The sequence below is a fragment of the Actinomadura oligospora ATCC 43269 genome (assembly GCF_000518265.1).
Lineage (GTDB): Bacteria > Actinomycetota > Actinomycetes > Streptosporangiales > Streptosporangiaceae > Spirillospora > Spirillospora oligospora.
Map to the genome: position 1 here is coordinate 382,305 of NZ_KI912411.1, position 114,485 is coordinate 496,789.

A 114,485-nucleotide genomic window follows, 5' to 3' on the forward strand; every position below is an offset into this window, starting at 1 on the left:
CGAGGGTCGTCGCCGGAGCCGCGCGGCGGCGGGCGGCGCTGACCGTGGTGTGCGCCGGGATGTTCCTGGTGTTGCTGGACGTCACGATCGTCAACGTCACCTTGCCCGGGATCGGCCGGGCGCTCGATACCGGCCTGGCCGGGATGCAGGGCGTGGTGGACGGGTACGCGGTGGCGATCGCGGGCCTGCTGCTCGGCGGGGGCGCGCTCGGCGACCGGTTCGGGCACCGGCGGATGCTGGTGGCGGGTCTGGTGCTGTTCGGCGCGGCGTCGCTGGCGTGCGGGCTGGCGTCCGGGCCGGGCACGCTGATCGCCGCGCGGGCGGTGCAGGGCGCGGGCGCGGCAATGCTGCTGCCGGGCAGCCTTGCGGCGGTGACCCGGATGTTCCCGGATCCGGCGGAGCAGGCGCGGGCGCTCGGGGCGTGGGCGGCGGTGTCGTCGACGGCGCTCCCGGCGGGTCCGCTGCTCGGAGGTGTCCTGGTGGACGGCCCCGGCTGGCGGTGGATCTTCCTGCTGAACGTGCCGATCGTCGTGGCGGGGGTCGTGGGCGTCCTGCTTCTGGTGGAGCCGGATGCGCCCTCCGTGATGGGCCGGAGGCGGCTGGACGTGGCGGGGCTGGTGCTCGCGCCCGTGACGCTCGGCGCGCTGGTATGGGCGGTGATCCAGCTCGGGCACGGCGACCGCGCCGGGGCGTGGACGGCGGCGGGCGCGGCGGTCGTCGGGGCGGTGGCGCTGGTCCTGGTGGAGCGGCGGGCGGCGCATCCGCTGTTCCCGTCCGGGCTGGTGCGGGCTCCGGCGTTCCTCGGCGCGAACGGGGCGTCGCTGGTGATGAACCTGGTCACCAACGGGACGCTGTTCGTGGTGACGTTGCAGCTTCAGCAGGTGCAGGGCAGGTCGGCGCTCACCGCCGGGGTGATGCTGCTGCCGATAGCGGTTCCGCTGGTGCTCCTGGCGCCGTTGAGCGGCGCGCTGAACGCACGGTTCGGCCCGCGGCTTCCGGTCCGGGCGGGCATCGTGATCGCGCTGGTGGGCGCTCCGGCGCTGCTGCTGGCCGGGCCGCACGCCTCGTACGCGGTGCTCGTCCCGACGCTGGTGACGATCGGGATCGGGGACGGTCTGATCGTCGCGGCGGCGGTGTCGGCGGCGATGCGGACCGCGCCGTCCGGGCTGGCGGGGTTGGCGGGCGGGTTCAACAACACCGCGCGTCAGGTCGGGACGGCGCTCGGCGCGGCGGTGTTCGGTTCGGTCGCGGGGTCGCCGCTGCACGGGGCGGCGTTCGCGAGCGGGCTGCACGTCCTGGCGTGGGTGAGCGCGGCGCTGTGGCTGGCGGCGCTCGCGGGCACGGCCCTCATCCGCCTCTGACGGAAGCGCCCGGAGTGAAAACGGGTTGGCCTGGGCGCGAACGCGCCGGTACAACGAGGGACATGTTGCGCAAGTACCCGCGGACCCGGCACCTTCAGGGGTCCCGGCTGCAACCGGGCGACCATGACCTGTCGGCGGCGCCGTTCGGCGAGGTGGCGGGCCGGTACCTGGTGGTGGAGGAGAAGCTGGACGGCGCGAACGCCGGGATCAGCTTCTCCCCGTCCGGTGAGCTGCAATTGCAGAGCCGCGGGCACTACCTGACGGGCGGGCCGCGCGAGCGGCAGTTCGCGCCGTTGAAGGCGTGGGCGGCGTCCGTCCAGCACGCGTTGTGGCCGCGGCTGCGGGACCGGTACGTGATGTACGGCGAGTGGCTGTACGCCAAGCACACCGTCTTCTACGACGCGCTCCCCCACTACTTCTGCGAGTTCGACGTCCTCGACCAGCGGGACGGGACGTTCCTGTCCACCGCCGCACGGCGTGAGCTGCTGGACGGCGCGCCGGTCGTGTCGGTGCCGGTGCTGCGGACGGGTCCGGTGTCGGATCTGAAGGAGCTGACGGCGCTGGTCGGGCCGTCCACCTGCCGGACGCCGCGCTGGCGTGAGGCTCTGCGGGACGCGGCGGCGGCGACCGGCGCGGATCCGGAGCGGGTCGCCGCGGAGACCGACGCGGCCGACGAGATGGAGGGCCTCTACCTGAAGGTGGAGGAGGACGGGCGGACGGTCGGCCGCTACAAGTGGGTGCGGGCGAGTTTCCTCACCGCGATCCTGGACGCGGGGACGCACTGGCAGGACCGTCCGATCGTCGCCAACGGCCTGGCCGATCCGGAGGTGCTGTATGCGGGTGTGGGCTGAGCTGTGTCCGGCGCCGCCGACCTGGACGGTGCCGTGGGACGAGATCGTCGAGGCGTTCGTGTGGGTGCGGAGGCTGGCGGGGGTGCCGCAGGACGCCGTCCATCACGCCGAGGGCGACGTCGCGACGCACACGCGGATGGCGTGCGAGGCGCTCGCGGCGTCGCCGGAGTGGCGGGCGCGTCCGGAGGACGAGCGGCGGCGGCTGTTCGCGGCCGTCCTCATGCACGACGTCGCCAAGCCCGACTGCACGCGGCACGAGGACGACGGCTCGATCACCGCGCACGGGCATTCGCGGCGGGGCGACCTGTTGGTGCGGCGCATCCTGTGGGAGCTGGGCGCTCCGGTCGCGTGGCGGGAGCATGTGGCGGCGCTGGTGCGGCACCACCAGGTGCCGTTCTGGGCGCTGGAGCGCCCGAACCTGCGGCAGATCGCGTTCCGGGTGAGCCTGCTGGCGCGCAACGACGACCTGGTGCTGCTGGCGACCGCCGACATCCTCGGCCGGATCTGCGGCGACACCGCCGAGGTGCTGGAGAACATCGCCCTGTACCGGGAGTACTGCGCCGAGCAGCGCTGCCTGGACGCTCCGCGCGTGTTCCCGTCCGACCACGCGCGGTTCTGGTTCTTCCGCCGTCCGGACCGGGATCCGGACTGGGCGGCCTTCGACGACACGCGCGGCACGGTGACGGTCCTGTCGGGGCTGCCGGGTGTCGGGAAGGACCACTGGATCGCGGCGAACCGTCCGGGGCTGCCGGTGGTGAGCCTGGACGCGCTGCGCGCGGAGATGGGTGTCTCGCCGGCCGATGACCAGCGTCCGGTGGCGGCGGCCGCGCAGGAGCGGGCGCGGGTGCTCCTGCGGGCGGGCGAGTCGTTCGTATGGAACGCCACGAACGTGTCGCGGCAGCTGCGCGGGCAGGCGATCGGGCTGGTCGCGGACTACCGGGGGCGGGTGGAGGTCGCGGCACTGGAGGCCGCTCCGGGGATGCTGCGCGCCCGCAACCGGGCCCGTTCCGCGCCGGTCCCGGACGCGGTGATCGACCGGCTCGTCCGGCGGTGGGAAACGCCAGACCCGACCGAGGCGCACCGCGTGGACTGGATCGCCACGGACTGAGCGTGGACTGGACGGACTGAGCGTGGACTGGATCGCCACGGACTGACGCCACGCCCGGGATCCCGCCCCCGGGAACGCGGGGTGGCGGCCGTCCGGTGAGGGCTTCCCCGGGGGGAGTTCGCGGGGAACGGGTGGGGTGGGGCGGCGGCGGGCGCGCGGTAGGGAGCATGATCGGGAAATCCCTGTCGCGCCGCTGGTATGGCGACCGTAGGATCGTTGAATGTTGAAGCCCGTGTACCCGATCCGGACCGAACGTCTGGATCTGCGGCCGTTCGGCGATGAGGACCTCGCCGCGCTGTACGCCTACCAGTCACTTCCGGAGGTGGCCCGGTTCCTGTACTGGGAGCCCCGGTCGCTGGAGGAGTCACGGTCGTTCCTGCGGGACAAGAAGGCGGCGACCGGCTGGGAGCGGGAGGGCGACTGGCTGGTGCTGGCCGTGGTGTGGCGGGAGCGCGGCGAGGTGATCGGCGAGATCAACCTGCAGTGGAGCAGCCGCCGGGACCGCAGCGGCGAGATCGGCTACATCTTCAACCCGGCCTACTACGGCAAGGGGTTCGCGACCGAGGCGGCGCGGGCGGTGCTGCGGCTGGCGTTCGAGGAGGCGGGCCTGCACCGGGTGGTCGGGCGGCTGGACGCGCGCAACGACGCGTCCGCGCGGGTGCTCGAACGGCTGGGGATGCGGCGTGAGGCGCTGCTGCTGGAGAACGAGTTCGTCAAGGGCGAGTGGGCGAGCGAGCTGGTCTACGCGATGCTGCGCCGCGAGTGGGACGAGCAGACCGGCGCCAGGCGCCCCTGAGTTGGGTCCGGCGGGGGTCGCCGCCGTCCGCCGGTGTCCGCGCACGTCATGATCCACCTGACAGGGGATGTCAGTCTTTGGGGCGAGCATGGGTTTCGCCGGTCCGCGCCGATGGGAGGACGCGGATCGAGCCCAACGAACGGACGAGTACCCACATGCGCGAAACCCGAGAAGAGCTCGAGGAGTTGCAGGCCCTCCTGGACGCCTCGCTCTCCCGTTCCACCTCGCATCTCCGCTCGATCATCACCGCCGAGCGCACGCTGACCGCCGAGCAGCTCACCGGTGTCCTCACCGGGATGCGGACCCTGGCGCTGTCGACCGTGACGGCCAAGGGCGAGCCGCGGATCAGCGGGGCGGACGGGCATTTCCTGCACGGCAAGTGGCACTTCGGCACGGCCCGCGGGGCCGCCAAGGCCCGCCATCTGGCCGCCCGCCCGGCCGCCAGCGTCGCGCACATGCGCGATGAGGACCTGGGCGTGTTCACGCACGGCACGGTGGAGATCCTCAATCCGGCGGGCGGCGAGCCCGCCGCGGACTGGCCGTACCTGCTCGCCTACTTCAAGGACTTCTACGGCGACGACGCCTTCGACTGGAACGAGGAGGTCGTCTACTACCGGCTGCATCCGCACTGGATGAGCGTCTACGCCCCCGACCTCGCCAAGCTGACGGACTAGCTGACGGGTTGGAGGACGCGGCGGCGTGGCCGGGTCACTGGATCGCGCCGTCCGCCGACCGTTCCTCCAGGCCGTCCGCCGGGCCTGGTTGCGGCTGGCGGGCGGGGTGTTCGCGTGGGGCGGGGACGGAGGGCGGGGAGCCGGGGGCGATGAAGGCGCGTCCGATCGAGCCGAGGGCGATGCCGAGCCCCCATCCGGCGAGGGCGTCGGTGGGCCAGTGGTAGCCGAGGGTGACCACGGCGACGGCAACGGCGGCGATCAGGGCGTGCACGGCGATCCACCAGCGGCGGGAGGCGTGCATGAGGGCGGCGGCGACGGTGAGGCAGGCGGCGGAGTTGGCGGCGTGCCCGGACGGGTAGGACAGGTATCCGTCGGCGAACAGGTGGTCGGCGCCGACGCGGGGCGGGGTGCGGGCGAAGGCGATCTGCGCGGCGCGGACGACGGCCTCGGTGCCGAGCAGCCAGATCCCGGCGCGGACGGCCGTCCAGAGGTTGCGGCGGCGCCAGGCGGCGAGCAGGGCGGCGACGGCGACGAGCGTCCCGACGAGCCAGTACTGGCCGCCGTTGACGAGGGTGCGCCAGAACCAGTACTCGGCTCCGGTGGGGTCGGGCGGACCGTCCTCGAACAGCCGGGTGTCGGCATGGCGGAGCAGGCCGCCCGCCATCACGTCGAGTGTGGTGGCGACGGCGACGAGCGTCGCCAGGAGCGGCAGCGCCAGGTTCCGCATCGCGCGGCCCGGAAGGTGCCCGCCCCCCGATCGGAGCACCTGCATGCTCCGATCCTGCCTCATCGGAGCAGGTGAGAGGGCCTGACAGGCCGAACCGGCGCGGTTTCGGCACAGGCCCCGCACATGATTCTCATCACCGCGGGGACGGGGCGGGGCCCGGCGCGCGACGTCCGCGCCGGGCCCCTCGGGGTGTCCGGGGTCACTCGTCCCCGGTCACTTGCGGGGGTAGTCCAGGCCGTGTCCGAAGGGGTACAGGGTCTGGTCGGGGTTCCCGGCGACGGGGATGGAGACGGGCAGGCGTCCCTGGGGCCGGTTCGCGCCGAACAGGGTCGCGGCGGCGGCGTGCAGGGCGTCGGCCGTGTAGGAGAAGGTGGCCAGGTAGGCGGGTGCGGTGGGGAACGCGTTGATGTCGTAGGCGTCGCGGACGGCCACGACGACGACGGGCTTCCCGGTGGCGATCAGCGCCTTGACCAGGTCGGACTGGCCGGGGCCGTTGTGGCCGGTGTCGGTCTTGGTGTCCCAGGCGCGGTTGGTGACCACGACGGTGAGGTCGTGGGCGCGGGCCGCGGCGGCGGCCGAGGCGATGGCCGCGGGGGTGGGGCTGAGGCCGGTGTCGTGGGCGTCGGCGGTCGCGCCGTACTTGCCGATCTCGGTGGCGAGGGTCGCGGTGGTGGTCGTCCCCCAGCCGGTCACGTGGACGCTGCGCGGCCCGGGCGCGAGCGGAAGGGTGGCGCCGCCGGGCTGCGGGTCGTTCTTGACCAGGGTGGTGGTGCGGCCGGTGGCGCGGCGCGCGGCGGCCAGGTGGTCGGGCGATCCGACGACCTGGCCGACGCGGGACTCGTCGACGTAGGGGTCGGTGAACAGGCCGCGGCGCTGTTTGAGGTCCAGGACGCGGTAGACCGACTGGTCGATGCGGTCCTCGCTGAGCTCGCCGTTCCGCACGGCGTTCACGACGGCGTCGAGCTGGGTGGCGAACCGCCCGGCGGGCGGCTTGAGCAGGACGTCCACTCCGGCCTTGAGGGCCAGGACGGGGACGCGATCGTCGCCGTACTTGTCCCGGACGCCCTGCATGTCGAGCGCGTCGGTGATCACCAGGCCCCGGTAGTGCAGCTGGTCGCGCAGGATGCCGGTGACGATCGGGCGGGACAGGGTGGCGGGGTCGCCGGAGGGGTCCAGGGCGGGCACGACCAGGTGCCCGGTCATGATCGAGTCGGCGCCGGCGGCGATCGCGGCCCTGAACGGCGGCAGGTCGATGCTCTCCCACTGGGCGCGGGTGTGCCGGATGATCGGGACGGCGACGTGGCTGTCGGTGTCGGCGTCGCCGTGGCCGGGGAAGTGCTTGGCGGTGGCGGTGACGTTCGCCGAGCGGTAGCCGCCGAGCTGCGCGGTGACCATCCGGGACACCAGGGCGGGGTCGGAACCGAACGACCGGACGCCGATCACCGGGTTGGCGGGGTTGACGTTGACGTCGGAGTCGGGCGCGTAGTCGGTGTCGACGCCGATGGCGCGCAGTTCGGCGCCGGTGATGCGGGCGAGCGCGCGGGCGTCGGCGGCGCGGCGTCCGGCGGCCAGGGCCATCGCGCCGGGCTGCTGGGTGGCGGGCGCGCCGACGCGGGCGACGATGCCGCCCTCCTGGTCGATCGCGATCGTCGAGGGGATCGCGTGCCCGGCGGCGCGCGCGGCGCGCTGGATGCCGTTGGAGAACCCGGCGAGCTGCTGGGGGCTCGTGACGTTGTTGCCGTAGTAGATGATGCCGCCGGGCTGGTCGCGGGCGATGAGCTGGGCGGCGTTGTCCACCCCGTACAGGGCGCGGTTGGAGGCGACGTCCGCGGGGTTGGTGGTGTCGGCGGACATGCCGTAGACCTGCACGACGAACAGCTGGGCGACCTTCTGCCGCAGCGTCATGGAGTCGATCAGTTTCATCAGGTGCGGGTCGCGTCCCTGGGTGGTGCTCGTGCGCGCGGGGGTCGCGGCGTGGGCGGTGGTGGTGACCGCCGCGAGCGGTGTCGCGGCGAGCAGGGCGGCGGTCAGCGCGGCCGTGATCGGCGCGGCGCGCCGGATCCGGGGCCGGGCCTGGGGCCGGGGCTGCTGCCGGGCTTGGGACCGGCTCGCTGACGTGCGGGTTCGCGAGCTTCGACGCGTGGGCGTTCTGCGCATGGACGTTCCCCTTCCGCCCCCGAGAACGATCTTGCGTGTCGTCCGCACGCTAGCCGGGCGGGGGCGGCGCGTCCATGGCAGAACTCGACGAGCGGGACGCGTGGAACCGGTGAGCGGTGAGGGGCCGTCCGGTGGCGGGTGTCCGTTGGGCGCGGCGGGCGCGGCGGGCGCGGCGGGGGCGGCGGGGGCGGCGGTCAGTCGGGTTTGTCTTCGTGTTTGACGGAGGGTGCGGTGGTGAGGGGGTGTTCCTCGACGTCGTAGCGGCGGACGTAGGCGTTCACGAAGGCCTGGACGCTGGCGACGAACGGCAGGCTGAGGACGGCGCCGACGGGGCCGAGGATCGCCGCCCCGGCGATGACGACGCCGAACGCGACGGCGGGGTGCATGTTCAGGGTGCGGGCGGTGATGCGCGGCTGCAGGACGTAGTTCTCGAACTGCTGGTAGGCGATGACGAACAGCAGGACCCACAGCGCGGTCACGGGCGATTTGGTCAGGGCGATCAGGACGGGCGCTGCTCCGGCGAGGTAGGTCCCGACGGTGGGGATGAACTGGGACACCACGCCGACCCAGATCGCGAGCGTCAGCGCGTAGGGGACGTCCAGCAGGGTCAGCGCCGCGTAGTGGAACACCGAGGAGATCGCGGCGAGCAGGGCGCGGGAGTAGATGTAGCCGCCGGTCTTGTCGACGGCGATCGTCCAGGCGCGCAGCACCTGCCGCTGGCGTTGCGGGGGCAGCACGGAGCAGACGGTCCGGCGGAACCTCGGTCCCTGCGCGGACAGGTAGAAGGTGAACAGCAGCACGCCGAGGCCCTGGAACACGACGCCGAGCGTGGTCACCCCGATCCCCCAGACGTTCCCGGCCAGCCCCGACAGGTGTTTGGACAGCTCGCCGCTCACCGCGGGGATCTTGCTGACGAGGGTGTGCTTGGAGATGCGCGCGCCGAACGACCGGTTGACCCAGTCGATGATCTGGTCGGCGTACCTCGGGGCGGTGTCGACCAGGGTGGTGGTCTGCTTGATCAGCACCGAGCCGAGCGCGACGGCGAAGCCGAGGCCGAGGACGGCGATGAGCAGGAACATCAGTCCGGTGGCCAGGCCGCGCCGCCAGCCACGGGAGGCGAGCCAGTTCACGCCCGGTTCGATGGCGAACGCCAGGAACAGCGAGATCGCGAGGAGGAGGATCAGGCCGCGGAGCCGCGCCAGCAGCCACAGGCCGCCGCGGAAGGCGACCACGGTCGCGGCGGCGAGGACGAACGCGCGCGGCAGCCACGGCGGCATCCGCCGAGAGTCGCGGGGCGGAGCGCCTGAGGCGTCGGCGGCGTCGGAGGCGTCGTGCTCTTGGGCGGCCTGGGCCGGGGCGGGCCGGGGCTCAGCCTGGGATTCGGTCTGGTCGGGGTGGTCGTGGGCGCCCTTGGCCGGTTCGGCGCCTTCGGCGGGGTCGTCGTCGTCCGCGCCGGAGGCGGGGGTCTGCGCCATGGCAGGACGTTAACGGCGGCCTGTGCGCCGTCCGTGGTGTTGCCGCGCAGGTGGGACGAGGTTTTGCCCTCGTTTCGCGCAGCCCTTGCGGAGGCACGGCGTGGACGGCGGGTGGGTCCGGTCAGGAATCGGACGAGCCGGAGGGGCGGTCGGCCGCGACCTGGCTGACGCGGTCGCCGAACGTGCGGCGGGGTTCGTCGACGGCCTCGGTGGCGCGGTCGCCGGTCCGGTCATCGGCGGGGAGCGCGGTGTTCCGTGGTTTGACGGCGTAGTCGCCGATGCCGTGTTCGAGCAGGTCGAAGGTGCGGGCGGCGGCGGCGTGGACGCCGTCGCGCATCTCCTCGAGGGTCTCGCCGGCGAGTTTGCGCTCGGTGATCTCGTTCACCAGGCTCCACTGCGCGTTCATGATCATCGCAGCGACGATGCGGGGGGTGACGTCGTCGGGGTCGGCGCCGGTCTCGTCGGCGAGGACGCGCGCAAGCATGTCCTGGGCGGCCTGGCCGATCTCGCGCTGGCGGGCCATCAGCGCGGTGCTGTCGCGGACGGTGCGGACCCACACCTCGGCGCCCTCGTGGAAGCCGGTCTGGTACGAGCCCTGGTCGAGGCCCTCGAAGAACAGGCGGCGGTGGAACGCGACGACGGACTCGCCGGGGAGGCGGTCGTCGAACGCCCGGGCGACCCGGGTGACGATCTCGCCCTGCCGGTCGAAGAACAGGTCCTCCTTGGTGTGGAAGTAGTTGAAGACCGTGTTCACCGACACGTCGGCCTTGCGGGCGACGTCGGCGATGGTGACGTTGTCGAAGCCGCGCATCATGAACAGCCCGGTGGCGATGTCGGAGATCCGCCGCCGCGTCTCGCGCTTCTTGCGTTCACGCAGGCCGAGCTGGGGTTCTGCGGTGCGCTGCGGGCCGTCCGGCGTGGTCTGGTCACCCATGGGGAGATTCTAGGCGCTCTGGTGTCAGCACAAAGTTGGTGCGACCCCAAAATTGGGGTTACTCTATCGATGTCGTGGTGACGGACCGCGGCGTCGGGCTCGGCTTTGTCGGAGGTTTTCGTGATCGAGGCGCGCGGGCTGGCCCGCACCTTCACCGGTCGACGCGGCACCGTGGAGGCGGTGCGCGGGGTGGACCTGTCGGTGGCGTCCGGGGAGATCGTGGGGTTCCTCGGGCCGAACGGCGCGGGCAAGACCACCACGCTGCGCATGCTGACCACGCTGCTGGCGCCGACCGCGGGGTCGGCGACGGTCGCGGGACGTGACCTGCGGTCCGATCCGGCGGGGGTGCGGCGGCGCATCGGCTATGTGGCGCAGGGCGGCGGCACCGACCCGTCCGTCCCGGCGGCCGAGGAACTGGAGTTGCAGGCGCAGCTGTATGGGGTGGCGGACGCGTCGGCGCGGATCGGCGAGCTCGCGCGGCGGCTCGATCTGGATGGCGACGGGCTGCTGGCGCGCCCGTCGTCGGCGATGTCGGGCGGGCAGCGCAGGCGGCTGGACATCGCGCTCGGGCTGGTGCACCGTCCGCCGCTGGTGTTCCTGGACGAGCCGACCACGGGCCTGGATCCGCAGAGCCGCGGCAACCTGTGGGAGCACATCCGGCGGCTGCGCGACCAGGACGGCACGACGGTGTTCCTGACGACGCACTACCTCGACGAGGCCGACGCGCTGTGCGACCGCATCCTGATCATCGACCGGGGCCGGATCGTCGCCGAGGGCTCCCCCGCCGAGCTGAAGCGGCGGGTCTCCGGGGACGTGGTGACGGTGGAGCTGGCCGCGTCCGGCGCGCCGCTGGACCAGGTCGCCGCCCGGGCGCGCTCGGCGCTGGCCGACCATCCCGCGGTGCGTGAGGCGGCGGTGCTGGACGGTTCGCTGCGGCTGACCGTCGACGACGGCGAGCGGTCGCTGATGAGCCTGATCCGCGCTCTGGACGAGGCGGGCGTGGAGCTGGCCGCGTTGCGGATGGCGCGGCCGACGCTGGACGACGTGTTCCTGACCGTGACCGGCCGTTCCCTGCGGGACGCGGCCTGACCTGGCGTTTTTCAAGGAGAGGGTGAGTGATGGCGACGACGACGGCCGGTGTGTTCACCGGCCCCGACGACGAAGGCTCCGAAGGCGGTCCCTTGGGCCGTCCAGGAGGCGGGCCCGGAGACGGGGGTGGGGGCGAGAGCGGGGGCGGCTCGGCGTCTGGGCCTGGCGATGTCGGGGCTTCGGCGGTCGAGCGGTCCGGGCTGGTCCGGACGGCGCGCGACACGTGGCTGATCTTCCTGCGGTACGCGCGGCAGATGCTGCGGAACAAGGTCGGTGTGGTGTTCGGGCTGACGCAGCCGCTGCTGTACCTGGTGTTGTTCGGTCCGCTGCTGAGCAGGGTCGGCGGGGTGCAGGGCGCGGGTGGCGGCAACACGTGGCGGGCGTTCGTGCCGGGCATCCTGGTGCAGCTGGCGTTGTTCGGCGCGGGTTTCGTGGGGTTCGGTCTGATCGCGGATCTGCGCTCGGGTGTGGTGGAGCGCCTGCGGGTCACGCCGGTGTCGCGGCTGGCGCTGCTGCTGGGCCGGGTGCTGCGGGACACGCTGCTGCTGGTCGTCCAGGCGGTGATGCTGCTGGCGGCGAGCGTGGTCCTGGGGTTGCGGGCGCCGCTGTGGGGCATCGCGGTGGGTCTGGTGTTCGTGGCGCTGCTGGCGCTCAGCATCGCGTCGCTGTCCTACGTGCTGGCGATGGTGACCCGGGTCGAGGACGCCTTCGCGCCGCTGCTGTCGACGGTGACGCTGCCGTTGATGCTGCTGTCGGGGATCATCCTGCCGATGAGCATGGCGCCCGGCTGGCTCGACACGGTGTCGCGCTTCACGCCCTTCCGTTATGTGGTCGACGCGGCGCGCGCGGCGTTCCGGGGCGACTTCTCCTCGCCGTCGGTCCTGGAGGGCGCGGCCGTGACCGTGGCGTTGGTGGCGGTGTCGGTGACGCTCGGCACGCGCCGCTTCCTCCGGGAGAACGCCTGACCGCCCGACCCCCCTGACCCGCGCGGCGACGACCGGCATCCGTTCGCGGCTCGCCGCTCGCAGCTCGGATGGTCGGCGGTCGGCGGTCGGGTCAGGCGGTCGAATCGGAGACGGCGGCGTGGGCCGGTGTCGCCGGTGGGGTGACCGGCTCGCCATGGACGCCCTCGGTGTGGACGGCGCCGGTGTGGACGGGCTCGGAGGTGGCGGGGGTGGTGGTGACGGAGCGTTGGGCGAGGTAGGCGCCGGTGAGGACGATGGCACCGCCGAGGAGCTGGACGGGGGTGAGGTGTTCGTCGAGGACGATCCAGGCGATGAGGGTGGCGGCGACGGCCTCGGTGTAGGAGAGGGCTCCGGCGACCTGGGCGGAGAGGCGGTGGACGGCGGCGTTGCCGGTGATGTAGGCGAGGACGGTGCTGACGCCGATGATCCAGGCGGCGAGGGTCCAGCCGGGGGCCGTGTGCCCGGCGATGGGGACGGGGCCGGTGAGGACGTGCCAGGGCAGCGTCCAGGGCAGGGCGGGGACGGTGAGCAGGACGGCGGCGACGATGCCGCCGGCGGCGTTGGTGACCAGGGGGTCGACGCCGTCGCCCATGCGGTCGAGCAGGAGGAAGTAGGCGGCCTGGCAGGCGGCGGCGCCGAGGCCGGCGGCGAGGCCGAGGGCGTCGAGCCGCAGCCCGTCCCAGACCTGCACGACCAGGACGAGGCCGACCATCGCGACGGCGACGCCCTGCCCGGCGGTGCGGCGGACGGGCACGCGGCGGACCATCCGCATCCAGAGCAGGACGAGCACGGGCCCGCAGAACTCCAGCAGGATCGCGACGCCGACGGGGAGGCGTGAGGCGGCGAGGAAGTACAGGCCCTGGCATCCGGCGATGGCCGCGACGCCGTAGGCGAGGAGCGGGGCGAGGTGGGCGCGGACGGTCGTCCACGCGCCGCGTCCGCGGACGGCCGCGGCGAGGACGGTGAGGACGAGCGCGGCGCCGGCGATCCTCACCCACACGGCCTGGAGGGGGCTGAGCCCCGCCTCGATGAGGGCTTTGCCGAACGGTCCCGATCCACCGAAACAGACCGACGAAAGGATGATCAGTGCCAGCCCGCCGGCGCGGGTGCGTCCCGCGCCGGTTTCGAGGTTCGCCAATTCGGTGTCCTCCCACCCTCGGTTTCATGAGCATCGTGGCATAACGCTCCTTACATGTCGATCGTGATGTTCCTCCCGTTAGGTCGTCGGAGGGCTACTATTCGCGGGGTGAATGTGCAGGCATCGGGGACCGGATCGGGCGGACACGGCGGAGGCGCGCAGGCGGGCGATCGGGACGATCTGTTCACCGCCGTGGAGAAGAACGTCCGGGAGCTGGTGGCCTCGCCGTGGTGGGCGTCGGCGCCGCCGCAGCAGCGCGCCGAGCAGATCGTCGCGCGGATGCTGTGGGGCGCGGGCGAGTGGTGGCTCTACGGGGCGTGGGGGCGCTGGTACCGGTGCGGCCTGGACGGCAGCTGGCATCCGTGCCCGCCGCCGTCCGACCGGGCGTCGCGGAACGCGGCGATGCCCGCGCCGCGCGGAGCGGGCAACCCGCCCGTCCCGCCGCAGCTGTTCCCGACCGGCCCGGACCTGTCGGCCGGGCGGATGGTGTCGGCGGGGTTCCTCGGGCCCGTCCCCGACACCGCGGTGGTCGCGCGGATCTCGCAGGCGCTGACGACGGCCCTCGCCGTGGACCCGGCGCAGTTCCAGCAGCACGATCCGATGTTCCAGCCGGGCACCCCGTCCACGGTCGCGGCGGCGTGGGGCGCGCTGCTGTGGTGCGCGGGCGCGCCGGTCGCGCTGACCGAGCATCCGCTGATCGAGTCGTTCGTGCCGTTCCTGACCACGCCCGCCGACCGGCTGCACTGGATGATGCCGCCGGACTTCTCGACGCTGGCGGGGTACTACGCGTCCCGGCTGGTGATGGGGGACGGCGCGGGCGCGGCGCACGTCGTGCGGGTGATGTACGAGGTCGCGGCGGGCCTGGCGGGCGACGAGCGGTTCCGTCCGGGCGCGGACGCGCTCGCGGCGGTCACGGCGGCGTCGCTGCGGCTGGTCCCGCAGGACCTGGCGACCGCGCGGTACGGGCAGCAGGCGGTGCTGGCGGAGTGGCGGCGTCGCTGCCCGGCCGAGCACGCGATCCCGATGATGCGGGACGCCGCGCCCGGTGAGCATCTGCGGCTGGCGCTGTACGACCTGCAGCAGATCGTGGCGGGTCTTGCGGGCGACGAGCTGCCCGGCGCGGGCGGCCTGCCCGGCGTCCCGGGCGCGACGCAGGGCGCGGGCCCACATGGCATGACCGCCGGGACGTCCGCGCCGGGCCGCCGTCACGACGCGGTGCGCCGCGCGGGTGTCGCGGTCCTGGCCGCCGACCTGCAGGCCGCGCCGAACGTGCTGCCCGCGCTCCACCGGTGGCTCGATCCCGACAGCATGCGGACGCTGCAGGCGCTGCTGACCGATCCGGGGCATCCGCTGCGGGCGCTGTGGCCGCGCGAGGGCCGCCTGCCGGACGTCCTGCGCGGCGATTCCGAGGCGCTGTCGTCGCTGCTGGTCACGACCTACAGCCTGGGCCTGACCTGGTGCCGCCTGGCGCAGGTCACTCCGCCCGCGACCGGGTTCGCGCTGCCGCAGGCGGTCGCGGCGGAGCTGATGTCCCCGGCCCTGCACTCCCCGCCGTCCACCGACGAGCTGAGCGCGTGGGACATCATCAAGGCGGCGCGCGCGCACCTGGCGGCGCAGCGCGAACCGTCGCAGTCGCCCGACGGCACGCCCGATCCCCCGGCGGGGCCGGTCGCCGGTGGGCCCGCGCCGTCCGCTCCTCCGGGATCCGCGCCTCCCGGCGCCGGGCCGGACGCTGTCGGCGCTCCCCCGCTCCCGCCCGTCTCGAGCGACACGTCGTCGTCCGCTGCGGGTGGTGCACCGGCGAGTGATCCGAGCGGTGCCCCGGGCGCGGCGTCCTCCGGCTCGACCTACCCGCCTCCCCGGATTCCTCCGCCGCCCGCGCCACCTGGTCCGCCCGTCGCCTCGCCCGTCGGTCCGCCGCCTGGTCCGCCCGTCGCTCCGCCTGTCGCCCCGGTCGCCGGTCCGGCGCCGTTCGGTGGGTCACCGGCGAGCAACCCGAACGGCTTTCCGGGAAGTGCGCCTCCGACGGCTTTGAGTTCCGGTGGCGTCGGTGCGGGCGGTGGTTCCGGTGTGCCGGGCGCTGATCCGCAGGCGGGGGGTTGGGCTTCGCCGAGTGCGCCGCTTCCGCCTGCTGGTGGCGGTGTCGGGAACGCTCCGGGTGGAGCGTCCGGTGGCGGGTTCCAGCAGGGTGTGACGACGGCGGATCCGACGTATCGGGTGTCGCCCGCCGGGCCGGTGGCTCCGCCGCCGGGGCCTCCTCCGGGGCCGCCGCCGGGAGGTGGGGTTCCGGGATGGTCCGCCGATCCGGAGGCGACGCAGTTGGATCCGGGTGGCGGGCGTGCCGCCGCGTCGGGTGTGGCGCGTCCGTCGGGTGCCACGACCGCGGACGCGACCACCGCGGACGCGTCGCGCGCGGGCCGCGTGCCGTCGTCTTCGGGCGGGGTGTCCGGCTCGGGTCCGGGGCCGTCCGGTGGCGCATGGGCGGCCGATGCGACCACGGCGGACGCTCCGCCGCCCGCCTCGCCGCCGGTGGGCGCGCCGGGGCCTTGGGTGGTGGACATGACGACGGCGGACGCCGGGGCGCAGCCGGTGCTGCCGCCGCCTCCGGCGCCGGTGTCGGAGCCGCCTCCCCCGGTTCCGCAGGCTCCGCCGCAGGGTCCGCAGGTCGCCGAGGCGTACGGGATCCGGTTCCTGTGCGGGGCGGACGACATCGAGCGTGTGGTGACGGAGGTGCGGCGGCGCGGGAAGTGGGCGCGCCGGCTGCGTGGTCAGGAGGTGTCGAGCGCGTCGGCGCCGGGGTTGTTGCTGATCGGTGAGCCGTCGAGCGGGCAGCGGCGGCTGGCGCGGATGGCGGCGCGGGCGCTGGCGGAGGTCGAGGCGGGCAGCGGCGAGGTCCGCACGGTGCGTGTGGAGGAGGTCGCGGCGAACGGCCCGGAGGGGCTGGCCGAGTTGCTGGCGGGTCACGCGGGTCACGTCCTGCTGCTGGACGGCCTGGACAGGCTGGTCCTGGACGAGCCGCGCGGCGCGGGGTTCTCGGCGGCGCTGGCGCGCGCCCGGCTCGAGGGCGTGAGCGAGACGGCGCTGGTCGGGACGTGCGCTCCGGCGCGGGTGGGCGAGTTGTCGGCTGCCGCGCCGGAGCTGGTGACGGATCTGCGGGCGGTGCGGCTGCCGGATCTGTCGGGGCCGCGTGAGCGGGAGGCGCTGCTGCGTCTGCTGGCGGAGGAGCGCCGGTTGCGGGTGGGCGAGGGCGCCTGGCCGGTGGTGCGGCGTGATCTCGCGGCGCTGCGTGGTCGTGGCCGGGTGACGGGTGCGCGTCTGGTGGAGGCGTACCTGGACCGTGCGGCGACCAACCATCTGGCGGGCGCGGCGGCGACGCAGGCGATCAGCGGCTCGGGTGCGTTGACGCTCTCGGCGTCCGATTTCGAGGGCGTCGCCGACAGCCTCACCAACCCCTGACACCGTCCTCCCGCGCCGCCCGCGGCCTGGGAGAACGCGGAACATCTCCGGTCGGGCCCGTCCTCACTCCGGTGGACGGGCCCGACCGCGTCGTCCCATCGAGGCATCCCGCGTCAGCTGAGGGCGACCAGGCCTGTCTGGTAGGCGATGATGACGAGCTGTACGCGGTCGCGGGCGTTGAGTTTGGCGAGCAGTCGGCGGACGTGGGTTTTGGCCGTGCCGGGGCCGATGTGCAGGCGTTGGGCGATCTCGGTGTTGGTCAGTCCCTGGGCCACCAGGGTGAGCACTTCGCGTTCGCGGTCGGTGACGGCTTCGAGCGCGGCGGGGGGCGTGGGGCCGGGGCCGGGTTCGGGTCTGGCCGCGAATTCCTCGATCAGTCTCCGGGTGATGCTGGGGGCCAGCAGTGCCTCACCGGCCGCGATCACCCGGATGGCGGCGAGCAGGTCCAGTGGCGGGGTGTCTTTGAGCAGGAAGCCGCTGGCGCCGCCGCGCAGTGCTCCGTACACGTATTCGTCCAGGTCGAAGGTGGTCAGCATCAGGACGCGCACGGTGGTGGACGAGGTGATGAGGCAGGTGGCCTCGATGCCGTCCATGTCGGGCATGCGCACGTCCATGAGCATGACGTCGGGTCGTTCCAGCTGAGCCTGCCGGACCGCCTCGAGTCCGGTCGCGGCCTCGCCGACCACGGTGAGGTCGTCGGCTGAGTCGACGATGCCCCGCAGCCCGGCCCGCACCAGGGTCTGGTCGTCGGCGACCACCACACGGATCATGCGGGGTCCTCGGCGAGAGGAAGCCGGGCGGCGACCTGGAAGCCTCGGCCCGGCAGTGGGGCCGCGCGGAACGAGCCGCCGTAGAGGTTGACCCGTTCCCGCATGCCGTGCAGGCCGTGTCCGTGGACCGGGGGTGTGGCGCAGCCGCTGCCTTGGTCGGTCACCTCGATGGTGAGTTCGTCGGTCCGGTAGTCGATGGCGGCGCGGGCGGTGGTGGTCCCGGAGTGTTTCACCACGTTGGTCAGGGCCTCCTGGATGATCCGGTAGGCGGACAGGTCGATCCCGGCGTCCAGGTCGCGGGGCTGCCCGGTGATGGCGACCTCGACCTGGACGCCCGCCCGGGCCGTCTGCGTCACGAGCCGCTCCAGATCCGCCAGCCCCGGTGCGGGGGCGCGGGTGGGCCCTTGTGTCGCGGGGTCCGGGTCCTCTTCGCGGAGTAGTCCGAGCAGGCGGCGCATCTCGCGGAGGGCGTCCCGTCCGGTGGTCTCGATGACGCCGAGCGCGGTGCGGGCCCCGGCCGGGTCGTCGTCGATCACGAGGTGACCGAACCCGGCCTGGACGGTGATGACGCTCATGCTGTGCGCGACCACGTCGTGCAGTTCGCGGGCGATCCGCAGGCGTTCCTCGGTGACCTGGCGCTGGGCCCTGTGCAGTTCGGCCCGGGCCTGTTCGGCCTGCCGGGCGGCCTGTTGCCGGAGCAGGTTCTCGGTGTGGGAGCGGTGCTGTCCGACCGCGAGGCCGACCGTCCACACGGTGACGAAGAGGAAGGCGAACACGATCATGCCTCGGCTGGGCGAGGCCGCGATCGCCAGTACCGGCGTCAGCGCCACGGCGAGCGCGACGAACGCGGTGCGGGGTCGGCGGAGGGAGGCCACCGAGTAGAGGACGTAGGGCGTCGCCATGACCGGTGGCCCCACGCCCGCGCCGCCGTCGACCGGAAGCATGAGCAGGAACGCGACGGCCATCGCGGTGGTCGCGGCCTCCGGGTACCGGCGCCGCAGCGCCACCGCCCCAGCGACCAGTGCGGTCGCGGTGAGCACCAGCAGGGCGGTGCCTGGCGTCCGCAGGTGATTCCACAACGACATCGGCATCATCAGGGCGCACGCCGCGGCGGCGAGGTAGTCCAGCGCCTGCCAGTGCCCGGCGCGCACCCACCTGAACAGCGGCGGGCGGGGCTCGGAACGCATGACCCGAGCGTAGGGGCGCTTTCCCGGGCATCGCATCGCCCTGTGGGCGTATCCCCGCAGGCATACACGCCGTCCTGATCGCGCCCGTCCTACGCCCCCGTGCAGAGCTGGGAAAGGGCCCGCGGGGGGACGATTCGCAGCCCCCCGGACCGGCACCGTGGAACCGCGATGGAGGACATATCCCCGGTCAAGGAGACCCGATGATCGAAGTTCACGAGCTCACCAAACGCTATGGCCCTGTCACGGCCGTCGACCGTCTGTCCTTCACGGTCCGGCCCGGCGGCGTCACCGGGTTCCTGGGCCCCAACGGCGCGGGCAAATCCACGACGATGCGGGCGATCCTCGGGTTGGACACCCCCACGTCGGGACGGGCCCTGGTGAACGGCGTGGCCTACCGCACGATCGACAGGCCGCTGCGTGTCGTGGGGTCCTTGCTGGACGCCGGTGCCGTGCACGGCGGGCGGAGCGCCCGGAGCCATCTGGAGTGCCTGGCGGTCACCAACGACCTGCCGCGCTCGCGCGTCGGCGAGGTCCTGGAGATGACGGGCCTGTCCGGTGTGGCCCGCAAGCGGGTCGGCGGGTTCTCGCTCGGGATGCGGCAGCGGCTCGGGATCGCCGCGGCGCTGCTCGGCGATCCGCCGATCCTGATGTTCGACGAGCCGGTCAACGGGCTCGACCCCGAGGGCGTCGTGTGGGCCCGCGACCTGATGAGGTCGCTGGCGGCCGAGGGCCGCACGGTCCTTGTGTCCAGTCATCTGATGAGCGAGATGGCGCTCACCGCCGACCACCTGATCGTCATCGGCCGAGGGGCGCTGATCGCCGACGCCGGCATGGCGGATCTCCTGCGTTCGAGTTCTGACGGCGTCCTGGTCCGCACGCCGCAGTCCCGGCGGCTCGCTGATCTGCTCACCGCCGAGGGCGCTCGGGTCGTCGCCGAGCCGGACGGCGGGCTCGTGGTCACCGGTCTGACCGTCCAGGCCGTCAGCCGGGTGGCCGCCGCGGGAGGCGTCGAGATCCACGAGCTGGCCAGGCGGCAGGCGTCGCTGGAGGAGGCCTACCTGAGGCTCACCGACACCGCCGTGCAGTACCGCGCGACCACCCCCGGAACGCGAGGCACCCGATGACCGCACACTCCTTCCCACCCCGGCGAACGGCGCTACGTACGTTCCTGCCGGGGCGCGGCGTGCTCCGCTCGGAGTGGATGAAGTTGCGCTCGGTCCGGTCCACGTACCTGTCGGTGCTGTTGGCGTCCGTGCTCGCCGTCGTGCTCGGCGCGCTGGCCACCTCGTCGGACGCGAACGAATGGGCCACGATGTCCGCCCAGGACAGGGCGCGGTTCGATCCGCTGGGCGACTCGTTCGTCGGGCTGGTCTTCGGTGAGCTGGCGTTCGGCGTCCTCGGGGTGATGGCGATCAGCACCGAGTACCGGACGGGCATGATCCGCGCGACGTTCGCGGCGGTGCCCCGGCGGGGGCAGGTCTACGCGGCCAAGGCGCTGGTGGTCGGGGTGGTCTCGCTCGTCCTCGGGATGTCGCTGGTGTTCGGGACGTTCTTCCTGGGGCAGGCCGTGCTGGCGTCCCGGCATCTCGAGGTCCACCTGGGAGACCCCTCGGTGCTGCGGGTCGTCCTGTCCACCGGTCTGCACCTGTTCGTGGTCACGATGATCGGGTTCGGGCTCGGCGCGCTCCTGCGGCACAGCGCGGGCGCGATCGCGGCCCTGGTGGCGATGCTCTGGCTCGCCTACCCACTCGGAAGGATCTTCGACCAGGTGTCGTACCTGCCCTCGCGGGTGCTCCTGTTCAACATCGCGGACGCGATCACGAGGACGCGCCCGGCCACCGGGAGACCCGCGCTGCGGATACCGTCGCTGGAACTGGCCTACACCAGCCTCGCGCTCTACCTGGTCGTGTTCCTCGCGCTCGGCGCCCTGCGGGTGGTGCGCGATGTCTGAACCCGTCATCACACCGAGCCCGGACCGGACGTCCGCCTCGGCGTCCACCCGTCGTGGCGGGTTCCGCGTCACGCGGGGGATGCTGGTCTGCGAGTGGATCAAGCTGGGCTCGGTCCGGTCCACCTGGCTGACTCTGCTGTGCGCGGTGCTGGTGGTGCTGGCCTTCGGCCTGTTCGACACCCTGTCGGTCAGCGAGACGTGGCACACCCTGGCCGCCGACGACAGGGCTTCGTTCGATCCGCTGGCGGAGTCCTTCGCCGGAGTGCAGGTCGGTGGGCTCGCCTTCGGTGTGCTCGGGGTCCTCGCCGTGTCCGTGGAGTACGAGACGGGGACGATCCGGACGACGTTCTCCGCCGTTCCCGGGCGCGGACGGGTCTTCGCGGCCAAGGCCGTGGTGGTGGGCGCTGTCATGCTTATTACCGGCCTGGCGCTCGCGGTCGTCGCGTTCCTCGGTGGCCAGTGGATGCTGTCGGCGGAGGGCCTCGACGTCGGGTTGGCGGACCCGGGCGTTCTGCGGTCGGTGGCGTGCACCGGCCTCTACCTCGCCGTGGTGGGCCTGGTCGGCTACGGCCTGGGCGCGCTGCTCCGGCACACGGCGGGCGCGATCTCGGTCATGTTCGCCGTCGTCTGGCTCACCTACGGCGCCAGCCACGCGGTCGAGCGATGGTCCTACGTCCCCGACCGCTGGCTCCTGGTCAGCGCCTATCAGAGCCTGTCCCGAATCCATCCGGAGTCGGGAACCGGCGCGCTGCGGTCCCCGACGGTCACGATGGCCTTCGTGGAACTGGCGACGTACCTGGCCGTCTTCCTGAGCCTCGGCGCCTGGCGCATGTCCCGTGACGCCTAGATGTCGTCGCCCACCAAACGCCGCGCGGTCGCCGCGGCGGAGTTGTCGGAGGCGTCCTGTGGGCGCCTCTACGACTCCCGCGTCCCCGCCGCGCCGCGCCAGGACTGACGCGAGCGGCGGGGGCGCGGTTCAGAAGCCGGTCTGGTCGGCCGCGGTGAGGGTGCGGCGGAGTTCCTCGACGCGTTCGTCCGTCCAGTCGACGGCGGGGTCGACGTCGAGGAAGGTCATGACGATGCCGGCGATGCCGAGGGCGGGTTGGGACCATTCGGCGGGTTCGGGGGCGCCGAAGGGGTTGGCCTGGAAGCGGCGGGTGACGATGGACGGGTTGGCCGGAGCCATGACGACCAGGCCGCGGATGGTGGCGCTGGCCAGGCTGGCGACGGTGTCGAAGTCGGCGTCCAGGCCGGGACGCAGGCGGAGCCCGATGAGGCCGGCGACGTGCCGGTAGGTGCCGGCGACGCGCTGGGTGAGGGCGTGTTCGGAGGCGGTGAGGGCGTCCTGGACCTCGGTGCGCAGGTCGCCGTCCGGGAGGCTGAGGAAGGTGGCGTGCAGGGCGAGGTAGGTGCGCCACTCCGGTGATCCGAGGAAGGTCTCGAACTCGCGCAGCGCGCCCTGGCGGAGGACCTCGGCGGCGAGGGCGCGGCGGTGGCCGGGCGTGCGGACCCAGCCGAGGTGGTCGAGCAGGACGCGCCGGACCGAGTCGGCCGCGGCGATGTCGCCCGCGCCGGACGCCGGGCCGGTACCGCGGGCGAGTTCGCGCAGCAGGTCGCTGAAGAACAGGTCCTTGTAGGGCCAGCGGCGGTAGACGGCGCTGCGGGCGACACCGGCGTCGCGGATGACGTCCTCGAAGCTGATGTGGTCCAGGCTCACGGTCAGCCCGGCCTGGTGGACCATCGCGAGCGCGGCCTCCAGCATGCGCTGTTCGGTCTCCTCGTCGGAGAGCCGGCGGCGGCGCCGGGTCAGGCCGCTGGGGGCCGAGGCGTCCTGGCTCACTTGCTCACCCTCCCTCGTTTAAAATACGATGTCTCAAGTTTCAAATTCCAAGTACCAAGTCTGTTTCGGAGTTTACCTCACACCCGGCCACGGGGGCCGGGGACGGGAGAGCAGCAGTCATGACCGGTTCCCACCAGCACGGCGCCGACGGGACGAAGCGGCGCGGCCGCGCCCTGCCCGTCACCGCGGCGGCCGTTCTCGGCGTCGTCTCGCTGGCCTCGCTCGCGGCGGGCGGGCTCGCCCTCGCCAAGGCCAACGGCGACGACGGCTACGTCGGCCTCGGGGACGCCGACTACCGCAGCGGCCACGCGGCGGTGGTCAGCGACCCCTACGACTGGAGCAAGGCCAAGCCGTTCCTGTTCGGCGGCGCGAAGGACGTGCGGATCCGCGTCGTCCCCGGGTCCGGCGGCGGACCGGCGTTCGTCGGCCTGGTCCGTCCGGCCGACCTGCGCGCCTACCTGTCCGGCGCCGGTTACACCACCGGCCACAAGAACACCGGCGACGGCGTGACCTTCACCCAGCACCCGGGCAGGCCGTCCGCCGCGCCGCCGGTCGCCGCCTCGGTCTGGACCGCGCGCGCCACCGGAGCCGGGCCGCTGACGCTGCGGTTCGACGCGGCGGGTCAGCGCGGTGACCGCGTCCTGGTCGCGATGAACGCCGACGGGTCGCCGAACGTCGCCGGGCGGGTGGAGACCGCCGCGACCGAGCCCTCGCTCCCCTGGATCGGCGCGGGCCTGCTCGCGGGCGGCGTCGTCCTGCTCGCCGGATCGGCCGCCGCCGTCACCGTGGCGCGCCGCCGCGGCGCACGTCCCGCGACCGCCCCGTCGACCGAGGCGGCGTGACCGGATGACCCGGCTCCCCCTGTACCTCGCGACGGTCTCGGTCGGCCTGTTCGCCGGGTTCTGCTTCTGCTATGCCGTCGCGATCACGCGGGGTCTCGCCCACCTGGACGACCAGGCGTACGTGACGGCGATGCGGAGGTTGAACGAGGCGGTGCCGAGCGTTCCGTTCTTCCTGGTGTTCGGCGGTTCGCTGCTGTTGCCGCTGGTCGCGTTCGCGTTCTCCTCCCCGCGGCATCCGACCTGGGCGACCTGGCTGGTCGGCGCGGCGGCGGTGTGCTGCGTGGCCGCGTTCGCCATCTCCGTCGCCGGGAACGTGCCGCTCAACGGACGCCTGGCCGCCGCCGTCACGCGCGACGCGGCGGACTTCCACCGCGCCCGGCAGACCTTCGAGCACACGTGGAACGTCCTGCACCTGTTCCGCACGCTGCTCTCCGGCCTGGCGCTCGTCCTGCTGGTCGGCGCGTGCCTGACCCACCCGCGCCAGCACAGCCCGACGGCGACGGCCGCATCCGCCGAGGCCCCAACCGCCCCCCGCGCCGCCTGACGGCACGCTCTTGTCCGCCTCACTGGAGGGCGGCGCGCCGCCTCCCGGACGGTCCGCTCGGCGCCGTCATCGGGTGAGCGCGTTCGCCGGGGAGTAGTCCTCGATCGTCATGGAGTCGTAGAGGCGCGCGGTCTTGGTGGTGAGGCGGATGAAGGCGCGGCCGGGGCCCGCGGGCAGGGCCGAGACCAGGCGGGCGCCCTGGGCCAGTCCCCAGGCGCCGAGGTTCGAGGTGGGGATCAGGGTCTTGGCGGCGCTCAGCGCGAGCGCGCGGCCTCCGCGGACGTGCTCGGCCATCACGCGTTCGCAGGCGGGGAAGGCGCGTTCGTGGTCGCCGTCCGCGCGGGCGAGTTCACCGGCGAGGACGTACGCGCCGACGATGGCCAGGGTGGTGCTGCCGCCGACGACGGCGCCGGGGCAGTAGCCCGCGTCGCCGACGAGCGTCACCCTGCCCCGCGACCAGGTGTCCATGCGGAGCTGGGTGATCGAGTCGAAGTGGAACGCCGGGGTGCGGTCGAGTTCGTCGAGCCAGCCGTCCACGTCGGGGTGCAGGCCGGTGAACGCGTCGCGCAGCAGTTCCTTCTGGCGGGGGACGTCGCGGTGGTGGTAGTCGAGTTCGCGGTCGCTCCGGAACAGCAGCAGCGCCCGGGCCTCGTCCAGGTGCCGCGCGCCGTAGACGCCGGCGGTGCGGCCGACGCCGACGTGCATGAGGAGTTCGCCGTCGGGGGCGGCGGCCTCGGGCAGGGTGAGCACGCCGAGGTAGGCGCCGACGAAGGAGCTGAAGCGGGACTCCTCGCCGAAGACCAGGCGGCGCACGTTGGAGTGCAGTCCGTCCGCGCCGACGACGAGGTCGAAGCGGCGCGGCGCGCCGTTCTCGAAGCACACCTCGCCGTCGGGCGAGATGGCGGTGATGGAGTCGTCGAAGACGTACTCGACGTCGTCGCGGGTGGCGTCGTGGTAGATGCGGCTGAGGTCGTCGCGCATGACCTCGGCGTGGCGTTCGGCGGCGGTGCCGAAGATCCTGGACAGGTCCACCCGGACGGGACGCTGGGAGCCCTCCCGGCGGATGGTCATCCGGTCGGTGCCGGTGGCCCGCTCCTCGATGCGCGGGAGCACCCCCATTTTCTCCGAGATGTCCATGGCGGGGCGGAACAGGTCGACGGCGTGGCCGCCGGCGTTGCGCAGGGACGGCGCGCGCTCGACGACGGTGACGGTGAAGCCGTGCCTGGTGAGCCAGTACGCCAGCACCGGTCCGGCGATGCTGGCCCCGGAGATGAGGATCCGCATGGAGCCACCTTCCTTACTTAACGATAGGTAAGTGCATTACGTCACTTACCTATCGTTAAGTCAAGCTAGGGTGGCGGCATGCCTCGTCCCTCTGACACCAAGCAGCGGATCCAGAAGGTCGCCCGCGAGCTGTTCGCGCAGCGGGGCGTTCAGCGGACCAGCCTGCAGGAGATCGCCGACCGGCTCGGCATCACCAAACCGGCGCTCTACTACCACTTCTCCTCACGCGAGGAGCTGGTCCGCAGCATCGTGCAACCGGTCCTGGACGAGGAGGAGGCGTTCCTGACCGGGCAGGAGGCGCTGGAACGGGTCGCCCCCCGCGCGCTGCTGGAGGGCTACTTCGACTTCCACTACCGCAACCGCGACGTCATCGTCATCATGCTCAGCGAGCTGACCACCCTCACCGACCTGGGCCTGATCGACATGGTGCTGGAGTGGCGGCAGCGGCTGACCCGGCTGCTGCAGGGGCCGGAACCCACCCTGGAGCAGGCCGCCCGCGCGGTGATCGCCTTCGGCGGCATCCAGGACTGCACGATCCAGTTCGCCGACACCCCCGAGGACGACCTCCGGCGCGCGGCCGTCGACGGCGCCTGCGCGGCCCTCGGCATCGACTCGCGCCGCGCAACACCCCACCCCTGACCGCCCGCGCGAACCTTCCCCAGGCCCGGGCGGCGTCCCGTCATCGACGCGCGGACCCGCCTCCCGCCGGACGGGCGGCGAGGGTTGCCGCAGGGACGGCGGTGACGCGTTGGGTGGCCGCGGCGGGACATGGGTGTCACCGGGCGGCATAGTGTCGCTTCCGGCGGTCACGATGGGGTCGTGGGAGACGACCGAGGAGTTCGCGAGGACCTTCCCCGCCACGCGCCGGACCGGACGGCCGACACCGATCGCGTCGACCGGCTGCTGCTGCTGGTGGCGGAGTTGCGGCAGGCGTCACCGGACGCGGTGGAGGCCGGCGACCTGGCGCGGCGGCTCGGCGTCAGCGCGCGGACCGTCCGGCGGGACATGGAGCTGCTGACGGGCGGCGGGCTGCGGGCGCGGCGGGAACGCGGCCGCGGCTACGTGCTCGACCCCGAACCGGCGCGGCAGCCGCTGGGCGAGGCGGCGTCGCTGGTGGGGCCGGTGCGGGACACGCTCGCCGAGGCCGTCCGGACCCGGCGGGTGGCGCGGCTGGTGTACACCGACCGGCAGGGGGCGCGCACGGTGCGGGACGTGGAGGCGCACGGCCTGGTGACGGCCCCCGACGCCGACTACCTGGTGGGGTGGTGCCGGTTGCGGGAGGGTCCGCGGATGTTCCGCCTGGAACGGATCGGCGCGGCGTACCTGTCCGGCCGGGGCGTGGGCGTGCGGGACCTGGACACGTTGCTGGCGGCGCTGCGCGTTCCCGTTCCGCGGCCACCGGCCGAGCCGGTCACGCGCGGCCCGCTCGGGCGGGACGCGGCGGGCGCCGCGCACGCCCGCGCCTGGACGCTGGACCGGGTGGAGTTCACGCGGATGCGGTTGCGGGAGGCGGTCGCGTCCGCGCGCGACTCCGAGGGCGGGGGCCGTGCGGGGCGCGCCCGAGGCGAGGGGTCCGGTGGCGTGGTGGCGCTGCGCGGGGTGCTGGGGCATCTGGCGGAGTGGACGCGCTGGCAGGTCGCGGCGGTGCGGTCGGCGGCGACGGGCACGCCGCCGGTGACGGGCGGCCGTCCGCCGGACTATCCGGAGGGGTTCGCGCGGGTCACCTCGTTCGACGCGTGGGAGTCGATGGTGCAGGACGCGATGGCGCTGCGGTCGCTGGGCGAACTCGCGCGGGACCTGACGCAGGTCCTGGACGACCTGGCGCGCTGGGTCGCCGACAGCGACGACGCCGTGTGGGGGCGGGAGGTGCCCGAGCCGCGCCGGTTCGGGCGTCCGGGTCCGGCGCGTCCGGTCGCGGACCTGCTGGCGGGGTGGCGCGGGCCGCTCGCGCACGTGGAGTGGCACCTGGACCGGCTGACCGGCGAGCCTCCCCCGCCGCGCGGCGGCCTGGACGCCGAGGACGAGACGTGGGTGGTGGACCGCTGCCCGCTGCACCCCTGACCGGCCCGGGCGGGGTCAATGAGCCGGGTCGGGGCCCGTTCGGCGGCCGGGCGCTGAGCGGGGGGCGTTCAGGTACGGGCGCGGGGGCTGAGGTCGCAGGTGAACCAGACGGTCTTGCCGGGAGGCCGGGGCCGGGTGCCGTAGTCGGTGGCGAGGGCGGTGACCAGCAGCAGCCCCCGGCCGTCCTCGGACCAGTCGAGCCCGCGCGGCGCGGACGCCGCGCGGGGCAGGGCGGGCCGCGCGGGATCGTCGTCGCTGATCTCGCCGAGCAGGACGGGCGCGGTCGGCGCACCGTCGAGGGTGAGGCGGAGCCGGACGGCGCCACGGCCGTGGACGACGGCGTTGGTGATGAGCTCGTCCACGATGAGGACGACGTCGTCGATCGCGGCGGGGTCGGCGGCGATGCGGCCGAGCCGGGCCCAGTCGCGCAGCCGCCCGGTGGTGAGGGTGCGGGCGCGCGCGACGGTGCGGGGGTCGGCGGCCAGCGTCCACGCCGCGTCCGAGGCGGGCGCGGGTGGCGCTCCCGCCGCGGCGCCGTCCGCGGTGTCCGCGGTGTCCGCCGTGCCTGCTGTGGTCGCGTTCGTGTCCGGCGTGGCTGTGGTGGCGGTGGTGGGCACCGTGTCGGTGGCGTCCGGTGCGGGGGTGGCGGGGGGTGTGGGCCGGGGGGCCGGCCGTGGCGGGTCCCCGTCGGTGTCGAGGTCCCCGGTGAGGTCGTCGTCGATTCCGAGCCATCTGGTGCCCACTGCCCCGACTCCTTCGTGCTGGTGGACGCGGCCGGCGTCGCCGTGGCGCGCCGGTCGTGCGCTGTTGTCCGACCTGTTCCCCGGGCGGGCCGGGGCGATGGCGGCCGGTGGCCGGTGTGTGGCCGCGGCGGGAGGTCGCCGCGGCATGGCGGGGGTCGCGCCGTTCTCGGGGTGCGGCGTGACCGGTGGTGTCGTGGTGGTGGCGCGGCCGACCGTGCGGGGTGGACGTTCGCCGTGCCCTGGGAGTCCTTTCACTGGGGTGGACGCGGCGGGCGGCACGCCGGTGCACGGACGCACGGAACCCTCACTCCGGGGTGAGGTGATCGGGGACACGCGGGGCGGACGTCGGAGGCACTGGCCCGTTGCCGTTAGAGTGGTGAACGTCGGTGTGGCTTGTGTCCCCCGGGCTCTAAATATCGCCTTCGCGGAATACCGTTCGGCTGGAGCCGCGTTGTGCCTTTCGCCGTGAGGCGACCACCACACCGACATAGACGTCACGGGAACGCCGTGGCTCCGACGAGATCTCGTCGGAGCCACGGCGTTCTTCGCGTTCTGCGGGGGTGGACGGCGGCGGGGTTCGGGGTGGGGTGGTGGGTCGCGCGGGGGTGGGGCCGGGGGCGCGGGCTGGGCTGCGGGCGCTCCCCCGGGTCGGGGGTGTCAGGAGAAGGCGGTGAGGATCGCCGCGACGAGCGCGGTGATCACGCCGAGCGCGGCGATCACCACGGCGGCCACCAGCCGGACGCGGCGGCGGGAGGACCCGCCGTGCGCGATGAGGCGGCGGGCCAGCCGCGGGTCGTCCTCGGCCAGGCGGGTCTCGATCTCGGCGAGGATCCGCTGCTCCTCCGTCGACAGCGCCATGCTCATACCTCCGGGGGCGTTCAGGGTGCTGTGTTTGTCCCCCGTCGGACGCTGGTTTATCCCCGGTTCACGGTCACCGTTGCGGCACGGGCGGGCGGGCTCTCACGGTGGACGCGGTCCAGCGCGGTGACGGTGTAGGTGTAGTCGCGTCCGGGCCGCGCGGAGGTGTCGGTGAGGGTGAGCCGCGCGCCGGCGGGGGTGCCGGGGTCGCGGACGGTCCCGATCAGCGCGGCGGGGTCGACGGCGGCGCAGCCCGCGCCGCGGCCGTCGCGCCGGTAGATCGCGTACGCGACGGTCCGTCCGGCGCCGTCGCCGGTGCCGGCGGGGGCCCAGGAGATCTGCACGCCGCGTCCACGGTCGGCGGTGGCGGCGCGGACGTCGTGGACGGGCGCGGGCACGGCCGCCTTCTGTGCCTTGGGCGGCGCGGCGGGCGGGATCGCTGGACGTTTGTAGTGGTCGGCGCGGACGCGGGCGGCGAAGCCGCGCTGGTTGCGGGCGATGTCGCTGGCGGAGAAGAAGATGTCGCCGCGGACCTCGGGGTGGCGGGCGTTCAGGGTGAGGTGGCGGGACAGTTCGCCGGTCTTGCGCCAGGTGGCGTCCTCCCCGACGCGGTAGCCGGCCTGGCCGATGCTGAGCTGGACGCCGCTGCCGGCGACCTGGCGGCTCCACCAGCCGACCAGGGTGCGGTAGTCGGCGGCGCGGTCGCCGATCGGCCAGTACAGCTGGGGGGTGACGTAGTCGATCCAGCGTTTGCGGATCCAGCCGCGGGTGTCGGCGTAGATGTCGTCGTAGGACTGCAGGGCCTTGGTGGCCGAGCCCGCGGGGTCGGTGGTCTTGTTGCGCCAGACGCCGAACGGGCTGATCCCGAACCGCACCCACGGCTTGGCCTGATGGATCTTCCCCGAGAGCGTCTGGACGAGGGTGTCGACGTTGCGGCGCCGCCAGTCGGCCTTGGCCATGCCGTGGCCGCTCGCCCGGTAGGTGGCGGCGTCGGGGAAGTCGCCGGACTCGGGGTAGGGGTAGAAGTAGTCGTCGAAGTGGACTGCGTCGATGTCGTACTTGTTCACCACGTCCATGACGGCGTTGGTGGCCAGGTCGCGGACCTGCGGCAGGCCCGGGTCGTACCAGAGCTGGTCGCCGTAGGCGCGGACCCAGTCGGGGTGCTTGCGGGCCGGGCTGTTCGGGGCGAGCTTGGACCGGTCCTTGTCCTGCGCGACGCGGTAGGGGTTGAACCAGGCGTGGAACTCCAGGTTCCGCGCGTGCGCCTCCTTGATCATGAAGGCGAGGACGTCGTAGCCGGGGTCCTTGCCGGGGGTGCCGGTGAGGACGGCCGACCACGGCTCGTACGGGGACCTGTAGAACGCGTCGGCGTCGGGGCGGATCTGCACGACGGCGGCGTTGAGGTTCATGGCGCGGGCGGTGTCGAGCAGGCGGGTGAACCGTTTGCGCTGCTCGGCGGCGGGCTTGGAGGGGTCGGTGGGCCAGTCGGTGCCGCCGACGGTCGCGATCCACATGGCGCGCAGCTGCCGGGAGCGGGAGTCGCCGGGCGCGGCGATCGCGGCGCATTCGGCGCGGACGGCGTCGGCGGTGTCCTTGCGGGTGCCGCCGAACGCGGACATGCATCCGGTCGCGGTGGCGAGGGCGAGGGCGGCGCCGGTGACCGACGTCACCGTCCGACGCGTCCGACGCGTCCGGCGGGTCCGGCGGGTCCGGTTGGTCTGGCGGGCTTGGCCGCTGCCGCGCGTCCGGCCGCTGCCGTTGCCCGCCGTCTCGCCCGCGCCTGCGTTTGCGTCGCCGGCCTCGCCGCCGCTTCCGCGTCCGCCGCCCGGCCGGGGCGCGGGGCGCGGGCCGGTGTGGGCGCGGGTGGCGGGAGAGGTGGGACGGGCTGCCTGGGGTTTCCGCGATCGCGATGCCATAGCCGAGCCATTGTTACGCACTCGTTGCCATGGTTCCGCCGGAACACGCGTGTCCGCGTGGACGAGTCTCCGGCACGCGCCGTTCGCCGCCGTTCGGTGATCGGAGCCGCCGTTTCGGTTGGTTCAGCGTGGTTCGGGGCGGTCGCCGGGTGGGGCCGGTCAGGCGTTCTCGGCGGTGAGTTCGACGGGCTGGGCGATGACGTCGACCATCGCGCCGTTGCGCAGGACGGTGATCGGGAGGGGCCGTCCGATCGCCTCGGCGAACATCAGCCGCTGCAGGGACTGGGCGTGCGACACCGGTGCCCCGGCGGCGGCCAGGACCAGGTCGCCGCGCCGCAGTCCGGCCTGGTCGGCGGGGCTGCCGGGGACGACCTCGGCGACCCGCAGCGCGTCCGCCTGTCCGAGGCGTTCGCGCAGTTGGGCCGGGACGGGCACGGGCGCGGCGACGACGCCCAGGTAGGCGCGGCGGACGCGGCCGTCGCGCATGAGCGCGCCGATGATGCGGCGGGTGGTGGCGTTGACGGGGACGGCGAGTCCGACGCCGATCCCGGCGACGGCGGTGTTGACGCCGACGACGTGTCCGCGCCAGTCGGCGAGGGCTCCGCCGGAGTTGCCGGGGTTGAGGGCGGCGTCGGTCTGGATGACGTCCTCGACGATCCGGACGGCGCTGCCGCTGCGGGTCGGCAGGGACCGTCCGAGCGCGGACACCACCCCGGCGGTGACCGATCCGGCCAGGCCGAGGGGGTTGCCGACGGCGACGACGAGCTGCCCGACGACCAGGGTGCCGCTGTCGCCGAGGCGGGCTGGCACGGGCACGGGGGCGGGTCCGTCGGCGCGGACGACGGCCAGGTCCGACAGGGGGTCGGTGCCGACGACGGTGAAGGCGGTGGTGGTGCCGTCGGCGAACGCGACCTGCCCGCCGGTGGCGCCTCCGACGACGTGGGCGTTGGTGAGCAGGAACCCGTCGCCGGTGAACAGCACGGCCGACCCGGAGCCCTCCCGGCCCCGGTACCGGACGCGCAGCCCGGCGACGCTGGGGGTCAGCTCGCGGGCGACGTCGGAGACGACGCGCGAGTAGGCGTCCAGCGCGCCGCCGTCCCGATCACCGTCCTGATCATCATGTCGGTCGGCGTCGGTGTGGGGGTCGTCTGCGTGGGGGTCGTGTGGGTCGGGGAACATCGCACCTCCCGATGATTACATGCTTACATGTCAACACGCCGGGGTGAAGGGGTCTTCCCGTCCGGTCCGGCGGGATCGTGGGGTTTCGGGGACGAGGTGGGGGGTGCGGCTAGGGTCGTGCGCATGAGCACCGGGGTCGAGGCAGAGGCAGACGTGCTGGAGCGGGCGGCGGGGGTCGGGGGCGAGCTGGTGCTGCGCCGCGCCGGGGAGCATCACGAGATCATCAGCAACGGGGTGTTCCTCATGGACACCCGCAACGGCGAGTCGGAGCGGCTGCTGGTGTCGGCTGCCGTGGACGCCGTCCCGGAGCGTGGCCCGGACGCCGGTTCGAACGGTGTTCCGGACGGTGTTCCGGACGGTGGTTCGGGGCCGGTGAGCGTGCTGGTGGGCGGCCTGGGCGTGGGGTTCAGCCTGGCCGAGGCGGTGCGGCTGCCGCGGGTCGGCGCGGTGACGGTCGTGGAGCGGGAGCCCGCGGTGGTCGGCTGGCATTCGGAGCGGGACGCGCCGCTGCGGCCGTTCTCCGGCGGCGCGCTGGACGATCCGCGGGTGCGGATCGTCACCGCCGACCTGGTGGATCATCTGACGGGCGACCCGTCCCGGTACGACGTGCTGTGCCTGGACGTCGACAACGGCCCGGACTGGACGGTCACCCCCGGCAACGCCCGCCTGTACGGCCCGGACGGCCTGGACCTGCTGGAGGCGCGGCTCACCGGGCGGGGCGTGCTGGCCGTGTGGAGCGCGGGCGCGGCACCGGCGTTCGAGGAATTGCTGCGGGGCCGGTTCGAGCGGGTGGAGGTGCTGCCGGTGCCGGTGCCGCGCGGCGAACCCGACGTGGTGTACCTGGCCCGCCACGCCTGACACTCCCGGGCCTCCCCTTGGCCGCCCCCTCGGAGGGCTTCCCCGGCGGGGCTCCCTCGGCGGGGCTTCCGCCGTTCCAGGGCCTGATGATCAGGCGCCGGGGGGCGTGGTGTCGTGGCCGATGGGGGACGGCGACAAATCGGGGCGGGGTGATTCTGTACCCCGCGTGATCCCCCCACAGCGGGTCGTTCGCTAAGTTTCGACCCAACACGCACGTTTTGTGGAGGTTGCTGTGTCCACCGCTCACGCCGCCCCGGCGTCCCGGCGTCCCGTCGCCGTCCTGTCCGACCTGCTGCCGGGCGCGTTCGCCCGCGACGCCGCGCTGGTGGCCGGTGCCGCCGCGCTGGTCGGGGTCGCCGCGCAGATCTCGATCCCGCTGCCCGGCACGCCCGTGCCGGTGTCCGGGCAGACCTTCGCCGTCCTGCTGGCGGGGGCCGCGCTCGGCCGCACCCGCGCGGCGCTCGGCATGCTGCTGTACCTGGCGGCGGGCGTCGCCGGGGTCCCGTGGTTCGCCGAGGGCACCTCCGGCGCGTCGATGCCGACGCTCGGGTACGTGCTCGGGTTCGTGCTGGCCGCCGCGGTCGTGGGCCGCCTGGCCGAGCGCGGCGGGGACCGCACGCCGCTGCGGACGGTCGCGACGATGACGTTCGGCACCGTCCTGATCTACCTGGTGGGCGTCCCGTACCTGATGGCGTCGCTGCACGTGAGCCTGGACAAGGCGCTGCACCTGGGTGTCACGCCGTTCCTGGCCGGGGACGCACTGAAGGTGCTGCTGGCGGCGGGTCTGCTGCCGGTCGCGTGGCGTTTCGCCGGCCGCCGCGGCTGACACCGGGAAGAAGGCTGGTCCTCCGGCCGTGTTCCTCCGGCCGTGTTCCTGTGACCGTGCCCCTGTGACCGTGCCCCTGGGACCTGGACCCCTGGGGGCCGGGTCACAGGGGCCCGGTCCCTCGGCCGGGCCCGCAGGGGCCAGGCCCCTGGGGCTTTCCGGGTTCGCGTGAGTCCGGCGGGGCGTGGGCGGTGCTGTGGCGAAGGCCTCGGCGTGCTTGCGCCCCGCCGGTTTGAACGGGTTCAAAACTCCCGTAGAGTGGCGTTCGTGAAGCTCGCCGTGCACGCACCCGGCCGCCTCGTCGTCCGCACCGTTCCGGTCGCCGACCCCGGCGACCTGCTGTCGCGGCTTCCCCACCCCACCGCGCTGGCCTGGGTCCGGCACGGCGACGGCCTGGTCGGCTGGGGTGAGACCGCCCGCCTGGAGCTGCCCGGCGGGCACGACCGTTTCGCGGCGGCCGACACCTGGCTGCAGGAGATGTTCGGGTCCGCCGAGGTCGAGGACCCGCTGCGCCTGCCCGGCACCGGCCCGGTCGCGTTCGGCAGCTTCGGTTTCGACCCCAAGTCGGCGGACTCGGTCCTGATCGTCCCCCGGTACGTGCTGGGCCGCCGCGACGGCCACGCGTGGGTCACCACGATCGGCGACCCCGCCGACGACTCCTTCGACGAGGTGTTGGACGCCGTCCTCGGCGTCGAGCGCGACGGCGTCACGGCGACGGGCGCGTTCGCGCCGGTCGCGCCGGGGCGGCTCACCTGGAGCGACGGCGCGCGCAGCGCCCCGGCCTGGGCGCAGGCGGTCGAGACCGCCACGTCCCGGATCCGGTCCGGGCATCTCGGGAAGGTCGTCCTCGCGCGGGACCTGATCGCCCACGCGGACCGTCCGATCGACGCGCGGGTCCTCCTGCGCCGCCTCGCGGACCGCTACCCCACCTGTTACACCTTCGCCGTCGCGGGCCTGGTCGGCGCGACGCCCGAACTGCTGATCCGCCGGGCCGGTGACCAGGTCGACTCGCTGGTGCTGGCCGGGACGACCGCGCGCGGCACCGGCCCCGCCGACGACGACGCCCGCGCCGCCGGGCTGTTCCGCTCCCCCAAGGACCGCGAGGAGCACTCCTACGCGGTCGACATGGTGCGCGACGCGCTCGCGCCGCTGTGCACCGACCTGGACGTCCCTGCGGAGCCGGAGCTGCTGCGGCTGCCGAACGTGACGCACCTGGCGTCGCCGGTGCACGGGCGGCTCGCGGCGCACCGGACGGTCCTGGACGTGCTGGCGGCGCTGCACCCGACGCCCGCGGTGGCGGGCACGCCGACCGACCGGGCGCTGGACCTGATCCGTGAGCTGGAGGGCATGGACCGCGGCCGGTACGCGGGCCCGGTCGGCTGGGTCGACGCGCGCGGCGACGGCGAGTGGGGCATCGCGCTGCGGTGCGCGGAGCTGTCGGGGACGCGGGCGCGGCTGTTCGCGGGCTGCGGGATCGTCGCGGACTCCGATCCGGCGGCGGAGCTGGCGGAGGCGCGGAACAAGTTCCGCGCGATGCAGTACGCCCTCGAAGGCTGACCCGTCCCAGGCTTGCCCCGTCCCAGGTTTGCCCCGCCCCAAGGCCCCACCCGTCCCAAGGCCTGACTCGCTCGGGGCTTGATCCGTTCGGGTTTGATCCGCGCTGAGGTTCGGCTCGTCGCAGCGCTCGGTTCGTGCCGTTCGGGGCGGTGGCGTCGTGCGGGGTCGGTCTGTGCGTCCGGGACGGCTCGCGGGTGGTCGTTCGGGAGGGGGTGACGAGGGCGGCGCGTAGGGTGGGCGGATGGTCTGGAGTCTGCTGGGCGCGCTCGCCGCTGCCTGCTGTTTCGGCGTCGCCACCGTGTTGGAGGCCGTGGCGGCGCGGACCACGACGCCCAGCGAAGGCGTGGATCCGCGGCTGCTGGTGCGGCTGGCGGCCAACGTGCCGTTCATGACGGGCATCGGCCTGGACCTGCTGGGTTTCGGGTTGGAGCTGGCGGCGCTGCGGTCGCTGCCGCTGTTCGTGGTGCAGGCGATCATCGCGGCGGCGCTCGCGGTCACGGCCGTGGTCGCGGGCCCGGTGCTGAAGGTGCGGCTGCGGGGGGCCGAGTGGGCGGCGGTGCTGGCGGTCTGCGCCGGGCTGGCGCTGCTCGGATCGTCGGCCGGGCGAGAGGGGCCCTCGCACATCGGACCGGCGTTCCACTGGACGCTGCTGGGGTGCGCGCTGGTGCTGCTGGTGGCCGGTGCGATGGCGGGACGGCTGACCGGGACGGCGCGGTCGGTGACGCTCGGGCTGGTCGCGGGCCTGGGGTTCGGTGTGGTGGCGTTGGCGGCGCGGGTCCTGACGAGCCTGAACCCGGTGGACCTGCTCACCGATCCCGCCGCGTACGCGCTGGCGGCGGCGGGTGTGGCGGCGCTGCTGTTCTACGCGACGGCGTTGCAGCGGGGGTCGGTGACCAGCACGACGGCGGCGATGGTGGTCGCCGAGACCGTCGTGCCGGCCGCGGTCGGGGTCGTCCTGCTGGGTGATCACACGCGGCCGGGGCTGGGGCCGGTGGCGGCGACGGGGTTCGTGGTGGCGGTCGCGGCGACGCTCGTCCTGGCCCGGTTCGGGGAGCCCCACGTCCCCGAACCCGAGTCCGGGTCCGGCGCCGCTTCGGACGGCGATGCCGGTTCCGGGGCCGGTTCCGGGGCCCTGTCCGGGCGGTCGCCGGGCGGGGACCGGTCCGAGCCCGCGCATCCGGCGGGTTAGGCCGGGGGTTCGGCGCGGGGCACTCCCGGGGGCTGGCAGGTGTCGCACCAGAACAGGTTCCGTCCGGCCATGACCTCGGTGCGGACCTCGGTGCCGCACAGCAGGCACGGCTGCCCGGCGCGCCGGTACACGTACACCTCGCCGCCGTGGTCGTCGACGCGGGGCGGGCGGCCCATGGCCTCGGGGGTGTGTTCGGGGCGGACGGTGTCGATGTGCCCGTCGCGGACGCCGTCGGCCATGAGGAGCCGCAGGTCGGCCCAGATCGCGTCCCAGTGGGCGCGGGGCAGGTCGCGGCCGGGCAGGCGGGGGTGGACGCCCTGCCGGAACAGCACTTCGGCGCGGTAGATGTTGCCGGGTCCGGCGATGACGGCCTGGTCCATGAGCAGTTGCCCGATGGGGATGCGGCTGGCGTGGACGCGGCGCCAGGCGCGGCCGGGGTCGGCGTCGGGGCGCAGCGGGTCGGGGCCGAGGCGGTCGCGGAGCCGGTCCACGGCGCCGGGTTCGAGGATCTCGCAGGCGTTGGGACCGCGCAGGTCGGCGTAGCCGTCGTCGCCGGTGAGGCGGAGCCGGACGGCTCCCCAGGGCGCGGGCGCGGGCCCGTCCCCGAAGGTGAACTTGCCGTAGATCCCGAGGTGGACGTGGACGGTCAGGTCGCCGGTGAAGCCGAGCAGCAGGTGCTTGCCGTGGGCGTCGGCGGTGTCGAGGGTGCGGCCGTCGATGAGGCGCGCGCCGTCGGCGAACCGTCCCTGGGGGCTGGCGGCGGTGACGGCGCGGCCGCCGAACACGCGCTGGTGTTCGGCGGCCAGGCGGTGGATGGTGTGTCCTTCAGGCATGTCCCCGCAAGGATACGGCCGTGGCCGGGAGCCCGACCCGGCCCCGCCCGGGTGGGCGGGGGTCAGGTGCGGAGGGGCGCGCCGACGTCGTTCATGTGGGCGAGGGCCTCCCGGTAGGAGGCGTAGGCGCCGGTCTCGGTGTAGGGCAGGCCGACGCGGGCGCAGTGCTCGCGGACCAGCGGCTGGACGCGCCGCAGGTGCGGGCGGGCGACGCTGGGGAACAGGTGGTGCTCGATCTGGTAGTTCAGGCCGCCGAGCAGGTAGTCGGCGACGGGCCCGCCGCGGACGTTGCGGGAGGTGAGGACCTGCCGCCGCAGGTGGTCCCAGCGGTCCTCGGGCCCGGGCATCGCCATGCCCTTGTGGTTGTGCGCGAACGCCGATCCCAGGTGCAGGCCGAACAGGCCCTGGTGGACGGCCAGGAACAGCAGCGCCTTCCCCGGCGACAGCAGCGTGAACGCCAGCCCGAGGTAGGCGGCCAGGTGCGCGGCGAGCAGCAGCCCCTCGACCAGCTGCTGGCCGCGCGCCTTCCCCCGCAGGTACAGGACGCTGTTGACCTGCAGGTTCAGGCCCTCCAGGAGCAGCAGCGGGAAGAACAGCCACGCCTGGTGCGCGATCACCCACGCGCCCGGGCCGCGCCGCCGCGCCGCCTGGTCCCGCGTCCACGCCAGGACGCCCTCGCCGACGTCGGGGTCCTTCCCGACGTGGTTGGGGTTGGCGTGGTGCCGGTTGTGCTTGTCGTTCCACCAGCCGTACCCGAGCCCCAGGCCGAGGTTGCCCAGCAGGAGCCCCAGCATCCGGTTGGCGCGGGGCGACGCGGCGATCTGCCGGTGCCCGGCGTCGTGGCCGAGGAACGCCCGCCGGGTGGAGGTCAGCGCGAGCGGGACGGCGAGCAGCACCGCCCACCAGGACGTCCCCCACCACGCGACCGCGGCCCACAGCGCGGCCGTCGCGGCCACGTTCAGCGTCACCGCCCGCGTGTAGTAGCCGCGGCGCCGTTCCAGCAGGCCCGCCTCCCGCACGCGCCGTGCGAGCGGCCCGAAGTCGCTGGCGACCCGTCCGGCCCGTCCGGCGCCTGGCTCCCCGCCGGGGGCCTGGCCCCGGGCCCGGCCGGGGCCCGGGGCCACCCGGCCGAGGTCCTCGGGGCGCGCGCCCAGGGCCGGTTCGGTCATCGTCACGACGTACTCCTCACCACGGAGATCCATTACCAGGGACGCTACGAACTCGCAGGTCGGACGGTCTCCACCCTGGAGAGCCAACCGCGGGGTCCCCCGCGGGTCGCATATCCGGCGCGCGTCCGTCACCCCACGGACCGACCAGGCCCCGTGATCTCCACCCTGCCGACCGGGCCCGTCCCGCACAGGAGGGCTGTCTCCCCGGTCGGGGTGGTGCTGGGCCCCGGGAGCACGGTCGTGCCAACCCCACCCCAAGAACTCGCCAATGCAGCCCTATAAGGTGACAAGTCATGAGCGAGCGCACTCGGTGGATCCGGCTGGAAGGGGCGGTCAACGCCCGGGACCTGGGCGGCCTGCCCACCGCCGACGGGCGCGCCACCCGCAGAGGACGCGTCCTGCGCGCCGACAACCTGCAGGAACTCACCGTCACCGACGTCCGCGTCCTGCTGGACGACTACGACCTGAAGAACATCATCGACCTGCGCAGCCACGCCGAGGTCCGGCTCGAGGGCCCCGGCCCGCTCACCCGCATCCCCTCGGTCACCCTGCACCACCTGTCGCTGTTCGCCGAGAACGGCCACACCACGCCCGACCTCACCCTGCCCGACCGCGTCATGGACGACCGCGCCACCGTGGCGGTCTCCGCCGAGATCGACATGGACAAGGTCCTGCCGTGGCAGACCCGCGAGCAGAACGGCGAGGACGCCAACCGGCCGGTGACCTTCTACCGCGGCTACCTGCGCGACCGCGCCGACTCGATCGTCGCGGCCCTGCGCGTCATGGCCCGCACCGACGGGTCCGCGCTCGTGCACTGCGCCGCCGGCAAGGACCGCACCGGCGTCGTCTGCGCCCTCGCGCTCGAGATCGCCGGGGTCACCCGCGAGGCGATCGTCGCCGACTACGCCCAGACGGGCGAGCGGATCGAGGCGATCCTGGCCCGCCTGCGGTCCAGCGACACCTACGCCGCCGACATCGACTCACGGCCCGCCGACAGCCACCACCCCCACGGGGTGATCATGGAGCGGTTCCTCGCCCGCGTCGACGACGAGTTCGGCGGCACCGCGACCTGGCTGAGCCGCCACGGCTGGACCTCCGAGGACACCCGCGCCCTCCGCTCCCGCCTCCTCGACTGACCACCCCCGCCCCGCCGAGCCCGGCCCGGAGCGGCCTCGCCGTGTTCGCCCGATCCGGCCGCGGCCCCGGCAGAACCGGTTTCCCCGAGGTTCCACAACGGCCCCAGGCGGACGCGCCCAATCGGCCATAATTGCCCCGCGTTCGATCAAGATCGTCGAGTCGCGCATCGCCGGGACCGGACGACATCCGACACTCAGGGGCCAGCATGACCATCGACGAGACGGCGCAGGAACAGGCCACGGCACGCATCGCCGAGGCGGTACGGAGCGGGCGGACGTCGGTGAGCCTCCGGGGGCTCGGCCTCGCAGCGCTTCCCCCGTCGTTGCTCGGCCGCACCGGCCTGACCACGGTCGACCTGTCCCACAACCACCTGACCGAACTACCGGACGACCTCGACGCCATGGCCGGCGTCACCGACCTCGACCTGTCGTCCAACCGGCTGCCCGCGCTCCCGGACGCGATCGGCGGGCTGACCGGCCTCACCCGGCTCGCCCTCGACGACAACCGCGTCCTGGACGCGCTGCCGTCCTCGGTCGCGGACCTGACCGGCCTGACCGAACTCACTCTCGGAAACAACCGGTTCACGGCGCTGCCCACGTTCCTGGGCCGCCTCACCCGGCTGGTCCGGCTCGACGCCGACAGCAACCAGCTGACCGGGCTTCCGGACACGCTGGCGAACCTGACCCGCCTGGAACGGCTCCACCTGAGCTTCAACACCCTCGGCGCCCTGCCCGCATGGCTGTCCGGCCTCACCACGCTGACCAGCCTGCACCTGAGCTACTGCGGGGTCACCACGCTGCCCGCATGGATCGGCGACCTCACCGCCCTGGACAGCCTCGGCCTCACCGTGAACGGCCTCACCGAACTACCGGACACCATCGGCCGCCTGACCGCGCTCACCCACCTGTCACTCGAGGAGAACCACCTCACCGCAATCCCGGACGCGATCGGCCGCCTGCACCGGCTGGAGCACCTCGGCCTGGGGAACAACCGCCTCACCGCGCTTCCGGACGGCATCGGCGACCTCACCGACCTGACCCACCTCATGCTCGACCGCAACGCCCTCACCCGGCTCCCGGACACGATCGGCCGGCTCCGAAACCTCAGAACCCTGCACCTGACCGACAACCACCTGTCCACGCTGCCGGGCACCATCGGCGGTCTCACCTCCCTGACCGTCCTTCCGGCGTCCGGCAACGCGCTCACCGAACTGCCCGACGGCATCGGCGACCTCACCCGGCTCACCGACCTCCAACTGTCCGGCAACCGACTCACCCGCCTCCCCGAACGCCTCGGCGACCTCCCAGCGCTGACCAAGCTCGGACTCGGCGGCAACCGGCTGACGGCGCTACCGGAATCCCTCGGCAGGCTCACCGCCCTCACCGAACTCAACCTGGGCGGCAACCGCCTCACCCGCCTTCCCGCCTCGATCAGCGCACTCACCGGCCTCACCACCCTCGAGGTGTACGGCAACGACCTCACCGGCGCGCCGCCCACGATCGTCCCCGAGGCCGCCGCGCGGGTGTCCGGCGACCCGTCCCGGTACGGGTACGCCCAAGCACCCCGGACCGACCTCGGCGACGCCGCGGACCGCCGCGTCGAACTCGCCCTCCGCTCGATCACCGGCATCACCGGCGGCCCGATCCCGCAGGACGCGCTCGACGCCGTCGACGGCCTGTGCCTGGAGGCGCGCGCCACCACCGACCTCGGCCCGCTGTCCGGCCTGCGCCGGCTGCGCTGGCTGTCGGTCGAGTCGCGGACACCGCTCGACGTCACGGCACTCGTCGACGCGATCAGCGGCGCGGACGACCTCACCGACCTGACCATCACGGCGCCGATCACCGACATCGCCCCGCTCGCGCGCCTCCGCGGACTCCGCACCCTGCGGCTCGGCAACACCCGGGTGGTGGACGTGTCGCCCCTGGCGGGCCTCACCCACCTGCACGACCTGGGCGTCACCGGCGGCCCGCTCGCCGACCTCACTCCGCTGGCCGCGCTGCCGCTGACCCGCCTGTTCGCCTACGACACGCAGGTCACCGACATCACCCCGCTGGCCGACATGCCCCTGCTCCAGGTGCTGGGCCTGGCCGGCTGCCCGATCCGGGACCTCGCCGCGACCGCCACGATGCCCGCCCTGCACTTCGTCAACCTCAACCGATGCGAGGCCGCCGAGTTCGCGGGCCTCGCCGAACGCCTCCCGCACGTGACGTTCGAACGCCGCGACGAACCGCCCGCCGGAGCTGGCCCGTCCACCGCGCCCGGTCCGGTCGGCGACGTCGACGCCCTGCTCGCCAGGTTCCGCGACAGCGACGACTTCAACGAACGCTGGGAGATGCGGGCCGCGCTGCTCGCCACCCGCTCCCCGGAGGCGATCCAGGAGGCCATCCGGTACTCCGAGCATGCCCCCTACACCGTCCGCGGCCTGTTCTTCCGGGACGGCGTCGGAGACCTGCCGTTCGCCGCCAACCCGTGGAACATCCAGCCCGACGCCGGATGGCCGGCCGCGCTGGAACACCTCTGGGCCCCGGTCGCCGACCGCGCGCCGAACCTCGTCGCCGCCCTCCGGGACCGCACCCTGGCACTGGCCCTGCTCACCGACCCGGACGGCCGCGCCGCCCTGGCCTACCTCGCCTGGCAACCCGAGTACGACGACCCGGACGCCTACGGTGAACCGATCACGCTCGACCAGCTCGCCGACCCGGGCCACGACTCACACCCGCACATCGTCCTCGGCGCCGCGCCACGGACGATCGACCCCGCCACCGTCCTGCCGGTCCTGGCCGGTCCCGTCCCGCGGCCGGTCCTCGACTTCTGGTCGGTCCACGCAGGGCTCGGCCGCCTCCACCCGACCTTCGACCAGAACGTCCTCGACTTCTTCGACGGCCGCCTGGACGAGGCCACCCGCCGCCTCAACGGGCTTCCCCCCGACCGGTTCGTCTTCCAGGCCGCCTGGACCGACTTCCAGGCATTCCTGTTCGACCTCGACGTCCTGGACGACGCCGGGCACCCGACCGTCGCGTCCTGGGCGTTCAAGGACGGCGACGACGTCGGCGGGCACGAGTCGTTCTGGGACTGGGCCGACGACACCGGCATCGACATGGCCTTCTACTGACCGCCCGAGCCCGCCCCCGGCCCCGGCTTCGCAGCGCCGGGGGGCAAGCGGCGGGTCAGACGAACAGGTCGCGGACCGCGGCGTGCGCGGCCTGCCGCATCTCCCCGTGCAGGACGGCGTTCACCTCACGGTCGGTCCGGGCCTCCACCACCCGCAACCCCTCACCCGCGATCACCTTCGGCAGATCCGCCGCCGCCTCCAGCCGCCGGTACGGCACGCCGTGCGCCCGCACCAGACCCTCCAGATCCACATCCTGCGGCGTCCCGAAGACCCGCTCGAACGGATCCCGCAACGCCGCCTGCGGCAGCAACGAGAAGATCCCGCCGCCCCGGTTGTTCACCACCACGATCGCCAGATCCGGACGCCGCTCCCGCGGCCCCAGCACCAGACCGTTCTGGTCGTGCAGGAACGCCAGGTCACCCAGCAGCGCGTACGACCGGCCCGAATGCGCCAACGCCGCGCCCATCGCCGTCGACACCAGCCCGTCGATCCCCGACGCGCCCCGACTCGCCATCACCCGGATCCCGCGCCGCGGCCGCATCACCTGGTCCAGGTCCCGGATCGGCATCGACGCGGCACTGAACAGCATCGACCCACCCGGCAACGCCGCCGCCAGATCCCGCGCCAGCCGCGGCTCGGTCACCCCCGGCGCCTCGTCCAGCACCCGGTCCACCGCCGCCGCCGCGACCAGATCCGCCGTCCGCCACGACTTCAGCCACGCGTCGTCCCCCGACACCACCGGGATCTCCACGTCCTGCGCCACCTGCGTCGCCGACCGCACCGGATCCGGCCACCGCGACAGGTCCGGCGACAGCACGATGTGCTCCTCCGCCCGCCGCAGCAACGCCAGCAAGGGACGCGACAACCCCGGCTTCCCCAGCGTCACCACCACCTCCGGACGATGCCGCTCCACGAACTCCGGCACCCCCAGCAGGAAATGATGCGACGTCAACGCGTGATCGCCGTACCGCGCGTTCCCGTTCGGCTCCGACAGCACCGGCCAGCCCGCCATCGACGCCGCCGCCACGTACCGCTTCACGTTCGTCGCGCCGTCCCCGACGACCAGCACACCCCGCCGCGTCGGCGGCACATGCAACACCGAACCCGGCGTCGCCGCCCGAACCTTCGTCCACGCCCCCGTCGCGTCACCGTCCAGCGGCTCACACCACGACTCGTCCCCATCGGGAATCAACGGCTCCCGGAACGCCACGTTCAGATGCACCGGCCCCGGAATCGGCGCCAACGCCAAACCCCACGCCCGCGACACCAGCGACCGCCAGTACGCCACCATCCCCGGACGGTTCTCCGGAACACCCACATCGGTCGACCACCGCGCGGCCGTCCCGTACAACTTCACCTGGTCGATCGTCTGGTTCGCGCCGGTGTCACGCAGCTCCGGCGGACGATCCGCCGTCAGCACCACCAGCGGCACCCCCGACTCGTGCGCCTCGATCACCGCCGGATGGAAGTTCGCCGCCGCCGTCCCGGACGTGCACACCAACGCCACCGGACGACCCGACCGCTTCGCCAGCCCCAGCCCCAGGAACGACGCCGACCGCTCGTCGATCCGCACATGCAGCCGGACCCGGCCCTCCACCTCCGCGGCGTGCAACGCCAACGCCAACGGAGCCGACCGCGACCCCGGAGCCAGCACCGCGTCGGTCATCCCGCACCGCAGCAGCTCGTCGACCAGCACCGTCGCCAGCGCGGTGGCCGGATTCATCGCACGTTCCCTTCCCGCGCCGCGTCTCCCCTGTCCCCACCGGGGGCGGGAAGCGAACTCAGATAACCGGACGCGCCGTCCCCGGCCGCCACCAGAACCTTCTCCGCGTCACCCAGACGCTCCCGCCAGGCCGCCGACACGTCCGCACCGGCCTCCACCGCCGCCAACGCCAACGGATCCACGTCCGGACGACGCACCGCGATCTCCCCGCCCACCGGCGCGAGCGGATCGTCCACCACATCACCGGTCAGCAACGACAACGTCCCCAGCCCACACGCGAACGGCAACTCCGGCAACGCCGCGGCCAACGCCACCCCCGCCGCCAGCCCCACCGACGTCTCCACGGCCGACGACACCACCACCGGCAACCCCGTCGCCTCCGCGACCCGCAACGCCGCACGCACCCCGCCGAGCGGCTGCACCTTCAGCACCGCCACGTCCGCGGCGCCCGCCGCCCTCACCCTCAACGGATCCTCCGCCCGGCGGATCGACTCGTCCGCCGCGACCGGGACATCCACCCGCAACCGCACCGCCGCCAGCTCCTCCAGCGACACGCACGGCTGCTCCACGTACTCCAGATCGAACCGGTCCAGCGCACGCACCATCCGCACCGCGTGCTCCACGTCCCAGCCGCCGTTCACATCCACCCGGACCCGGCCCTCCGGACCCAGCGCGTCCCGGACGGCCTCCACCCGCGCCATGTCGTCCGCGTCGCCCTGCCCCCGCTCGGCGACCTTCACCTTCGCCGTCCGGCACCCCGACGCCCGCACCATCTCGAACGCCCGCTCCGGACCCACCGCCGGAACCGTCACGTTCACCGGCACCCGGTCGCGCACCGGCGCCGGCCACCCCTCGAACGCCGCCTCCCGCGCCGCGGCGAGCCAGCGGGCCGCCTCCTCAGGGCCGTACTCGGCGAACGGGGAGAACTCCCCCCACCCCGCCGGCCCCCGCAGCAGCACACCCTCCCGCCGCGTCACACCGCGGAACCGCGTGCGCATCGGGATGGAGAAGACCCGCACCCGCTGACCCCCTGCCGTCGAGCAAGACCGACCACGACCCTGTGCCGGACCGGCGCCCAGACCATCGTCCGGGGCTCCGGACCATCATCCGGACCACGCCCCGGCCCGTCACACAGAACAGAACAATTAGTAGTACCACGGGAAACGCGACCAATCAGGGTCACGCTTCTCCAGGAACGCATCCCGCCCCTCGGCCGCCTCATCGGTCCCGTACGCCAGCCGCGTCGCCTCACCCGCGAACACCTGCTGACCCACCATCCCGTCGTCGACCGCGTTGAACGCGAACTTCAGCATCCGCTGCGCCGTCGGCGACTTCCCGTTGATCTTCGCGCCCCACTCCAGCGCCACCCGCTCCAGATCCGCGTGCGGAACGACCGCGTTCACCATCCCCATCCGGTGCGCGTCCTCCGCCGAGTAGGTGTCCCCCAGGAAGAAGATCTCCCGCGCGAACTTCTGCCCCACCTGCCGCGCCAGATACGCCGACCCGTACCCGCCGTCGAAACTCGCCACGTCCGCGTCGGTCTGCTTGAACCGCGCGTGCTCCCGGCTCGCGAGCGTCAGATCCGCCACCACGTGCAGACTGTGCCCACCCCCGGCCGCCCACCCCGGCACCACACAGATCACGACCTTCCCCATGAACCGGATCAGCCGCTGCACCTCCAGGATGTGCAACCGCCCCGCTCGCGCCGGATCGATCGTCGCCGACGTCTCCCCCTCCGCGTACTTGTAACCGTCCTTACCGCGGATCCGCTGATCACCACCCGAGCAGAACGCCCACCCGCCGTCCTTCGGCGACGGCCCGTTCCCCGTCAGCAGCACACACCCCACGTCCGACGACATCCGCGCATGATCAAGAGCCCGGTACAGCTCGTCCACCGTGTGCGGACGGAACGCGTTCCGCACCTCCGGACGATCGAACGCGATCCGCACCGTCCCCTGATCCACCGCCCGGTGGTAGGTGATGTCGGTGAACCCGAACCCCTCCACTTCCTTCCACGCCGACGCGTCGAACAGCTCCGAAACCATGGGCCCCTCTTCACTCAGATCCGATGACGATCACCCGGCGCGACCGGAACACCCCGGCCCCGCCACCCCGGCCGCACTCCCCACGGCCGCCGGACGCCCCCCATTCAACCGCCCCGCCGATGTGAACGCGTTCAACAGGGTCGCCTAAACTAGGCCCGCCATGGAAGATCGCCGCCTGCACGCCCTCGTCCTCCCGCCCGGCCCCCGCCTCCTCCAGGCCCTCGAAGCCGCCCTCGACGGCACCGGCCCCGCGATCTGCCCCCTCGACCCGGCCACCCCTGCCCCCACACTCCGCGCCACCCTCGACGCCCTCGCCCCCCACACCGTCGAAACCCCCGACGGCACCACCCCGCACCACCCCGGCAACGGCGCACCCCCACCCACCCCCGTCGCCCCCGGCACCGCCGTCCTCATCGCCACCTCCGGCTCCACCGGCACCCCCAAATTCGTCGAACTCCCCACCCACGCCCTCCACGCCTCCGCCACCGCCACCGCCACCCGCATCGGCGCCACCACCACCGACCGCTGGCTCTGCTGCCTCCCCACCAGCCACATCGCCGGCATCCAGGTCCTCGTCCGCGCCCTCCTCGCCGGCACCACCCCCCACATCCACCCCCGCTTCGACCCCGCCCACATCACCACCACCGACGCCACCCTCATCTCCCTCGTCCCCACCCAGCTCCGCCGCCTCATGGACACCGGAGCCGACCTCACCCGCTACCGCGCCATCCTCCTCGGCGGCGCCGCCGCACCCCACGACCTCCTCGAAAAGGCCCGCGCCGACGGCGCCACCGTCCACACCACCTACGGCATGAGCGAAACCTGCGGCGGCTGCGCCTACGACGGACTCCCCCTCGACGGCGTCACCCTCGACCTCGCCCCCGACGGACGCGTCCGCATCGCCGGACCCGTCCTGTTCACCGGCTACCGCCTCAACCCCGCCCTCACCGCCCAGACCCGCGACGGCCACTGGTACCTCACCCAGGACCTCGGCGCCCTCGACGACGGACGCCTCCGCATCCGCGGCCGCATCGACGACATCATCAACACCGGCGGCGAAAAGGTCGTCGCCGGAGACGTCGCCGCCCGCCTCACCCACCACCCCCGCGTCGCCGACGCCGTCGTCGTCGGACGCCCCGACCCCGAATGGGGCGAACGCGTCACCGCCGTCATCGTCCCCGACGGCCCCGCCCCCACCCTCGACGACCTCCGCGCCTGGGTCCGCGAGACCATGCCCGCCCACGCCGCCCCCCGCGAACTCGACCTCCGCACCGCCCTCCCCCTCCTCCCCTCCGGAAAACCCGACCGCGCCGCCCTCCGCGCCCCCGGCCACTGACCCCCGTCAGCCGCCCCCGCCCGCTGACGCCACCCCTCACTCGCCCCACGCTTGCCGCCACCACCGCCGGGTAAACACCTCGATGCCGTCCGTGACCGCCCGCCCGGACGCGCGAGGAGGAACCCATGACCCCGAACGCGGACCACGACCCCACCGGCAAGGGCGACCGCGCCGACGCCACGGACGCGACGGCCCCCGGCAGCCCGGACGAGCACCCCGCACCCACGGGCACCCCGAGCAGGAGCGCCTCAGACAAGGGCGCCTCGGACAAGGCCGGTGAGAGCACCCTCACCGTCGCCCTCGCCCTCGCCGCCAACCTCGGCATCGCCGTCGCCAAGATCATCGCCGCGGTCATGACCGGCTCGGCCTCCATGGCCGCCGAAGCCGCCCACTCGGTCGCCGACACCTTCAACGAGGTCCTCCTCATCGTCGGCCTCCGCCGCTCCGAACGCCCCGCCGACCGCGCCCACCCCCTCGGCTACGGCAAGGAGCGCTACATCTGGACCCTCCTCGTCGCCGTCGCGATCTTCGGCATGGGCGGCCTGTTCGCCTTCCACCAGGGCTACGAGACCCTCGTCGGCCACCCCCAGGAGGCCGACCCGCTCGCCGGCTACATCGTCCTCGGCGTCTCCCTCGTCCTCGAGTCGATCTCCTGGCGGCAGGCGTTCGGCCAGGTCCGCGCCGACGCCCGCGCCGAACGGCGCCCCGTGATCGACCACATCCGCGGCACCGACGACCCCACCTCCGTCAGCGTCCTGCTGGAGGACTCGGCCGCCCTCGCCGGCCTGCTCATCGCGTTCGCCGGGATCGGCCTGCACCAGCTCACCGGCAGCGCCCTCTGGGACGGCCTCGGCTCCATCCTCATCGGCGTCCTGCTCACCGCCATCGCGCTGATCCTCGGCCGCATCAACCTCAACCTGCTCGTCGGCAACCAGGCCGACCCCCGCGTCGTCCAGGACGTCCGCGACCGCCTCGCCGCCGCCCCCGAGGTCGAGTGGGTCGTCGACATCGTCACCCTCACCTTCGGCGCCGACCAGATCCTGGTCTGCGCCCGCCTGGACTTCCGCGACGACCTGGGCGCCGCCGACGTCGAACGCGCCTGCGTCCGCATGTCCCACGAGCTCCGCCACGCCCACGAGAAGATCAACGAGGTGTTCCTCGAACCCGTCCCCCGGGACGACCCGGACCTGCGCAGGCGCGTCATCGGCCGCTACGGCATCCCCCTGCCGCAGGACTCGGCGGGGGACCCTCCCCCGACGTCGTGGAAGTGACGTATCAGACGTTGGACGAGCTCTTCCCGCCGCCGGTCTTTACGTAGTAAGGTTCTGTGGTAGGGCTTTTACCTGCGACGTTTCCCGAGGTGCGGCGCAATCCCCTCGGGCCCCGCGACACGCCGGGCACCGCACCGCCGGGAACAATGGCCCCCTCTCGCGACGTTCCGTCTAATGCGCGCGTCACCAGAGGGCGAGCACCAGGGAGCAAGCCTCCGCGCCGCCACACCACGGAAGGAGGGGGCTGTCCTCATGCCGCGAACCGTCGCCGAGACCCCGCTCACCGAGACGCCGAGTCCCGCGCTCGACGATCTCCTCGAGCGCGGCCGTGCCCAGGGGCGCCTCTCACTCGACGAGGTGCGCCGGGCGTTCGAGGCCGCCGGAATCAGCCCCGGCCAGGGCCGGTCGATCCTGCGTGAGCTGTCCGAGGCCGGGATCAGCCTGGCCAGCGAGGACGAGACCGCCGCCAAGCGGACCGCGAAGGCCGCCCGGACGGCCAAGACGCCGACCACGGCCGGCAACGCCGGGAAGTCCACCCGGACCACCCGCACCGCCAAGGCATCCGACACCATGAACCCCACCGATCCCACCGAGATCACCGACCCCGCCAGCGACGCCGAGGGCGACGAGGCTCCCGCCAAGCCCGCTCCCCGCGCCACGCGGAAGACCGCGGCCAAGCCCGCCGCCGCGAAGAAGGCCCCGGCCAAGAAGCGCGCCACCGCGGCCAAGACCGCGGTGAAGGCCGCCCCCGAGCCCGAAGCCGACGCCCCCGGTGACAACGAGGACGAGGACGACGCCGCCGACGGCGCCTTCGAGCTGACCGAGGTCGAGGCCGCCGAGCCCAGCGCCGCCGACCTGGACGACCAGTCCACCACCATGGGCGACTCGGTCCACACCTACCTCAAGGCGATCGGACGCCGCCAGCTGCTCACCGCCGAGCAGGAGGTCGACCTCGCCAAGCGCATCGAGGCCGGCCTGTACGCCGAGCACCTGCTCGAGGACGAGGACCTGCCCGACAAGTACCGCATCGAGCTGGAGTGGGTCGCCGGCGACGGCCGCCGCGCCAAGTCCCACATGCTCGAGGCGAACCTGCGCCTGGTCGTGTCGGTCGCCAAGAAGTACTCCGACCGCGGCCTGTCCCTGCTGGACGTCGTCCAGGAGGGCAACCTCGGCCTCATCCGCGCCGTGGAGAAGTTCGACTACTCCAAGGGCTACAAGTTCTCCACCTACGCCATGTGGTGGATCCGGCAGGCCATCCAGCGCGGCTTCGCCGACTCGGCCCGCACCATCCGGCTGCCCGTCCACGTCCTGGAGATGCTGAGCAAGCTCAGCCGCGTCGAGCGCGACATGCACCAGCGGCTCGGCCGCGAACCCACCCCGGAGGAGCTGGCCCTCGAGCTCGACAAGAGCCCCGAGCAGGTCCGCGAGCTGCTGCGCACCAGCCGCCAGCCGATCAGCCTCGACTCCACCATCGGCGAGGACGGCGAGACCCGCATCGGCGACCTCATCGAGGACACCGACAGCCCCGAGGCGTCCGAACTGGTCGACCGCCAGCTCATGGCCGACCAGCTGCGCCGCACCCTGGACATCCTGAACCCGCGCGAGGCCAAGATCATGGCGATGCGGTTCGGGCTGTACGACGGGACGCCCCGCACCCTCGACGAGATCGGCAAGGCCCTCGGCCTGACCCGCGAGCGGATCCGGCAGCTGGAGAAGGAGTCGCTGTCCAAGCTGCGGCACCCCAGCAACGCCCAGCCGCTCCTGGACTTCGCCGTCTGAGCACCCGCCCGGACGGCCGTCCGCCGCCCTCGTGAACAGGCCCCCGCGATCCGCTTGGACCGCAGGGGCCTGTTCACGTCCTCGGGCGGCGCCACCCGCTGGACGGAGCGCCTACTCGGAGCGGCGGAACTCGATGATCGCGACGCCCATCAGGACCAGTCCGATCAGGAGCACCAGGACGATCTCCAGTCCGACCGGCACCCGCCAGCCCCACCAGGTCACGCCCGGGTCGAACGTCCGGCGCAGCTCGGGCGTCAGCGCCAGGCGCGAGAAGATCGCCTGACGCAGCGGGTCCACCGCGTAGGTCAGCGGGTTGAACCGGGTCAGCACGGTCAGCCACGCCGGAAGGCCCGACAGCGGGTACAGCGCCCCGGACAGGAACATCATCGGCATCAGGGCCATCTGCATCAGCGCGAAGAACGACTGCATGCTCTTGATCCGCGCGGCCATCATCACGCCGAACCCGGTCAGCGCGAACGCCCCCAGGAACATCAGCCCGAGCAGCTCCAGCAGCAGCACCGGATCGTAGGGGACGCCCGCCAGCCCGGCCAGCGCCAGGATCACCGCGCCCTGCAGCGTCGCGACCATCGCGCCGCCGATGCACTTCCCGACCACGATCGACGACCGGCTCACCGGCGCGACCAGCATCTCCCGCAGGAACCCGAACTCCCGGTCCCACACGATCGACCCGGCCGAGAACATCGCGGTGAACATCACCGTCATCGCGCAGACGCCCGGGAAGATGAACGTCTTCAGGTCCACATGCGTCCCGGCCGGGCCCGCGCCGCGGCCCGCCGTCATCAGGCTCGACAGCCCGGTGCCCATCACCAGCAGCCACAGCACCGGCTGCACCAGCCCGGACACCATCCGCATCCGGTCCCGCCCGTACCGGATCAGCTCCCGGTGCAGGACGATCTTCACCGCGCGCAGGTCGTGAACGAAGCTGCGCTCGGGCACCGCGACCCGCACCACGGGCGCCGCGCCCGCCCGCGCGCCCCGCGCCTGGTCCCGCTCGGTCGTCGTCACCGGATCCGCCTCCCTCACCGTGCCCGCGTCGTCCGATGCTTCCGCGTCGTCCGACGTTTCCGCGCCGTCCGGGGTGTCCGTGTTCTCCACGGAGTCGGTGCGCCTCACCGTGACCGCCCGCCACGCATCGCCATGCGCATCCAGTCCTTGGACGAGCCCTCGGCGTCCCGGATGGTCGTCCCGGTGAACGACATGAACACATCGTCCAGCGACGGCCGCGACACGCTCACCGACCGGATCGGCATCCCCAGCTCCGCGAACAGCCGCGGCACGAACGCCTCACCCGACGCCACCGCGAACGTCACCGCCCCCTCGGCCATCGTCGCCGCCAGCCCGAACCGCTCCGCCAGCGCCGCGATCGCCGCCTCGTCGTCGTCGGTGGTGATCTGCACCCGGTCCTTGCCGACGCCCGCCTTCAGCGCCTCCGGCGTGTCCAGCGCCACGATCGTCCCGGAATCCATGATCGCGATCCGGTCGCAGTACTCCGCCTCGTCCATGTAGTGCGTCGTCATGAAGATCGTGATCTGCTCGGCCGCCCGCAGGTCCCGGATGTACTCCCAGATCGACGCCCGCGTCTGCGGGTCCAGGCCCACCGTCGGCTCGTCCAGGAACAGCACCCGCGGCGAGTGCAGCAGGCCCCGCGCGATCTCCAGCCGCCGCTTCATCCCGCCCGAGTACGTCTGCACCCGGTCACCGCGCTTGTCCCACAGCCCGACCATCTCCAGCACCTGCCGCATCCGGTCCGGCAGCACCGAGCGGGGCACCCCGTACAGCTCGGCGTGGAACCGCAGGTTCTGCTCACCGCTCAGGTAACCGTCGAGCGTCGGGTCCTGGAACACCAGGCCGATGTTGCGGCGCACCTCGTCGCGCTCCCGCACCACGTCGAACCCGGCGACCCGCGCCGACCCCTCCGTCGGGCGCAGCAGTGTGCAGAGCATGTTGATCGTGGTGGACTTGCCCGCGCCGTTCGGCCCCAGGAACCCGAAGATCTCCCCCGGCCGGACCGCGAACCCGATCCCCCGCACCGCCTCGACCGCGCCGAACCGCCGGACCAGCCCGGCCACCTCCACGGCGGGCGTCCCGTCCTCCGGCATAGAGCCTCCTCACAGGCCGGCCGCGCCGGCGGCCCGGCACCGCCGCCGAACCCCACGCGCCGCGCCTCGGCACTCTCCTCCACTGTTGCACATCGCCGCAAATGACTTTCCGCCCGGAAACCGGACGAATCCGGAACCGGGCGGACCAGACGAGCCCAAAGATCAGGCAAGTGTCACGCCCACACCTCAGAGGTCAGGGGCAGGGGCCGGGGGTCAGGCGAAGCCCGCGCCCGGCGCGCGCGGATCGCACGCCAGCCGGTACCCCCGCTTCACCACCGTCTCCACGATCCCCGACCGGCCCAGCCCCCGCCGCAACCGCGCCACCGCCATCTCCACCGCGTGCTCATCGGCCTGCCGACGCGCCCCACGCCCCCACACCGGCCCGCCCACCAGCGGACGGCCCGGCAGCACACCGCACAACTCCGCCCGCGACACCACATGCCCCGGACGCAGCGCCAGCGCCCGCAGCACCGCCATCGGCGCCGGCGCGATCGGACGCAGCTGACCGTCCAGCACCACCGCGTGCCCCCTCAACTCCAGCAGACCGCCCGGCACGCGCAGCCGCCGGGCCCGCCGGCGCGGCAGATCCGCCGCCAGCGCCCGCACCAGCGCCCCGATCCGCGCCCGCTCCGGCTGCACCGTCGGCACCCCGCGCCCGGTCAGCGGCCCCGCCGTCACCGGACCCACGCACGCCGCGACCACCCCCTCCCGCAACGCCTCCAGCAGCGGCTCCTCCAGGCCGTCCGCCGCCGCGACCGCCAGCGTCGCCGCCACCGCCGGCGCGCTGGTGAACGTGATCGCGTCCACCGTCCCCGCCACCGCCTGACCCACCAGCCGCCGCAACGGCGTCGCGTCCTCCGCCCGCGCCCACCGGTACACCGGGACCTCGATCACCTCCGCGCCCGCCGCCCGCAACGGCTCGGTGAGATCCTCCAGCCGCTCCCCGTACAGCTGCACCGCGATCCGGGCACCCGCCAGGTCCTTCCCCAGCAGGTACGCCAGGACCTCCGCGCACGACTCCGACTCCGGCGACCACCGCTCCGTCAGGCCCTCCGAACGCATCGCGCCCAGCGCCTTCGGGCCCCGCGCCACCACGTCCGCGCCACCCAGCCGGGACACCAGCGGCTCCCGCATCCCCCACCCGTCCGCCGCCTCCAACCACGCCCGGAACCCGATCCCGGTCGTCACCACCGCGTAGTCCAGCGGCGCGGCCAGGCACTCCCGCGTCGCCGCCAGCAACTCCGCGTCGTCCGCCAGCGGCACCAGCCGGATCGCCGGAGCGTGCACCACCCGCGCGCCCCGCCGCTGCAGCAACACCGCCAGCTCCTCGTGCCGCCGCGCCGCCGTCACCCCCACCGCGAACCCCGCCAGCGGCGCGGACTCACCGTCCACCGAGCACCACCCCCGCATCCGCCGCCGCACCGGCCCCCGACCAGGCCGCCGCGGTCAGGGACACCTCGACGCGGCCGTCGCGCACCCGCGCCCCGAACACCGGGAGCGCCGGGCCCGGCTCCGACAGGCACTCACCCGTCCGCAGGTCGAACACCTGCTTGAACATCGGCGACGCCACCACCGGCGCCCCGTCACGGCACCCCAGGATCCCCCGCGAGATCACCTGCGCCCCGCTGAACGGATCCAGGTTCCCCACCGCGTGCAGCCCACCGTCGAACGTCCGGAACACCGCGACCTGCACCCCCGCGACCAGCGCCGCCGCGCCCCGCTCCGGCAGCAGCTCGGTGACCCGGCACACCGCGTGCCACCCGGACGGCCCCGGCAGGACGCCGCCCCGCACTCCCCCGGCCCGCATTCCGCCAGCTCGCCCCGCACCGTCCACTCCGTGCCGCGCTCCGGTCATCGGACGACCACCTCCAGCTCCGGACCGGCCACCACGACCGGCCTGATCTGATCCCGCTCGGTCTCGAACGCGATGCTCGGATCCGGCACATCGGGGGCGTTCACGAACGACACGAACCGCCGCATCCGCTCCGGATCGCGCAACGTGTCCGCCCACTCGTCCGCATAGGACCCGACATGCCGTTCCATCGCGGCGTCCAGCTCGGCGCAGATCCCCAACCGGTCCTCCACGATCACCTCGCGCAGGTACTCCAGCCCACCGGACAGGCCCTCCAGCCAGCCCGCCGTCCGCTGCAGCCGGTCGGCCGTCCGGATGTAGAACATCAGGAACCGGTCGACGCACCGGACGAGCTCCTCGTCCGACAGATCCGTGGCGAACAGGTCCGCGTGCCGCGGGCTCATGCCGCCGTTCCCGCCGACGTACAGGTTCCAGCCCCGCTCCGTCGCGATCACCCCGAAGTCCTTGCTCCGCGCCTCCGCGCACTCCCGCGCGCACCCCGACACCGCCGCCTTGATCTTGTGGGGCGCGCGCAGCCCGCGATAGCGCAGTTCCAGCGCGATCGCCATCCCGACCGAGTCCTGCACCCCGTACCGGCACCACGTCGACCCCACGCACGACTTCACCGTCCGCAGCGCCTTCCCGTACGCGTGGCCCGACTCGAACCCCGCGTCCACCAGGCGCTTCCAGATCCGCGGCAGCTGCTCCACCCGCGCCCCGAACAGGTCGATCCGCTGCCCGCCGGTGATCTTGGTGTAGAGGCCGTGGTCCCGCGCGACCTCGCCGATCACGATCAGCCGCTCCGGCGTGATCTCCCCGCCCGGGATCCGCGGCACCACCGAATACGTCCCGTTCTTCTGCAGGTTCGCCAGGTGGTGGTCGTTGGTGTCCTGCAGCGCCGCCTGCTCGCCGTCCAGGATGTGCCCGTTCCCCAGCGACGCCAGGATGGACGCCGCGACCGGCTTGCAGATGTCGCAGCCCCGCCCGCGGCCGTGCTCGGCGATCAGCCGCGTGAACGTCGTGATCCCCGTGACCCGGACGATGTCGAACAACTCCGCCCGCCCGTACGCGAAGTGCTCGCACAACGCCCGGCTGACCTCGACGCCCGCCGCCGTCAGCTCCGCGTCCAGGATCCGCTTCACCAGCGGCACGCAGCTCCCGCACGTCGTCCCGGCACGCGTGCACGCCTTGACCTCGCCCATCTCGGTGAGCGAACCCTCGCGGATCCCGGTCCGGATCGCCTCGGCCGACACGTTGTTGCACGAGCAGATCACCGTCGCGCCCGGAAGGTCCCCGCCCGCCGCCTCCGTCCCGCCGAACAGCAGCTGCTCGGGAGAACCCGGCAGCTCCGTCCCGATCCGCGCGCGCAGCGCCGGGTAGCCCGAGGCGTCCCCCACCAGGACGCCGCCGAGCAGCGTCCGCGCGTCGTCGCTGACGACCAGCCGCTTGTACACGCCCGCGACCGGATCGGTGTAGGTGACGTCCAGGCCGTCGGCGCGGAACGGGTCGCCGAAGCTCGCGACGTCCACGCCCATCAGCTTCAGCTTCGTCGACAGGTCCGCGCCCTCGAACCGGGCCGGGCACTCCGCGCCGGACGCCTCGGCGAGCAACCGGTCCGCGACCACCTCGGCCATGCTGAAACACGGCGCGACCAGGCCGTACACCTGGCCGTCCACGACCGCGCACTCCCCGATCGCGAACACCGCCGGATCGGACGTCCGGCACGCGCCGTCCACCACGATCCCGCCCCGCTCCCCAACGGCCAGCCCGCAGGAGCGCGCGAGCTCGTCACGCGGCCGGACGCCGGCGGAGAACACCACGACACCCGCGTCGACCGTCGACCCGTCCGCGAGGACGACCGACGCGACCGCGCCGTCCTCCCCCGCGTCCAGGCGCTCCATCGGCGTGCCCGCGTGGACGGCCATCCCCAGCGCCTCGATGTGCCGGCGCAGCATCGCGCCGCCGCCCTCGTCCAGCTGACGCGGCATCAGCCACGGCGCGATCTCGACCACGTGTGTGTCGACGCCGAGGTCCTGGACGGCTCGGGCGGCTTCGAGGCCGAGGAGTCCGCCGCCGACGACGACGCCACCGGCCTCCGCCCTTGACAAAGTAAGGTTCGTGCAGTGGGTGCGGAGCGCGTCCAGGTCGTCGATCGTCCGGTAGACGAAAACGCCCGGCAGATCATGGCCGGACACCGGAGGCACGAACGGCGACGACCCGGTGGCCAGCACCAACGCGTCATACTCCACGACCCGGCCGGACGCGGTCGTGACCGTCCGCGCTCCCCTGTCGATCGCCGTCACCGCGTCCCCGACCACCACTTCGACGGCGTCGTCGTGCGGCGGGAGGGCCAGGTCGGCGTCCTCGGTCAGATGGGAGGTCAGCGCCACCCGGTCGTAGGCGGCCCGAGGCTCCTCCCCCAGGACGGTCACCCGGCAGGCCCCGGCGGTGTCACGCGCCCGCAACGCCTCCACCAGCCGATGCCCCGCCGGACCGTGCCCGACGACCACCACGCGCAGCGGACCCTCTCGGCCCTCTCCGTCACCGTTCATGGCCTGATCTTCGGCAGGGGCCGTTTCGCGGCTGCGTCCCCTTTGTCACCGCCGTGTTAAAAGGGCCTCACCCCGCGAACCCCGGTCCCCGGCGACGCCCACACCGAACAGCGCCGTGCCCGCGACGACGGCGACGGCGGACGAGGTCCACGCCGTGACCACCCTGCCCAGCGTCGACCGCGCCAGCGCGGGGTTCCACGCGGCACGGACGGCGTCCCGCACGGTCATGTCGGTCGGGACGCCGTCCTGGTCGGTCACGCGGTAGGGACGGTTTCCTGGTCGGCGAGCCAGGCGACGATTCCCTCGATCGCGTCGCGGCAGCCGCCGCAGCCGGTGCTGGCGCGCGTGCGGGCGACGACCTCCTCGACGGTGCGGGCGCCGTCCTGCCAGGACGCGCAGATTCGTCCCTTGGACACGTTGTTGCACTGGCACACCGTCGCCGCGTCCGGCATGCGCACGGGGGAGCCGGCCTCGGCGACGCTGGCGAGGCCGGAGAACAGGAGGCCGAGCCGGTCGCTCGGCAGTGGCGCGGCCCGGTCGAACAGCGTCGTGAGGGTTCCGGCGGTGCCGGTCTCGCCGAGCAGGATCGCGCCGACGACCCGGTCGTCCCGGATCGTCACCTTCTTGTAGGTGCCGCGGCCCGCGTCGGTGAACCGGACGACCTCCACGTCCGGATCGTCGTCGCCGTGGTGCGTCTCGCCCATCGCGACCAGGTCCACGCCGGTCGCCTTCAGGCGGGTGACCTGCCGCGCGCCGGTGAACCGGGCGGACGGGTCCGCGCCGGTCAGCAGGTCGGCGAGCACCTCCGCCTGCTCCCACGCGGGCGCGACCAGCCCGTACACGGTGCCGTCGTGCTGGGAGCACTCGCCCAGCGCCCGGACGTTGGCGTCGGTGACCGAGGTGAGCGTCGCGTCCACCACCACGCCCTGCTCGACGGCCAGTCCCGCCGCGCGCGCCAGCGCCACATCGGGACGGACGCCGCACGCGAGGACGACCACGTCCGCGTCGAGCGAGCCGTCCGCCAGCGCGACGCCGTGCACCCGGCCGTCCGTCACGTTGAGCGCGGTCACTCTGACGTCCAGCCGGGAGTGGACGCCGAGGCGGCGCAGCGTCCGCGCCAGCACGCGGCCCGCGCCCGCGTCGAGCTGCCGTTCCATCAGGTGCCCGGCCATGTGGACGACCGTGACCGACAACCCCCGTCCCACCAGCCCGCGCGCCGCCTCGATCCCGAGCAGCCCGCCGCCGACCACGACCGCCGTCCGCGCGCCCTCGGCGGCGGCGACGATCGCGCGGCAGTCGTCCAGCGTGCGGAACGCGACCGCGCCGTCCGGCAGACCACCGTCCACGCCGTCGCGGATGCCGGGCACGGGCGGGACGAACGCGGTGCTGCCCGTGGCGAGGACGAGCGTCCCATACCGGGTCTCGCTGCCGTCGGAGGCCCGCACGACGCGGCGATCGCGGTCGATCGCGACGGCCTCGACGCCGAGGCGCGCGTCCACATCGTGGGCCTCGTACCAGGCGGGATCCACCAGGCCGATGCTCGCGGGATTCGCGGTACCGGCCAGCACGTTCGACAGCAGCACCCGGTTGTAGGGCTGTTCGGCCTCCGCGCCGAACACCGTGACCGGCACGTCCCGGTCCCTCGCCCGGATGCCGGTCACGAGCCTCGATCCGGCCATGCCGTTCCCGACGACGACGATCCCGTCCTTCACGACGCGTCCTCTCCCGCCGGTCCGGCCGGTTCCAGCCGGACGGCGCACACCTTGAACTCCGGCATCCGCGACACCGGGTCGAGGGCGGGGTTGGTGAGCAGGTTCACGCTCCCCTCCCCCGCCCAGTGGAACGGGACGAACACCGTGTCGTCCCGGATGTCGCCGGTGAGCCGCGCCCGGACGGTCGCCGTCCCGCGGCGGCTGCTGACCCGCACGTCCGTGCCGTCCTCGATGCCGAGCCGTCCGGCCAGGTCCGGATGCAGCTCGACGAACGGCCCCGGCGCGGCCTCCGCCAACGCGGCCACCCGCCGGGTCTGCGCGCCGCTCTGGTACTGCGCCAGGACGCGCCCTGTCGTCAGGTACACCGGATGGGCGTCGTCCACGTCCTCGTCCGGGCCTCGGTGCTCCACCGGGACGAACCGGGCCCGGCCGTCCGGTGTCGGGAACCGCTCCGCGTAAGGACGCGGTGTGCCGGGGTGGTCCTCGCTCGGGCAGGGCCAGAACACGCCGCCCTCGCGGTCGATCCGCTCGTAGGTGATGCCGGAATAGTCAGCGGTGCCGCCCGCGCTCGCCGCGCGCAGCTCCTCGAACACCTCGTCGGGCTCGATGCTCCACCGGCCGGGCGCGGCGAGGCGTCCGGCGAGGGACGCGATGATCTCCAGGTCGCTCCGAACGCCGTCCGGCGGCGCGACCGCCCTCCGCCGCCGCAGGACGCGTCCTTCCAGGTTCGTCATCGTGCCGGACTCCTCGGCCCACTGCGTCGTCGGCAGGACCACGTCGGCGCGCCGCGCTGTCTCCGACGGGACGAAGTCTGCGACGACCAGCAGGTCCAGGGCGCCGAGGCGTTCGGCGACGGCGGCCGAACGCGGCGCGGACACAACCGGGTTCGACCCGAACACCAGCAGCGCCTTCGGGCCGTCCGGCGTGCCGAGCGCCGACAGCAGCTCGTAGGCCGAGCGTCCCGGGCCGGGCAGGACGTCCGGTTCCACGCCCCACACCGCGGCGACGTGCGCACGCGCGTCCGGATCGTCGATGCGCCGGTAGCCGGGGAGCTGGTCGGCCTTCTGCCCGTGCTCGCGTCCGCCCTGCCCGTTCCCCTGCCCGGTCAGGCAGCCGTATCCGGAGCCGTCCCGGCCGGGCAGGCCGAGCGCGAGCGCCAGGTTCACGAACGCCGACACCGTGTCGGTGCCGTTGGCGTGCTGCTCTCCGCCGCGTCCGGTCAGGATGTGCGCGCGGTCGCCGCCCGCCAGCAGCCGGACGGCCTCCCGCAGCTGCGGGACGGGCACGCCGGTGATCCGCTCCACCCGGCCCGGCCAGTACGCGTTCACCACCGTCCGGACGGCCTCGAACCCCGCCGTCCGGGACGCGACGTACGCCTCGTCCACCAGTCCCTCCGCGATCGCGACGTGCAGCAGCCCGTTCGCGAGGGCGAGATCGGTGCCCGGCAGCGGACGCAGATACAGGTCGGCCGACCGCGCCGTCGCGGTCCGGCGCGGGTCCACGACGATCAGCGCGCCGCCGCGTCCGCGCATGTCGGACAGGTGCCGCATGAACGGCGGCATCGTCTCGGCCGGGTTCCCGCCGACCAGCAGCACCGCGTCCGAGCGCCCCAGGTCGGTGATCGGCCCCGGCAGACCGCGGTCCATCCCGAAGGCCCGCAGGGACGCCGCGGCCGCCGACGACATACAGAACCGGCCGTTGTAGTCGATCTGCGAGGTGCCGAGCGCGATCCGCGCGAACTTCCCGAGCTGGTACGCCTTCTCGTTGGTCAGCCCGCCCCCGCCGAACACCGCGACCGCGTGCGGACCGTGCGCCGCGCGAAGCCGGACGGCCTCGGCGGCGACGCGGTCCAGGGCCTCGTCCCAGGTGCACGGCTCGAGCGGCGCGTCCCGGCGCGGACGCGCCAGGGGCGTCGTCAGCCGGTCCGGGACGCCGAGCAGCTCGGCGGACGTCCAGCCCTTCTGGCACAGACCGCCCCGGTTCGCGGGCACGTCCTCGCGCGGCGCCACCACCGGCGGGCCGTCCCCGGGAGTGAGCGTCATGCCGCACTGCAGCGCGCAGTACGGGCAGTGCGTCGCGGTTCCGGTCATGCCGGAAAGCCTGCGGACGTGCCGTTTCGAGGGCGCTTCCCCTCCGTGACCCGGGAGTTAAAACCGCCTCACCACGCCGCTCCCGCCAAGGTCAGAAGACCCGCCGCTCCCCCTGACGGGCCCATGTCAAGCGTTGTCGATCGCGGTCAGGGAGCTTTCGGCAGCGGCCCCGCGGCGCGCCGAACGGATCGACGGCGGCGCGGGCCGTCCGCCGGTGCCGCCCCGCGACCGCCCCGGCACCGGCGGTGCCCGCCCGTCTACGCTCGGACCATGCCCGATCTCGCCTACATCGCCTCGCTCCCCCGCACCCGCGGCGCCGCCGCCGCGCTCCTGGTCGACGACCTCGGCCGGATCGTCCTGGTGAAACCCACCTACAAGGAGGGCTGGTTCCTGCCCGGCGGAGTCATCGAGGAAGGCGAGTCGCCGCTGGCGGCCTGCGAACGCGAGTGCCGCGAGGAGCTGGGCCTCACGCCCCGCCTCACCGGCCTGGTCTGCGTCGACTGGGGCCCGCCCCGCGACGGCGTGGACGCCGTCAACATCTTCGTCTTCGCCGGTCGGATCTCCGACGCCGAGATCGCCGCGATCACGCTCCCGCCGGACGAGCTCTCCGACCACACCCTGGTCGCCCCGGAGAAGGTGGCCGAGCTCGCCCCCGCCCACATCGCCCGCCGCATGGGCCCCGCCCTCCGCGGCATGGCCGAACACCGCGCCGTCTACCTCGAGGACGGCCACGACCCCGGCCTCCCCGACCAGACCCCGGCCCCTCAGTAGAACCCCGGCCCCGACCGCGACGTCGGCCGGTCCACCAGCCGTCCGCCGCAGGGGCGGACGGCTTCCGGCGCGGCCCCTTCCCGCCCGGGGACGGGCTCAGCCGTCCACCCGGGCGCCGCGCTTACGGGCCTCCCCCACGGTCAGGTCGGACCCGCGCAGGTCCGCTCCGGTCAGGTCGGCGCCGGTCAGTTCGGCATCGCGAAGCTCCGTCCCCGTCAGGTTCGCCCGGGTCAGGAACGCGTTGATCAGTTTCGCGCCGGGGAGGAAGGCCTGGCTCAGGTCCGCTTCGAACAGGGAGGCCCCGGTCAGGTTCGCACTGCCCAGGTAGGCGCCGCTCAGATGCGCCCCGGTCAGGGCCGTGCGGGTCAGGTTGGCGTTGTAGAGGATCACGCCTGACAGGTCGGCTCCGGACAGGTCGGCATCGGTCAGGTTCGCCCCGGACAGGTCGGCGAACGCGAGCGTGTGGAATTTCAGGGCCCTGTGGTGAAGGTCGATGGACGTCAGGTCGAAGGAGCCCGTGCCCTCCTGGGCGAGCCGGCCGCCCACGGTGAGGGCGGCGTCGGTGTCGATGGCCGGACGGGTCCTGTCCGTCCCCGAGGGAGGATCCTGGGCGTGGGTGCGGGCGTAGGCGGCCAGGACCCGGACGATCGTCGTGCGGTCCCGGTCGGAGTCCTCGGCGAGGCGCTGAAGGGCGTAGATGCCACCCAACCTGACCTCGACCTTCTCCGAGCCGAGCTCCTCGACCGCCTTGGCGTAGCGGTCGGTGTCCTGGCCCTGGCGGGAGACGTCCAGTGTCTTGGAGGTGTAGATCAGCCCGGCGGCGGTGAACACCACGCCCACGATGACGACGAGGCCGGTGACGGACTGCATCAACGCCGACCTGGCGTTGCCGACCGCCTCCAGCCGCTGCGGCACGGTCAGGGTGTCCCGCTCCGCCGAGGTCAGCGCGTGCCGTTCGCCCGACAACCACCGGGTGGCCGGGACCAGCAACCACCACAGCAGAAGCGCCGCCGCACCGACCGACGCGCCGCCGATCCAGGCCCAGCGGGCCGTGCCGCCGGTCGTCCAGGCCTCATATCCCGCGCCCAGGACGGCCGCGAGCATGCCCCCGGCGATCCCCCAGGCCGTCACACGCCGGACGACGGAGCTCCGCGCCCCCGCTTTCTCCTCCGCCGGAGCAGGGGGAGGAACGGGCGGCGCGACCGAAACCGGACCACGCCGAAGTCGCCTGATCCCGCCCGCCGCCACGACGACGGCCACGGCCAGCCCCACGGCACCGGACCTGCGCACCCGCCGCTCCCTTGCCCTGGTCGCGTGAAGGCAGCGTGCTTCCGTGTTGTGGGACGTCCCAGCCGAGGACCCGGTTCACCTTCTGCGCCGGGCAGGCGAAGATGGGCGCGTCGGGCCGTGATCCCGGGCGCGCCCGCCGTGCCTCAGCAGGGCTAGACGCCCACGGGGACGTTGTCGCGGGCCTGGGCGCCGCGTTCGGGTTGCGCCGCGCGGGCGCAGTGCGCCGAGCAGTACATGTCCCGGCCCACGGCCACGCCGTGGCCGACGACCCTGCACTCGCAGTGCTCGCAGATCGGCGCCATCCGGGTGATCGCGCACTCGAACGAGTCGAAGACGTGGACCGCCCCCTGCGCGTGCACCTCGAAGCTCATGGCGTAGTCGTTGCCGCAGACCTCGCACTTGGCCATGTCGTTCGTCTCCCCCATGTCCCCCGCCGCCGACCGGAGATCTACCCAGATCGGCGGCGGCTGATGCGCCGGGGCTCCGCGAACGCGCAGGTCAGGCGCCGGTGGGCGGGTCGCACCCGGCGGTCAGACGGCCCGCAGGGCCTCGGTCGGAGGCATCCGGGCGGCGCGGAGCGCCGGGACGAGCCCGGCGACGACGCCGATCGCCACCGCCGCCCCGACGCCGCCCGCCCACGCCTCGGGCGGGATGACCACCGCCCAGTGCCTGGTGGCGGCGTACGCCATGGTGGCGAGCGCCCCCGCGGCGACCCCGGCCGCGCCGCCCAGCCCGGCGAGCAGGATCGCCTCGGCCAGGAACTGGACGCGGATGTGGCCGCGGGTGGCCCCGAGCGCGCGCCGCAGCCCGATCTCCGAACGGCGTTCCAGCACCGAAATGATCATCGTGTTGGCGACCCCGACCCCGCCGACCAGCAACGCCACCGCGCCGAGCCCGAGGAACAGGCCGTTCAGCGCGGACCGCGCGGCGGCGCGCACCACCAGCGCGTCCGAGGGGTTGCTCACCGTGACCTGGGAGGGGTTCTCGGGATTGGCGGTCGCCGCCAGCACCGCGTGGACGTTCCCGACCTGGCCCGTGGCCGAGCGCACGTAGATCGTGGACGGGTGCCCGTCGAAGCCCAGGAACCGCATCGCCGCCGGGTAGCCGACCAGGACCGAGCCGTCGATCTCCGGCGCGAGCGGCGCGGGCCCGAGGATCCCGACGACCGAGAACCACCTCTGCCCGAGCCAGATCCGCTGGCCGAGCCACACCCGGTCCATGCCGAGCCGCCGCGCGGCGAGGTGGCCGAGCACGGCGGCCGGCTCGTTGGCGGTGGCCGCGTTGAGGAAGGCTCCCTTCAGGACGCCGGTGCGGACGATCTCCGGCAGCCGCAGGCTGGTCGCCTGGACGGTGAGCGCGTTGGTGTTGACGTCCGGGATGAGGGGGCTGCGGTACACCTTCGCCTCGACCGCGCCGGTGCTCTGCACCTGCTCCACCGGCCCGATCCGGGAGATCATCCCGGGCGCGGTCAGCGGCAGCTCGGCGGCGGCGCCCGACAGGTCCTTGCCGGTACTGACGGTCAGCATGTTGGTGCCGAGCCGGTCGATCTCGGCGAGCAGCCCCGCCTGGGACGAGGCGGACAGCCCGAGCACCGCCACGATGGACGCGACGCCGATCGCGATGCCGAGCGCCGACAGCGCGGCGCGCAGCCGCCGGGTGCGCAGGCCGACGCTGGAGATCCGCAGCAGGTCGGCGGGCTGAAGCCGTCCGATGGGGTGGGCGTCGGTGGTCACGGGGCGTGCCCTTCCATGGCGCCCGGCGCGGCGGACGCGCCCGGACAGGTCGGCGATACCGGTTCCGGCGTCGGTTTCGGTGACGGTTGTACCTGTGCGTCCTGCCGGACGTCGGCGACGACGCGGCCGTCCAGCATCTCGATCCGGCGGGGCAGCCGGGCGGCCAGGTCCCGGTCGTGGGTGATGACGACGATGGTGGCGCCCTCGGCGTTGAGGTCCTGGATCAGCGCGAGGACGGCGTCGCCGTTGCGGCTGTCGAGGTTTCCGGTGGGCTCGTCGGCCAGCACGATGGACGGACGTCCGACCAGGGCGCGGGCGATCGCCACGCGCTGCCGCTCGCCGCCCGACAGCCTGGACGGGATGTGCCCGGCGCGGTGCGCCAGGCCGACCCGGTCGAGGGCGTCGGCGGCGGCCCGGCGGCGCAGCGACCGCGGCACGCCCGCGTAGAGCAGGCCGTCCGCGACGTTCTCCAGCGCCGTGGTGTGGTCGGCGAGGAAGAACTGCTGGAACACGAACCCGATCGTGCCCGCCCGCAGCCGGGACAGCTCCCTGTCGCCCATCCGCCCGGCCTCGGTCCCGGCGACCCGGACGATCCCGCTGGTGGGACGGTCGAGCGTCCCGATGACGTTCAGCAGAGTCGACTTCCCCGAACCGGACGGCCCGACGATCGCGACGAGCTCGCCCCGGCGGACGGTGAAACTCACCCCGAGCAGCGCGGGCACCGGCGGCTCGCCGGGATAGATCCTGCTCACCGACTCCAGTTCCAGCACCGGCCCGGCGGTCAGGTCACCTGCGGTCATGTCATCAGCGGTCATGTCGTCGGCGGTCATGAGATCGGCACCACGACCTGCTGACCGGGCACGATGCCCTTGCCGGTGATCTGCACCGTCCCGGCGGTGTCGTCGAACAGTCCGAGCGTCACCGGCATGAGGTGGTGCGAGCCGCCGGCGTCCACCACCTCGACGCCGTAGCCGCCGCCGAGCAGCGCCAGCAGCGCGTTGACCGGGACCATCAGCGCGCCCTCGACGCTCTCGGTGGTGATCGACACCCCGACGGGGGCCTGGTCGAGGGCGCCGGTGGCCCTGGAACCGCCGGGCGTGACCGTGACCGGAACGGTGGACCGGCCGCCCGGGGCCTTCTTGACGACGGTGCCGACCGACGCGACCGAGCCCCCGACGCTCGAGCCGTCCGGCAGCGTGATCACGACCTTCTGGCCCTCCTTCAGCCTGCCCTGCAGGGACGCGTCGACGTCGACGTTCACCTGCCGCCGGGTGGAGCTACCCGTGAGGACGACGCCGCCCTCCGGGGCCCGGCCGCCCAGCTTGACCGCCAGGCCGGTGATCCTGATCTTGGCGGCGCCGACGAACACCACCTCGCCCTTGGCGAGCCTGCCCGTCCGCCTGACGTCGAGGGCGTCCTGAAGGTTCCTGACGGCGGCGGCGGTCGCCGCCGTGTAGGTGTCCGACCCCGTGGGGATGGAGCCGTCGGCGTCGTATCCGGAGGCGGCGAGGGCGGCGTTGAGCTCCTGGACGTCCGGTCCGGTCACGCCCGGTCTCAGGTCGCGGTACATGGGGGTCCTCCCGCCCTTGAAGAAGACGACGGGCCTGCCGTCGACCCTGTAGAGCACCTGGCCCTGCCGGACGACCCGGCCGAGCCTCGGCAGACCGGTGATGACGCCGGACGCCTGGTTGACGGCCTGGTAGCCGCCCGCGTAGGTGAGGGTCCCGCTCACCGAGGTGCGGGCGGTCAGGGTCCCCCGGGTCACGGTCGCCATGCCGGTGGTGACGGATGCCGGGGGCTGGTGCTCGCCGCCGTGTCCGGCCGTGACCGTGTAGTAGCCGGCGCCGCTCGCGACGATCAGGACCACCGTGACGGTCACCACGATCCGCTTGCGCCGCCTCCGGGCCGCCAAGGCGGTGCGGAGCGACCGGGTCTCCGGTTCGCTCTCCAGAGCGGCCGGTGCGACATTCGTCGTCGAGACGGTCCGGGAAAACCCGAGGCGGTCAGCCACCCGACCGTCCTTCGCCGTCACTGAGGAACCGGCGGCACGCCTTCTCCGCGGCCTGGAAGACGGGATTGTCAGGCGTCATTCCGATCTTGTCGCCGTCGAGGTTCATGCCGCCGTTGGGATTCGGATCGGGGAACCTGGTCACCCCGTGCTCCCGCATGCACTGCGAGTGCTTCAGCGCCGCCGCACGGTTCTCCGGGCCGTCGTCGCCCGCGCCGCCGCTGGGCATCAGCGACTTGCAGGCGCCGTCGGCGGACTTGTAGGTCGCCGTGTCGGACTGCACGTCGTTGCCGTTGACCTGCAAACCCTTGCCGAGCACCGGGTCGGGGAACCTGCTGATCCCGTGCGAGCGCATGCACTTGGCGTACCTGAGCAGCCCGTCGTAGATCTGCTGGTCACTCGGCGGCGCGCCGCCCTTCCCGCCCCCGTTCCCGCTGCCGTCGCCGCCTCGCGGCGCACCGGTGGTCTCCACCGCGGCCACGCCCTTCCTCCCGTCGTCCCCGGATGACCCGCAACCGCTCGCCACGAGCGCGAACAACGCGAGGCCGGTGGCCAGCACAACGGTCGCGGGCCCACCGCGCCCAATGCGTGCTCGCATGGTCTCCTCCTTCTGTCGACGCACACCTGACATGGAGTTCTACTGAGCCGGTGGTTTCGGAGAGGTATCACCCGGCGACGGTCCCGAGCGCAGGCGTCCGAATGCTTTTCCCGAACACCCGGCCCGCTCCGCGAATCGTCCAAACCGCGCCGGCGGACGTCGCCTCAGTCGGGGAATCCAGCTCTGAGACCTTCCCGAAACCGGGGCGACGCCATGATGGAGCCGTGCCCGACCGCGCGGTCCCGCGCACCCGGACGGCGCGGACGGGGCGGTGGCACATCGGGGTGGTTCCGTCGGGAGGAGCGCACGTGCGGGTCCTGGTGATCGAGGACGACGAGGAGCTGGCGCAGGCGGTCGCCGTCGGGCTGCGCCGCGCGACCATGGCCGTGGACGTGGCGCTCGACGGCCCGTCCGGCCTGGAGCGGGCGCTGGTCAACGACTACGACGTGGTGGTGCTCGACCGGGACCTGCCCGGCCTGCACGGCGACGAGGTGTGCGCGCGGCTGATCCTGGCCGGGAGCCGCGGCCGGGTGCTGATGCTGACCGCCGCCACCACGTCCGAGGACCTGGTGGACGGTCTCGGCATCGGCGCCGACGACTACCTGCCCAAGCCGTTCGACTTCCCGGTGCTGGTGGCCCGGATCGGCGCGCTCGCCCGCCGGGCGCACCCGGTGGCGCCGCCGGTGCTGCGGCATCGCGACATCGTCGTGGACACCGCACGGCGCGACGCCAGGCGGGGCGGACGGGACCTGGACCTCGCGCCGAAGGAGTTCGGGGTCCTGGAGGTCCTGCTCGCCGCGGAGGGACGCGCGGTGTCGGCCGAGGAACTGCTGGAACGGGTCTGGGACGAGAGCGCCGACCCGTTCACCAAGGCCGTGAAGGTCACCGTCAGCCGGCTGCGCGCCAAACTCGGCGAGCCCCCGGTCATCGACACGGTGGCCAAGTCCGGCTACCGGATCTGAGGGGCCGCCCGATGCGCCCCCCACGGTTCCCCCGGCCCCCCGGCCTCCTCCGGAGCGGCCTGTCCCGCCGCACGGTCCGCCTCCGGCTCACCCTGCTGTACGGGGCGCTGTTCCTGGTCTGCGGGACGACGCTGGTCGGCATCACCTACCTGCTGGCCAGCCAGTCCACGCCCGGCGTCTACACCCTCCGTGGCCCGAACGGCGACACCAACGCGCTGGCGCGCGGCTCGTCCGGCTCCGACTCCGGCACCGGCACCGGCTCGGGCCCCGGCCCGGACGGCTCGCTGCACTCCAGCTCGGGCCAGGGCGGCGGCAGTGTGAGCGACACGACCGGCCCCGCCCAGGCCGCCGACATCGCCCGGCGCACCGAGCAGGCCGCCCGCGCGCAGCGCGCCCGGGAACTGCGCTCGCTGCTCGTGCAGTCCGGCACCGCGCTCGGCATCACGACGGTGATCTCGCTCGGGGCCGGCTGGGTGGTGGCCGGTCACATGCTGCGCAGGCTCCGGCGGATCACCGCGGCGGCCCGCACCATCTCGGCCGGCAACCTCCACGAGCGGCTCGCGCTGGACGGCCCCCAGGACGAGCTCAGGGAACTCGGCGACACCTTCGACGAGCTGCTCGCCCGGCTGGAGGGGGCCTTCCTGGCGCAGCGCCGGTTCATCGCGCACGTCTCGCACGAGCTGCGCACCCCCATGACGCGGCAGCGGACCCTCGCGCAGGTCGCGCTCGCCGACCCGGACGCCACGGCGGAGTCACTGCGCGCCGCGCACGAGCGGGTGCTGGCGGCCGGGGCGCAGCAGGAGCAGCTCGTCCTGGCGCTGCTCACCCTGGCCCGCGGACAGGCCGGGATCGGCCGCCGCGAGCCGTTCGACCTGGCCGGGCTCACCCGGGACACGGCGCTGAACCGGTCGGACGACGCGCGGCGCCTCGGCGTGACCGTCCGGACCGACCTCGCACCGGCCGAGGTGTCCGGCGACGCGCGGCTCGCCGAACGGATGATCACCAACCTGGTCGACAACGCGGTGCGGCACAACATCCCCGGCGGGCGGGTGGAGGTCACCACGGGCCGGCGGGACGGGGCCGCGGTGCTGACCGTCGCCAACACCGGCCGGACGATCCCGGAACCCGCCGTGGAGCGGCTCTTCGAGCCCTTCGAGCGGCTCGACGCCGAGCACACCGGCCGCGCCGAGGGACTCGGCCTCGGCCTGTCGATCGTCCGGGCCATCGCCGACGCGCACGACGCCGCCGTCCTGGCCCGCCCCCGCCCGGACGGCGGACTGGTGGTCACCGTGACGTTCCCGGTCAGACACCGTCCGCGGCACGACCCCGGAGCCGCGCCGCACCCGGACGCAGATAGACCACCCAGGTCAGGACGGTACAGGCCACGTAGAAGGCCGCCAGCCCCAGCAGCGCGGGAGTGATCCCGCCCGTCCGCTCGATCGAGATCCGGAACGCCTGCTGGACGAGCACTCCGCCCGCCGCCCCGACCGCCGAGACGATCCCGATCGCGGCGGCGGCCGTCCGCCGGGCCCGCGCCGCCCCGTCCACCCCACCGGACGCCCGATCGAACGTCCCGCCGATCGTCCCGTCGGACGTCTCCGACGCCCGCTCCCGCGCCCGGAAGATCGCCGGGATCATCTTGTACGTCGACCCGTTCCCGAGCCCCGTCGCGACGAACACGAACAGGAACGCAGCCAGGAACAGCCCCCAGGACCCGGCCCGCACCGCCTGCGCCACCGCCCCGATCCCCGCCCCCATCAGCAGGAACGTCACGACCGTGACGCGCGCGCCGCCGAACCGGTCGGCCAGCCACCCGCCGAGCGGACGCGCCAGCGACCCCGCGAACGCGCCGAGCCAGACCACGTGCGCCCCGTCCACGTCCGGGAACCGGCTCCTGACCAGCACCCCGAACGTGAAGCTGAAACCGATGAACGACCCGAACGTCCCCACGTACAGCACCGACATCACCACGGTCTGCGGGTCCCGCGCGGACGCGGCCATCTCGCGCGGCGTGTACGACGACGTCGCCCCCGAGAGGTTGTTCATCAGCAGGTACGCGGCCACCACCGCCAGCAGGACCAGCGGCATCCAGACCCAGCCGACCGCCGCCAGCCCCGCCGCCACGATCAGCGGCGGCATCGCCAGCTGCGTCACGGCCGTCCCGAGGTTGCCGCCCGCCGCGTTCAGCCCGAGCGGAAGGCCCTGCCGAGCCGCCGGGTAGAAGTGCGTGATGTTCGCCATGGACGAGGCGAACGTCCCGCCGCCGAGCCCCGTCGTCGCCGCCACCAGCAGCAGCGCCCAGAACGGCATCCCCGGGTGGTGCACGGCGTACACGAACAGCCCGCACGGGACGAGCAGCAGCAACGCGCTGACCACCGTCCAGTTCCGTCCGCCGAACCGGGCCGGCGCGAACGTGTACGGCACCCTCACCGCGGCGCCGACCAGGTTCGGCACCGTCGTCAGCCACAGCGTCTGCCCCACCGACAGCGTGAACCCGGCCGCGCCCAGGTTCAGCACCGCGATGCTCCACAGCAGCCACACGCAGAACCCGAGGTGCTCGGTGACGATCGACACCACCAGGTTCCGGGCCGCCACCCGCCGTCCGGTGGACGCCCAGAACGCCGGGTCGTCGGGATCCCAGTCGTCGATCCGCCCGCCCCGGCGTCGGACGGCCGGGACCTGGTCGATCAGCGCCGTCATGGCGTCTCCTCACGGTGTCTCGATGCGACACCGCGAAGCTAGGAGCGGCACGTTACGCGACGGCGCCCTCCGTGTAGCCCCACCGCTACGACCCACGCACACCCCGCCCCGCCCCCCGGTGAGCCGGGACGTCACGCGCCCTCAGAACTCGACGGGCGGCTCCGCGCGGAAGGCGTCGTGCAGCAGCCCGACGAACTCCCGGGCGTCCGGCAGGACCGCCGAACCCAGGCGGTTCACCGCGACGCCCGGCGTCCAGGAGTTCATGACCACCGCCCCCGACAGCCCGGCCACGTCGTCCGGCGTCACCTCCCGGACGGCCTGGGGCACGCCGAGCGCCTCGAGACGGCGGCGCACCACGCCCATCATCGTCCCGACCAGCATCGGCGCGTCGGGCCAGATCACCGACTCGCCGTCCCAGAACGCCAGGTTCCAGATCGTCCCCTCGGACAGGCGGCCCCGGCGGTCCACGAACGCGGCGTCGTCGAACCCCGCCGCGACGGCCCTGCGCAGGTGGTAGGTCTTCCCGACCTCGCCGACGTGCTTGACCGCGGGCAGGTCCCGCTCGTGCTCGACCACCGCCAGCGACAGCGGCCCCCGCGGCCCGTCCGCGGGCGGACCGGTCCGGACCAGCACCTCCGGCTCCCCGCCCCCTGCCGTGAACTCACTGGACGCCGAGAACACCGTCGCCGTCAGCGACAGGTCGTCCGGCCCGGCCTCGACCGCCGCGCGCAGCAGCTCCCGGATCCGCTCGTCCGGGACGGCCCGCCCGAACAGCTCGCGCGACGCCGTCCGAAGCCGGTCGACGTGCAGGTCGAGGCCGCGGACCCGGCCACCGCGCACCTGCATCGCGGTGAAGTGCGCGTACCCGGCGAAGGCCAGCGGCGCCAGCTCGGCCGCCGTCGCGGGACGCCCGCCCAGCCGGGCGACGAATTCGGTGGTGGCGGTGTTCATCAGTGCGTGACTCCAACTCGATCGGATCGGACGCCCTCCACCCTGCCCGGCCGTACGCCGACCACCCAGCCCTCCGCCGTGCCTACGCCTGGCAGTGGCAGGAACGCGCCGCCGCCCGCCGCACACCGTCCGGCCTCGATAATGAACGGCATGGAGAACCGCTCCGGCGGCGAGCTCGGCGCCTTCCTCCGCAGCCGCCGCGCACGCCTGACACCCCAGGACGTCGGCCTCCCCGACACCGGACGGCACCGGCGCGTCCCCGGCCTGCGCCGCGAGGAGCTCGCCCAGCTCGCGGGCGTCTCGGTCGCCTACCTCACCCGCCTGGAACAGGGCCACGGCCCCAACGTGTCCGCCGAGGTCCTGGACGCGCTCGCCCGCGCCCTGCGCCTCACCGAGAACGAGCACGCCCATCTGCGCCGCCTCGCCCGGAACCGCCGGAACCCCGATGGCCCGCCGTCCAGCCACCAGGTGCGCGAACCGCTGCGGCAACTGCTCACCGCGATGGACTCCGTCCCCGCCTACGTCACCGGCCCCTTCCTCGACCTGCTCGCCTGGAACCCGATGGCGACGGCCCTGTTCGGCGACTGGGAGCGGCTCGAACCCGGCCACCGGAACCTCGCCCGGCTGGTCTTCCTCAGCGACGACCACCGGGGCCTGTTCACCGGCTGGAACTCCCTCGCCGCCGACACGGTCGGCGCGCTGAGGCTCGACGCGGGCTGCTTCCCCGACCATCCCCGCCTGTCCGAACTGGTCGGGGAGCTGTCGGCCGAGAGCGCGGAGTTCCGCGCCCTGTGGGCCCGGCACGACGTCAAGGAGAGGGGTCACGGCACCCGGCGGCTGCGCCATCCCGCGGCGGGCGAGCTGCTCCTGGCCTTCGAGTCGTTCCGCCTCGCCGACGACGCCGACCAGTGCCTGACGACCTTCCACACCCCGCCGGACGCCCCGAACCCCGACGCCCTCCGCCTCCTCACGCCCCGACCCGCCACGCTCTGACGGCACAGCGGCCGGCGCGCGTGACGCCGGTCAGCGGGACGAGGCCGCCCGCGACGACTCCGAGGACGGCGCGCCATCCGGGGACCGTCGCGGCTGACGCGTCCGGCGACGCGGCTGCGGGCACGCCGCCGGCTCCTGGTCCGGCCAGCCCGGACTCCGCCCCGACGCGCGGAGCACCGCCTCCCACGCGTCCCCGCGCTCCGCCTCCCGGACGGCCGCCAGCGGCAGATGCGGCACGCCCCAGTGCCACGCCGACACCAGCAGCTCCGGATCCTCCGGGCGGTAGTCCACGCCGCTCGCGCGCGCCAGGTCCCACGCGTGCAGGTGCCATTCCACGCACGCCGCGCCCGCGTGGTCACCGACGGTGTACTTGGTGCCCCGGTAGACCAGGTGCGTGCGGTCCCACATGTCCGGCATCAGATCGGCGTAGGCGCCCGCCGACACCGTGAACGCGGTGATCCGCCCCTCGCCCGGCTCCGGCGGCAGCACCGCCAGCTCGGCCGCGTTCTGCCGGGCCTGCTGCCGGATCAGCACCGCGGACGCCGCGTCCTGGGCGAACAGCTTCGCCAGGCGGCTGTCCGGCGCGTCCTGCAGGTACTCCAGGTAGCTCTCGGCGACGCACCGCAGGTGCCCGGCCAGGTCCATCACCTGCCACTCGGCGCAGGGGGTCGGAGCAGTCCAGTCGGGCACCCTCGCCGCCAGGTCGCGGATCGCCCGCACCCCGTCCTGATAGCACTCCAGGACCCGTTCCCGGTCCGGCGGCGTGCGCTCCACCCTGCATTCCCCCCGCGTTCGCGAAAGCCCCCCGTGGCTCCGGTGGCCGCCCGTTCCGCCTCAGCCCCGTCCACCCGTCCCGGAGCCGAGCCCCGGCGCGCTCCCCGAGAGGGGAGGATTTCAAAGTTCGCCCTCCGGTGCCACTCCGCTTCGCTGTGTTGTCGGCTTAGGACGCGTCAAATGCTCACCTCGACACGTCCCGGCGCTCACCAGGGCACACCCCGCGACGACCGTCCGGGCCGGGCGCGCCGCCCGGCCCGGAACGCCCACGTGGGAGCGACGGCCTCAGACCGCGGCGACGCCCCGGCCCGCGCGGTAGCTGAGCCGGTGGGTCTCGCGGGCGGTGCGCAGCCGGTCGATCTCGTCGGTCCACGGACGGACCGTCCAGCGGGCGCGGGCCTTGCGCTCGGCGATCTCGGCGGCGCGGTGGGCGGCGCCGTCCTGGCCCTCCGGGACGTACACCTTGGGGCCCATCTCGACCCGCTCGGCGGCGAGGGCGGCCTCCAGCGCGACGGTCAGCGCCTGGTCGAACGCCGCGTCCAGCGCCTTCAGCTCGTCCGCCGGACGGTCCTCGGCCTGCGCGGTCCGCAGCGCGGTCTCGGCGGCCGTGGCGTCCGCGAGGCGGTCCCGGTAGGAACCGGCCAGCCGCCGGTCGTCCTCCATCCGCGCGGCGACGTCCTTGCTGATCCGGCGACCCAGCGGCATGTGGTGCTCCTCGAACCTCGTGCTCGTGCCCAAGCTCGTTCTCTGGCGTCGATCTTCATGACCGACAGGGGTCAGCGTACGCTCGGGACACGCCGGTTGTGACCCCGGACACCGGGTTCAGTGCCTTTACGCAGTAAGGTGATCCCCGTCATCGCCCGTCCCCGCGGAGCAGGAGGCACCGTCATGGTCCGGCAGCCGAGCATCAACGCGCAGAACCGCCCGCCGCTCACCACCGACCGGATCATCGAGTCCGCGCTGCACATCGTGGACGGCCAGGGCCTGGCCCGGCTCACCATGCGCCGCCTCGGCGACGCGCTGGAGGTCGAGGCCATGGCGATCTACCACCACCTCCCCCGAGGCAAGGAGCAGCTGCTCGACCACCTGGTCGCGCACGTCGGCGCGATGCCCGCCGCCTCGAGCGACGGAGGCTGGCGGGAGGGCCTCATGGTCTGGGCACGCGCCTACCGCGCCCGGCTGCTCGACCACGCGGGCGTGCTGCCACTGCTGGTCACCCACCGCAACCCGGCCGCGCTCGCGGCCACGATCGGCTCGCTGCGCGAGCACCTGCGGCTCGGCGGCGTCCCCGAGCAGGCCGCCGCCGTCGCCGCCCACAGCCTGCTCGGCTTCGTCATCGGGCACGTCGCGCTCGAGGTCCGCGACACCCGCGGCGACGTCCGCGCCGAACCCGGCGAACCTCCCGTGGACTGGGACGACCGCTTCGGCGCCGGGCTCGCGCTCGTCCTCACCGGGGTCAACCCGGGCTGACCGGCCCGGCCCCCTGTCAGTCGTCGACGACGAGCATCTCCAGCGTGCGCGGCCCGTGCGGCGGCGGCCCGCCCGAGGACGGCGCGGACGGCGGGCCGCTGATCCACGTCTGCGGCAGCGCCGGGTCGAGCCGCCGCACCGCCTCCGGGACGACGCCCACGATCTGGTCGGCGTGCACGACGCACAGATGCCGGTCCGGGACGAGCGCCAGCGCCCGGCGTCCCTGCGCCCGGCCGCCGTCCAGCACGACCGTCCCGGTCTGGGCGACCGCGACCGCGCAGCCGGTGACCGTGCCGTCCGCTCCCGCCAGGGTCGACACGTCCAGGACCGGCGAGTCGGCCAGCGCGCGCACGCCGTCCAGCTCGGCCAGCCACCCGAACGGCAGATCGGACGGCACGACGATCCGCTTGGCCTCCCACCCCCACAGGACGGCCGCGACCGCCGTCGCCAGTTCGTCCCCGCCGACGTGCCGGACGGCCACCCCGAGCGCCGCGACCCGCTCGGTGAACAGCGCCACCACGTCCGCCCGCGTCGCGGCCTCCGGGCCGGTCAGCCGCGTCAGGTACCCGCGCGGCACCGGGACGGGCGTCCGCCGCGGCGGCCCGAGCGCCTCCCGGACCAGCCGCGACACCTCGTCCCGGGCGGTCACCTGAGCCTCCGCCGGGCCGCCTCGCGACGCCGCCACCAGACCCGGAAGCTCTCGGCGGGCGGGGCGGCCAGGTCGCGCGCCTCGGTCCAGCGGCCGAGCAGGCCGGGCAGCCGCCGGATCCGCCCGCCCCGCGCCACCAGCCGCGCCCACCGCGAGCCGCGGCCGACGGCCGCCTCGAACCGGCGCGCGTCGGCCATCGTCCAGGCGAGACCGCGCATCACCGCGAGCTCCGGGGTCGGGACGGGCCGGTTCCGGCGCGCGTCCACGACCTCACCGCGCAGATGCACCAGCAGCCCCGGTATGTCGATCTTCACCGGGCAGACCTCCGCGCACGCCCCGCACAGCGTGGACGCGAACGGCAGCGACGCCGTCTGCGCGCGATCGACACCGCGCGCCAGCGGCGTCCAGACCGCGCCGATCGGGCCGGACGGGCCCGTTCCGCGCGGATCGTAGGGATGATCCCCCACCCGCTCGTACACCGGGCACACGGCCGAACAGGCGCCGCAGCCGATGCAGCGCAGCGCCTCCCGTCCGACATCGTCGCCGAGGATCCGGGTGCGGCCGTTGTCGACCAGCACCACGTGCACCTCGCTCGGGCCGTCCCCCGGCACGACGCCCGTCCAGGCCGACACCTGCGGGCTGAGCCGCTGTCCCCCCGCCGCGCGCGGGAGGAGCTGGAGCAGGACCTCCAGATCCGTCCAGTCGGGGACGGCCCGGTCCATCCCCGCGACGCAGACCAGTTTCTCCGCCAGCGTCAGGCACGCGCGGGCCGCGCCGTCCGCCTCCAGCAGCACGACGGTCCCGCTGTCGGCGACCAGGAAATCGGCCCCCGTGACGGCGACACGCGCGGCCCGCACCCGGTCGCGCCCCTCCGGCCCCCCGGCGTCGCACGCGCTGATCCCCTGCTCGGCGAGCGCGTCCGCGAGCCGGACCTCCCTCAGCACGGGACCGTCCGCGACCGCGACCTCGCCGCCCTCCCGGACGAGCGAGGCGACGATCCGGCGCGCGTCGGAAGCGGTCCTCGCCCAGTGCACCGTGCCGCCCGCGTCCGTGACGGCCCGTTCGAACGCCTCCAGATGGGCGCCGAGGTCGAGCAGGGCCCGGTCGCGGATCGCCGCCCCCGCCGCTCGTAGCTCCTCCCAGTCGGACGGCTCGCCGGTGGCCGCGGCCAGCCGGTCCCGCGCCAGCCCGGCGGACTCGGCCAGGTCGTGCCGCGCCCCGGCGTCCGCCAGCGCCTCCCGCGCCGCCTCCGCGAACCTCGGCAGGGCGGGCTTCCCGTCCGGCCCGCGTCCCCGGGCGGCGCTCCCCTGCTGCCCGCTCACGAGCCTCAGCAACGTCCCGACCCCGAACCCACCCGACCCGGCAGACGACCCCGGACCGACAACCCCGCCTGGACCGCCGGGCCCACCTGAACCGCCGGACCCACCCGGAACGGCGGACCCACCGGAGTCGGCGGGAGCACCGGAGCCGCCGGAGCCGCCGGACGCGTCCGGGTCCCGTTCGGACGGATCGGGGACGTGCGCCCCGGCCTCCCCCTCGCGCAGGCTCACGCGCCCTCCCCCGTGGACGCCAGGATCTCCGCGAGGTGCGCCACCCGGACACCCGCCCGCAGCCGGGACAGCGCGCCGCCGATGTGCGCGAGGCACGCGTTGTCCAGCGCGCACAGCACGTCCGCGCCCGTGTCCCGGACGTGCCGGACCTTGTCGGCGACCATCGCGACCGACACGTCCGCGTTCTTGACCGCGAACGCGCCGCCGAACCCGCAGCACTCCCCCGCCGCGGGCAGCTCGACCAGGTCCAGCCCCTTCACCGCGCGCAGCAGCCGCAGCGGACGGTCGCCCACGCCCAGCGCGCGCGACGCGTGGCACGTCGGCTGGTAGGCCACCCGGTGCGGGAACCGCGCGCCGACGTCGGTCACGCCCAGGACGTCCACCAGGAACTCGGTCAGCTCGTACACCTCGAGCCCGGCGGCGGCGCGCTCCAGGTCCGGGTCGTCGGCGGCCCGCGCCATGCTCCGGTAGGACGACCGGACCGCCGCCGCGCACGACGCCGACGGCGTCACGATCGTCCCCGCATCGGCGAACACGCCGGTGAACCGCCGCGCGAGGCCCGCCGCCTCGCGCCGGTAGCCGGTCGTCCAGTGCAGCTGCCCGCAGCAGGTCTGCCCCGCCGGGAACACCACCTCGTGGCCGAGCCGCTCCAGCAGGGACGTCACCGCGCGGCCGGTCCCGGGGAACATCGCGTCGTCGACGCAGGCGACGAACAGCGCCACGCGCATCCGGGCCTCACCTCCCCCTGGGTCGGGCCTCGTCCAGGGGCAATCGTAGGACTCCGGCCCCCGCGCGCCGGGGCGAAACGATCGCATCCCGACCCGGACAGGCGGCCGGTCCCGGACACCTGTCCGGACGAATCGGGAGGAACTTTACGCATCGGACGGCAACTCGTGCTCTTGCCGAGACGGATTCGCGGGCAGTCTGATCACCTGCACCTGAGGGTGAGGCCGATCACAGTCCGGTGGTACCCGGGTACCACCGGACAATCGTCCCTTCGGGCTATGGCCGCACAGGGCCGAACCGATCCACACTCGGATGCGTCAGACAGAAGAGCACCACCCATCGAGCACCTGAGACCGGAGGCACGCCGATGTGCCCACACCAACCGCACTGTCCCGCCTCTGACGGACCGGACCGCGACGCCGCGCGAACCGTGGCCACCCACCCCGAACAAGGGTGGAGCCTGCTGTGCAACGGCATCGTGATCTTCGAGGACACCGGTGAACTGCTGCCCGACGGGGAGGTCGTCGCCCCGCACCGCCCGACCGACCTCGGCGTCGGAGCGGTCGCCTGACCAGTCTCGTACGGGGGACTAGTCCGAACGGGTGATCTTCCTCGGGGGCGTCAACCACCCAACGGGCTCTCCGGGTGATCCCCGGAGACACCAGGAGAGAAGAAGCAAGGGCCCCGGCCAAGCCGCCGGGGCTCAGACATGTCCGGGACCGCTCGAGCCCCGTCCTCGCGGGGCCGGTCAGCCGGCCGGACGCGCCCAGCGGCCCAGCCAGGGCTCGACCGCCTCCCCCACCGCGGCGGGGTTCTTGTTCAGGTCGTGCCGCTCTCCCGCCAGGACGACCACCTCGGCGGCGTCGGCGGCGTCCGGAACGCCGAACGGGTCACGGTCGCCGTTCACGACGACCACCTCCACGCCCGCGCCGCGCAGCTCGTCCGCGCGCGACTTCTCGGGCTTCCCCGGCGGATGCAGCGGGAACGCCAGCGCCACCACGCCCACCGCGCCCGCCTCACCGGCCGTCCGGCACGCCACCCGCGCGCCGTTGCTCCGCCCGCCCTGCACGAGCGGGACGTCCCCGAACCGGTCGCGCAGGAGCTTGACGATCTCCAGCCACGCCTCGTCCTGCCGCGCCGCCGAGCCGGGAGCCCGCCGTCCGGCCTTCCGGAACGGCTGCAGCACACGCGCGACCGCCCCGCCGAGCCCCAGCGCGACCTCCCGGACGGCCAGCAGGTCCACCGCGTCCACGCCGCCGTTCGAGCCGTGCGTCAGCACCAGCAGGAACGCCGCCCCCTCAGGCGCCCCGTCCGCCGCACGCGGCTCGTCCACCGTCACCTCGGCGGCCCCGTGCGCCGTCACGATCTCCATGTCGCTCACCGTAGCGGCCCCGGCACACGGTCCTCGCCCCGGCCTCCGTCCACGACAATGTGGATCATGAAGCTGATGACGACGGACGAATGGCGGGCGTTCGCCCTCGAGGGGACGCGCACGGGCAAGATCGGCGTGATCCGCAAGAGCGGAGCCCCCCACGTCACCCCCATCTGGTTCCTCCTGGACGGCGACGACCTGCTGTTCACGACCCACGGGACAGGCCTCAAGGCCAAGGCGCTGAAGCGCGACCCCCGCGTCTCGATCGCCGTCGACGACCAGACGCCGCCCTACGCGTTCGTCGTGATCGAAGGAACGGCCGAGCTCGGCACCGACCTGGACGAGATGCTGCGCTGGGCGACCGCGATCGGCGGCCGCTACATGGGCGAGGACCGCGCCGAGGAGTACGGCAGGCGCAACGCCGTCCCCGGCGAGTACCTCGTCCGCGTGCGCATCACCAACGTGGTCGCCCAGACCGGCATCGCCGACTGACCCCGCCCGACAAGTGCGGCCGTCCAGCCGGGCGAGAGGTCGGGCGCCAGGCGGAAGGTCGGCCGGGACCGAGGTGTCGGGAGGCGTCAGGCGTCGGGCCAGCCGGGCGGGAGGGCGGCGGTGGGGCCCATGGCGAGGCGGAGGCGCTCGGCGAAGCTCTCGTGAAGGAGCGGACCCCAGGCGTAGTCGGACGGCACCCTGACGGCGCCGCCGATCACCTCATGCGACTCGCCGGGACGGCGGTCAGCGGCCTCGGCCGCGTACCGGACGGCCAGGAGCGCGTACATGTGGTCCAGCGCGCCGAACGCCTCGCCCGCCAGGGCGGGGAGCGCGCCCTCGGCGACGGCCTGCTCGAGCAGCGGCTCCCACCACAGCGCGGCCGGGTCGTCGCCGTCGTCCGCGCCGAACTCGCGCCGGAGCCGGGCGCGGACCTGCGGGGCGACCCCCGGGTCGGTCAGGCCGCGCCGCCACGCCTCGCGGGCCTCGCCGTCCCGGCCGCGCAGCGGCAGCGTACGGGCCAGCAGTTCGGTCGCCAGCGGCCCGACCTCCGGGTCGGCGGGCTCGCCCGCCGGGCCCAGCGCCGCGCCGAACGCGCCGATCGCCTGGTCGAGGCAGGCGATGCCCAGCGCGACGGCGAGCCTGGAGTGCGCGTGCGGCGCGGACGTCCGGTCGATGAGCTTCAGCCCCGCGGTCAGCACCCGCTGCGCGCGGGCCGGCTCGCCGCGTTCCAGCAGCCGCTGCGCGAGGTCGTGCGCGGCGAGTGGTCCGTACTCGCCGTCACCGGTCGCGACCGCGTCCTCCCAGTGCCCCCGGGCGCGCTCGAAGTCTCCCGCGTCGTCGGCGAGGCGGGCCAGGGCCAGGTGCGCGGGCGGCAGGTAGGCGGCGTTGGCGAAGTCGACCACGACCCGCCAGGCGGGCTCGGCCTCGTCGTGCTCCCCCGCACGCTCGTGGGTGAGCGCCAGGTGGTAGGCGGCGCGCGCGCCGTACTCGGGGTCGCCGGTGGCGATCGCGGCGCGGTCGGCCTCACGCGCGCCCGCGATGTCGCCCGAGTCGTCCAGGACGACCGCGAGGCCCAGCGCGGCCCGGGCCCGATGCGGGGTGTCGCCGAGCGCGAGCACCTCCCCGAACAGCGCCGCCGCGCGGTCGGAGTCGCCGTCCTCGGCGAGCCGCCGCGCCCGTTCGCACATCTCCGCCGCCTGGTGGGCCGCGGCTCCCGCCGTCCCGCCGGCCGCTCGGTCGGCTGACTCGGCTGACGCGGCCTCGGCGGCCGGTCCGGGCGTGTCACTCATGATCGTCTACTGCCCTCTGGGGGTCGGGGTTCGGCGCTGCCGAGCCTAGCGATCCGGTCGCCTCCGCGTCCCGCCCCGACACACCCGGACCTGATCATGTCGCGGGCCGCCACCGGCCACGACCTTTACGTTGTAGATCATTAGCTGGAACGGGGAAGGGCCCGCCCGGGACGTCCCCGGAACGGGCCCTCAGCCACGGGCAGCTCAGTCCTCGAACGCCTCCGGCGGCGGGCAGGAGCAGACCAGGTTGCGGTCGCCGTACGCCTGGTCGATGCGGCGGACCGGCGGCCAGTACTTGCCCTCGCGCAGGGACGGCAGCGGGTACGCCGCGGCCTCGCGCGTGTAGGCGTGCTTCCAGTCCTCGGTCACCAGGCAGTCGGCGGTGTGCGGGGCGTTGCGCAGCGGGTTGTCCTCGCGGTCGAGGGTCCCGTCGGCAACGGCCCGGATCTCCCGGCTGATCTCCACCATGGCGTCCACGAACCGGTCGAGCTCGGCGAGGTCCTCGCTCTCGGTCGGCTCGATCATCAGCGTCCCGGCGACCGGGAACGCCAGCGTCGGGGCGTGGAAGCCATAGTCGATCAGCCGCTTGGCGACGTCCTCGGCGGTGATCCCGGTCTCCTTGGTGATCTTGCGGAGGTCGGCGATGCACTCGTGCGCGACCAGGCCGTCCCGGCCGGTGTAGAGGATCGGGAAGTACGGGGACAGCTTCGCCGCCAGGTAGTTCGCGGCGATGATCGCGCCCTCGGTGGCCGCGCGCAGGCCGTCCGCGCCCATCATGGCGATGTAGGTCCACGAGATCGGCAGGATGCCCGCCGAGCCCCACGGCGCCGCCGAGATCGGCCCGACGCCGGTGTCCTGCGGGCCGGCCTCGGCGCGCAGCGGGTGGGACGGCAGGAACGGCGCCAGGTGCTCGCGGACGCCGACCGGGCCCACGCCCGGGCCGCCGCCGCCGTGCGGGATGCAGAAGGTCTTGTGCAGGTTCAGGTGCGACACGTCCGAGCCGAACTCGCCCGGACGGGCGAGGCCGACCAGCGCGTTCAGGTTCGCGCCGTCCACGTAGACCTGGCCGCCCGCGTCGTGCACCGACTTGCAGACCTCGGTGATGGACTCCTCGAACACGCCGTGCGTGGACGGGTAGGTCACCATGATCGCGGCCAGCGCGTCGCCGTGCTTGGCGATCTTGGCGTGCAGGTCGTCCACGTCGATGTTGCCGCCGTCGTCGCACTTGACGACCACGACCTTCATCCCGGCCATCACCGCGGACGCGGCGTTGGTGCCGTGCGCGGACGACGGGATCAGGCACACGTTGCGGTGCTCCTCGCCGCGCGAGGCGTGGTAGCCGCGGATCGCCAGCAGCCCGGCGAGCTCGCCCTGCGACCCGGCGTTCGGCTGCACCGAGACCCTGGCGTAGCCGGTGATCTCGGCGAGCCAGCCCTCCAGCTCACCGATCAGCTCGACGTATCCGGCGGCCTGGTCGACCGGCGCGAACGGGTGGATGTTCGCGAACTCCGGCCAGGTGATCGGCTCCATCTCGGTCGTCGCGTTCAGCTTCATCGTGCAGGAGCCGAGCGGGATCATGGACCGGTCGAGCGCGATGTCCTTGTCCTGGAGGCGGCGCAGGTAGCGCAGCATCGCGGTCTCGGAGCGGTGCGCGTGGAACACCGGGTGGGTCAGGTACGGGCTCTCCCGGCGCAGGGAGTCGAGCGCGTCCCCGGCCGGGGTCTCCGCGACGCCCTCCACGCCGAACGCCCGCCACACGGCCGCGACGTGCTCGCCGGTGGTGGTCTCGTCGCAGGCGATCCCGACGTGGTCGGCGTCCGCGAGGCGCAGGTTCACGCCCAGCGCGCGGGCGGTCGCGACGACCTCGGCGGCGCGGCCGGGGACGCGGGCGAAGACGGTGTCGAAGAAGTGCTCGTGGACGACCTCGACGCCGCCCTCACGCAGCCCCGCGGCCAGCCGGACCGCGTGCCCGTGCGCGTGCTGCGCGATCGCCGCCAGGCCCTCCGGGCCGTGGTAGACGGCGTACATGCTGGCCATCACCGCGAGGAGCACCTGCGCGGTGCAGATGTTGCTGGTGGCCTTCTCACGCCGGATGTGCTGCTCGCGGGTCTGGAGCGCGAGCCGGTAGGCGGGCCTGCCGTCGATGTCGACCGAGACCCCGACGAGGCGTCCGGGCAGCTGCCGCTGGATGCCCTCGCGGACGGCCATGTACCCGGCGTGCGGGCCGCCGAAGCCGAACGGGACGCCGAACCGCTGCGCCGAGCCGACCACGATGTCCGCGCCGCTCTCCCCGGGCGGCCGCAGCAGCGTCAGCGCGAGCAGGTCGGCGGCGACCACGGCCTGCATGTCCCGCGCGTGCGCCGCGTCCACCAGCGGCGTCAGGTCGCGGACGACCCCGGACGCGCCCGGGTACTGCACCAGGACGCCGAAGAAGTCGCCCTCCGGCAGCCCGCCGGACAGGTCGGCGGTGACGACCTCGATGCCGAGCGGGACGGCCCGGGTGCGGATCACCTCGATCGTCTGCGGCAGCGCGTCGGCGTCCACGAGGAACGCGCCGGGCTCCTTGCGCTTGCCGACGCGGTGGGCGAGGGCCATCGCCTCGGCGGCGGCGGTCCCCTCGTCCAGCATGGACGCGTTCGCCACCGGCAGGCCGGTCAGGTCGCCGATCACGGTCTGGAAGTTCAGCAGCGCCTCCAGGCGCCCCTGGGAGATCTCCGGCTGGTACGGCGTGTAGGCGGTGTACCAGCCCGGGTTCTCCAGCACGTTCCGAAGGATCACGCCCGGCGTGTGGGTGCCGTGGTAGCCCAATCCGATCATGGACGTGAGCACGGCGTTCTTCTCGGCGAGCTCGCGCAGCCGGTCCAGCGCGGCAGGCTCGGACAGCGCGGGCGGCAGGGCCAGCGGGCGGCGCGTGCGGATGGCCTCCGGGACCGCCGCGTCGATCAGGGCCTCGGCGCCGGAGTAGCCGATGGCCGCCAGCATCCGGGAGCGCTCGTCGCCGGACGGGCCGATGTGCCGGTCGGCGAAGGCCGTCCGCGGGGTCTGTGGCGAGGCCACGGGTGCGAAGAACTGCGCGGTCATGGGGAGAGCCTCCTGGGCTGCGAAAGCGGTCGCTCAGGGCGTCCCCGGCCCGGCCGGCCGGTGACGGTCTCCCCCTCTGTCGTGGCACCTGAGAGCTTCCCCCGCGCACGCGCGGAATTTCCCCTTCGGTGAGACGACCCGCGCCCGTTTCGGGCGCACGCGCGCCTGCTTTCCAGAGGTGCCTCGTCTGCGCGGTCCTTTTGCCTGAGAGGTTCCGGGGAGGTTTGCCCCTTCGGCGTCCCACGCTGGCGGCGTGGAATCTCTCCCGCACAGGGTCAGCGGCGTTTCCTGTGGGAAAAACTCTATCCAACGCGGGGCACGATCGAACGCGGCGGACCCCCTCCGCGTAGTGTCCGGAACCTCGGCGACCCGCCGGGCGTTCCCTTCTTCGCCGCTCGGCGGGGTCGGCGTGGCGGGCAGGAGCCTCCCCCGCGACGTCCGCCGGAGAAAGTACGATATTCGCAGCTCACGGTCAGGAGGACCCACAACCGCGGGGGCGGGACGACAACGGAACGGCGGTGTGGCGTGACGCGGACCCAGGACGGCGCGGCGCGGACCGAACATGATTCGGACCGGGCCGAGCCGAATCCGGGCGTCCCCGGAAACGGGACGGACCCGCGCGAGAACGCGGCGGACCCGGCCAAGGCAACGGCCGGGGGGACGGCCGGGGCGCGGCCCGGGGTAGCGGTCGAGGAACCGCCCTCGCCGATGCGCATCCGCCGTTCCGGCGACGCGATCCGGTTCGCCACCGCGCTGGCCGGTCTCGGCGCCGTCATGCTGCTCGTGACGATCGCCCAGCAGACCACGCACGGCCTTCAGACCGACATCGTCGAGGGCACCGCCCACGCCCCCCGCTGGCTGCTGTCGCTGGCCACGCTGGCGTCCAGCTTCGGGGTGCTCGCCGTCCCGGTCGCGTTCGCGGTCGAACGCCTGTTCCACCGGGACGGCATCCGGGTGGCGATCGCGGTGCTCGCCGCGATGATCACCTTCCTGCTGACCGTGGCGATGAACGACTGGGTCGTCCCGGCCGCGCCGAACGGCCTGCTGGACGCGCTGATCTGGGGCAGCACCGGCACCGCCGTCGTGCACACCGACATCGCCCCGGTGATCGCGTTCGTCGCCGCCGTCGGGATGGCCGGCCGCACCCGCTGGCAGATCGCCGCCTGGACCATGATCGGCCTGGCCGCGCTCACCGGGCTCACCGCGTCCTACGCCTCGGTCTCGGCGCTCGCCGCCACCTACTTCCTCGGCGAGGCGATCGGCCACGGAACGCTGTACGCGGTCGGCACGCCGAACCCGCGCCCGTCCGGCGCGACGGTCGCCCTCGCACTGGAGCGGCTCGGCCTGCGCCCGATCGCGGCGCGGCAGGTCGCCACTGCCGCCGACGAGCCGCGCCGGTACACCGTCGCGCTCGCCCCCGGCCCGGACGGCGTCCCCCACGACTGCGTCGGCCGCCCGCTCCCCCGGGGCCGCTGGCAGCTCCTGGTGAACGTCCTGGACCGCGACCAGCAGACGGCCGGGCTGGTGTACCGGCTGTGGCGGCTGGTGCGGTTGCGCGCCGGCACGAACCGCCGTCCGCTGCGGTCCCTGCGCCGCGCGCTGGAGCAGGAGTCCCTGATGGCCTACGCGGCGTCCGCGGCGGACGTCCGCACCCCGCGCCTCGTCGGCACCTGCGAGGTCGGCACCGAGGCCGCGCTGCTCGCCTACGAGCACGTCCCGGGACGGCGGCTGGACGAACTGGACGACGAGGAGATCGACGACGCCCTCCTCACCGACGTCTGGCACCAGTTCGCCCGCCTGCAGGCCGCGCGCCTGGCCCACCGCCGCCTTGAGGGCCACGCCATCCTCGTGAGCGGCCCGGATCGTCCCGACTCCTCCGACGAGGAGGCCGACGCCCCCGCTCCGGACGGCTCCGCCCAGGGTGAGGCGGCCTCCGGCGAGGGCCTCGTCCACCTGGTCGACCTCGGCGTCGGCGAGGTCGCGGCGGGCGATCTCGCGCTGCGCCTGGACCGGGCCCAGCTGCTCACCACCCTGGCGCTGCGCGTCGGCGCCGAACGCGCGGTCGCGACGGCCGCGCCCGTGCTGGGCGAGGGCGCGCTCGCCGCCGCCGTCCCGCTGCTGCAGCGGGTCGCGCTGACCCGGGCGACCCGCACCGCGGTCCGGCACGACCGGCGGCTGCTGACGCGGATCCGCGAGCAGATCCTCAAGCTGGAGCCCGAGGCCGAGACCGAACCCGTCCGGCTGGAGCGTTTCCGGTCGCGGACGATCGTGAGCATCGTCGCCCTCACCTTCGCCGCCTACATCGTCATCCCGCAGCTGACCAGCGTGCAGCTGGACACGATCGGCGACCGGGCGAACTGGTGGTGGGTCGCGCTCGGCGCCGCCGCGGCGGCCGTCACCTACCTCGCGGCGGCGTTCATGCTCATCGGGTTCGTGCCGGAGCGGCTGCCCCTGTGGCGGACGATCCTGGTCCAGGTGGCCGCGTCGTTCGTCAAGCTCGTCGCGCCCGTCGCCGTCACGGGCGTCGCGCTCAACACCCGCTACCTGCAGAAGTCCGGGATCCGGTCCGGGCCCGCGGTCGCCAGCGTCGGGGCCTCCCAGCTCCTGGGCATGGTGATCCACATCCTCCTGCTGGTGGTGTTCGGCTTCATCACCGGGTCCACGCAGACCGCGACCCGCGATCTCGCGCCGTCCCGCACGATCATGATCGTGCTGCTGATGCTCGCGATCCCGGTGGCGGTGGCGCTCGCCATCCCGCGCGTCCGGCGGTTCGTGACCGCGCGGCTCCGGTCGATGTTCTCCGGGGTGCTGCCGCGGATGGTGGACGTCCTGCAGTCGCCCCGCAAGCTCGCCACGAGCCTCGGCGGCACGCTGCTGCTCACCGCGGGCTTCGTGGTCTGCCTGGACGCCTCGATCCGCGCGTTCGGCGGCGAGCTGCCCTGGACCGCCGTGGTCGTGGTGTTCCTGACCGGCAACGCGCTGGGGTCGGCCGCGCCGACGCCCGGCGGCCTGGGCGCGGTCGAGGGCGCCCTCACGCTGGCGCTGACGATCTCCGGGCTGCCCGCCGAGATCGCCACCTCGGCCGTGCTGCTGTTCCGCCTGCTGACGTTCTGGCTGCCGGTCGCCCCCGGCTGGGCCGCGTTCGCCTACCTCCAGCGCAAGGAGGCCATCTGACGAGGCGGGGTTCCCGGAGATCGTGCCGGGGATCGAGCCGGGAGGACCGGGGCGAGAGGAAGAACAGGTCGAGAGGGTCGTGCCGGGGTCGGATCGGGAGGATCAGCCGGTGCGGCGGGCGCGGCGGCGGTGGGCGAGCTCGTCGTGCGGGTGGGAGTCTTCGTCGTCGCCGACGTCGGCGCGCTCGGCGGGAAGGTCGGCGAGACTGCCCTCGACCTCCTGCCAGACCCGGCCGAGCGCGATGCCGAACACGCCCTGACCGCCCTGGAGCAGGTCGACGACCTCGTCGGCGGACGTGCACTCGTAGACGCTCACGCCGTCGCTCATCAGCGTGATCTGCGCGAGGTCCTCGACTCCGCGGTCGCGTAGATGGTTCACCGCGGTCCGGATCTGCTGGAGGGAGACCCCGGTGTCCAGCAGCCGTTTGACCACCTTCAGCACCAGGATGTCGCGGAACCCGTACAGCCGCTGGCTGCCCGATCCCTGCGCGGCCCGGACACCGGGGGTGACCAGGCCGGTGCGCGCCCAGTAGTCGAGCTGACGGTAGGTGATCCCGGCGGCGGCGCACGCCGTGGGGCCCCGGTAGCCGACGTCCTCCGGCGGCGCCGAGACCCTGGTGTCGAAGAGCAGACCCTGCTCTCCGGCGCGCTGGGACGCCATGCGCCTGTCGGGGGTCGCCTTGCCCTCGCCGCTGCTCACCGCCACGCGGACCTCCGGCTTCTATCAGCCCGCGGTGTTCCGTCAAGGGGGTTTGACGAATGACACCACGGGTGTTCCACCAGCACGGTAGGTGCCGGTCAGGGTGTGGTCAACGTTCGTCGTCGGCGCGTCGCCTACCCGGATGAACCGGCTTCACGTGGGCAAACCGCGCACCTCCGCACTCACCGAACTCCTACCCACGTCCGCCCGGTGCGGAAACGGGAAGCGGGGTCCGGCGCAAGAACACTCGGGCGGCGGCATGACCTTGCAGGTCACCCCTGGTGACCGGCGCTTTCGTGCCGCCGGGGCGTGCCGGACCGCCGACCCGGGCGCGAACATCGAGCCTACTGGACGGAACCCCGCGATGCAGGCGAACCGGACGCACGAGCCGGACCCGCGTCACGACATCCCGCCTGACGCGACCGTCACACCTACGTCACCGTCCGTAACCTCTGCCACGGGCGGGCCGTCCGCGCCCACTCCGAGAACGCTCACGGAGCGTGCGCACCGCCCGGTCCGACGTCCTCACGGACCGTGCACATCGGCCCGGATCCGACATCCTCGCGGAGTGTGCGCGCCACCCACATTCAGACGCGAGTCGCAGGCACGACGGCGCAGACGCGAACCACCGGTCCGCACGCTCGCTGTCGCCCAGCGCCGCGTACGCTCCGCCCATGGGGGCGCGAGCTCCCCGGCCGCAGGGCCGGGACGTGGGGTCAGCCTGCGCGGCCGAAGTCCTCGGGGGTGATGGTGTCGAGGAACTCGCGGAACTTCTCCACCTCGTCCTCCTGCTCGTCGGGGATCGCGACGCCCGCCTCCTCGAGGATGTCCTCGGCGGCGAAGATCGTCGCGCCGGTGCGGAGCGCCAGGGCGATCGAGTCCGACGGGCGGGCGCTGACCTCGACCCCGTTGGAGAAGACCAGGTCGGCGAAGAAGATCCCGTCGCGCAGCGCGGTGATGTTCACCGTCCTCAGCTGCACGCTCAGCGCGTCCAGGACGTCCCGGAAAAGGTCGTGGGTGAGCGGCCGCGCCGGCAGCACTCCCTGCTGGGCGAAGGCGATCGCGGTCGCTTCGACCGCCCCGATCCAGATGGGCAGGTAGCGGTCGCCCTCCGTCTCCTTCAACAGGACGATCGGCTGATTGGAGGGCATCTCGACCCGGACGCCGACGACCTCCATCTGCTTCACTGCGGCTCCCTGCTGGTCCTCGCGGCCTCGATCTGGTCTCGTCCGGACCGGCTGCCCGCCGACCCCTGTAGCCAACGTACACCCGGCCCGGCTCCGGGTGTCCGGGCGACGGGCGGGCAAATCACGCCGACCAGGACCCGGCGCCCCTTCCGGGCGGCGGTTCGGCGGCGCTCGCGGGGGCTCACGGGCCGAGGCTCTCCCGCAGTCCCGCCGACACCAGGGCGGCGTGCAGCCGGACCGACAGCTCGGCGACCTCCCGGGCCGTCCGGGCCGCCTCCTCGTGGGCGCCGGGGCTGCGTCTGCGCAGCTGGGGCGAGACGAGCTGCTCGATCAGCCCGACCTGGCGGTCGGCGGCGGCCTTCACCGCCCGCAGGTTACGGACCTCGAACCCGAACGCGCCGAGCGCCGCCACGACGCGGGCCACGGCCAGCGCGTCACCGTCGTAGTGGGCGCCGGACCGCCGGATGAGCCCGTACTCCTCGAGCTGGGCCAGCAGCGCCTCGGTGATCGACGCGCCGTCGATCAGCTGGCGGCGGGTGAGGCGGACCTCGGCGGCGGGCTCGGCCCCCGCGTCGGCCGCGACCAGGGTGCGTGGACGGCGCGTCGCGTCGGCCCCGCCCCGGACAACCGCCGGGGCGTCCACACCGCGTCCGTCGGTGGCGTCGTACCCCTCGACGCCGTACCCTTCAACGCCTCGTACGGCCGCGGCGCGGCCCTCGGCGGCCAGGGCCTCGACCGCCGCGCGTGGTTCGGGGGCCGCCGGACGGCGGGAGCCGAGCGCCGGCGGGGTCTCGCCCCGGTCGAGCGCCTGCAGGTGCTGCCTGATCACCCGCAGGGGGAGGTAGTGGTCTCGCTGGGCGGTCAGCACGAACCGGAGCCGCGCCACGTCGGCCTCACCGAACTTGCGGTAGCCCGACGGGCTGCGCTGCGGTTCGACCAGCCCCTCCGCCTCCAGGAAGCGGATCTTGGAGATCGTGACGTCCGGGAAATCGCCCCGGAGCAGCCCGAGGACGTCCCCGATCGTCATCAGGGCCCGGGCGGCCTGCGCGCTCATCACTCTCCCATTCGTCGCCGCGTCCGGCCTGGTGCCGTCCCTCCCGCGCCGCGCGCCGCCCCTCCCCGGGGCGGGGCGCCGGCTCCCCCGGCGTCCCGGCGCGGGCGGCGGCCCGCGCCGGACCGCTCAGCCGTGCTGCGGGTTGGTCAGGAACACCAGCCGGAACTTGCCGATCTGCACCTCGTCGCCGCCGGACAGGCCGGCCTGGTCGATCCGCTGCCGGTTGACGTAGGTGCCGTTCAGGCTGCCCACGTCACGCACCGAGAAGCCGCCGCCCTGCCGGGCGAACTCGGCGTGCTGGCGGGACACGGTGATGTCGTCGAGGAAGATGTCGCTCTCCGGGTGGCGGCCGGCGGACGTGCGGTCCTTGTCGAGCAGGAAGCGGCTGCCGGCGTTCGGGCCGCGCTCGACCACCAGCAGCGCGGTGCCGGGCGGCAGCGCGTCGACCGAGACCTGGGACGCGGCGGGCGGCCCCGGTTCGCCGGCCTCGGCGAACGCCTCGATCCCGGAGATGGAGATCGTCGAGGTCGACTCGCCCGGGGACTCCCGGGGAGGCGGAGGCTGCTGGCCACTGCGAGTCAGCGGAGTGCCACAGTTCGAGCAGAAGCGGGCATCATCCGGGTTGGCGTGACCGCACTGCGTGCAGTAGACGCTCGGCATCGATCGGCTCGGCCTCCTACCTCCGGCGCGGCGTCCACGGCCCCCGTCCGGCTGCCGCCCGCGCCACGCGCATCCTTCGTCCAACCCACGCCGGGTCGACGTCCCGACCCGGGTGCTCGTGCTCCCGGCACGACACTCGCCATCGCGACGGTCGCCGCAACTTACGCGGGTGAGGCCCGAGGGGTCAACCGGAACGGTCAGCCGGCCGCCCCCACGCTACCTTCGACAATGATCGCAGGTCTACGCCGCCGCGCGGACGGGCCTCAGACACCCGCCCGCCACCTCTCGGTGACCGGCGCTTGACCCGATCCGCCCCCGCGGGACGCGCGCGCAGGACTACATGGCCCGCGCTCGCGGTCCGATCCCCCGTGATCCCCTACCCAGACCGTACCGCGCTGACGGTCATTCGCGCACGCGGGGTGACCGCCACTTCGGCGCCGAGACCGCGCAGCGTGCGCACGACGCCGCCCGGGATGCCGAGGGCGGTGGCCATGGTGTGTGGGTCGCCGATGGCGAGGATCCGGTACGGCGGGGGCAGGAACCGGTCGTCGGCGAGGACGCCCTCGGGACGGTCCACGAAGTAGGTGTCGACACCGGCGCGGACGTCCCCGATCTGGACGACCTCGGCCCCGGCGTCGCGCAGTTCCTCCAGCGCGTCCAGCAGGTTGGCGGCCCGGACGGCGCGGCGTGGGTCGGTCACGGTGATCTCCACGCCGGGGCCCTGGGCCGGGACGGTCCCGGCGAGCAGCCCGTAGTCGTCGGCGCGGCGGCGGGCCTCCTCCAGGGCGGTCTGGCCGCGCGCGTCGCGTTCCAGGCCCGCCTTGGTGTTCTCCAGGTCGCGCAGGTCGCCGTGCAGCCGTTCGGACCGCTGCGTGAGGTCTGACAGGATTCCGACCAGTTCGTCCTGCCGGGCGGTGGCGAACTTGGTGTCGCGGTGGTTCGCCTGGACCTGGGTCACGATGGCGAATCCGAGCACCAGGCTGAGCAGGCCGCCCGCGAGCTGCCCGCGGGTCAGCCGGGGCCGCAGCATGTCACTGAGCTGCGACAGGGGCTTTCGGGACGTTTCGGGCACAACCTCGGCCCTCTCGGCCTCTCCGGCGGGCTGAGGCCCGGCCTCGCCCCTCTCCGGCCCTTCCGGGGAGCCGGGTTCGGCGTTCTCCGGCGCCTCCGGGGGCTCGGGTTCGGCCTTCCCGGGCTCCGCCGGGGGGCGGGGTTCGCGCTCGGGGGGCTCGGCGGCGCCGCTCATGCGCCGAAGAGCTTCCGGCGGATGGCGGCGGCGTTGGAGAAGATCCGGACGCCGAGGACGACGACCACGCCGGTGGACAGCTGGGAGCCGACGCCGAGCTGGTCGCCGAGGAAGACGATCAGGGAGGCGAGGATGGCGTTGCCGACGAAGGAGACGACGAAGGTCTTCTCGTCGAACACGCCCTCGAGGCGGGCGCGGACGCCGCCGAACATCGCGTCCAGCGCCGCGACGATGGCGATCGGCAGGTAGGGCTGCAGCCACAGCGGCACGGTCGGCTGGAAGACCAGCCCGAGCACCACCCCCGCGACCAGCCCGATCAGCGCGATCACCGCACCACCCTCACCCTTCACTCCCTCTCACCCGCCGGACGGGCGTAGCGCGGCGCGGACGGCGCGGCGGCGGCCAGCCTGGCCGTGCCCTCGGTCCGCAGCCCGTAGCGGAGGCCGTAGCGGTCCCGCAGGGCCGCGAGGCGCTGGTCGGCGGCCGAGCCGGTGAACGCGGCGCGCAGCCGGTCGGCGGGGCCGAGCGCGGTGACCTCGTACGGGCCGGTCAGCGGGCGGTAGTCCACCAGGACGGCCTCGCCCGCCGTGCGGATCGCGGTGGTGGGGGTCAGCCTCAGCCCGTTGATCGCGACGGCGCCGGCTCCGGCCGCCCAGAGCCCGTTGACCAGGATCTGAAGATCCTGATCATAGACCCGGCCGTCGTCGTCGGCGTCCTCGGCGTCAGGGGCGCGGGGGGCGTCGTCCAGGGTGACGACCAGGGCCGGTCCGGCGGCGGGACGGGCCGCGGCGGCGGCCTCGGCGGCGGCGAGATCGCGGTCGGCGCGGCGGCCGGCGGCGCTCTGGGCGAGCGCGGCGGCGCGCAGCCGCGCGGTCTCGCCGCGCAGGGTGTCCAGGCGGCGGGCCAGGTCGTCGGTCTCGCCGGTGCGGCTGTGGATCTCCTCCACGATCCGGGCGCGCTGCCGGGCCGCGACGGGCTCGCCGCGCCGGACCTGCGCGCCCGCGACGGCGAGCAGCAGGCCGACGAGCAGGAGCGCGAGCGCGGCCAGGACGCGCGGACGGCCCGCCCCCGGGGCGGTCCCGGCGGCCCGGCGGCGGGCGGCGGCCTCGGCGTAGCCGGGGTCGGCGACCCTGCCCTCGAAGAGGTCGGCGAGCAGGGACATGGACGCGTCGGGGCGTCGCCACCGTCCCGGTGTGCCGCCCGAGTCCCGCTCGTCCCGCTCGCTCACGGCCCCATCATGGCAAGGACCGCCAAATCGGCGTCCGCCACATCGGCCAGGCGAGGCCGGTCCGGCGGGCTGGTCAGGGAGCGGCGACGGCCGCCCGGGAACGTTCCAGGCCGAGCATGACGGCCATGCTCGCGAGCACCGAGCCCATCACGTACCGCTGGAGGCGCTGCCAGGCGGGGCGGCGGGTCAGGAAGGAGGACACCGCGCTCGCGCACAGCACCCAGATCCCGTTCACGGTGAGCGCGACGGCGATCTGGACGAGCGCGAGGAGCAGGCTCTGCAGCCAGACGTGCCCGCGCGAGGGGTCGGTGAACTGCGGCAGCAGCGACACGTACAGGATCGCGATCTTCGGGTTGAGCAGGTTGGTGACCAGGCCCATCGCCAACAGCCGGCGCGGCGGGTCGGCGGGCAGCTCGCGCGGGGTGAACGGGGTCGTCCCGCCCGGCCGGACGGCCTGCCAGGCGAGCCACAGCAGGTAGCCGACCCCGGCGAGCCTGATCACCGTGTAGAGGGCCGGGACGACGGCGAACACCGCGGTGAGCCCGGCGGTCGCGGCGGCGGCGTAGACGGCGAACCCGGCGGCGACGCCGCCCAGCGAGACGTACCCGGCGCGGCGGCCCTGGGTGATCGTCCGGGACACCAGGTACATCATGTTCGGGCCGGGCAGCAGCACCATGCCGAACGCCACGACGGCGATGCCCGCGACGGCGGTCAGGGAGACCATCGCACCTCATTTCAGGATGTGAAGGACGGTCGCGTCGACCTTAGGAAACGTCGTGATCTCGGTGCAATACTGCGGTTTGTACTCGGTGCAATGTGGGGGGCGGGTTGGACGACTTCCGGCGGGTGGCGGACGCGGTCGCGGCGGACATCGCGGCCGGGCGGCTGCGTCCCGGCGACCGCCTGCCGCCGCAGCGCCGGTTCGCCCGCGAGCACCGCGTCGCCGCGTCCACGGCGGCCCGCGTGTACCGGGAGCTGGCGCTGCGCGGGCTGGTCGTCGGGGAGGTCGGGCGGGGCACGTTCGTCCGGTCCGGTCCTCCGGCGGGTGGCGCTCCCGCGCTGCTCGAGCCGTCCGGGGCGCCGGTGGACCTGGAGCTGACCTATCCGGAGGCGGACGGCCAGGAGGAGCGGCTGGCGGCGGGGCTGGCGCGGCTGCGCCGTCCGGGCGTGCTGGCCGCCGCGCTGCGCCCGGTCGGGCCGTCCGGGACGGCGGCGGCCCGCCGGGAGGCCGCGGCACTGCTGGGGGTCAGTGATCCCGAGGGGGTGCTGTTCGCCGCGAACGGCCGCCAGGCGATCGCCGGGGCGGTCGCGGCGCTGGTCCCGCCGGGCGGACGGCTCGGCGTCGAGCCGCTCACGTATCCCGTGGTCAAGGGGCTGCTAGCGCGGATCGGCGTGGTGGCCGTCCCCCTCGCGGCCGACGAGGACGGCCTTCGCCCGGACGCGCTCGCCGAGGCGCACCGGCGGGCTCCGCTCAGCGCCGTCTACCTGCAGCCGACCCTGCACAACCCGACCGGGCTGACCGTCCCGGAGGAGCGGAGGGCCGCGCTCGCCGGGACGCTGTCGTCGCTCGACGTTCCCCTGGTCGAGGACCGGATCTGGTCGTTCCTCGCCGACGAGCCGCCGATGGCGGAGCTCATGCCGGGCCGGACCATCGTCGTGGACAGCCTGTCCAAGCGGGTCTCCCCCGGCCTCACGGTCGGATTTCTGGTGGTCCCTCCCGGTCTGTACGGGCGTGTCGCGAACGCACTGCGCACGGGGGCGTGGCTGCCCACCGGATACGCCCTGGAGGCCGCCACGGGCTGGCTGGCGGACGGCACCGTCGCCGCCCTCGCCGAGGCCAAACGCCAGGACGCGGCGTCCCGCCGGGCCATCGCCCTCGACCGCCTCGAAGGCTTCGCCGTCTCGGCCGCGCCGCGCGCGTTCTTCTGCTGGTGGGAGCTGCCGGGCCCGTGGCGCGCCGAAGCGTTCGCGGGCGCGGCGGCACGGCTCGGCATCACGGTCACGCCCGGCGCGGTGTTCGCCACCGCGCCCGACGCGACACCCGCCGCCGTCCGGCTGGGGCTTGCCTCTCCCCCGCACGACGACCTCGCGCGCGCCCTGGACGTCCTGGCCGACCTCGCCCGCCGCGGCCCCGAGCCCACCTCAGCCGACACCACCTGAGCACAGGACGGCGTGCCCGGCCGATCTCACCGCCTGAGCACGGGCGGCGGGCCCGGACTATCTCGCCTGCGCGGGCCGGAGGCCGGGGGCTTCTTGGCGTGTCAGGTTCCGGCGCGTTCGACGACCGTGGCCCACTCCTCCAGGAGCTCCTGGGCGGCGTCGGCGTCCGGGCCCTCGGCCCACAGGTGCGTGACGGCCTCGGACGGGTCGGGCAGCACCAGGACCCAGCGGCCGTCGTCCTCCACGACGCGGACGCCGTCGGTGGTGTCGATCGTGCGGCCGTCCGCGGCCTCCACGACCGTCCGCATGACGCTGCCCTTGGCCGCCCACGGCGTCGGCACCGACCGGCGCAGCAGGTGCGCCTCCGGGATGCGGCGGTCGATCTGCGACAGCGTCATCCGGGTCCGCGCGACCAGCCCGACGAGCCGGACGAACGCCGCGATCCCGTCCACGGTCGAGGAGAACTCCGGCATCAGGAACCCGCCCCGGCCGTCCGCGGCGAAGATCACGTCGGGGTCGGCGGCGGCGCGGGTCAGGACGTCCTGCGAGGTGGACACCCACTGCACCCGGACGCCGTGGTACCGGCAGACCTGCTCGGCCACCCGGGTGGTGGTGACCGGCAGCGCGACGTGGCCGCCGCGGCGCTCGGCCGCGACCAGGTCCAGCATCACCAGCAGGGCCCGGTCGTCGCTGATCAGCTCGCCGTTCTCGTCCACCAGCGAGATCCGCTCGCCGACCGGGTCGAACCGGACGCCGAACGCGGCCCGCGACGACGACACGAGCTCGCCGAGCCGCTGCAGGTCGCGCATCCGCTCGGCGACCGTCTCGGTCGGGTTCACCTCGTCCAGCTTGGCGTTGCGGGTCAGCACGTCCACGCCGACCTTGCCGAGCAGCGTCGGCAGCACCAGCGACGCGGTGCCGCCCGCGCAGTCCAGGACGAGCTTCAGCCCGGCCGCGCGGACGCCGGTCCCGTCGACCAGGCGCAGCAGGTCGCGGGTGTAGGTCTCCACGACACGCGCGGGGTAGCTCAGCTCGGCGATCTCGCCGGGGAAGGCCCGCCGGAACTCCTGGCGGCCGTACACCCGGTCCAGCTTGCGCTGCGCGGCCTGGGAGAGGTCCGCGCCGTCCTCGTCCAGGAACAGGATGTCGACGCCCTGCGGGTCACCGGCCGTGGTGCGGATGTAGATGCCGCCGCGGCAGTCCTCGCGGGCGGTCTCGAACCGCGCCAGCGGCAGCGCGCACGCCTCGAGGTCCTGGACGTCGATCGCGGACGCGGTGAGGGCGCTGATCACCGCGCGCTTCAGGGTGCGGGCCGCGCGCGAGGCGTCCCGGCCGGTGACGACCGTGGCGCCCTTCTTCAGCGTGGTCGCGTACGCGCTGGCCAGCCGGACGGCCAGCTCCGGCGTGATCTCGACGTTGATCAGCCCGGACACGCCGCGCGGTCCGAACAGGTTGCGCTGCCCCCGCGACTCCCAGATCACGCTGGTGTTGACGACCGCGCCGGCCTCGACGGTCTTGAACGGGTAGACCTTCACCCCGCTGGACAGGTACGCCTCGGCCTCGATGACGCACTCGTCCCCGACGACCGCGCCCTCCTCGACCCGGCCGCCCGCCATGATGTCGGTGTTCTTGCCGATCACGCAGCCGCGCAGGTTCGCCGACGGCCCGACGAACACGTTGTCGTGGACGACGGCCCGGTGCAGGAACGCGCCCTCCTTCACCACGACGTTGCTGCCGAGGACGGTGAACTCGCGCAGCTCGACCCCGGCCTCGACCTTGGCGTAGTCGCCGATGTACAGCGGGCCCTTCAGGACGGCCTCGGCGTCCACCTCCGCGCCCTCGGCGACGAACACGCCGGGCGACACCTCGAACCCGTCGACGGGCAGATCGACCAGGCCGGACAGCATGTCGGCCTGCGCCTTGAGGTAGCTCTCGTGGGTGCCGACGTCCTCCCAGTAGCAGTCGGCGACGTACCCGAAGAGCGGGGCGCCCTCGGCGAGCAGCCGGGGGAACACGTCCCCGGACCAGTCGACCGGCTCGCCCGCCGCGACGTGGTCGAGCACCTCCGGCTCCATGACGTAGATGCCGGTGTTGACGGTGTCGGAGAACACCTGGCCCCAGGTCGGCTTCTCCAGGAAGCGCTGGACGCGGCCCCGCTCGTCCACGATGATGATCCCGAACTCCAGGGGGTTCGGGACCCGCTTGAGGCCGATCGTGACCAGCGCCCCGTTCTCCTCGTGGAACCGCACCATGTCGGTGAGGTCGATGTCGGTGAGGGCGTCCCCGGAGATCACCAGGAACCGGTCGTCGCGCAGCGCCTCCTCGGCGTTCTTCACGCTGCCCGCGGTGCCGAGCGGCACCTCCTCGGTGGCGTAGCTCAGGCTCATGCCGAGCTCCTCGCCGTCCCCGAAGTAGTTGCGGATCAGCGCGGCGAGGAACTGCACCGTCACCACGGTCTCGTCGAACCCGTGCCGTTTCAGCAGGCGCAGCACGTGCTCCATGATCGGCCGGTTGACCAGCGGGAGCAGGGGCTTGGGCTGGTTGGCGGTCATCGGACGCAGCCGCGTCCCCTCGCCGCCCGCCATGACGACGGCCTTCATCAATTCTCCTCAGGGGTAGAACCGACGGCATCCGGGGGTGGATGTCAACGGGGGGTCTGCGCTCCCTTCTGGTCGCCGGACGCGTCGCGGTCCGGGGTGGGGAGGGGAGGCGCCGCCGCAGGGCCGTCGTGGTCGGACGCGCCGGACGCGTCGGGCCCGTCGTCCTGGTCGGGCGGGGTGGCGCGGGCGAGCTGGACGGTCTGCGCCCAGTACAGGACGGCGGCCCACCAGTAGAGGCCGACGCCCCAGATCGCGAAGGCCCAGCCGCCGACGCGTGCGGTGGTGGCCCACCAGCCGTGGTGGTCGCCGACCAGCAGCAGCGGGAAGGCGTAGAGCAGGCACATCGTGCCCGCCTTGCCGACGAAGTGGACCGGGAGCGTCCCGGCGTACCCGAGCCGCCGCATGATCGGGACGATCGGGGTGATGGCGACCTCGCGGGCCAGCAGGATCACCACGAGCCACACCGGGATCACGTCGCGGACGGTCAGCCCGACGAGCGTGGCGAGGATGTACAGACGGTCGGCGGCCGGGTCGAGGACCGTGCCGAGCTTGCTCGTCTGGTTCAGGGCGCGGGCGAGTTTGCCGTCGAGCCAGTCGGACAGGCCCGCGAACACCAGCACGCCGAGCGCCCACCAGTCCTGGCCCGACAGCACCAGCCACAGGAACAGGGGCACGCCGAGCAGGCGCGCGAAGCTCAGAAGGTTGGGCACCGTCCAGATCCGGCCGGTCACCGGTCCCGTCCCGGTCTCAGCATCCACCGCCGTGCTCGCCTCCCTGTCCCCAATGATCCTGACCCTATCGGTAAGGATGCGAAAGACCCCGGGGGCGTCCGGCAGCCGGAGGCCGGGTGACCGGGGAGGGAACAGAGGCGGGGGACGGCGGGGCGGGACGGGTCCGGCCGGCGGCCCGTTTCCGGCTCCCCCCGCCGCCGGCCGTCCCTGCCCCGCCCCGCCGTCCAGCGAAGCGGACGCGCCGGACCGGGGCAACCGATGCCTTCGCCGTCCGGACAGTGGGTGCGCTGGGCGGACAGGGCGTACGGTGACGGCCCGGAGGTGAGCGGAGGCCCCGCATGGACGCGCGCAGGAACGGCGGTCCGGTCACGCGCAGCGAGCTCGTGACCGGCGACATCGACGAGGCCCACGGCTTTCTGCGCCGGAACTACGTCGGCCACCGGCCCCGGTTCAGCGGGGACCGGGCCGCGTTCCGGTTCCGGGCGGCGACGGCCGTCGAGGGCCGGATCTCGCTCGGCCGGATCACCCACACGCTCGGCACCCGCCTGGTCACCGACCCGCGCGACTTCCTCGTCGTGGTGTGCGTGCTGGACGGCGCGTACGCGGTGGAGGCGGGCCGGAACGAGGCGCGGGCCGTCCGGGGCGGGTTCGTGGCGCTGCCGCCGGGCGGTCCGGCGCACGCCCGCTGGCCCGCGGCGGAGTTCGGCGTGGTCGGCATCACCCGGCCCGCGCTGGCGCGGGCGGCGCAGGAGGTCCTCGGGGCGCCGGTGACGCCGGTGCTCGCCGGGCCGCTGTCCGGGGAGCGGGTGCGGCGGTGGCGCGGTGCCGTCCGGTTCGTGTCGCACGAGCTGCTGGACGAGTCGTCCGGGGCGGCGGGCCCGCTGCTGCGGTCGGAGGCCGTCCGGCTGCTCACGGCGGTGTACCTGACGACGTTCCCGGTGCTGGTCGGGGAGCATTCCGGCGCGGACGGGACGCTCCCGGCGGCGGTGCGCCGGGCCCGCGCGTTCGTGGACGAGCACGCGCACCGGGACATCGGCCTGACCGACATCGCCGAGGCCGCCCGGACGAGCCCCCGCGCGCTGCAGGACGGGTTCCGGCGCGTGCTCGGGACCACGCCGACCGCGTACCTGCGGGAGGCGCGGCTGGACGGGGCGCACCTGGCGCTGCGGGCGGCGGATCCGACGTCCGGGGACACGGTCGCGGCCATCGCGCGGAGCTGGGGGTTCGCGCATCTCGGCCGGTTCGCGGGGGCGTACCGGGAACGGTTCGGCCGGACGCCCCGGGAGACCCTCCACGAGTGACGAAGATCATTCCGAGGCCGGGCCGCAGGAGTGTCAGGAGTGACGGAGATCATCCCTGCGGGCCGGGTCGGGGAGCCGGAAGGTGACGGAGGTCTCGCCGTCCGTACACCGTCGGGCGGGGTTGCGGCAACCGGGGTGGGCCGGGTTACGGTCGGCCCGAGACAGATCGCGGGTGCCCGGCGAACCGGGCTGAGATCGCGGCTGAGACGGCCGCCGACCGCTGGAACCTGACCGGGTAATGCCGGCGTAGGGAGAGATCGGGTCGTCATGAGCGACAACAAGTCCATGGTCACGCGCGCCCACAAGACCTACCTGCAGGGGTCCCTTCCGGACCTGCGGGTGCCGATGCGGGAGGTGCCGCTGACCAACGGTGACCGGGTGGTGCTGTACGACACCTCCGGCCCGTACACCGACCCCGGCTTCACCGCCGACGTCCGGCGCGGGCTGCCCGCGCTGCGCGCCGGGTGGATCGCCGGCCGGGGCGACACCGCCGAGTACGCCGGACGGGCCGTCCGGCCGGAGGACGACGGGCGGCGGTCCGGGGATCCGCTGCGGGACGCGGGGGCGTTCCCGTCGCGCCCGCCGCGTTCGGCCACCGGGGGCGCCGTCACCCAGCGCGCCTACGCGCGGCGCGGCGAGATCACACCGGAGATGGAGTTCGCGGCGCTGCGCGAGGGCGTCGAGCCGGAGTTCGTCCGGGCCGAGCTGGCGGCGGGACGGGCCGTGCTGCCCGCCAACGTCAACCATCCGGAGTCCGAGCCGATGGTGATCGGGCGGAACTTCCTGGTGAAGGTGAACGCCAACATCGGGAACTCGGCGGTCGCGTCGTCCATCGAGGACGAGGTGGAGAAGATGACGTGGGCGACCCGCTGGGGCGCCGACACGATCATGGACCTGTCCACCGGGCGCGACATCCACACCACGCGCGAGTGGATCCTGCGGAACTCGCCCGTCCCGGTCGGGACCGTCCCGCTGTACCAGGCGGTGGAGAAGGTCGGCGGGAACCCGGCCGACCTCACCTACGAGGTGTTCCGGGACACCGTGATCGAGCAGGCCGAGCAGGGCGTGGACTACATGACCGTCCACGCGGGGGTGCTGCTGCCGTACGTGCCGCTGACGGCCCGCCGCAAGACCGGCATCGTGTCGCGCGGCGGCTCGATCATGGCGGCCTGGTGCCTGGCGCACCACGAGGAGAACTTCCTCTACACCCACTTCCGCGAGCTGTGCGAGATCTTCGCGGCCTACGACATCACCTGGTCGCTCGGGGACGGCCTGCGTCCGGGCTCGATCGCCGACGCCAACGACGAGGCCCAGTTCGCCGAGCTGCGGACGCAGGGCGAGCTGACGCGGATCGCCGCCGAGTACGACAACCAGGTCATGAACGAGGGCCCGGGGCACGTCCCGATGCACAAGATCAAGGAGAACGTCGAGCTCCAGCAGGAGTGGTGCGACGGGGCGCCGTTCTACACGCTCGGCCCGCTCACCACCGACATCGCCCCCGGATACGACCACATCACCTCCGCGATCGGCGCGGCGATGATCGGCTGGTACGGGACGGCGATGCTCTGCTACGTCACACCGAAGGAGCACCTGGGACTGCCCGACCGCGACGACGTGAAGGCGGGCGTCATCGCCTACAAGATCGCCGCGCACGCCGCCGACCTGGCCAAGGGGCATCCGGGCGCCCAGGCGTGGGACGACGCGCTGTCCGACGCGCGCTTCGAGTTCCGCTGGGACGACCAGTTCGACCTCTCCCTGGATCCGGAGACGGCGCGGTCCTTCCACGACGAGACGCTCCCTGCGGCGCCCGCCAAGACCGCGCACTTCTGTTCGATGTGCGGGCCGCACTTCTGCTCGATGAAGATCACGCAGGACGTCCGGCGGTACGCGCAGGAGCACGAGCTGGACGACTCGCAGGCCCTGGCCGCCGGGATGCGGGAGAAGGCCGCCGAGTTCCAGGCGTCCGGCGGGCGCGTCTACCTGCCGCTGGCCTCGGACGGCGGACAGTGACCGGTGACCTCGGCCATGAGTTCGGCGAACGCCCGCCGCTCGTTCGCGGGGTCGACCATCGGCGCGAGCGCGCTGACGTGCCGCACCAGGGTGTCGTGGAAGACGGGGTCGCGCTCGGCTCGGTGCAGGGTCTCGGCCAGCGCCGCCGCGTCGCCGGGCGGGTGGTAGCCGGGGTAGTCCTCTCCCAGGAGGCCGACCGAGCCGGGGATCCGGGACGCGACGACCGGAACGCGCGCGGCCAGCGCCTCGGAGATGACGTTCGCGCCGCCTTCGTGAAGTGAGGTGAGCACCAGGACGCGGCTGCGCGCGAGGACGTTCAGCGCGCGGTCGCGTTCCACCGGGCCGATCCAGTCGTAGCGGGGGTTGCGGCCGGTTTCCGCCGCCAGGGCTTCGCCTAGGGCCTCGTCCCGGCCCTCACCGACGTGCGTCACCCGGATGCGGGAGTCGGCGGGCAGCAGCCTCGTCGCCTCCGCCAGGCGCAGCGGATCCTTCACCGGACGGACGTGCGCGAGGAACACCACCTCGAACCGGTCGTCCAGGGGCGGACGCGGCGGGATGGCGGGCACCGACTGCACGATCACGCGCGTCCGCTCCGCGAGCGACGGCCCGACCTGGACGAGCCCGTGCGGCTGCAGGACGATCAGCCGGTCCGCCAGCTCCAGCAGGGAACGGTCCACGCCGGTGGCGTCCAGGTCCGGGTAGAGGTCCGTGCCGGTCAGCGCGATCACGATCGGCGCGCGGGGATGCTCGGCGTGGAACGCGCGCACGGCGTCGGCGCTCTTGCGGGCGTGCAGCGCGAGCAGCGCGGTGTGGTCGCCTGGGCGGTGGCCGTCGGCGATCTCCGTCTCGTGGCCGAGGTCTTCGAGGATCCCCGCCCAGCGGCGCGCGGTCACCCCGTTGCCATGCGTGCAGCCATGCGCGCTGCCGGGCGCGGCCGGGGTGACGATGAGGATCACGGGGAGACCGCGCAGGTACGGAGGCCGCCGAGGATGTCGCGGCGGTCCTGGGGGAAGTAGTTGCGCATCGTGGTGCGGACGAACCGTCCGCGGGTCGCCCAGGAGCCGCCGCGCAGCACCTTGCGCCGTCCGAAGAACTGCTCGGAGTTCTCGGCGTACGCGTCGCGCTCGAAGTTCGGGTAGGCGGTGAAGTCGCTCGCCGTCCACTCCCACACGTTCCCGATCACGTGGCGGCAGCCGGACGGGCCGTCGCCGTCCGCGCAGGTCCCGACGTCCGCCGGGCCGACGCCGCGCCAGTCGGTCGCGGCCCGCTCGGCGGTCGGCGCGTCCTCGCCCCACGGGTAGTCCGCGTGCCCGCCGCCGGTCGCGGCGAACTCCCACTCGGCCTCGGTCGGCAGCCTGCGTCCCGCCCACCGGCAGTAGGCGTCGGCCTCCCACCAGCACACATGGGTCACCGGGACGTCGGGTTCGAGGTCGAGCCAGCGGTCGAAGTGCCGTCGCTGCCAGCCGCCGTCCGCTGTGGGACGCCAGTAGAGCGGGCGCGTCGCGCCCGTGGCCGCCAGCCACGCGCCCTGGTCGCCCCACAAGCGGGTGTCGGTGTAGCCGCCCGCCTCGACGAACGCGGCGAACTCCGCCTGCGTGACGGGCGCCCTGGCGATCGTGAACGGTTCGACCCGGATCTCGTGCGCCCACTTCTCGTTGTCGTAGACGAACGGGTCGGACATGAGGGCGCCGAGGACGAACCGTCCGCCGTCCAGCCGGACGTCGCCGGTCAGCGCTCCCCCGCCCTTCGGGGCCGGTGCGTCGGTCAGGCCCGGCAGCTCCGGCGCCGGGTAGGCGAGACCCTGCCGCGTGTACGTGAACGCCTCGGTGTGCGTGTCGTAGTGGTGGACGGTGTACCGCGCGAAGTGCCGCAGCACGTCCGTCGCGTCCGGGCGGAGGACGCGCTCGGCGACGCGTTCGGCCACCGCGCGCATGTACGCGACGGTCTCCGCGCGGGACGGCAGGGCCAGCCGCCACCGGGTGTCGTGCGGGATCGCGCCGGAGTCGTAGAGGGCGTCGGCGAACGGCAGGATCGGGTCCTCGCCGCAGGCATCGCGCAAAACGAACCTCTCCTGGAACCAGGCCAGGTGCCCGATCTCCCAGAGCAGCGGGTTCACGGTCGGGAGCAGCGGACCGACCATCCGCTCGTCGTCGAGGTCGGCGACCAGCTGGACGGCCCGTTCGCATCCGTCGGCCACCCACCCGGCCAGGACCTCGTCCGTCACCGCCGATGCCCGCATGCCGCCTCCCGGTCGCCGCTGCCGAGCTGTCCCGCCGAGCGTGTCAGCCGTCACCGCCGATGACCAGGTCGGCCGGGGACGGGTCACGGTCTCGGACCGTCCGCCCTGTCGGCCACCTGCGGGTTCGCGGACGTCGCGCGCGGCGGCGCGCGCTCCTCGGCACGCGCGTTTGACCGGTAGTGGTCGCATGATCCACGAATCCCCAGAATCATCCCGTTCTGGGATGGTCCGGGGGTGGTCGCCTCCACCATGATCGACTCAGGAGGTCTGCCATGCTCACACGCGCGGCCGCCGTCGTCACGGCGGCCATCACCCCCCTGTCCCTGGTCGTGGCCGCGGTCCCGGCGCGCGCCGACGAGCCCGCCGCCACGGTCGTCCCCGTCCAGGTCACCGGCGATCCCGCCAAACGGTTCAACCTGGTGGTGCTCGGCGACGGCTACACCGAGGCCGACATGCCGGCGTTCCGGCAGAACGTCGACAAGCACCTGAACGTGCTGTGGAGCATCGAGCCGTACAAGTCGTACCGCAGCTACATCAACGTGTACCGGGTGGAGATCCCGTCGAAGGTGTCGGGCGTCAGCTGCGACCCGGGCGTGAACGACGCCAAGAAGGACACACCGCTCGGCATGTCGTTCTGGAGCGGCTGCCGGGCGGACGGCATCCAGCGGCTGCTCGTCATGAACGACGACGCGGCGAACACCTACGCGGGCCTGGTCAAGGAGGTCCCGGAGGCGAACCGGCAGATCCTCGCGCTGGCCAACAGCACGACCTACGGCGGCGCGGGCGGCACGTACGCGACCGCGTCGGGCGGCAACGCGATGTCCGCGCTGATCTCCCCGCACGAGCTCGGCCACTCGGTCGGCGGGCTGGACGACGAGTACGACTACTACTACCGGGGCGTCCCGGGCGGGCCGTACAGCGGCGGGGAGCCCGACTCCATCCACCACACACTGCTGACCGAGGCGCAGATGCGGCAGGAGCACCGCAAGTGGTGGCGCTGGCTCGGCGAACCCAGTGAGGCGGGCGGGACGATCGGGCGTCACGAGGGCGGCCTGTACTGCAGCACGGGCGTCTGGCGGCCGAGCGAGCACTCGATCATGAAGAGGCTCGGCTACTACTACGACCAGGTCGGCCGCGAGCGGATGACGCAGGCGATCTCGCGGAAGGTCGACCTGATCCAGGGCTCCACGCCCGAGGGCACCGTGGGCGCGGACCGGGTGCTCTGGGTGGAGACCCTGCATCCCGTCGACCACGCGCTGCGGGTCGCCTGGACCGTCGACGGCCGTCCCGTGCGCGCCGGTCACGACCTGGACCTGCGGAGCCTGCGCCTGCGGCCCGGCGCGCACCGCGTGAGCGTCACGGTGGACGACCCGACCGGCTTCATCCGCGACCCCGCGATCCGCGCGTCCTTCGCCAGGACGCGTTCCTGGACGGTCGACACGTCCGTGCGGACGCCGCCGGACGCCACGTCCCCCGGCTTCACCACGACGACGCCGACGGACCGTCCCGTGGGCGCGCGCGGCGTCATCGCCGCCGAGACCACGCACCCGGCGACGTCCGCGCCGCGCGTCGCATGGCGGCTGGACGGACGTCCCGTCCAGGCCGATCGTGACCTGCGCCTGCCGCCGCTTCGTCCGGGGACCCATCACGTCACCGCGACCGTCGGCTCCGAGACGAAGTCGTGGACGGTCGACGCCACGCCGCCGACCGTGACCTCCCAGGCGCAGCAGCCGCCCGCGGGCGACGAGCTGACGCTGAAGCTCACTCCGGCCGACGACCAGCCCGGATACGTGGTCGCGGAGTTCCGCGTGGACGGCGACGGTTGGTACAACTACTACGGCTGGCCGACCGACTCGGCGCGTCCGTTCCTGTTCACCAAGACGGGGACGAACGTCGACGGCCTCGTCTACGGCAAGCTCGCCGCCGGGCGCCACACGATCGAGTACCGCGCCATCGACGCCGCCGGGAACCACGGGACCCCGCGCAGCTTCACCGCCACCCTGCGCTGACCCCCTCGACACGCGAAACGCCCACCCGGCGTCCAGTTCGCACTGGACGCCGGGTGGGGGTTCCGTGAGGAGGCGGGTCAGGCGATCTTGCGGCGGTAGGTGACCGTGGCGAGGCCGTAGGCGACGACGAGGACGCCCACGCACCAGGCGAGGGCCGTCCAGATGTCGTCGCCGACCGGCTTCTGGGCGAACAGCTCGCGGACGGTGTCGACGATGGACGTCACCGGCTGGTGCTCGGCGAAGGCCCGCACCGGGCCGGGCATGGTGCGCGTGGGCACGAACGCCGAGCTGACGAACGGCAGGAAGATGAGCGGGTAGGAGAACCCGCTCGCGCCGTCCGCGGACTTCGCGGTCAGACCGGGGATGACGGCGAGCCAGGTCAGCGTGAGGGTGAGCAGGATCACCAGGCCCGCGACCGCCAGCCAGGCGAGCACCCCCGCCCCCGAGCGGAAGCCCATGAGGAGCGCGACGAGCACGACGACCACGAGCGAGATCACGTTGGCGACCAGCGAGGTCAGCACGTGGGCCCACAGGACCGACGACCGCGCGATCGGCAGGGACTGGAACCGCTCGAAGATGCCGCCCTTCATGTCCAGGAAGAGCCGGAACGCGGTGTAGGAGACGCCCGACGCGATCGTGATGATCAGGATGCCGGGCAGCAGGTAGTCCACGTACCTGCCCGTCCCCTGCTCGATCGCGCCGCCGAAGACGTAGACGAACAGCAGCATGAAGGCGATCGGCATGACCGAGGTGGTGATGATGGTGTCCGGGCTGCGCAGGATGTGACGCAGGGACCGGCCGAGGAGGGCGGCGGTGTCGCCGAGGAATCGGGGGGTCATCACCTGTCCTGAGGGGGCGTGGCGGCGGCGCCGCGTGGGTCGTGGGCGTCCTTGCCGGGGGTGTCCTTGTCGCCGGTGTCGCCGACGATGGCGAAGAAGACGTCCTCGAGGGTCGGCTGCTTCTCGACGTACTCGACCTCGGCGGGCGGGAGCAGTTCCCTCAGCTCGGCGAGGGTGCCGTTCACGATGATCCGGCCCTGGTGCAGGATCGCGATCCGGTCGGCGAGGTGCTCGGCCTCGTCCAGGTACTGCGTGGTGAGCAGGACCGTGGTGCCGCGCCCGGCGAGTTCCCGGACGGCGTCCCAGACCTCGATGCGCGCCTGCGGGTCGAGCCCGGTCGTCGGTTCGTCGAGGAAGATGACCGGCGGGTTCCCGACGAGGCTCATCGCGATGTCGAGGCGGCGGCGCATGCCGCCCGAGTACGTCGCCACCCGCCGCGCCGCCGCGTCGGTGAGCGAGAAGCGGGCGAGCAGGTCGTCCGCGATCCGGCCCGGGTCCTTGAGACGGCGCAGCCGGGCGACCAGGACGAGGTTCTCCCGTCCCGTGAGGATCTCGTCCACGGCCGCGAACTGCCCGGTGAGGCTGATGGACCCGCGGACGTCCGCGCCCTCGGCGGCGACGTCGAAGCCGTTGACGCTCGCCGTCCCGGCGTCGGCCCTGAGCAGCGTGGCCAGGATGTTCACGACCGTGGTCTTGCCCGCGCCGTTCGAGCCGAGCAGGGCGAAGATGCTGCCGCGGGCGACGTCGAAGTCCACGCCGCGCAGCACCTTCAGTTTCTTGTACGCCTTCTCCAGACCCTGGACGCGGATGGCCGGGGCCCGCCCTGCCGTCATCGGAGGATCCTCCTTCTCCCTGGTCGCGGTCATTCGCAGAACACCTGCACCTTGGCGCCGGGGTCGTCGAGGTCGATGCTGACCTCGTCGAGGTGGTCGACGAGCGCCTCGATGTCCTGCGGCCTGAGGTCGGTGAGGTCGATCGGCACGCCCGACCGGCTCAGCGCCGCGTTGGCCCTGGCGAGCGCCGGCGGGGGGACGAGGCTCGCGAGGCGGACCCCGGCCCGCAGCAGCTGGAGCGGGATCCGGATGTTGATCCGGGTCGGCCCGTCCTCGCCCGCGTCGCCCTCCGCCTGCACGACCACGCGCAGGTACCTGAGGCGGGCGTTCGGAGGGGTCGCGGCCCCGGCCGCGGATTCGGGCCGTTCCGGTTCGAGGGCGTCGATCAGCCGCTCGGCCTCGTCCACGGTGACCTTGTCGTCGGCCAGCAGGTGCAGGACCTGCCGGTGCTGTTCGTCCATGTCCGGTTCTCTCCTTGAACGCATCTGACGCTGACGGGCACGACCGCCCTGCCTTGGGCGGTACGCCCGCCACTCATTTGTATCTTGAGTTTTTTAACTCCGCAACGTATAGATCTTGATTTCTCTGATTTGAACTTCAAGATTCTTGGAGGCGCGAGAGTTTTGCCTGCTCAGGGGATCTCCGCCGCCGGGCATGCCAGGGCCGCGTGGGACGGCATGAGGACGCTCCTCCGGGCAGCAAGGAGCCGCGGCCGGTGCGACGGACGTCGGGCCGGACGCGGGATGGGCGCGTGAGCGTCGGGAGAAACCCGCGGTTCGGGGCGGGCTAGGAGCCGGTCAGGGCCTTCGGGGGGCGGGCCACGTCGGGCAGGGGCGGCGCGGGGTGGGCGCGAAGGACGCTCAGGAGCGCGGAGGCCCGGTCGGCGGCGTTCGGGAGGGAGCGGGCGAGGGCGGTGGCCTGCTTCAGGAGGCGGGCGGCGAGGGGCGGGTCGTCCACCGCGGCCTTGGCGATCTCGGCCAGGGCTCCGACGCGGACGACGGGGTTGCCGATGGAGGCCGTCGTCCGCCGGGCCCCGGGCAGGTCTCCGGCGGCGACGGCCGCGACGACGGCGTCCAGGCTCGCCCAGTCCCGGTCGAGGGGATCGTGCTGGTCGTGGACGGCCTCGCGGACCTCGTGCGCCAGCTCCAGGGCACGGTCGGCCCGGTCCGCGGCCACCAGGCCGCGGATGACCGTGAGGAGCAGGCCCGTCCGGACGTGGGGTTCGGGGGCCGCGCGGGCGATGCGCTCCGCGCGCTCGAAGTCGTGCCGGTTCACCGCGTTGCCGAGCAGTTCGTTCTGGACGAGGGAGCGCACGTGGGGGTCGGCGATGTGGGACAGGGCGGCGTCGGCGTGGTCGAGCGAGCCCCCGGCGTCGGCGATCCTCGCGATGTCGGCGTGGGCGATGTCCCGGTAGCGCGCGGAGTCGATCGTCCGGGCGAGCGCACGCGCGCGGGCGAGGTCGCCCCGTACCGCGGTCGTGACGATGAGGTCGTGGCGATCGCTCACTCGGCGGTCAGCCGTCCGCGTGCACTGAGGGGCATGAGGTAAAGGAAACCCCATCCGATGGTCTGCCGCCAGCATCGACGTGCCGATCAGTGTGGCGTCGCGTCGCGCCCCGGTCAGACGCTGCGCAGGACCGAGACCACGACGCCCAGGATGGCGGCGTCGTCGCCGTCGATGACGTCGTAGGCGGGGTTGCGGGGCTCCAGGAGGACGTGGCCGTCGCGGCGGCGGAAGACCTTGACGGTGGCCTCGTCGCCGAGCATCGCCGCGACGATCTGGCCGGAGTGGGCCTCGGGCTGCTGCCGGACGACGACCATGTCGCCGTCGCAGATCGCGGCGTCGACCATCGAGTCGCCGTGAACGCGCAGCGCGAAGACGGTGCCGCGCCCGGCGAACTCGCGGGGCAGGGCGAGGGTGCCCTCGAGGTGCTCCTCGGCGGAGATCGGCGTTCCGGCGGCGATGTGTCCGACGACGGGAACGGTCACCGCGGTGTCGGCGGGGGTGTGGACGCCGGGCTCGCGGAGGAACGTCCGCACGTCGATCGGACGGGACACCGAGGCCGACCGGGTCAGGAAGCCCAGGTCCTCCAGGGCCCGCAGGTGGCGGGAGACCGAGGACGTCGAGCGCAGCCCGACGGCGTCCGCGATCTCGCGGGTGCTCGGCGCGTACCCGTGCCCGACCACCCAGTCACGGATCGTGGCGAGGATGCGCTGCCGCGTCAGGGACAGGGCCGACACGTCCAGGCCCCCGAAACCGTCGAGATCATCGTAGGTGGTCACGTGCGGAATCGTAGAGGGAGCCTCTGACAACCGGCGGGAGCGCGTGTCACGGCGCGCGGCGCGTGTCACGGCGCGTCCCGCATGGACGCCACTGGCGGTATCTGTCGTAATGCCGGGTTCTTTACTGGCACATTTCGGATCTTTCCGGCTTCGTGCAGCTGATCTAGCATCGCGCTGACATCGCTTGGTCCCGAGTCCTGACACACCCGCCGCGGACCGCGGCGGAGACCGTCCCCGCCCGAGAGGACCCGATCGACATGACCCGACGTCTCATCGGGGCGGCCGTCGCCGCCCTCACCACCGGCGCGCTCCTCGCCGGTCCCGCCGTCGCCGCCAACGCCGACCCCGCGCCGACCGCTCCCCTGCCCGCGCGTCCCGCCCCGACCGCGCCGCTGGCCGCGACCGATTACCACGCGATCGTCGCGCTGAGCAACTGCTCCGGTTCGGTGGTGCGCGGTCCTCTGTCCACCGACAACGACCCGGCGCTCGTCCTCACCAACGGCCACTGCAGCGAACTCGGCATGCCGGGACCGGGCGTGGTCGTGACGAACCGCACCTCGTCGCGGTCGTTCAGCCTGCTGAACAGCAGCGGGACGGGCACGCTCGGCACGCTGCGGGCGTCCCAGATCGAGTACAGCACGATGACCGACACCGACGTGACGCTGTACAAGCTGCGCTCCACGTACGCGCAGCTCAGGTCCCAGTACGGCGTGAACGCGCTGAACCTGTCGACGACCCACCCGACGGCCGGGTCGGCGATCAGCGTGGTGTCGGGGTACTGGCGCACCACCTACAACTGCAACATCGACGCGTTCGCGTACCGGCTGCGCGAGGCGAGCTGGACCTGGAAGGACTCGATCCGCTACACCGCGCCGTGCAACACCATCGGCGGGACGTCGGGGTCCCCGGTGATCGACAACGCGTCCGGCAAGGTCGTCGGGGTCAACAACACCAGCAACGAGAACGGTGAGACCTGCACGCTCGACAACCCGTGCGAGGTCGACCAGAACGGCACCACGACCATCCACCCGGGCATCGGCTACGGGCAGGAGACCTACCTGCTCGCGCAGTGCCTCACGGCCACCAACGACATCGACCTGACGCAGGCGTCCTGCCAGCTGCCGAGGCCCTGACCCTCCGGCCGACCGACCCGGCTGACCCCTCGCCTGATCACTCCGCGAAGCCCGGGTGCTCGTGTTCGTTCCACGAGCGCCCGGGCTTCGCCGTCCCGGGGCGGATCAGGGACGGTAGTGGCGGAAGTTGACCGAGAGGCGGTTCGGGGCGACGTCCAGGACGTGCATCAGCGAGCCGTCCGGGCGCGGGAGGAAGGTCAGGGCCTCGACCTCCGTGCCGGACGGCAGGTTCGGCGTCAGCACCTGGGTGACCGCGCCGGTGTCAAGGGCGACCTCGTAGACGGCCTTGGTCCCGCCGTCGGACGAGGCGTACAGGCGGCCCTCGTAGACCTTCGCCCCTTGGACGTGCGGGATGGGCTGGCTGAGCGTGATGCGCTTGACCAGGTGGCCGTCCGCGAGGCTGTAGGCGTTGATCGCCGTGGCGTCGTACTCGGACGACAGGAGGTAGCCGTCGCCGACGGCCGTCCAGGGGACGCCGTCGCGCTGGACGTCCTGGGGCAGGGAGAACGCGGTGCCCGTGTAGGAGAGCGTGGCGGCGTCGTACACGGCGATGTAGGGGTGCTGGTACTTGCTGCCGTCTTCGATGGGGACGTACAGCTTGCCGTCGTAGAAGTCGATGCCGCCGATGTGGTTGTCGCCCTGGAGCGCCAGCGGCAGGGGGATGGCCGTGGTGTTGGACGCGAGGGTGCGTCCGTCCAGGGAGACCTTGCTCAGGCCGTACTGCCAGGAGAAGTACCAGGCGCCGCCGTCGGTCGTGACGCCCTGGGAGCGCTGGAGGGCGTCCGTCAGGTAGTAGGTGTCGCTGGAGACCTGCTGCCAGGCGGCGGCGGACGCGGAGGCGGGTGTGACGGCGAAGGTGGCCGCCAAGGTCGCGGCGGTCACAAGGCTCGGGAAGCGTCGTTTCATCGGAGGCTCCGCGTCAGGACGCGAGCAGGCGCGACTTGAGGGCGGTGATGGTGGCGTCCGAGAGGCCGAGGCCCTGGCGGACGTAGTTGTCGAACGATCCGAACGTGCGGTCGACCTCGGCGAACGCGGCGTCCAGCCAGTTCGCGCGGACGCTGTCGGAGCCGTAGTAGGTGTTGCTCGCCAGGTAGTCGTTGTAGACGGTGGTGCGGTCGACGCCCAGGATCGTCAGCAGGACGGCCGCGCCCCAGCCGGTGCGGTCCTTGCCCGCGGTGCAGTGGAAGAGCGCGGAGTCGGGCTGGGAGGCGAGCGCGGTGAGCAGGTCGTGGTAGGCGGACCGGGCGCTGGGGGCGTTCACCATCAGCCGGTAGCCGAGGTTCTGCTCGGCGTCCTTGGAGGACGACAGCAGCTTCGGCAGGGCGAGGAGCAGCGCGAGGGTGAGGTCCGGGCCGCTCGGGAGGCCCTTGGTGATGTCGATCAGGTCCGCGACCTTGTAGGACGCGCCGGAGGGCAGCTTGTCCGGGTCCTGGAGGCGTTCCTGGATGTTGCGCAGGTCCACGACCAGTCTGACCTTGTCGGCGGCGAGCGTGGCCAGGTCGTTCTGGTCGAGGTCGCTCAGTTTGTTGGAGCGGTAGAAGACGCCCATGCGCACCCAGTGGCCGTCGGCCGTCCGGTAGCCGCCGACGTCCCGGAGGTTGCGGGCGTGCGGCAGGCGCAGGGAGCGGTCCGCGACGACGAGCGGGGCGCCGTTCGCCGGGACGAGCCGGAAGTACCAGCGCGCGGCGGACGGCAGTCCGGTCGCGGTGAGCGAGCCGGACGGCCCGCCCGAGCCGACCGCGCGCGCCGTCCCGCCGCCGGACGCGTCGGTGACCGCCGTGACCGTGACGTTCCCGGCGTCCGGGGCCTGCCACCCGACCGTGTACGAGCCGTCCGCGGCCTGCGTGACGGTGGCGGAGGTGAAGACCGAGCCGGTCGTCAGCGCCGTCCGGGCGGGGGACGCGAGCGCGGGCGTCACGGGGGCCAGGAGGGTGAGCACGGTCGTCGCGGCGAGCGTCGACCTCAGCACGGTCGTCGCCGCGAGCGGCGACTTCAGCACGGTCGTCGCCGCGAGCGGCGACTTCAGCACGCGTGTCGTGGGCACGGGCGTCTTCAGCGGGGTCGTGCGCATGGGAGCTGCTCCTCGAGGGGCTCTCAGCCTTGCGGATGGATGGTGCAGGGGTTTCCGGCGCAGGTGTCGATGATCTGGCCGGTGCGCAGGAACGCGGCGAGCTGCGCCATGGCCTCGGCCGAGCCGCGCGTGTCGCCGTGCGGGTCGCTCCCGGCGGTGTTGGGGGTGTTGGTGACCGGCGGCGCGGGGGTGCCGCTGTCCCAGATCACCAGGCCGGACCCGGTGGCCGGGAAGCGGGTGAGGGCGGGCAGGTTCCAGAACGGGGTGACGTCGGGCTTGCGTCCGGGGGCGAGCGCGGGCTGCCGCACCGGGACGTCCCCGAGCGTGCGCGCCATGACCTCGGTGGCGATGTTGGCGACCTGGTGGTCGCCGAACGCCTCGTGGACGAGCACCTGGTGCCGCGGGGTGCCGGGCAGCGGGTCGCGGGTGACGTGCGCGGCGTAGCCGTCGCCCTCGCCGCGGTCCCAGAGCATCTGGATGAGGTTCAGGACGAGCTGCTGTTCGAGCTTGTCCGGGTAGCTGATGTTGAGCAGCGTCTCGTACTCGGAGAAGT

At 73.7% G+C, this 114,485-nt stretch carries 99 protein-coding genes and 2 riboswitches (2 of these 101 cut by a window edge); of the genes, 38 read left to right on the plus strand and 61 right to left on the minus strand.

The features are described 5' to 3' along the window. From P696_RS0138700 to P696_RS0138720, 5 genes are all read left to right on the plus strand, one after another. A protein-coding gene (locus P696_RS0138700) for an MFS transporter (RefSeq protein ID WP_245627972.1) crosses the window boundary here: on the plus strand, positions 1 to 1,361 show its 3' portion. Its footprint begins 31 nt before the window's first position; only the last 1,361 of its 1,392 coding nucleotides appear in the window; its start codon lies beyond the left edge, outside the window; the stop codon is at positions 1,359 to 1,361. Positions 1,362 to 1,423: 62 nt separating this feature from the next. Then, positions 1,424 to 2,212, plus strand: coding sequence for an RNA ligase family protein (locus P696_RS0138705; protein ID WP_026416528.1), 789 nt, complete (start codon positions 1,424 to 1,426; stop codon positions 2,210 to 2,212). Beyond that, complete coding sequence (locus P696_RS0138710; RefSeq protein WP_026416529.1) at positions 2,196 to 3,320, plus strand: AAA family ATPase; 1,125 nt, start codon at positions 2,196 to 2,198, stop codon at positions 3,318 to 3,320. The genes P696_RS0138705 and P696_RS0138710 overlap by 17 nt, the downstream gene beginning before the upstream one ends. A gap of 220 nt (positions 3,321 to 3,540) precedes the next feature. Further along, positions 3,541 to 4,116, plus strand: a complete 576-nt coding sequence (locus P696_RS0138715) for a GNAT family N-acetyltransferase (protein ID WP_026416530.1) — start codon at positions 3,541 to 3,543, stop codon at positions 4,114 to 4,116. Between the two features lie 155 nt (positions 4,117 to 4,271). Continuing rightward, complete coding sequence (locus P696_RS0138720) at positions 4,272 to 4,790, plus strand: pyridoxamine 5'-phosphate oxidase family protein (protein WP_026416531.1); 519 nt, start codon at positions 4,272 to 4,274, stop codon at positions 4,788 to 4,790. A 34-nt stretch (positions 4,791 to 4,824) separates the two neighbouring features. On the opposite strand, the gene P696_RS53415 is transcribed toward P696_RS0138720, so the two are convergent. The 4 genes from P696_RS53415 to P696_RS51010 form a co-directional block, all read right to left on the minus strand. Then, positions 4,825 to 5,562, minus strand: a complete 738-nt coding sequence (locus P696_RS53415) for a phosphatase PAP2 family protein (RefSeq protein WP_064744272.1) — start codon at positions 5,560 to 5,562, stop codon at positions 4,825 to 4,827. Positions 5,563 to 5,730: 168 nt separating this feature from the next. Beyond that, positions 5,731 to 7,674, minus strand: a complete 1,944-nt coding sequence (locus P696_RS0138730) for a glycoside hydrolase family 3 protein (RefSeq protein WP_084338861.1) — start codon at positions 7,672 to 7,674, stop codon at positions 5,731 to 5,733. A gap of 194 nt (positions 7,675 to 7,868) precedes the next feature. Further along, complete coding sequence (locus tag P696_RS51005; RefSeq protein ID WP_084338863.1) at positions 7,869 to 9,149, minus strand: AI-2E family transporter; 1,281 nt, start codon at positions 9,147 to 9,149, stop codon at positions 7,869 to 7,871. 121 nt (positions 9,150 to 9,270) lie between these two features. After that, positions 9,271 to 10,083 carry a TetR/AcrR family transcriptional regulator gene (locus tag P696_RS51010; RefSeq protein ID WP_064744274.1) on the minus strand — a complete coding sequence of 271 codons (813 nt, stop codon included), beginning with the start codon at positions 10,081 to 10,083 and terminating at the stop codon, positions 9,271 to 9,273. Positions 10,084 to 10,203: 120 nt separating this feature from the next. On the opposite strand from P696_RS51010, the gene P696_RS0138745 reads away from it, so the two are divergent. Together P696_RS0138745 and P696_RS0138750 are read left to right on the plus strand one after the other, a co-directional pair. Further along, entirely contained in the window at positions 10,204 to 11,172 is a 969-nt protein-coding gene (locus tag P696_RS0138745; RefSeq protein WP_026416533.1) for a daunorubicin resistance protein DrrA family ABC transporter ATP-binding protein, read from the plus strand. A gap of 29 nt (positions 11,173 to 11,201) precedes the next feature. Next, a complete protein-coding gene (locus P696_RS0138750; RefSeq protein WP_084338865.1) occupies positions 11,202 to 12,137 on the plus strand; it encodes an ABC transporter permease in 936 nt (311 codons plus the stop codon). 91 nt (positions 12,138 to 12,228) lie between these two features. On the opposite strand, the gene P696_RS51015 is transcribed toward P696_RS0138750, so the two are convergent. After that, entirely contained in the window at positions 12,229 to 13,275 is a 1,047-nt protein-coding gene (locus P696_RS51015) for an EamA family transporter (RefSeq protein ID WP_064744276.1), read from the minus strand. A 108-nt stretch (positions 13,276 to 13,383) separates the two neighbouring features. On the opposite strand from P696_RS51015, the gene P696_RS0138760 reads away from it, so the two are divergent. After that, positions 13,384 to 16,731 (plus strand): hypothetical protein, encoded by a 3,348-nt coding sequence (locus tag P696_RS0138760; RefSeq protein WP_157430195.1) that lies wholly within the window; start codon positions 13,384 to 13,386, stop codon positions 16,729 to 16,731. 113 nt (positions 16,732 to 16,844) lie between these two features. Here P696_RS0138760 and P696_RS0138765 read toward each other — a convergent pair whose 3' ends face one another. Together P696_RS0138765 and P696_RS0138770 are read right to left on the minus strand one after the other, a co-directional pair. Continuing rightward, complete coding sequence (locus P696_RS0138765) at positions 16,845 to 17,501, minus strand: response regulator (protein WP_026416536.1); 657 nt, start codon at positions 17,499 to 17,501, stop codon at positions 16,845 to 16,847. Then, positions 17,498 to 18,688 carry a sensor histidine kinase gene (locus tag P696_RS0138770; protein WP_026416537.1) on the minus strand — a complete coding sequence of 397 codons (1,191 nt, stop codon included), beginning with the start codon at positions 18,686 to 18,688 and terminating at the stop codon, positions 17,498 to 17,500. The genes P696_RS0138765 and P696_RS0138770 overlap by 4 nt, the downstream gene beginning before the upstream one ends. 200 nt (positions 18,689 to 18,888) lie before the next feature. Between P696_RS0138770 and P696_RS0138775 the strand changes: the two genes are divergently transcribed. The 3 genes from P696_RS0138775 to P696_RS51025 are packed head-to-tail and all read left to right on the plus strand — an operon-like array spanning position 18,889 to position 21,486. Further along, positions 18,889 to 19,812: an ATP-binding cassette domain-containing protein gene (locus tag P696_RS0138775; RefSeq protein WP_034489085.1), complete on the plus strand. Its 924-nt coding sequence runs from the start codon at positions 18,889 to 18,891 to the stop codon at positions 19,810 to 19,812. Next, positions 19,809 to 20,639 (plus strand): ABC transporter permease, encoded by an 831-nt coding sequence (locus tag P696_RS51020; protein ID WP_084338867.1) that lies wholly within the window; start codon positions 19,809 to 19,811, stop codon positions 20,637 to 20,639. The genes P696_RS0138775 and P696_RS51020 overlap by 4 nt, the downstream gene beginning before the upstream one ends. Then, a complete protein-coding gene (locus P696_RS51025; RefSeq protein ID WP_051468829.1) occupies positions 20,632 to 21,486 on the plus strand; it encodes an ABC transporter permease in 855 nt (284 codons plus the stop codon). Before P696_RS51020 ends, P696_RS51025 begins: the two co-directional genes overlap by 8 nt. A gap of 129 nt (positions 21,487 to 21,615) precedes the next feature. On the opposite strand, the gene P696_RS0138795 is transcribed toward P696_RS51025, so the two are convergent. Continuing rightward, positions 21,616 to 22,479, minus strand: a complete 864-nt coding sequence (locus P696_RS0138795; protein ID WP_034489088.1) for a TetR/AcrR family transcriptional regulator — start codon at positions 22,477 to 22,479, stop codon at positions 21,616 to 21,618. Between the two features lie 119 nt (positions 22,480 to 22,598). Between P696_RS0138795 and P696_RS53420 the strand changes: the two genes are divergently transcribed. Together P696_RS53420 and P696_RS51035 are read left to right on the plus strand one after the other, a co-directional pair. Then, positions 22,599 to 23,321, plus strand: a complete 723-nt coding sequence (locus tag P696_RS53420; RefSeq protein WP_026416540.1) for a hypothetical protein — start codon at positions 22,599 to 22,601, stop codon at positions 23,319 to 23,321. Between the two features lie 4 nt (positions 23,322 to 23,325). Continuing rightward, a complete protein-coding gene (locus P696_RS51035) occupies positions 23,326 to 23,865 on the plus strand; it encodes an anthrone oxygenase family protein (protein WP_051468831.1) in 540 nt (179 codons plus the stop codon). Positions 23,866 to 23,931: 66 nt separating this feature from the next. On the opposite strand, the gene P696_RS0138810 is transcribed toward P696_RS51035, so the two are convergent. Continuing rightward, complete coding sequence (locus P696_RS0138810) at positions 23,932 to 25,149, minus strand: FAD-dependent monooxygenase (protein ID WP_026416541.1); 1,218 nt, start codon at positions 25,147 to 25,149, stop codon at positions 23,932 to 23,934. Positions 25,150 to 25,227: 78 nt separating this feature from the next. Here P696_RS0138810 and P696_RS0138815 point away from each other — a divergent pair, with 78 nt between their 5' ends. Together P696_RS0138815 and P696_RS0138820 are read left to right on the plus strand one after the other, a co-directional pair. Beyond that, positions 25,228 to 25,788 (plus strand): TetR/AcrR family transcriptional regulator, encoded by a 561-nt coding sequence (locus P696_RS0138815; protein ID WP_026416542.1) that lies wholly within the window; start codon positions 25,228 to 25,230, stop codon positions 25,786 to 25,788. Between the two features lie 180 nt (positions 25,789 to 25,968). After that, positions 25,969 to 27,210, plus strand: a complete 1,242-nt coding sequence (locus P696_RS0138820; RefSeq protein WP_026416543.1) for a helix-turn-helix transcriptional regulator — start codon at positions 25,969 to 25,971, stop codon at positions 27,208 to 27,210. A gap of 68 nt (positions 27,211 to 27,278) precedes the next feature. On the opposite strand, the gene P696_RS57160 is transcribed toward P696_RS0138820, so the two are convergent. The 4 genes from P696_RS57160 to P696_RS51050 form a co-directional block, all read right to left on the minus strand. After that, entirely contained in the window at positions 27,279 to 27,953 is a 675-nt protein-coding gene (locus P696_RS57160; protein WP_051468833.1) for an ATP-binding protein, read from the minus strand. A gap of 657 nt (positions 27,954 to 28,610) precedes the next feature. Then, complete coding sequence (locus P696_RS0138830) at positions 28,611 to 28,811, minus strand: DUF3040 domain-containing protein (RefSeq protein WP_026416544.1); 201 nt, start codon at positions 28,809 to 28,811, stop codon at positions 28,611 to 28,613. Positions 28,812 to 28,867: 56 nt separating this feature from the next. After that, complete coding sequence (locus P696_RS51045) at positions 28,868 to 30,481, minus strand: glycoside hydrolase family 10-like protein (protein ID WP_034489090.1); 1,614 nt, start codon at positions 30,479 to 30,481, stop codon at positions 28,868 to 28,870. A gap of 405 nt (positions 30,482 to 30,886) precedes the next feature. Further along, on the minus strand, positions 30,887 to 31,906 hold the full coding sequence (locus tag P696_RS51050; protein WP_084338873.1) for a S1C family serine protease: 1,020 nt from the start codon (positions 31,904 to 31,906) through the stop codon (positions 30,887 to 30,889). A 123-nt stretch (positions 31,907 to 32,029) separates the two neighbouring features. On the opposite strand from P696_RS51050, the gene P696_RS0138845 reads away from it, so the two are divergent. The 4 genes from P696_RS0138845 (at position 32,030) to P696_RS51055 (ending at position 36,336) form a co-directional block, all read left to right on the plus strand. Continuing rightward, positions 32,030 to 32,764 carry a spermidine synthase family protein gene (locus tag P696_RS0138845; protein ID WP_026416545.1) on the plus strand — a complete coding sequence of 245 codons (735 nt, stop codon included), beginning with the start codon at positions 32,030 to 32,032 and terminating at the stop codon, positions 32,762 to 32,764. Positions 32,765 to 32,996: 232 nt separating this feature from the next. Further along, on the plus strand, positions 32,997 to 33,590 hold the full coding sequence (locus P696_RS0138850; RefSeq protein WP_026416546.1) for a biotin transporter BioY: 594 nt from the start codon (positions 32,997 to 32,999) through the stop codon (positions 33,588 to 33,590). A 267-nt stretch (positions 33,591 to 33,857) separates the two neighbouring features. Next, positions 33,858 to 35,147: an isochorismate synthase gene (locus P696_RS0138855; RefSeq protein ID WP_026416547.1), complete on the plus strand. Its 1,290-nt coding sequence runs from the start codon at positions 33,858 to 33,860 to the stop codon at positions 35,145 to 35,147. Positions 35,148 to 35,388: 241 nt separating this feature from the next. Then, positions 35,389 to 36,336, plus strand: a complete 948-nt coding sequence (locus P696_RS51055; protein WP_064744278.1) for a DMT family transporter — start codon at positions 35,389 to 35,391, stop codon at positions 36,334 to 36,336. On the opposite strand, the gene P696_RS0138865 is transcribed toward P696_RS51055, so the two are convergent. Both P696_RS0138865 and P696_RS51060 read right to left on the minus strand, forming a co-directional pair. Then, positions 36,333 to 37,169, minus strand: coding sequence for an Fpg/Nei family DNA glycosylase (locus P696_RS0138865; protein ID WP_034489093.1), 837 nt, complete (start codon positions 37,167 to 37,169; stop codon positions 36,333 to 36,335). The genes P696_RS51055 and P696_RS0138865 overlap by 4 nt on opposite strands. A 62-nt stretch (positions 37,170 to 37,231) precedes the next feature. Beyond that, positions 37,232 to 38,371 (minus strand): fatty acid desaturase family protein, encoded by a 1,140-nt coding sequence (locus P696_RS51060; RefSeq protein WP_245627973.1) that lies wholly within the window; start codon positions 38,369 to 38,371, stop codon positions 37,232 to 37,234. Between the two features lie 260 nt (positions 38,372 to 38,631). Between P696_RS51060 and P696_RS0138875 the strand changes: the two genes are divergently transcribed. Next, positions 38,632 to 39,474, plus strand: a complete 843-nt coding sequence (locus tag P696_RS0138875) for a tyrosine-protein phosphatase (protein WP_026416549.1) — start codon at positions 38,632 to 38,634, stop codon at positions 39,472 to 39,474. Positions 39,475 to 39,680: 206 nt separating this feature from the next. Next, positions 39,681 to 42,587: a leucine-rich repeat domain-containing protein gene (locus P696_RS53430; protein WP_051468835.1), complete on the plus strand. Its 2,907-nt coding sequence runs from the start codon at positions 39,681 to 39,683 to the stop codon at positions 42,585 to 42,587. Between the two features lie 55 nt (positions 42,588 to 42,642). Here P696_RS53430 and menD read toward each other — a convergent pair whose 3' ends face one another. The 3 genes from menD to P696_RS0138895 all read right to left on the minus strand — a co-directional run bounded on the left by menD (position 42,643) and on the right by P696_RS0138895 (position 46,355). After that, on the minus strand, positions 42,643 to 44,310 hold the full coding sequence (menD, locus tag P696_RS0138885; RefSeq protein ID WP_026416550.1) for a 2-succinyl-5-enolpyruvyl-6-hydroxy-3-cyclohexene-1-carboxylic-acid synthase: 1,668 nt from the start codon (positions 44,308 to 44,310) through the stop codon (positions 42,643 to 42,645). Then, a complete protein-coding gene (locus P696_RS51070) occupies positions 44,307 to 45,308 on the minus strand; it encodes an o-succinylbenzoate synthase (RefSeq protein WP_245627996.1) in 1,002 nt (333 codons plus the stop codon). The genes menD and P696_RS51070 overlap by 4 nt, the downstream gene beginning before the upstream one ends. 147 nt (positions 45,309 to 45,455) lie before the next feature. Further along, on the minus strand, positions 45,456 to 46,355 hold the full coding sequence (locus P696_RS0138895; protein WP_026416551.1) for a 1,4-dihydroxy-2-naphthoyl-CoA synthase: 900 nt from the start codon (positions 46,353 to 46,355) through the stop codon (positions 45,456 to 45,458). Between the two features lie 160 nt (positions 46,356 to 46,515). Between P696_RS0138895 and P696_RS0138900 the strand changes: the two genes are divergently transcribed. The 3 genes from P696_RS0138900 (at position 46,516) to P696_RS0138910 (ending at position 50,741) form a co-directional block, all read left to right on the plus strand. Further along, on the plus strand, positions 46,516 to 47,691 hold the full coding sequence (locus P696_RS0138900; RefSeq protein ID WP_026416552.1) for an AMP-binding protein: 1,176 nt from the start codon (positions 46,516 to 46,518) through the stop codon (positions 47,689 to 47,691). A 125-nt stretch (positions 47,692 to 47,816) separates the two neighbouring features. Next, positions 47,817 to 48,962, plus strand: a complete 1,146-nt coding sequence (locus P696_RS51075) for a cation diffusion facilitator family transporter (RefSeq protein ID WP_084338877.1) — start codon at positions 47,817 to 47,819, stop codon at positions 48,960 to 48,962. Between the two features lie 252 nt (positions 48,963 to 49,214). Next, a complete protein-coding gene (locus P696_RS0138910; protein ID WP_026416553.1) occupies positions 49,215 to 50,741 on the plus strand; it encodes an RNA polymerase sigma factor in 1,527 nt (508 codons plus the stop codon). A gap of 111 nt (positions 50,742 to 50,852) precedes the next feature. On the opposite strand, the gene P696_RS0138915 is transcribed toward P696_RS0138910, so the two are convergent. The 5 genes from P696_RS0138915 to nirB form a co-directional block, all read right to left on the minus strand. Further along, positions 50,853 to 51,857, minus strand: a complete 1,005-nt coding sequence (locus tag P696_RS0138915; protein ID WP_245627974.1) for an ABC transporter permease — start codon at positions 51,855 to 51,857, stop codon at positions 50,853 to 50,855. A 14-nt stretch (positions 51,858 to 51,871) separates the two neighbouring features. Next, positions 51,872 to 52,861 (minus strand): daunorubicin resistance protein DrrA family ABC transporter ATP-binding protein, encoded by a 990-nt coding sequence (locus P696_RS0138920; RefSeq protein ID WP_026416555.1) that lies wholly within the window; start codon positions 52,859 to 52,861, stop codon positions 51,872 to 51,874. A 213-nt stretch (positions 52,862 to 53,074) separates the two neighbouring features. Beyond that, entirely contained in the window at positions 53,075 to 54,271 is a 1,197-nt protein-coding gene (locus P696_RS0138925) for a uroporphyrinogen-III synthase (protein ID WP_051468952.1), read from the minus strand. Continuing rightward, complete coding sequence (nirD, locus tag P696_RS51080; protein WP_245627975.1) at positions 54,243 to 54,716, minus strand: nitrite reductase small subunit NirD; 474 nt, start codon at positions 54,714 to 54,716, stop codon at positions 54,243 to 54,245. The genes P696_RS0138925 and nirD overlap by 29 nt, the downstream gene beginning before the upstream one ends. Next, positions 54,713 to 57,265: a nitrite reductase large subunit NirB gene (nirB, locus tag P696_RS0138935; RefSeq protein WP_051468836.1), complete on the minus strand. Its 2,553-nt coding sequence runs from the start codon at positions 57,263 to 57,265 to the stop codon at positions 54,713 to 54,715. Before nirB ends, nirD begins: the two co-directional genes overlap by 4 nt. Positions 57,266 to 57,380: 115 nt before the next feature. On the opposite strand from nirB, the gene P696_RS56675 reads away from it, so the two are divergent. Beyond that, complete coding sequence (locus P696_RS56675; RefSeq protein ID WP_157430197.1) at positions 57,381 to 57,530, plus strand: hypothetical protein; 150 nt, start codon at positions 57,381 to 57,383, stop codon at positions 57,528 to 57,530. Here the strand turns inward: P696_RS56675 and P696_RS0138945 are convergent. Together P696_RS0138945 and P696_RS0138950 are read right to left on the minus strand one after the other, a co-directional pair. Then, complete coding sequence (locus P696_RS0138945; protein ID WP_026416558.1) at positions 57,520 to 58,977, minus strand: FAD-dependent oxidoreductase; 1,458 nt, start codon at positions 58,975 to 58,977, stop codon at positions 57,520 to 57,522. The genes P696_RS56675 and P696_RS0138945 overlap by 11 nt on opposite strands. Next, entirely contained in the window at positions 58,974 to 61,067 is a 2,094-nt protein-coding gene (locus P696_RS0138950) for a molybdopterin oxidoreductase family protein (protein ID WP_026416559.1), read from the minus strand. The genes P696_RS0138945 and P696_RS0138950 overlap by 4 nt, the downstream gene beginning before the upstream one ends. 270 nt (positions 61,068 to 61,337) lie before the next feature. Here P696_RS0138950 and P696_RS51085 point away from each other — a divergent pair, with 270 nt between their 5' ends. Further along, on the plus strand, positions 61,338 to 61,838 hold the full coding sequence (locus P696_RS51085) for an NUDIX domain-containing protein (protein WP_034489098.1): 501 nt from the start codon (positions 61,338 to 61,340) through the stop codon (positions 61,836 to 61,838). Between the two features lie 96 nt (positions 61,839 to 61,934). On the opposite strand, the gene P696_RS51090 is transcribed toward P696_RS51085, so the two are convergent. The 6 genes from P696_RS51090 to P696_RS51100 all read right to left on the minus strand — a co-directional run bounded on the left by P696_RS51090 (position 61,935) and on the right by P696_RS51100 (position 67,467). Next, the gene (locus tag P696_RS51090; RefSeq protein WP_157430198.1) at positions 61,935 to 63,128 is read right to left on the minus strand and encodes a pentapeptide repeat-containing protein; all 1,194 of its coding nucleotides are present in this window, start codon (positions 63,126 to 63,128) and stop codon (positions 61,935 to 61,937) included. A gap of 152 nt (positions 63,129 to 63,280) precedes the next feature. After that, positions 63,281 to 63,535, minus strand: a complete 255-nt coding sequence (locus tag P696_RS0138965) for a hypothetical protein (RefSeq protein ID WP_026416560.1) — start codon at positions 63,533 to 63,535, stop codon at positions 63,281 to 63,283. 123 nt (positions 63,536 to 63,658) lie between these two features. Beyond that, complete coding sequence (locus P696_RS0138970; protein WP_034489101.1) at positions 63,659 to 64,861, minus strand: ABC transporter permease; 1,203 nt, start codon at positions 64,859 to 64,861, stop codon at positions 63,659 to 63,661. Continuing rightward, on the minus strand, positions 64,858 to 65,691 hold the full coding sequence (locus P696_RS51095; RefSeq protein WP_084338881.1) for an ABC transporter ATP-binding protein: 834 nt from the start codon (positions 65,689 to 65,691) through the stop codon (positions 64,858 to 64,860). The genes P696_RS0138970 and P696_RS51095 overlap by 4 nt, the downstream gene beginning before the upstream one ends. Continuing rightward, positions 65,688 to 66,872, minus strand: coding sequence for an efflux RND transporter periplasmic adaptor subunit (locus P696_RS0138980; RefSeq protein ID WP_051468839.1), 1,185 nt, complete (start codon positions 66,870 to 66,872; stop codon positions 65,688 to 65,690). Before P696_RS0138980 ends, P696_RS51095 begins: the two co-directional genes overlap by 4 nt. After that, a complete protein-coding gene (locus P696_RS51100; RefSeq protein WP_157430199.1) occupies positions 66,865 to 67,467 on the minus strand; it encodes a hypothetical protein in 603 nt (200 codons plus the stop codon). The genes P696_RS0138980 and P696_RS51100 overlap by 8 nt, the downstream gene beginning before the upstream one ends. A gap of 308 nt (positions 67,468 to 67,775) precedes the next feature. Between P696_RS51100 and P696_RS0138990 the strand changes: the two genes are divergently transcribed. Together P696_RS0138990 and P696_RS55360 are read left to right on the plus strand one after the other, a co-directional pair. Beyond that, the gene (locus tag P696_RS0138990) at positions 67,776 to 68,429 is read left to right on the plus strand and encodes a response regulator transcription factor (protein WP_026416564.1); all 654 of its coding nucleotides are present in this window, start codon (positions 67,776 to 67,778) and stop codon (positions 68,427 to 68,429) included. An 11-nt stretch (positions 68,430 to 68,440) separates the two neighbouring features. Continuing rightward, entirely contained in the window at positions 68,441 to 69,850 is a 1,410-nt protein-coding gene (locus tag P696_RS55360) for a sensor histidine kinase (protein ID WP_026416565.1), read from the plus strand. On the opposite strand, the gene P696_RS0139000 is transcribed toward P696_RS55360, so the two are convergent. Both P696_RS0139000 and P696_RS0139005 read right to left on the minus strand, forming a co-directional pair. Beyond that, positions 69,732 to 71,129, minus strand: a complete 1,398-nt coding sequence (locus tag P696_RS0139000) for an MFS transporter (RefSeq protein WP_026416566.1) — start codon at positions 71,127 to 71,129, stop codon at positions 69,732 to 69,734. The two genes, P696_RS55360 and P696_RS0139000, sit on opposite strands and share 119 nt — an antisense overlap. A 141-nt stretch (positions 71,130 to 71,270) precedes the next feature. Further along, the gene (locus P696_RS0139005) at positions 71,271 to 72,080 is read right to left on the minus strand and encodes an aminotransferase class IV family protein (protein ID WP_026416567.1); all 810 of its coding nucleotides are present in this window, start codon (positions 72,078 to 72,080) and stop codon (positions 71,271 to 71,273) included. A gap of 150 nt (positions 72,081 to 72,230) precedes the next feature. Between P696_RS0139005 and P696_RS0139010 the strand changes: the two genes are divergently transcribed. Next, positions 72,231 to 73,073 (plus strand): helix-turn-helix domain-containing protein, encoded by an 843-nt coding sequence (locus P696_RS0139010; RefSeq protein ID WP_245627976.1) that lies wholly within the window; start codon positions 72,231 to 72,233, stop codon positions 73,071 to 73,073. Between the two features lie 30 nt (positions 73,074 to 73,103). On the opposite strand, the gene P696_RS51105 is transcribed toward P696_RS0139010, so the two are convergent. Continuing rightward, positions 73,104 to 73,847: a maleylpyruvate isomerase N-terminal domain-containing protein gene (locus P696_RS51105; protein WP_084338883.1), complete on the minus strand. Its 744-nt coding sequence runs from the start codon at positions 73,845 to 73,847 to the stop codon at positions 73,104 to 73,106. A gap of 285 nt (positions 73,848 to 74,132) precedes the next feature. Continuing rightward, the gene (locus P696_RS0139020; protein WP_026416569.1) at positions 74,133 to 74,552 is read right to left on the minus strand and encodes a hypothetical protein; all 420 of its coding nucleotides are present in this window, start codon (positions 74,550 to 74,552) and stop codon (positions 74,133 to 74,135) included. 183 nt (positions 74,553 to 74,735) lie between these two features. Here P696_RS0139020 and P696_RS0139025 point away from each other — a divergent pair, with 183 nt between their 5' ends. Further along, the gene (locus P696_RS0139025) at positions 74,736 to 75,317 is read left to right on the plus strand and encodes a TetR/AcrR family transcriptional regulator (protein WP_026416570.1); all 582 of its coding nucleotides are present in this window, start codon (positions 74,736 to 74,738) and stop codon (positions 75,315 to 75,317) included. A gap of 16 nt (positions 75,318 to 75,333) precedes the next feature. On the opposite strand, the gene P696_RS0139030 is transcribed toward P696_RS0139025, so the two are convergent. Genes P696_RS0139030 through P696_RS0139040 form a run of 3 tightly spaced genes read right to left on the minus strand, consistent with a single transcriptional unit; the run spans position 75,334 to position 78,244 of the window. Next, on the minus strand, positions 75,334 to 75,966 hold the full coding sequence (locus P696_RS0139030; RefSeq protein ID WP_026416571.1) for a LutC/YkgG family protein: 633 nt from the start codon (positions 75,964 to 75,966) through the stop codon (positions 75,334 to 75,336). After that, a complete protein-coding gene (locus P696_RS0139035) occupies positions 75,963 to 77,516 on the minus strand; it encodes an LUD domain-containing protein (protein ID WP_245627977.1) in 1,554 nt (517 codons plus the stop codon). The genes P696_RS0139030 and P696_RS0139035 overlap by 4 nt, the downstream gene beginning before the upstream one ends. After that, positions 77,513 to 78,244, minus strand: coding sequence for a (Fe-S)-binding protein (locus tag P696_RS0139040; protein ID WP_026416573.1), 732 nt, complete (start codon positions 78,242 to 78,244; stop codon positions 77,513 to 77,515). Before P696_RS0139040 ends, P696_RS0139035 begins: the two co-directional genes overlap by 4 nt. A 365-nt stretch (positions 78,245 to 78,609) precedes the next feature. On the opposite strand from P696_RS0139040, the gene P696_RS0139045 reads away from it, so the two are divergent. Next, on the plus strand, positions 78,610 to 78,813 hold the full coding sequence (locus P696_RS0139045; protein WP_026416574.1) for a DUF5999 family protein: 204 nt from the start codon (positions 78,610 to 78,612) through the stop codon (positions 78,811 to 78,813). Between the two features lie 177 nt (positions 78,814 to 78,990). Here the strand turns inward: P696_RS0139045 and P696_RS0139050 are convergent, their stop codons facing one another. Further along, positions 78,991 to 79,614, minus strand: coding sequence for an alpha/beta hydrolase family protein (locus tag P696_RS0139050; RefSeq protein ID WP_034489107.1), 624 nt, complete (start codon positions 79,612 to 79,614; stop codon positions 78,991 to 78,993). Positions 79,615 to 79,680: 66 nt separating this feature from the next. Here P696_RS0139050 and P696_RS0139055 point away from each other — a divergent pair, with 66 nt between their 5' ends. Then, a complete protein-coding gene (locus P696_RS0139055; protein ID WP_026416576.1) occupies positions 79,681 to 80,106 on the plus strand; it encodes a PPOX class F420-dependent oxidoreductase in 426 nt (141 codons plus the stop codon). A gap of 86 nt (positions 80,107 to 80,192) precedes the next feature. Here P696_RS0139055 and P696_RS51110 read toward each other — a convergent pair whose 3' ends face one another. Together P696_RS51110 and gcvP are read right to left on the minus strand one after the other, a co-directional pair. After that, positions 80,193 to 81,395 carry a tetratricopeptide repeat protein gene (locus P696_RS51110; RefSeq protein ID WP_034489110.1) on the minus strand — a complete coding sequence of 401 codons (1,203 nt, stop codon included), beginning with the start codon at positions 81,393 to 81,395 and terminating at the stop codon, positions 80,193 to 80,195. A 204-nt stretch (positions 81,396 to 81,599) separates the two neighbouring features. Then, on the minus strand, positions 81,600 to 84,476 hold the full coding sequence (gcvP, locus tag P696_RS0139065) for an aminomethyl-transferring glycine dehydrogenase (RefSeq protein ID WP_026416577.1): 2,877 nt from the start codon (positions 84,474 to 84,476) through the stop codon (positions 81,600 to 81,602). Positions 84,477 to 84,658: 182 nt separating this feature from the next. Beyond that, a riboswitch (glycine riboswitch) is annotated at positions 84,659 to 84,754 on the minus strand. A 247-nt stretch (positions 84,755 to 85,001) separates the two neighbouring features. On the opposite strand from gcvP, the gene P696_RS0139070 reads away from it, so the two are divergent. Continuing rightward, on the plus strand, positions 85,002 to 87,650 hold the full coding sequence (locus P696_RS0139070; protein ID WP_026416578.1) for a flippase-like domain-containing protein: 2,649 nt from the start codon (positions 85,002 to 85,004) through the stop codon (positions 87,648 to 87,650). A 102-nt stretch (positions 87,651 to 87,752) separates the two neighbouring features. Here the strand turns inward: P696_RS0139070 and P696_RS0139075 are convergent, their stop codons facing one another. The 8 genes from P696_RS0139075 to P696_RS0139110 all read right to left on the minus strand — a co-directional run bounded on the left by P696_RS0139075 (position 87,753) and on the right by P696_RS0139110 (position 94,448). Beyond that, on the minus strand, positions 87,753 to 88,355 hold the full coding sequence (locus P696_RS0139075) for a MerR family transcriptional regulator (RefSeq protein WP_026416579.1): 603 nt from the start codon (positions 88,353 to 88,355) through the stop codon (positions 87,753 to 87,755). A 710-nt stretch (positions 88,356 to 89,065) separates the two neighbouring features. Continuing rightward, on the minus strand, positions 89,066 to 89,536 hold the full coding sequence (locus P696_RS0139080) for a bifunctional nuclease family protein (protein ID WP_026416580.1): 471 nt from the start codon (positions 89,534 to 89,536) through the stop codon (positions 89,066 to 89,068). A 181-nt stretch (positions 89,537 to 89,717) separates the two neighbouring features. Continuing rightward, a complete protein-coding gene (gene ftsR / locus P696_RS55365; protein WP_026416581.1) occupies positions 89,718 to 90,590 on the minus strand; it encodes a transcriptional regulator FtsR in 873 nt (290 codons plus the stop codon). A 126-nt stretch (positions 90,591 to 90,716) separates the two neighbouring features. Continuing rightward, on the minus strand, positions 90,717 to 91,250 hold the full coding sequence (locus P696_RS0139090) for an FHA domain-containing protein (RefSeq protein WP_026416582.1): 534 nt from the start codon (positions 91,248 to 91,250) through the stop codon (positions 90,717 to 90,719). Between the two features lie 376 nt (positions 91,251 to 91,626). Next, positions 91,627 to 92,496, minus strand: coding sequence for a DUF881 domain-containing protein (locus tag P696_RS0139095; protein WP_026416583.1), 870 nt, complete (start codon positions 92,494 to 92,496; stop codon positions 91,627 to 91,629). Further along, positions 92,493 to 92,825 (minus strand): small basic family protein, encoded by a 333-nt coding sequence (locus tag P696_RS0139100; RefSeq protein WP_026416584.1) that lies wholly within the window; start codon positions 92,823 to 92,825, stop codon positions 92,493 to 92,495. The genes P696_RS0139095 and P696_RS0139100 overlap by 4 nt, the downstream gene beginning before the upstream one ends. 17 nt (positions 92,826 to 92,842) lie before the next feature. Then, entirely contained in the window at positions 92,843 to 93,724 is an 882-nt protein-coding gene (locus P696_RS0139105; RefSeq protein WP_157430200.1) for a DUF881 domain-containing protein, read from the minus strand. Positions 93,725 to 93,797: 73 nt separating this feature from the next. Continuing rightward, on the minus strand, positions 93,798 to 94,448 hold the full coding sequence (locus P696_RS0139110; RefSeq protein ID WP_026416586.1) for a LysE family translocator: 651 nt from the start codon (positions 94,446 to 94,448) through the stop codon (positions 93,798 to 93,800). 104 nt (positions 94,449 to 94,552) lie between these two features. Between P696_RS0139110 and P696_RS0139115 the strand changes: the two genes are divergently transcribed. Beyond that, complete coding sequence (locus tag P696_RS0139115; RefSeq protein WP_026416587.1) at positions 94,553 to 95,884, plus strand: aminotransferase-like domain-containing protein; 1,332 nt, start codon at positions 94,553 to 94,555, stop codon at positions 95,882 to 95,884. Between the two features lie 101 nt (positions 95,885 to 95,985). On the opposite strand, the gene P696_RS0139120 is transcribed toward P696_RS0139115, so the two are convergent. Beyond that, positions 95,986 to 98,484: a mannose-1-phosphate guanyltransferase gene (locus tag P696_RS0139120; RefSeq protein ID WP_026416588.1), complete on the minus strand. Its 2,499-nt coding sequence runs from the start codon at positions 98,482 to 98,484 to the stop codon at positions 95,986 to 95,988. Positions 98,485 to 98,528: 44 nt separating this feature from the next. Continuing rightward, positions 98,529 to 99,242: a cardiolipin synthase ClsA gene (clsA, locus tag P696_RS51115; RefSeq protein ID WP_051468843.1), complete on the minus strand. Its 714-nt coding sequence runs from the start codon at positions 99,240 to 99,242 to the stop codon at positions 98,529 to 98,531. Positions 99,243 to 99,553: 311 nt separating this feature from the next. Here clsA and P696_RS53435 point away from each other — a divergent pair, with 311 nt between their 5' ends. Together P696_RS53435 and thiC are read left to right on the plus strand one after the other, a co-directional pair. Next, positions 99,554 to 100,516: an AraC family transcriptional regulator gene (locus tag P696_RS53435; RefSeq protein WP_051468845.1), complete on the plus strand. Its 963-nt coding sequence runs from the start codon at positions 99,554 to 99,556 to the stop codon at positions 100,514 to 100,516. Positions 100,517 to 100,674: 158 nt separating this feature from the next. Continuing rightward, a riboswitch (TPP riboswitch) is annotated at positions 100,675 to 100,788 on the plus strand. 13 nt (positions 100,789 to 100,801) lie between these two features. Beyond that, positions 100,802 to 102,526: a phosphomethylpyrimidine synthase ThiC gene (thiC, locus tag P696_RS0139135; RefSeq protein WP_425394185.1), complete on the plus strand. Its 1,725-nt coding sequence runs from the start codon at positions 100,802 to 100,804 to the stop codon at positions 102,524 to 102,526. Here the strand turns inward: thiC and senB are convergent. Both senB and senA read right to left on the minus strand, forming a co-directional pair. Further along, a complete protein-coding gene (gene senB / locus P696_RS51125; RefSeq protein WP_051468847.1) occupies positions 102,493 to 103,482 on the minus strand; it encodes a selenoneine biosynthesis selenosugar synthase SenB in 990 nt (329 codons plus the stop codon). The two genes, thiC and senB, sit on opposite strands and share 34 nt — an antisense overlap. Beyond that, positions 103,479 to 104,765: a selenoneine synthase SenA gene (gene senA / locus P696_RS0139145; RefSeq protein WP_051468849.1), complete on the minus strand. Its 1,287-nt coding sequence runs from the start codon at positions 104,763 to 104,765 to the stop codon at positions 103,479 to 103,481. The genes senB and senA overlap by 4 nt, the downstream gene beginning before the upstream one ends. Before the next feature lie 272 nt (positions 104,766 to 105,037). On the opposite strand from senA, the gene P696_RS0139150 reads away from it, so the two are divergent. After that, complete coding sequence (locus P696_RS0139150; protein WP_026416591.1) at positions 105,038 to 106,774, plus strand: M64 family metallopeptidase; 1,737 nt, start codon at positions 105,038 to 105,040, stop codon at positions 106,772 to 106,774. 77 nt (positions 106,775 to 106,851) lie between these two features. Here P696_RS0139150 and P696_RS0139155 read toward each other — a convergent pair whose 3' ends face one another. The 5 genes from P696_RS0139155 to lexA all read right to left on the minus strand — a co-directional run bounded on the left by P696_RS0139155 (position 106,852) and on the right by lexA (position 110,737). Then, the gene (locus tag P696_RS0139155) at positions 106,852 to 107,613 is read right to left on the minus strand and encodes an ABC transporter permease (RefSeq protein ID WP_026416592.1); all 762 of its coding nucleotides are present in this window, start codon (positions 107,611 to 107,613) and stop codon (positions 106,852 to 106,854) included. Continuing rightward, positions 107,613 to 108,446 (minus strand): ABC transporter ATP-binding protein, encoded by an 834-nt coding sequence (locus P696_RS0139160; RefSeq protein WP_026416593.1) that lies wholly within the window; start codon positions 108,444 to 108,446, stop codon positions 107,613 to 107,615. Before P696_RS0139160 ends, P696_RS0139155 begins: the two co-directional genes overlap by 1 nt. A gap of 29 nt (positions 108,447 to 108,475) precedes the next feature. Continuing rightward, positions 108,476 to 108,907, minus strand: coding sequence for an SHOCT-like domain-containing protein (locus P696_RS0139165; RefSeq protein WP_026416594.1), 432 nt, complete (start codon positions 108,905 to 108,907; stop codon positions 108,476 to 108,478). A gap of 325 nt (positions 108,908 to 109,232) precedes the next feature. Next, complete coding sequence (locus P696_RS0139170) at positions 109,233 to 109,952, minus strand: hypothetical protein (protein ID WP_026416595.1); 720 nt, start codon at positions 109,950 to 109,952, stop codon at positions 109,233 to 109,235. 113 nt (positions 109,953 to 110,065) lie between these two features. Beyond that, positions 110,066 to 110,737 carry a transcriptional repressor LexA gene (lexA, locus tag P696_RS0139175; RefSeq protein WP_245627997.1) on the minus strand — a complete coding sequence of 224 codons (672 nt, stop codon included), beginning with the start codon at positions 110,735 to 110,737 and terminating at the stop codon, positions 110,066 to 110,068. Positions 110,738 to 110,985: 248 nt separating this feature from the next. On the opposite strand from lexA, the gene P696_RS0139180 reads away from it, so the two are divergent. Next, a complete protein-coding gene (locus tag P696_RS0139180) occupies positions 110,986 to 111,861 on the plus strand; it encodes a trypsin-like peptidase domain-containing protein (RefSeq protein ID WP_026416597.1) in 876 nt (291 codons plus the stop codon). Between the two features lie 105 nt (positions 111,862 to 111,966). Here P696_RS0139180 and P696_RS0139185 read toward each other — a convergent pair whose 3' ends face one another. The 3 genes in view from P696_RS0139185 to P696_RS0139195 are tightly spaced (at most 23 nt apart) and all read right to left on the minus strand, a layout consistent with a single transcriptional unit that may run on beyond the window. Next, a complete protein-coding gene (locus P696_RS0139185; RefSeq protein ID WP_157430201.1) occupies positions 111,967 to 112,767 on the minus strand; it encodes a DUF6923 family protein in 801 nt (266 codons plus the stop codon). Positions 112,768 to 112,780: 13 nt separating this feature from the next. Beyond that, positions 112,781 to 113,932: a tyrosine-protein phosphatase gene (locus P696_RS0139190; protein WP_157430202.1), complete on the minus strand. Its 1,152-nt coding sequence runs from the start codon at positions 113,930 to 113,932 to the stop codon at positions 112,781 to 112,783. Positions 113,933 to 113,955: 23 nt separating this feature from the next. Beyond that, a protein-coding gene (locus tag P696_RS0139195; protein WP_026416600.1) for a hypothetical protein crosses the window boundary here: on the minus strand, positions 113,956 to 114,485 show its 3' end. 1,462 nt of this gene lie beyond the right edge of the window; 530 of the gene's 1,992 nt are visible here — the last part of the coding sequence; its start codon lies off the right edge, out of view — the gene reads right to left on this strand; the stop codon is at positions 113,956 to 113,958.

Coding starts and splice junctions, on each gene's coding strand:
- P696_RS0138705 (WP_026416528.1), top strand. CDS start 1,424: ATGTTGCGCAAGTACCCGCGGACCCGGCACCTTCAGGGGTCCCGGCTG.
- P696_RS0138710 (WP_026416529.1), top strand. CDS start 2,196: ATGCGGGTGTGGGCTGAGCTGTGTCCGGCGCCGCCGACCTGGACGGTG.
- P696_RS0138715 (WP_026416530.1), top strand. CDS start 3,541: ATGTTGAAGCCCGTGTACCCGATCCGGACCGAACGTCTGGATCTGCGG.
- P696_RS0138720 (WP_026416531.1), top strand. CDS start 4,272: ATGCGCGAAACCCGAGAAGAGCTCGAGGAGTTGCAGGCCCTCCTGGAC.
- P696_RS53415 (WP_064744272.1), bottom strand. CDS start 5,562: ATGCAGGTGCTCCGATCGGGGGGCGGGCACCTTCCGGGCCGCGCGATG.
- P696_RS0138730 (WP_084338861.1), bottom strand. CDS start 7,674: ATGCGCAGAACGCCCACGCGTCGAAGCTCGCGAACCCGCACGTCAGCG.
- P696_RS51005 (WP_084338863.1), bottom strand. CDS start 9,149: ATGGCGCAGACCCCCGCCTCCGGCGCGGACGACGACGACCCCGCCGAA.
- P696_RS51010 (WP_064744274.1), bottom strand. CDS start 10,083: ATGGGTGACCAGACCACGCCGGACGGCCCGCAGCGCACCGCAGAACCC.
- P696_RS0138750 (WP_084338865.1), top strand. CDS start 11,202: ATGGCGACGACGACGGCCGGTGTGTTCACCGGCCCCGACGACGAAGGC.
- P696_RS0138765 (WP_026416536.1), bottom strand. CDS start 17,501: ATGATCCGTGTGGTGGTCGCCGACGACCAGACCCTGGTGCGGGCCGGG.
- P696_RS0138770 (WP_026416537.1), bottom strand. CDS start 18,688: ATGCGTTCCGAGCCCCGCCCGCCGCTGTTCAGGTGGGTGCGCGCCGGG.
- P696_RS0138775 (WP_034489085.1), top strand. CDS start 18,889: ATGATCGAAGTTCACGAGCTCACCAAACGCTATGGCCCTGTCACGGCC.
- P696_RS51020 (WP_084338867.1), top strand. CDS start 19,809: ATGACCGCACACTCCTTCCCACCCCGGCGAACGGCGCTACGTACGTTC.
- P696_RS51025 (WP_051468829.1), top strand. CDS start 20,632: ATGTCTGAACCCGTCATCACACCGAGCCCGGACCGGACGTCCGCCTCG.
- P696_RS53420 (WP_026416540.1), top strand. CDS start 22,599: ATGACCGGTTCCCACCAGCACGGCGCCGACGGGACGAAGCGGCGCGGC.
- P696_RS51035 (WP_051468831.1), top strand. CDS start 23,326: ATGACCCGGCTCCCCCTGTACCTCGCGACGGTCTCGGTCGGCCTGTTC.
- P696_RS0138810 (WP_026416541.1), bottom strand. CDS start 25,149: ATGCGGATCCTCATCTCCGGGGCCAGCATCGCCGGACCGGTGCTGGCG.
- P696_RS0138815 (WP_026416542.1), top strand. CDS start 25,228: ATGCCTCGTCCCTCTGACACCAAGCAGCGGATCCAGAAGGTCGCCCGC.
- P696_RS0138830 (WP_026416544.1), bottom strand. CDS start 28,811: ATGGCGCTGTCGACGGAGGAGCAGCGGATCCTCGCCGAGATCGAGACC.
- P696_RS51050 (WP_084338873.1), bottom strand. CDS start 31,906: ATGTTCCCCGACCCACACGACCCCCACGCAGACGACCCCCACACCGAC.
- P696_RS0138845 (WP_026416545.1), top strand. CDS start 32,030: ATGAGCACCGGGGTCGAGGCAGAGGCAGACGTGCTGGAGCGGGCGGCG.
- P696_RS51055 (WP_064744278.1), top strand. CDS start 35,389: ATGGTCTGGAGTCTGCTGGGCGCGCTCGCCGCTGCCTGCTGTTTCGGC.
- P696_RS0138865 (WP_034489093.1), bottom strand. CDS start 37,169: ATGCCTGAAGGACACACCATCCACCGCCTGGCCGCCGAACACCAGCGC.
- P696_RS51060 (WP_245627973.1), bottom strand. CDS start 38,371: ATGGATCTCCGTGGTGAGGAGTACGTCGTGACGATGACCGAACCGGCC.
- P696_RS0138875 (WP_026416549.1), top strand. CDS start 38,632: ATGAGCGAGCGCACTCGGTGGATCCGGCTGGAAGGGGCGGTCAACGCC.
- P696_RS53430 (WP_051468835.1), top strand. CDS start 39,681: ATGACCATCGACGAGACGGCGCAGGAACAGGCCACGGCACGCATCGCC.
- menD (WP_026416550.1), bottom strand. CDS start 44,310: ATGAATCCGGCCACCGCGCTGGCGACGGTGCTGGTCGACGAGCTGCTG.
- P696_RS51070 (WP_245627996.1), bottom strand. CDS start 45,308: ATGCGCACGCGGTTCCGCGGTGTGACGCGGCGGGAGGGTGTGCTGCTG.
- P696_RS0138895 (WP_026416551.1), bottom strand. CDS start 46,355: ATGGTTTCGGAGCTGTTCGACGCGTCGGCGTGGAAGGAAGTGGAGGGG.
- P696_RS0138900 (WP_026416552.1), top strand. CDS start 46,516: ATGGAAGATCGCCGCCTGCACGCCCTCGTCCTCCCGCCCGGCCCCCGC.
- P696_RS51075 (WP_084338877.1), top strand. CDS start 47,817: ATGACCCCGAACGCGGACCACGACCCCACCGGCAAGGGCGACCGCGCC.
- P696_RS0138910 (WP_026416553.1), top strand. CDS start 49,215: ATGCCGCGAACCGTCGCCGAGACCCCGCTCACCGAGACGCCGAGTCCC.
- P696_RS0138920 (WP_026416555.1), bottom strand. CDS start 52,861: ATGCCGGAGGACGGGACGCCCGCCGTGGAGGTGGCCGGGCTGGTCCGG.
- P696_RS0138925 (WP_051468952.1), bottom strand. CDS start 54,271: ATGCGGGGGTGGTGCTCGGTGGACGGTGAGTCCGCGCCGCTGGCGGGG.
- nirD (WP_245627975.1), bottom strand. CDS start 54,716: ATGACCGGAGCGCGGCACGGAGTGGACGGTGCGGGGCGAGCTGGCGGA.
- nirB (WP_051468836.1), bottom strand. CDS start 57,265: ATGAACGGTGACGGAGAGGGCCGAGAGGGTCCGCTGCGCGTGGTGGTC.
- P696_RS0138950 (WP_026416559.1), bottom strand. CDS start 61,067: ATGACCGGAACCGCGACGCACTGCCCGTACTGCGCGCTGCAGTGCGGC.
- P696_RS51085 (WP_034489098.1), top strand. CDS start 61,338: ATGCCCGATCTCGCCTACATCGCCTCGCTCCCCCGCACCCGCGGCGCC.
- P696_RS0138965 (WP_026416560.1), bottom strand. CDS start 63,535: ATGGCCAAGTGCGAGGTCTGCGGCAACGACTACGCCATGAGCTTCGAG.
- P696_RS51095 (WP_084338881.1), bottom strand. CDS start 65,691: ATGACCGCCGACGACATGACCGCTGATGACATGACCGCAGGTGACCTG.
- P696_RS51100 (WP_157430199.1), bottom strand. CDS start 67,467: ATGCGAGCACGCATTGGGCGCGGTGGGCCCGCGACCGTTGTGCTGGCC.
- P696_RS55360 (WP_026416565.1), top strand. CDS start 68,441: ATGCGCCCCCCACGGTTCCCCCGGCCCCCCGGCCTCCTCCGGAGCGGC.
- P696_RS0139000 (WP_026416566.1), bottom strand. CDS start 71,129: ATGACGGCGCTGATCGACCAGGTCCCGGCCGTCCGACGCCGGGGCGGG.
- P696_RS0139005 (WP_026416567.1), bottom strand. CDS start 72,080: ATGAACACCGCCACCACCGAATTCGTCGCCCGGCTGGGCGGGCGTCCC.
- P696_RS0139010 (WP_245627976.1), top strand. CDS start 72,231: ATGGAGAACCGCTCCGGCGGCGAGCTCGGCGCCTTCCTCCGCAGCCGC.
- P696_RS0139020 (WP_026416569.1), bottom strand. CDS start 74,552: ATGCCGCTGGGTCGCCGGATCAGCAAGGACGTCGCCGCGCGGATGGAG.
- P696_RS0139025 (WP_026416570.1), top strand. CDS start 74,736: ATGGTCCGGCAGCCGAGCATCAACGCGCAGAACCGCCCGCCGCTCACC.
- P696_RS0139040 (WP_026416573.1), bottom strand. CDS start 78,244: ATGCGCGTGGCGCTGTTCGTCGCCTGCGTCGACGACGCGATGTTCCCC.
- P696_RS0139045 (WP_026416574.1), top strand. CDS start 78,610: ATGTGCCCACACCAACCGCACTGTCCCGCCTCTGACGGACCGGACCGC.
- P696_RS0139050 (WP_034489107.1), bottom strand. CDS start 79,614: ATGGAGATCGTGACGGCGCACGGGGCCGCCGAGGTGACGGTGGACGAG.
- P696_RS0139055 (WP_026416576.1), top strand. CDS start 79,681: ATGAAGCTGATGACGACGGACGAATGGCGGGCGTTCGCCCTCGAGGGG.
- P696_RS51110 (WP_034489110.1), bottom strand. CDS start 81,395: ATGAGTGACACGCCCGGACCGGCCGCCGAGGCCGCGTCAGCCGAGTCA.
- gcvP (WP_026416577.1), bottom strand. CDS start 84,476: ATGACCGCGCAGTTCTTCGCACCCGTGGCCTCGCCACAGACCCCGCGG.
- ftsR (WP_026416581.1), bottom strand. CDS start 90,590: ATGAGCGCGCAGGCCGCCCGGGCCCTGATGACGATCGGGGACGTCCTC.
- P696_RS0139090 (WP_026416582.1), bottom strand. CDS start 91,250: ATGCCGAGCGTCTACTGCACGCAGTGCGGTCACGCCAACCCGGATGAT.
- P696_RS0139095 (WP_026416583.1), bottom strand. CDS start 92,496: ATGAGCGGCGCCGCCGAGCCCCCCGAGCGCGAACCCCGCCCCCCGGCG.
- P696_RS0139110 (WP_026416586.1), bottom strand. CDS start 94,448: ATGGTCTCCCTGACCGCCGTCGCGGGCATCGCCGTCGTGGCGTTCGGC.
- P696_RS0139120 (WP_026416588.1), bottom strand. CDS start 98,484: ATGAAGGCCGTCGTCATGGCGGGCGGCGAGGGGACGCGGCTGCGTCCG.
- P696_RS53435 (WP_051468845.1), top strand. CDS start 99,554: ATGGACGCGCGCAGGAACGGCGGTCCGGTCACGCGCAGCGAGCTCGTG.
- thiC (WP_425394185.1), top strand. CDS start 100,802: ATGGTCACGCGCGCCCACAAGACCTACCTGCAGGGGTCCCTTCCGGAC.
- senA (WP_051468849.1), bottom strand. CDS start 104,765: ATGCGGGCATCGGCGGTGACGGACGAGGTCCTGGCCGGGTGGGTGGCC.
- P696_RS0139150 (WP_026416591.1), top strand. CDS start 105,038: ATGCTCACACGCGCGGCCGCCGTCGTCACGGCGGCCATCACCCCCCTG.
- P696_RS0139155 (WP_026416592.1), bottom strand. CDS start 107,613: ATGACCCCCCGATTCCTCGGCGACACCGCCGCCCTCCTCGGCCGGTCC.
- P696_RS0139160 (WP_026416593.1), bottom strand. CDS start 108,446: ATGACGGCAGGGCGGGCCCCGGCCATCCGCGTCCAGGGTCTGGAGAAG.
- P696_RS0139165 (WP_026416594.1), bottom strand. CDS start 108,907: ATGGACGAACAGCACCGGCAGGTCCTGCACCTGCTGGCCGACGACAAG.
- P696_RS0139180 (WP_026416597.1), top strand. CDS start 110,986: ATGACCCGACGTCTCATCGGGGCGGCCGTCGCCGCCCTCACCACCGGC.
- P696_RS0139185 (WP_157430201.1), bottom strand. CDS start 112,767: ATGAAACGACGCTTCCCGAGCCTTGTGACCGCCGCGACCTTGGCGGCC.
- P696_RS0139190 (WP_157430202.1), bottom strand. CDS start 113,932: ATGCGCACGACCCCGCTGAAGACGCCCGTGCCCACGACACGCGTGCTG.